Here is a 113240-nt window from a genome sequence, read left to right as displayed (position 1 = left end):
CAAATTCGGCCTCTGGCCATTCAAGCGGGTGCCACGGGCCGAGCATCCCAAGAGGGGCGTCATCGTCGAGGCACATGACAAAGTTTCCGTAGCCGCGCAACATCCACATCCCCGCCGCGTGACCAAACGCACGCGCGCGGGCGCGCTCGGTCGTATAGGGGCCGCCGACATATTTTGTACGCTCGGACGCCATGAAGGCATCAAAGACGTCAAAGTCTGTGATCCGTGGCGCGCGCAACGTCAAACGCTCTGTTTTGAGCGTGGGGATGGTGAGTGTGGTCGTCATTTTTTCTTGCCGAACCCCGACAGGCCGGGGGGCAAAGCGCCGCCGCCCATTCCGGGCATTCCGCCCAAACCGCCGGGCATTTTCGCGCCAAGCTGTTTTGCTGCTGCTTCCATCGCTGCGGGGTCGTTCATGTCTGGCATGCCGCCCTTGCCCATCATGCCCTTCATCGCTTGCTTGAGCATGCCGCCTTTGCCCATTTTGCCCATCTTCTTCATCATGTCAGCCATCTGTCGGTGCATTTTGAGAAGTTTGTTGAGCTCGGACACTTCGAGGCCTGCGCCCTTGGCAATACGTTTCTTGCGGCTCGCCTGAAGCAATTGAGGGTTCGCGCGCTCGCGTTTGGTCATCGACCCGATCAGCGCGATCTGACGTTTCAGGATGCTATCGTCGAAACCAGAATCTTGGACCTGCTTCGCCATTTTGCCCATACCGGGCATCATCCCCATCATGCCTTCCATGCCGCCCATTTTGAGCATCTGTTCGAGCTGCATTTTCATATCGTTCATGTTGAATTGGCCCTTGGTGAACCGCTTCATCATGCGTTCGGCCTGTTCGGCCTCGATGGTCTCTTGGGCCTTTTCGACGAGGCTGACGATATCGCCCATGCCAAGGATACGGCCCGCAATACGTTCGGGGTGGAACTCCTCGATCGCGTCCATCTTTTCGCCGAGACCGACGAATTTGATCGGCTTGCCTGTTACGGCCCGCATCGACAGAGCCGCACCACCGCGACCGTCACCGTCCATACGTGTCAGGACAACGCCCGAGACGCCAATATTATTATCGAATTCTTCTGCGACGTTGACCGCGTCTTGGCCCGTCAGGCCGTCAACAACCAACAGTGTCTCGCGTGGGTTTGCGACATCGCGAACCGCTGAAGCCTGCGCGATCAGCTCTTGATCGATGTGCAAACGGCCGGCGGTGTCCAGCATATAGACGTCATAGCCGCCTAGCGACGCTTGGGTCTTGGCGCGTTTGGCAATTGCGACGGGGTCTTCGCCCTTGACGATGGGCAGGGTGTCGACACCAATCTGTGCACCCAGAATTTGCAGCTGTTCCATCGCCGCAGGACGGTTCACGTCGAGCGACGCCATCAAAACCCGTTTGCCTTCGCGGTCCTTGAGACGCTTGGCCAGTTTTGCGGTTGTTGTGGTTTTACCCGAACCCTGCAGACCGACCATCAGGATCGGTGCGGGCGGGCTGTCAATTTTCAACGCACTGGGGTCACCTACGCCTGTCAGCACGTGGATCAATTCATCATGAACGATCTTTACAACCTGCTGGCCAGGGGTGACTGACTTGGTGACCGCTTGACCGGTTGCCTTGTCCTGAACCGCCTTGACGAAATCGCGCGCGACCGGAAGCGAGACATCGGCCTCGAGCAACGCAACGCGCACTTCGCGCAGGGCGGTTTTGACGTCATCCTCGGACAACGCACCCTGTTTGGTGAGCTTGTCGAAAACGCCTGATAGGCGGTCTGAGAGACTTCCAAACATATCTGCGGCCCTTTGCTGCCGGTTGCGGTCTCCTGTTCATATGGGAACAGGGGCGAAAATACACAAATGCCCCCACGGGCGAAACTCGCTGGTGGGGGGCGATCCCTGAACATTCAGGGACCGGAAGGCTACTGCTTCCGGAATGTAGTGTGCATTTAGGCCTCAGTGGGGCTTGAGTCAAGCAAGGTTGGGGCTGCCACGCAAACGGCAGCCTACAATGTGCTAGGCGGCAAGAGTTGTGATCGCCATTTGTGCGCCTTTTACTGCGCCCTCTAGGTCTGTGGCTTGGCGGTCTGCGGCCACCACCTCGATGTCGGTGATGCCGACAAAGTTCAAAACATACCGTAGATACGGTGTCGCGAGATCGGCGCGGCTGTCTTGGGGGACGCCGGCAGATGCCATCACGATAATCGCGCGCTTACCCTTTAACAGGCCAATAGGTCCGTTGTCTGTATAGCGAAAGGTTATGCCGACACGTGCAATTTGGTCGATCCAAGCCTTGAGTGCCGCTGGCGCTGAAAAGTTGTAGATTGGCAGGCCAATAACAATCTTGTCGGCCTCTTGCAGTTCTGCGACCAACATGTCCGAAATTTCGAGCAGTTCGGCCTCTTCGGGATCACGCTCTTGTTCGGGTTTAATCCGGGCCGTGACCCAAGCTTCGTTGATTTGGGGTACGGCAAAGCGGCCGATGTCACGGGTGATCGTCTTTTCGGGCGCTAATTGTTTGAGCACTTGATCAGTAAGTGAGCGGGTAACCGACCCTTGGATGCGGGCCAAACTGTCGATGCGAAGAACTGTTTTTGTCATTTTGGGCCCCTTGAGTAGGAAACCGACCCAAATCGGCCGGACACCCTTGAATTAGGTAACCGCAATTGCGAACTTAAGGGGCGTGATCTCACAGCTTATGTGAGAATTTGCACAGATAGATTTTCAACAGGAGAGCGTCATGGACAATTGGGACGAGGTGCGCACCGCCTATCAAGTGGCACGTATGGGCACGGTGAGTGGTGCAGCTGATGTTCTGGGTGTTCATCACGCAACAGTCATCCGCCACATTGACGCACTAGAAATACGGTTGGGTGCGAAACTGTTCCAACGTCATGCGCGCGGCTACACGGCCACCGAGGCTGGCACAGACCTCTTGCGCGTGGCCCAAATTACCGATGATCAGTTTTCACAACTGATGGGACGGATCAAAGGGCAGGGGCAGGGTGTCTCTGGCGATCTGGTTGTTACGTCAATCAATGCGTTGTCGCCATTGTTGACCCCTGTTCTGACTGAGTTTCAAGAAGAACACCCAGAGGTTTGTGTGCGGTTTTTGACGGGGGATCGGGTGTTGCGCCTAGAATATGGAGAGGCGCACGTGGCCATACGCGCAGGAACGGCCCCCGACCAACCTGACAATGTGGTTCAACCGTTTATCAAGCTTGGCATGCGGTTGGTCGCGTCCAAAGGGTATATTGAAAAGTACGGCAAACCAGATGAGCCAGAGCAGCTAAAGGATCACAAAATCATCGGTCACAACGATGACAATAGTCGTGCACCGTTCCACAAATGGATGCGTGCGACAGTGCCCGAGAGTGCGATCGTTTACCGCGTCACCGACAACCGGGCGATGATTGATGCTGTCGTGAACGGCGCGGGCATTGGGTTCGTGTCAGATTGGGTTTACCGGAACGACGACACACTTGTCGAAATACTGCCCAGCCAAGATGACTGGGGCGCTCCGGTTTGGTTGGTAACGCACGTCGACCTGCACCGCACAGCCAAAGTTCAGGCCTTTTTGACCCACCTCAAAGCCCGCGCGAAAGAGTGGGGTCTCTAGCATATGTCACCTGCGATGCGTGGCCACGCGGCGATGCTCTTGTTTTCGACGCTCGTCGCGGGATCATTTTCGTTTGGATCAACGATCGCGAATGAAATTCCACCTGCGGCGCTAAACGCGGTTCGATTTGCGATTGCAGCCGCGCTGTTGTTGCCGGTCGCCTTGCTGACCACGGGCTTCCCCAAGGGGTGGATGGCTGCGCCATGGCGCTATGTTCTGATCGGCGGGCTGTTCGCCTGCTATTTCGTGACGATGCTTTCAGGGCTCAAGACGGCGCAACCGGTCAGTGCGGCATCTGTTTTCACACTGGTACCGTTTATGGCCGCCGGATTTGGATGGCTGTTGTTGCGGCAGGTGACCACCCCACGCATGGCGCTCGCATTGTGGATCGGAGCTGTTGGCGCGCTTTGGGTGATTTTTCGAGGTGATATTTACGCGGCTCTTGGGTTCGAGATCGGGGTGGGCGAGCGCATCTTTTTCATAGGATGTATTGCCCACGGGATTTACACGCCGATGGTCCGCAAATTGAACAGGGGCGAGCCACCGATTGTGTTTAGCTTTGGCATGCTGCTCGCGGGTATGACGTGGCTCGCAGTTTATGCGTGGTCCGACTTGATCACGGTGCCTTGGACATCGCTGGGATCTGATATCTGGATTGGGCTCTTGTATTTGTCGGTTTGCGCGAGCGCGATTTCATTTGTTCTGTTGCAATACGCCACACTGCGCCTGCCATCGGCCAAGGTCATGGCTTACACCTATCTCGTGCCAACGTGGGTGATCGTTTGGGAACTTGCGCGCAATGGGGTCAATCCAAATGCCTCGATCCTCGGCGGCGTTGTTTTGTCCGTCACAGCCCTTTTGCTTTTGCTTAAAGATGAAAGCATAGAGGGAAAAAGTCAGATCGTTTCCCCTAACGACTGACGGTAGGTGCACTTAGGTGTTTCTCGTAACGAGTTGCACCGATCTGTCCTGGTGTCCGTAACACGTCGCACGCGGTTTAAAGATCCCCAGTCCCGCGCGGTGACGGCACTTCGGCCTCTCTTCGGAGAGGTCGATTTCGTTTACGGGTCAGGTTTGAGTTCGGTATCGAGGAACCGTTCGAATGCATCCAAATTGACCGCTTCAAACTGGCCAAACCCCTGAATCCAAATGATGGCACCGCGCATGGCGTCGGGTTCCAGTTTGCACCACTTTACTCGTCCGCGCTTTTCTTGCGAGATCAGGCCGGCTTTGGTCAGAATAGTCAGATGCTTTGAAATCGCGGCCAGCGACATCTCAAACGGCTCGGCCACATCTGTCACAGCCATATCATCTTCGAGCAGCATAGCGAGGATCGCGCGGCGTGTCGGGTCTGCTAGGGCAGCGAAAATGGTGTCGAGCGGGTTTTGCATAGGAACAGGGGTAAAACCGTTGTCGCAGGCATCGTCAACCGATTGGTTGAATATCAGAAACTCTTCGAAACCGGCGTTTTGAGTGCCGCGACCTGCAACAATGCCAGTCTTTCAAATAAAATTTCATATATATAACAGTACCTTAGGTGTTTTCTGAGTGCGACACGCATGTCGTTGACTCTGTGCCCCCCGCGTTTTAGCACTGCGCCAACTGTCCGAGGGGGTTCCCATGGTACATTCGAATGACGCAGATCGGTTGAAAGACCTAGAAGCTCGCATCGAAGCGGCCAAGGGAACGGAGCCTGTTAAGCACCACTCGGAAGAGCACTATTCGCAAGCCCAACTGGTCTGGCGTATGGTGATCGAGCTGGTCGCGGGAATCGTGATTGGGTTCGGCATGGGGTACGGGTTGGATTACCTGTTCGGGACACTCCCGATCTTCCTCGTGACATTTACATTGCTGGGCTTTGTGGCTGGGGTCAAAACCATGCTGCGGTCGGCCCAAGAAATACAAAACGATGCGTTGGCGGAACAAGCCGCGCGAGACGAAGGACAAGAGTAACATGGCAGACGAAGCCCACTCCGAAGGCACCGGTCTTGTTTTCCACCCGATGGATCAGTTCATCGTCAAGCCGTTGTTCGGCGACGGTCCGATCCACTGGTACACGATCACAAACGTCACACTCTGGATGGCTTTGGCTGTCGTCGGTGTGATCTTGTTGCTGGTTATGGGCACACGCCGTCGCGCGATTGTCCCAACGCGGACGCAGTCGATCGCGGAGTTGGCGTATGGCTTTATCTACAAGATGGTCGAAGACGTCACAGGCAAAGACGGCCTGAAATACTTCCCATATGTGATGACACTGTTCATCTTTATCGTGTTCGCTAACTTCCTTGGCCTGTTGCCAATGGCGTTTACACCAACATCCCACATCGCGGTTACTGCGGTTATGGCGATGGCCGTGTTCTTGGGCGTTACGATCCTCGGCTTTGTTAAGAACGGTGCAGGCTTCTTGGGCTTGTTCTGGGTGGCATCCGCGCCTCTCGCGCTGCGCCCCATTCTGGCGCTGATCGAAGTCATCTCTTACTTTGTGCGCCCGGTCAGCCACTCTATCCGTCTTGCGGGTAACATGATGGCCGGTCACGCCGTTATCAAAGTCTTCGCGGGTTTTGCTGCCATCACGGCCATTGCCCCACTGTCCATCGCTGCGATCACCGCGATGTATGGCCTCGAAATTCTCGTGAGCTTTATTCAGGCTTACGTGTTCACCATTCTGACCTGCGTGTACCTCAAGGATGCGCTGCACCCTGCACACTAAGGTCTGAACTCTAATCACCGAAATTCCATCGTAAGGAGAAAATCAATGGAAGGCGATATCGTACAAATGGGCGCATACATCGGCGCAGGACTGGCATGCATGGGCATGGGCGGAGCTGCTGTTGGTGTGGGTAATGTTGCTGGCAACTTCCTGTCGGGCGCACTGCGTAACCCATCCGCTGCTGCGGGCCAAACAGCTACGCTGTTTATCGGCATCGCGTTTGCAGAAGCTCTGGGGATCTTCTCGTTCCTCGTCGCTCTGCTCTTGATGTTCGCCGTCTAATATCCTGACAGCCATCCTTACGCATGAACGGGCCCACTGCGGTCCGTTCATGGTAAACTAGGTTTTCTGGAGAACGACATGGCAACTGAAGCTAAAGACGTCGCTGAATCCGCACCGGGCATGCCCCAGCTGGATTTCGCGACATTCCCGAACCAGATTTTCTGGCTCCTTGTCACGCTGGTCGTGATCTATTTCGTGCTGTCGCGCATTGCGTTGCCACGGATCGGGGCAGTTTTGGCCGAACGTCAGGGCACCATCACAAATGATGTGGCTGCGGCGGAAGAGCTAAAGCAAAAAGCTGTGGGCGCGGAAGCGGCCTATGAAAAAGCGTTGGCTGATGCCCGCGCCGAAGCAGGTCGTATCGTTGCTGATGCCAAGGCAGACATTCAGGCGGATCTTGATAAAGAGCTTGCGAAAGCCGACACCAAGATCGCAGCCAAAGCTGCTGAGAGCGAAAAGGCAATTGCCGAAATTCGCGCGACTTCTGCGGAGAGTGTTAAGGCTGTTGCCAAAGACACTGCCAAAGAGCTTGTCGCGGCACTGGGTGGCAAGGCAGACGCCAAAACCATCACAGCCGCCATCAACGCACGCATGAAGGGATAAAGAGATGAGACTTTTGTTCACAGCTGCTTTGACCCTTGGTGCGACACCGGCTTTTGCTGCGGGTGACGTGTTCTTCTCGCTGAAGAACACCGACTTTGTAGTTCTGCTGGCGTTTCTGCTGTTCATCGGCGTTCTGTTCTACTTCAAAGTGCCAAGCCTTCTGTCGGGTATGCTCGACGGTCGTGCAACCGGCATTCAAGCGGATCTAGACGAAGCCAAAGCGCTGCGCGAAGAAGCACAAACTCTGCTGGCCTCTTACGAGCGCAAGCAGAAAGAAGTGCAGGCTCAGGCCGACCGCATCGTTGAAGCCGCCAAAGCGGACGCATCAGCGGCAGCTGACCAAGCGCGCGAAGATATCAAAACCTCTGTTGCACGCCGTTTGTCCGCTGCCGAGGATCAGATCGCTTCAGCCCAAGCCTCTGCCGTCAAAGAAGTACGCGATACAGCTGTAACGGTTGCGATTGCTGCTGCGACTGACGTGATTGCAAAACAAACAACTGCCGCAGATCAAAACAGCCTGATCGACGAGGCGATTGCGACCGTGGGTGCAAAACTGCACTAACCCGACCGCAATTAGATTTGAGAGAACCCGGCCTCTTTGGTCGGGTTTTTTCGTTTAGTTGGGGGCGTCCAGAACACAGCGCGGCGTGTTGCGGCTAGGTCTGACCTGTTTCGCGCTGTAACCGTTTCTGTGCGATCACTTCGTTCCGCTCAAATGTCTGGTGATCAGACAGCGCGTTCTCGACGTAGGTCAGATGCGCCTCAACAGCGGCACGTGCACCAGCGGGATCACGGGCTTGCAGCGCATCGTTGATAGCGCGGTGTTGGTCTAGCAACGTGTCACGGGTAGTACGCTGCTGAAACATGATCTTGCGGTTATAGAACACGCCTTCACGCAGCAGTTGGTACATCGAACGCATCATGTGCAGCATCACGACGTTGTGGCTCGCTTCGATGATCGACAGGTGGAAATCCGCGTCGAGCAGCGCCTCTTCCTCAGGATTGCGTTTGGTGTGAGCCGCGGCCATCTTTTCGAACAACGCATTGATGACTTTGAGATCGGTTGTTGATCCAAGACGGGCGGCGCGATCTGCAGCCAGCCCTTCCATATCGCGCCGAAACGAAATGTAGTCGAACACGGCCTCGTCGTGGTCAGAGAACAGTTTGACCAATGCGTCTGAAAAAGCGCTGCCCAAGACATCAGCCACATAGACACCGGCACCAGCGCGGCTGTCGAGCAATCCTCGATCAGACAAATCCGCCAACGCGTCTCGCAACGATGGGCGGGACACGCCCAACCGTTCACTAAGCTCACGCTCGGATGGCAACCGTTCGCCGGGGCGCAAAATGCCGCGTAGGATCAACAGCTCGATCTGTTTGATCACACTGGTCGACAGCTTTTCGGGTTGAACGCGTTCAAAAGGCATTTGGCATCTCGTTTGGATTGGTCAAATGATATGATCATGCCCCAAGAGCCACAACAAAAAAGGGGCGCATCCCAGCGCCCCTTTGTCGTCTCGCTGCTGCCAGTAGCCTAGATTGGGGTGATCACGATTTCGACGCGACGGTTCTGTGCGCGACCTTCGTCGGTCAGGTTCGTGGCGATTGGTTGTGCCTCGCCGCGACCAAACGCGTTGATGCGACCGGATGAAACGCCTGCGTTCAGCAGTACGTTTGCGACAGCGGTCGCACGGCGCGTGGACAGGCCGTCATTGTAGCCTGCATCACCAACATTGTCGGTGTGACCGATCACATTCACCGTCGTGTTTGGATATTGGTTCAGGTTGTTTGCCAATGCGTTCAGATCGCTTTGCAAACCACCAGTCAGTGTCGAGCTATCGGTGGCGAACAAAATGTCTTGGGGCAGTGAGACAATCAGCTCTGACCCTGTGTTCGTGATGCCAACGTTCCCGCCGAGGCTCTGACGCAGTGCCACTTCTTGCTGGTCCAGACGTTGGCCAATCAATGCACCGCCGCCACCGCCGACGACTGCGCCGAGCAATGCACCACGGCGACGCTCCTCTGGATCATCCCCGGCCAGAATACCAACAGCGATACCTGTTGCTGCCCCGATCAACGCACCCTGCTGGGTGTTGCGATTAGGGTTGTTCGGATCTTGGATGGTTTCACAGGCCGTCAGGGCCAGAACACCAGTTAGCGCCAATGCGGCGGGGGTTTTCATCAATGTCATGTGCTCGTCTTTCAATTGTTGTGCGCACTCCGGCGCTTGCGACTTGTATATCGGATAAACCCCATTGCTATCCAATAACACGTCCGAGACCAGCAAAGTTCCGCCGTTTTAGACGTGATCTGCCCGCGCGCCTTCATAGGCCAGCATCGCACGTTTGACGGGCAGTCCCCAATGATAGCCGCCCAACTCACCAGATTTGCGTAACGCACGGTGGCAAGGGATCAACCAACCGACAGGATTGCGGCCCACAGCCGTCCCAACAGCGCGGACGGCCCGCGGGGATCCGATCGACTGTGCAATCTCGGAATAGGTCGTGACGTGGCCCGACGGGATTTGTAACAACGCCTCCCACACTTTGATCTGAAACGGCGCGCCAATCAGATAGAGCTGTGTCTGGGACAGATCACCGCCTGAACCAAACGCGTGAGCGACCCAAGGGCGCAACAGCGTGGCATTTTCAACAAACTTCGCCTGTGGCCAGCGAAGCGTCATATCTTGCATGGCCTCTTGCTCTGACGTCTCGGCGACAAAGCCGATACCGCATATCCCGCGGTCTGTGCCCATGACCAATGCTGGGCCAAAGGGGCTATCGAACCATCCCCACGAGATTGTCAGACCCGCACCCTGCTGTGCATACTCACCCGGGCTCATCGCCTCCCAACGCTGGAAAAGGTCATGCAGGCGGCCTGTTCCAGACAGGCCCACCGCATCTGCCGTCTCTAGCGTGGTGAACCGGTCCTGCAGCAGCGTCTTGGCAAAACCCAAAGTGAGATATTGCTGGTACCGCTTTGGCGAAACCCCGATCCATTTCGAAAAGAGACGTTGAAAATGCGCGGGGCTCATACCCATTGTCGCCGCGATATCCTCGAGGCTCCGCTGATCCTCGGGTGCGGCATCAATCGCCTCGATGGCTCGGCGCATAACCTGATAATGATATGTGTTTTCTTGTTCCATGAGCAGACCGTAGCAATCTGGCCGCACTGTCGCGACCCGATTGTTGCGCATCCCGCGTACGCAGGGCATAGACAGCGTATGGCCAAGCAACTTGACTATCACATCATTCGCGAGATTTTTACGCGCTTTCAAACCGCCGAGGCAGAGCCTAAAGGCGAGCTGCATCACGTCAACGCCTATACGTTGGTTGTGGCTGTTGCGCTGTCAGCACAAGCAACAGATGCAGGTGTGAACAGGGCGACTGGCCCACTCTTTTCCGTCGCGGATACTCCGCAAAAGATGCTGGATCTCGGTCTTGAAACGGTGACCGACTATATCAAAACCATCGGCCTTTTTCGGAACAAGGCCAAGAATGTCATCAAGCTGAGCCAGATCTTGGTCGATGACTATGACGGCGTTGTTCCCAATTCCCGCGCAGCCTTAGAGAGCCTGCCAGGTGTTGGTCGCAAGACGGCGAACGTCGTTTTGAACATGTGGTGGGGGCAGCCAGCACAGGCTGTCGACACCCATATATTTCGCTTTGGCAATCGGTCAGGTGTGGCCCCGGGAAAAGACGTGGTTGCTGTTGAGCGCGCGATCGAGGACCACATCCCCGCTGATTTCCAACTCCATGCGCATCACTGGATGATCTTGCATGGTCGTTATGTGTGCAAAGCGCGCAAACCTATGTGCGGTGCCTGTTTGATCCGCGATCTATGTGAATTTGAGGATAAGAACCTATGAAAACGTATGACGTCGTCGGTATTGGCAACGCGGTTGTTGATGTGATTTCACCCGCGCCGGATTTGTTTCTCGACCAGATGGGCATCACCAAAGGGATCATGCAGCTTGTCGAGTGTGAGCGGGCCGAGGTCCTATATGGCGCGATGGAAAAGCGCACGGAAACTCCGGGTGGCTCGGTTGCCAACACGCTGGCTGGGCTCGGTTCTCTTGGCTTGATGACGGCGTTTGTGGGTCGTGTCGCGGATGACGCTTTGGGCAAATTCTATGCAGATCAAATGAACGAGGGCGGCACTGATTTCGTCAACCCACCCGTCGCGGGGGCCGAATTACCGACTTCGCGGTCTATGATTTTTGTCTCGCCAGATGGTGAGCGTTCGATGAACACGTATCTTGGCGTTTCGTCAGAACTGTCTGAGGCTGATGTGGATGCCACTGTTATGACCAGCGCCAAAATGCTGTTCCTTGAGGGGTATCTCTTTGACAAGGACAAAGGGAAAGCTGCATTCTTACGTGCTGCTGCGGACTGTCATCAGGGCGGTGGTAAATCCGGCATTTCCCTGTCCGACCCGTTTTGTGTTGATCGCCATCGCGATGATTTCCGCACCTTGGTGCGGGATGAAATGGACTATGTCATTGGCAATGAAGACGAATGGAAATCCCTCTACCAAGTGACGGATCTGGACGAGGCGCTAAAGCTCGCATCTGCGGATTGCGCCATGATTGTCTGTACGCGCAGCGGCGACGGTGTGTCGATTGTCAGGGGAACAGAGCATGTTCACGTCCCAGTTACGCCAATTACGCCAGTTGATGCGACTGGTGCGGGTGATCAATTTGCCGCTGGTTTCCTCTACGGTCTCGCAACGGGGCGGGGCATCGAGACGTGTGGACGTATGGGATGCGTGGCGGCTGGTGAAGTGATCAGCCACATCGGTCCACGTCCTGAAACGGACATGAAAGCAATGTTCGAGGCCGAAGGGTTGGTCTAACGCCTTTTGCATTGAGCTTTGGCGAAGAAAAAGGTGCGCCAACCGAATTGGCGCACCTCACAATCTGTCAAACACATGTCGCTTAGCAAGCTTCCGAGTGAGCCATGCCGCGACGGGCCGAGCCGTTACTCGCCCAGCTTTGCGTGAACTTCGTCCAAATCGATTTCGCCAATCGGCATCTTATTTCCGGGATTTTCAAAATCATATTTGAAGAGCCGGAAATCCTTTTTGTAGATCTCATAGACAAGATGCATCGACAGATCGTCGAAATAATCTTCGACAGGGTGCGCACGTTTTGGCCCGTGTCCTTCGCTTTCGTTAAAGCGTGGGACCGCGTCGATATCGACTGCATTTGGGGTCTCGATTGCGTCCAGTACTGACTGCATCCCGTCGTTGAACTGTTCTGTCCAAAAGATGTTGTCGTAGCGACCGCCGCTGATGACGAACGTCGAGATGTGGCCGGACATGGCGGACCAATGGATGTCAGGATCCATGGGTCTGCGCCAGCGGATGGTGTCGCGTGCAAATAGCAGGAACCGTCGGAACGATTGGATTTGATCAAATTCAAAACCGTCCTCAGGGCTGCCGACTTCGATGCCGTATTTCTGGATCAACAGCGGCACGAGGTTTCCGCGGTAGCGTTTCCCGTTGCGCTGGATGCCGCAGATCTTGTCAAAGAATGATGACAGGATACGTGTGTATGGGTTGCGGACACAGGTGAACGCATAGCTTTGATGCGCTTGCACATTCTCGGTGATGAGAGGCTGACTTTCGTCCATTGCCCACTTGTGCATGCCGCTTGTCGCATCATGGATATCACCGTCAAAAAAGCTGCCGTGATCCGAGTAATACATGATCTGGCCAATCGTCGAGCACGCGCATTTTGGCACCACGCGGTATACGACGCTTTCGCTTTCAGTCATCCAAGTTCCGGGAAAACCCATAGTCTGTTCATCCTGTTATGGCCGTTGGCTGCGTTGCCGTGGCTCAATATCGCACAAAAAAGCAAAAATACCGTGTTTATTCAACGGGTGTTCACGGTTAGACGTTAAAAACAATTATCTGTATCCGAGTGGACCGTTTCCAATATGGCAAAAATCGCCTTTATCCTGCTGTGCCACAAAGATCCTGATGCGATTATCCAGCAGGCTGAGCAATTGACGGCTGTTGGGGACTATATCGCGATCCATTTCGATGCACGCGCACCTTGCGAGGCGTTCGAGCGGATTCAGAACGCGCTCAAGGGTAATCCGAACGTCGCCTATGCCAAAAAGCGAATCAAATGCGGATGGGGCGCGTGGAGCTTGGTTCAGGCCACGCTCTATGCGGTTGAGGCTGCTGTAGACGCATTTCCACGTGCGACCCATTTTTACATGGTGTCTGGCGACTGTATGACGATCAAATCAGCCAAGTATTCCAAGGATTTCCTCGACAGCGATAATTGTGACTATGTCGAGAGCTTTGACTACTTTGAAAGCGATTGGATCAAGACGGGGATGAAGGAAGAGCGGTTGATTTACCGCCACTTCTTTAACGAGCGCACCCAGAAACGCCGGTTCTATTGGTCCTACCGCGCCCAGCAAAAGCTGGGCCTGACCCGCGAAATCCCAGCCGATATTCAGGTCATGATCGGGTCACAGTGGTGGTGTTTGCGTCGCCGGACGATCGAATGGGTTCTGCAATTCACCCGCGAGCGCAGAGATGTGATGCGGTTTTTTCGCACCACATGGATTCCAGATGAGACGTTTTTCCAGACATTGGTACGCCATTTGGTCCCGGAAACAGAGATTCGCAACCGCACACTGACCTTCCTGATGTTCTCGGACTACGGAATGCCAGTGACGTTTTATAACGATCACTACGATCTCTTGCTGTCGCAAGACTGCCTCTTTGCTCGCAAGATCAGCCCCGAGGCGACGGACCTCAAAGATCGACTAGGGGTACTGTACGCCAGCGAACATGATGATTTTAGCATCTCGAACGAAGGTCGTGGTCTGTTCAAGTTCCTGTCAGGGCGGGGGCGCATCGGTCGCCGCTTTGCCACGCGGTTTTGGGAAACAGAGAGCTCGCTGGGACGCGATCGCGAACTGATGATTGTCGTTTGCAAGAAATGGCACGTGGCCAAACGGCTATTGGGATCAATCAAACACCACACCAATGTCCCCGTAATCGAATATCTCTTTAGCGAAGAAGGCACGCACCTGCCGGATCTCGGCGGCATCCAAACCACCTTGAGCAAACGAACACGCCACCGCCGCGCGTTGATGCGGATGTTGTTTGACTACTACGACACGGACCGGTTACTGATCTGTCTCGACCCATCGAACATTGATCTGTTGTATGACTTTTATGCTGATCGCTCGACAACGAAACTGCTCGAAATCGAATGCGAATTTACGGACGAATATCTGGTCGGCCACGCAATGCGGACGGGGCTTGCTGGCGAACAGACATCTGAGGAAACGTTGCAGCAGCTGTTGCCTACGATCCGCTATGATATGGAGTTCGAACAAGACCGGATGCGCGATTCAAACTTTGAAAATCACATGCGGATCAGACAGGTCGCCGAAGACCACGAGAACGCACAAGAACTCCAAGCGTTTCTCAGCGTGAGTGACGATCAGGCGAACGGGATTTCTCAAACGCCTTATCTCTTTGTTGATTAAGGACACGACCATGCACGACTACGACGACCAGAACATCTTTGCGAAAATCCTGCGTGGGGAAATCCCGAACTCGACAGTGATCGAGACCACGCACACTTTGGCCTTCCGCGACATCAATCCGCAGGCGCCCGTCCACGTCTTGGTGATCCCCAAAGGTCCCTACGTCAGCTACGACCATTTTGCAGGTGCTGCGTCTGACGAAGAAATCCTAGATTTTAACCGAACAGCCGCCAAGATTTGTGAAATGGAAAACGTGCAGGAAAACGGGTTCCGCGCAATTTCGAACACTGGCACGCATGGCATGCAAGATGTCCCACACTACCACCTGCACATTTTGGGCGGTCGCGTGATGGGGCCGATGACCGTTCCGGTCTAGGTCGATTTCGTCAGATCTAAAAACACATCCTCGAGTGCGGCCTGCTCTGTCCGAATGTCGGTCACTGAAATGCCTGCGTCTTGGATCAACTTTAGGATCGTATCCGCCGACGTTTTCCCGGTGCGATAGGTGAACGTCATGCGCCCTGTGTCGTCGACGGCATAGCTGACGCCTTCTGGTGTCACGAGCGTTTCAGGGGCACCCGTTGTGTCAATCACCATCGATTTCGTGTCGAGCCGCCCCAACAGGTTTTGCGTCGTGTCCCGAGTGATCACTTGGCCATGGTTGATGATCGCGATTTCGTCGCACATCTCTTCGGCCTCTTCGAGATAGTGGGTCGTCAGAATGATGGTCATGCCGTCATCGTTGAGGCCGCGCACATTCCGCCACAGCATATTGCGCAACTCGATGTCGACGCCTGCTGTTGGTTCATCCAGAACCAAAATGCGGGGGCTGTGCACCAGTGCTTTGGCCAGCAACAAACGCCGGCGCATGCCGCCGGACAGCGACCGTGAATAGGCGTCTGCCTTGTCTGTCAGCCCAACCAGTTCAAGAATCTCATCGGTTTTCCGGTCTCGTTTGGCGACACCGTACAGGCCCGCCTGAACCTCCATCGCGCCACGGGGCGAAAAATAGGGGTCTAGGTTTAACTCTTGGGGCATGATTCCGATGGCGGCACGCGATTGGCGCGGATTGACGTCCTGATCAAAGCCCCAGATGTTCACCGAACCCGATGATTTGTTTACCAAACCCGCCAGAATGTTGATCATCGTCGATTTACCGGCGCCATTCGGCCCCAACAGACCAAAGATCGACCCTTGGGGTATATGCAGCGTCACATCATCCAACGCGGTTTTCTGCGGTGTCTTCTTGGTCGCAGCATAGGTTTTTGACAGGTTTAGTATTTCAATCGCATTTGCGGGCATGACGGTGCTTTCCTGTCTTGTCGCCACACGTTGAGGCGTTAGAGTAGCGCTCTACCTAGGGCGGGGGTGACCTCGCTGCAAGCTCAAGGAACGACGATGGCTACTCCTGCACCAGAAACCAAAATCGTGAACGCCTACCGCGTTGCCTGTGACGGCGGCGAAGGTGCGCTGGGTCATCCGCGCGTTTGGCTTCAAATTCCATCCGAGCATGGCTGGGTTGAATGCCCTTATTGTGACGCCAAATTGGTGCACGAGGATTTCGCCGACAAGGTTTAAACGCCTTTCGCGATAGACGCTTGATGACAGATTGATGCGGGCGGCGCCTGCAATGAAAGGACGTTGATGATGGGTTTTGGAAAAGGGCATCATCTGCATCTGATCGACGGTTCGGCGTTTATCTTTCGCGCGTATCACGCGCTGCCCCCTTTGACCCGTAAATCTGACGGCCTGCCGATTGGTGCGGTGTCAGGGTTTTGCAACATGCTGCAGCGCTATGTCGAAGGCAACGCTGGCAGTGATGTCACCCACGTGGCCGTCATCTTTGACAAAGGCAGCCATACATTTCGAAATGACATGTATGACCAGTACAAGGCGAACCGCGATGCCATGCCCGAGGATCTGCGCCCGCAGATGCCGCTAACCCGCCGCGCGACCGAGGCGTTTAACATCGCCTGTCATGAGATCGCTGGTTACGAGGCTGATGACATTATCGCGACGCTTGCCCGTCAATCACGCGAGGCAGGTGGACGCTGCACCATTATTTCCAGCGATAAGGATTTGATGCAGCTCGTTGGCGGTGGTGTCGAAATGTTTGACGCTATGAAAAACCGCACCATTGGGGTCGAGGGTGTTGAAGAGAAATTTGGTGTTGGTCCTGACCGCGTTGTGGACGTTCAGGCATTGGCAGGTGATTCCGTGGATAACGTACCCGGTGCACCAGGCATTGGGATCAAAACCGCCGCTTTGCTTATCAATGAATTCGGCGATCTAGAAACGCTGTTGGATCGTGCCGAAGAGATCAAACAGCCCAAGCGCCGCCAGTCGCTGACCGACAACCGTGCGCAGATCGAGCTGTCCAAGCGATTGGTTCAGTTGGACCTCAATACACCTCTTGAGTTCACGCTTGATGACTTAGAGGTCCGCGATCCTGTCCCCGAGGATTTGCTCGCCTTTTTGGCTGAAATGGAATTCCGCACACTCACGACACGCATTGCCAACACACTTGGTGCCGAGGCTCCTGACATCAACGACACACCGGCCGCTGTGGCCGGTGCCGTCGACGTTCCCGAAGCACCCGAAATTGATGCCGATCAATATGAATGGGTCCAAGATACCGACGCGTTACAGGTGTGGATCGATCGCATCTATGAACGTGGCTATGTCGCTGTCGATACCGAGACTACCAGCCTCAACGAAATGCGGGCCGAACTGGTCGGTATCTCGCTGTGCGTCAAAGCGGGGCAGGCCTGCTATATCCCGATCAATCACAAAGAGGGCGCAAATGACGATCTCTTTGGTTCAGATAAACTGGCCGAAGGTCAGATGGCCGAAGCCGTTGTTTTATCGATGCTCAAACCGATGTTGCAGGACGATAGTATCCTGAAGATCGGCCAGAACATGAAATACGACGCCAAGATTTTCGCCCGTTGCGGCGTAGATGTGGCACCTATCGATGATACGATGTTGATGTCCTATGCGCAGAATGCGGGTCTGCATAACCACGGCATGGATACCCTGTCGGATCGTTTGTTGGGGCATACTCCGATCCCGATCAAATCGCTCTTGGGGACTGGTAAATCCGCAATCACATTTGACCGCGTCGATGTGGCCGAGGCTGTGAAATACGCTGCTGAGGACGCCGATATCACCCTGCGTCTATGGCAACATCTCAAACCCCAATTGCACGTCAAAGGGGTGACGACGGTTTATGAAACGCTTGAGCGTCCACTGGTGCCTGTGTTGGCCGAGATGGAAATGACGGGGATCAAGGTTGATCGCGATACTCTTAGCCGCATGTCCAATGCCTTTGCCCAGAAAATGGCAGGGCTCGAGGCAGAAATTCACGAGCTTGCAGGCCGGTCGTTCAACGTTGGATCGCCCAAACAGCTGGGTGAAATTCTGTTTGATGAAATGGGAATTGAGGGTGGCAAAAAGGGCAAGACCGGCGCCTATGCCACGGGAGCAGATGTGCTCGAGGATCTCGCTATCGAACATGAATTGCCTGGACGCGTGCTGGATTGGCGCCAGCTGAGCAAACTCAAATCGACCTACACGGACGCGCTTCAGAATCACATAAACGCCGAAACTGGCCGCGTTCACACGTCGTATTCGATCGCTGGGGCAAACACCGGCCGTCTCGCGTCGACAGATCCGAACCTGCAAAATATCCCGATCCGCAGCGAAGAAGGCCGCCGCATTCGCGAGGCGTTTATCGCTGAAGAAGGTAAGGTTTTGGTCGCGCTTGACTATTCACAGATCGAGCTGCGCATCCTTGCCCATGTGGCTGATATCCCGTCGTTGAAGCAGGCCTTTGCCGATGGCATGGATATTCATGCCATGACCGCGTCTGAGATGTTTGACGTGCCTTTGGACCAGATGACCAGCGACATCCGCCGTCAGGCCAAGGCGATTAACTTTGGCGTGATTTATGGCATCAGCGGCTTTGGCCTTGCACGTAATCTACGCATCCCTCGTTTCGAGGCGCAGGGCTTTATCGATCGCTATTTTGAACGGTTCCCGGGTATCCGGACTTACATGGATGACACCGTCGCCTTTGCCAAAGAGCACGGCTATGTGCAGACCCTCTTTGGTCGTAAAATCAATACGCCCGAGATTGGCGCCAAAGGGCCCCAAGCGGGCTTTGCCAAACGTGCGGCAATCAACGCACCGATCCAAGGCACAGCCGCCGACGTGATCCGCCGTGCGATGGTTAGAATGCCAGACGCGATTGCGGACCAACCTGCGAAGATGCTTCTCCAAGTGCACGATGAATTGCTGTTCGAGGTAGAGAACGGCGCACAGGAAAAGCTAATTGAAACTGCACGTGATGTGATGGAAAATGCGGCAATGCCTGCGGTCAAGCTTGATGTCACGCTCACGGCAGATGCGGGCGAGGGGCAAAACTGGGCCGAAGCACACTAGCCTTTGTCCTTAGAACCTTCGTTGAAACGGGCTAAACGCGCCAGTGTAGCCCGTCTTGGGTTGCCGCAGACGGATTGTATTCGCCGCTCACCCATCCTTTGAACCCGCTCTTGTCGAGCGCCGCAAAGAAGCCGGCAAAGTCGATCTCACCGCTATGTGGCTCGGCGCGGTGGGGGTGTGGCCCTGCCACCTGAATATGCGTGGCGCGGTGGCCATGTGCGGCCCATGTCACCATCAGATCACCGGTCATCGTGTGCGCATGATACGCATCAAGCTGCAGCGACACATTTGGCGCAGCGACCTCGTCCAAAATCTCTGCTGCTTGATCAAAGTCGTTTAGAAAGTAACCCGGCATTGCGAGCGAATTGATCGGTTCGATCGTCAGCTGCTGTTTGGGCGCAAACGCCGCTGCCCATTTTAGGTTTTCGACAAAACAGGCGCGTGCCTCTGGCCCGTCTGCAACGCCTGCCATGATGTGAACCCGCTGTGCGCCCAATGCGCCCGCATAGCGCAGCGTGCGCCGGAAATCATACTGGAACCGATCTTGCAGCTCAGGCACGGCGGCAAACCCGCGTGGCCCCTCTGTATAATTCGGTGGGGGGCAGTTGATCAGTGCGAGGGTCAGCCGGTTGTCGGCCAACAGCTGGCCCATATCTGCCGCATCCGCATCATAGGGAAACAGTACCTCAACGGCGTCAAATCCCGCTTCACGCGCAGCCGAGAAGCGTTCGCGAAAGGGCAACTCTTTGAAGAGAAACGTCAGATTGGCACAGTAGTGGGGCATTTAGTCCTCAAGTTCGGCGGACGGAATAATTGGGAAGAATTGTCCGCCAGACCGCAGTCCGAACCATTGTTCGCCCTCATGTGTGGCGTGCTCTCCGATCTCAATCAACCTGTAAAAGCTCTTGCGATCGATCAATGCCTCGAGATTGCTGCGCACCAGAACATAGGGCGACGGCTCGCCCGTCTGCGCGTCGCGTTCGACACGGATTGGGGCGTCAGGCCCTGCGCGAACCGTATCACCAACGCTGGTCGTGAAAACTAGATCGTCACCGGCCTGATCGAAATCATTGGCCAGAAATGGCGCGTCATCGACTGTGATGCCGACCTTTTCCACAGGCGTGACAAGAAAGTATTTACCGTCCTCGTATTTCAGAATGGTCGAAAACAATCGCACCAATTCTGGTCTGCCAATCGGGGTGCCGAGGTAAAACCACGTGCCATCCCGTGCGATCCGCATGTCCAAATCGCCGCAAAATGGTGGGTTCCAGAGGTGCACAGGGGGGAATCCGCGCCCTTTTACGGCGCGTGCGCTCTCGGCTAGGCCTTCTGCGGTGGGGGTCACGCTCATTTGTCCGCTCATTACATTGTCATTCTGCGTCATGGGGTTACGTTCTAACGATATCAATGGTTCATTCAGAACGGTAGAGCGGTTGGAGAGAATTGCCATGTCCGAGTATCAAGACCTTGTTCCTGAAATCGAAGCGCTGGGCGACAAACTGCGCGCAGCCAAAGAGAGCATCGCGGCGCAGTTCATCGGCCAAGAACGTGTCGTCGACCTTACGCTCGCGGCTCTGATTTCTGGTGGGCATGCATTGCTCATCGGTTTGCCGGGCTTGGGCAAGACGCGTTTGGTTGAAACGCTCGGCACCGTCATGGGGTTGGGCAGCAACCGTATTCAATTTACGCCAGATCTGATGCCTGCCGATATTCTAGGATCTGAAGTGCTAGAGACAGCCGATGATGGCAAACGGTCGTTCCGGTTTATCGAAGGGCCCGTGTTTTGCCAGCTTTTGATGGCTGACGAAATCAACCGCGCCAGCCCCCGCACACAGTCCGCCCTGCTCCAAGCGATGCAAGAGCGAGAAGTCACAGTTGCCGGTGAGCAGCGAAGCCTTGGCGTGCCGTTTTATGTCCTAGCGACACAGAACCCGATTGAGCAAGAGGGCACTTATCCGCTGCCCGAGGCCCAGCTTGACCGTTTCCTCGTCCAGATCGATGTGCCCTATCCAGATCGGGATACCGAGCGCGAGATTATTATGGCAACGACGGGTGTCGAAGACGCTGTTTCAACAGATGTCTTTAGCACTGATGCATTGCTCGCTGCGCAGACGCTGTTGCGCAAGATGCCTATCGGAAATGATGTGGTTGATATGATCATCGATCTGGTGCGCATGTGCCGCCCTGATGATGAAACAGCCCCCGATATGGTGCGCGAAAATGTAAGCTGGGGCCCCGGGCCGCGTGCATCCCAAGCGTTGATGCTGACCGCACGTGCCCAAGCGTTGCTGGATGGGCGTTTGGTGCCTTCGGCGGATGATGTGCTGCAAATGGCGCGTCCTGTTTTGATGCACCGAATGGCGCTTAGCTTTGCTGCGCGGGCGCGGGGAGCCGATCTTGGCGCGATCATTGATGCGGCAGCATTGGCTGCGACGCGGACACAGGCCGCCGCTTGACCCAGCCGCAAACACTTAGAACCCGCGCCGAAGATGTCGCGGGCGCGTTCCCGCCGCTTTTGGCGCAGGCTGACCAATTGGCCGCCACTGTTATGGTGGGCGAACATGGGCGACGCCGCGCGGGTGTTGGGGACAGCTTTTGGCAATACCGACCGGCCCAATTGGGTGATGAGGCACGCAGCATCGACTGGCGTCGATCTGCCCGTGCTGACCAGAATTTTGTACGTGAAAAAGAATGGCAAACGGCGCAGAGCGTCCAGCTTTGGGTCGATGGGTCAGCCTCCATGCATTTTGCGTCTGAACCGAACCTCGTGACCAAGGCAGACCGCGCGCGTGTTCTATCGCTGGCTCTGTCGATTCTGTTGATCCGCGGTGGCGAACGTGTGGGATTGTCGAGCGGAGGCGTGCCGACCCGAGCGGGTCAGTCGCATTTGATCCGGCTCGCTGATGCATTGTCCGCGGATGATGTCGACGACTATGGTTGCCCCGATACCAGCGCGATGACGCCTCTGTCTCGTGGTGTTTTCGTGTCGGACTTTATGGGCGATGTAGATGCGGTTGAACGGGCTTTGTCTGAGGCCGCAACGCGCGGTGTGCGCGGTGCTCTTGTCCAAATCCTCGATCCCCAAGAAGAAGCGTTTCCTTTTGACGGACGCACAATTTTTCAGAGCATGGGTGGCAGCCTCCAGCACGAGACACTCAAAGCGGGGGATCTGCGGGACCGTTATCTTGATCGTCTGGCTGAGCGCAAAGATCGGCTTGATCGTTTGGCATGCGAAACTGGCTGGCAGTTCATGACCCATCATACTGGTGATGCGGCGTCCTCTGTGCTGTTGTGGCTCTATTCTGCGATTGGGCAGGTGCGCTGATGTTCATGCTCGGCCCTCTCGGATTTCTGGCACCTTGGTTGCTATTGGGGCTGACCGTTCTGCCGATCTTGTGGTTGCTGCTGCGCGCCGTGCCGCCTGCACCGATCCGCCGCCAGTTCCCTGGTGTGGCTTTTCTATTGGGGCTGACGGATGATGACAGTCAAAGTGACAAGACACCGTGGTTGCTGATGCTGTTGCGCATGCTGGCAGTTGCGGCAGTGATTGTTGGTTTTGCGGGGCCGATCTTGAACCCCAAAACGGAACGCACGGGCTCGGGTCCTCTTTTGATCTTGCTCGACGGCAGTTGGGCGGATGCACGCGACTGGTCGGCAAAACAGGACCGCATGGACGAGCTTTTGGGTGACGCGGAACGTGCGGACCGCACGGTTGCCGTTGTGCCATTGACCGATGTGCCAGAGGGCGCGCTGCCGTTTCAATCGCCCTCGGAATGGCGCACAAGAATTGCCAATCTCGCGCCAAATCCGTGGGCGCCTGCCGCAGATGTCGCCGATTGGGCGAATGGGCTGACGGGCGAATTTGAAACCTATTGGATGTCTGACGGTGTGGACCGTGACAGCCGTGATGCCGTGCTTTCTGCCCTCGAAACGCGAGGACCGGTGACCGTGTTTGAGAGCCCGCGTGCCACGTTGGCCTTGCGTCCTGCCCAGTTTGAGGACGGCGAAATTTCTGTCACTGCGATACGGGACGTTGGCGGTGTCACCCGCGACATTTCAATCACGGCTCATGGTCTTGATCCCGCTGGCAACGAACGCGCGCTGGCCTCGGTCGCCGCGACGTTCGACGCTGATGAACAATCGGTCGAGGTTCCGTTTGACCTACCGCCCGAGCTACGCAATCGTGTCACGCGCTTTGAACTAGACGGCGTTCGAACTGCGGGTGCCGTGACGCTGACCGATGATGCATTGCGCCGCCGCGAGGTTGCCCTGATTGCAGGTCGCGAGGATCGCGAGGGGCTCGAACTGCTCTCACCACTTCACTACCTCGAACAAGCGCTTGAACCCACAGCGGATCTTATCGATGGATCCCTGACGGACATTTTGCTCGCCAATCCCGATGTTCTTGTTTTTGCTGATGTCGCGACACTGACCGATGGCGAACAAGACGAAGTTCTCGACTGGCTCGACGCAGGCGGTTTGCTGTTGCGATTTGCGGGTCCTCGGCTTGCGGCGAGCGACATCAGTCGAACAACAGAAGACCCTTTGATGCCGGTACGCTTGCGGGTTGGCGGTCGATCTGTTGGTGGCGCGATGAGCTGGGGTGAGCCCAAGACACTCGCCCCATTCACAGAAGATAGCCCGTTTTTGGGCCTTAGGGTGCCAGCCGACGTCACGGTCACGGCCCAAGTTATGGCGCAACCTGATCCAAACCTATCATCACGTGTGATTGCCGAGCTGACGGATGGCACGCCTTTGGTCACACGCAAATCGGTGGGCGAGGGGCAGATCATCCTTTTCCACGTCACGGCTAACGCTGAATGGTCATCGCTTCCGTTGTCAGGTCTGTTTGTGCAAATGCTCGAGCGGATGGCCGTGTCGAGCCGACCCAGCAGCCCCAGCGCCGAGGAGTTAGAAGGCACAACATGGGCCGCGACAGGTGTTCTGGATGCGTTTGGACGTTTGAATGACGCAGCGAATTTGGCGGGGATCACCGGTGCGCGGTTGGCCGAGCAAACACCGGCAGCAGATATGCCACCGGGTCTCTATGCGGGCGACGACCGTGCGGTCGCTGTGAATGTGACGACCGTAGACACCACGCTTGCGCGCCCAACATGGCCTGCGCGGATTACAGTTGAGGGTCTCGCTGTTGCGTCCGAGGTGTTGCTAAAGGGTTGGTTGATTGCCGCGGCGCTTGCTTTGTTGGCGATCGATGTTGTCGCATCACTTGCTGTTTCGGGTCGCCTTTTTGGACCTCGAGCGACAACAGCTATGGTGGCCATCGTCGCATCAATGGCCTTTGCACCTGACGTGCGCGCGCAATCGGATGCTGATGCGATCGTTGTCACATCCGAGGTCGTGCTTGGCTATGTCGTCACTGGCGACAGTGAGGTTGATCAAATTTCTGAGGCTGGCCTGCGGGGTCTGTCCCGCACGCTCTTTCGGCGAACATCGATTGAGCCGGCAGACCCTATCGGTGTTGATCTGGATGCAGATGAACTGGCGTTCTTTCCATTCCTCTATTGGCCGATCACGGGTGATCAGGCTCTGCCGTCGCGCGCCGCATATTCAAATTTAAACCGCTATTTGCGGTCCGGTGGCATGATCCTCTTTGATACGCGCGATGCTGACACAGCACGGTTCGGCGGCGGCTCGCCCGAAGGCCGCAGATTGCAAGCCATCGCGCGACCTTTGGATATTCCCGCGCTTGAACCGATCCCCAGCGATCATGTTCTGACCCGCACGTTCTATCTGCTACAAGATTTCCCCGGACGGTATGCCAGCCGCGATGTTTGGGTCGAGGCCGCACCAGCAGACGCGCAGTTGATCGAAGGTATGCCATTTCGCAATCTCAATGACGGTGTGACCCCTGTTGTTATTGGTGGGAATGATTGGGCCCGTGCTTGGGCCGTCGATCAGCGCAATAATTTTATGTTCCCTGTTGGGCGTGGCAATTCCGGCGAACGCCAGCGCGAGATCGCCTACCGCTTTGGTGTGAACCTGATCATGCATGTTCTGACCGGCAACTATAAATCGGATCAGGTCCATGTTCCTGACCTGTTGGATCGGTTGGGGCAATGACCGGAAATGTGATCTTTGACCCAATTTTGCCGATTGCCATCTTAATGTTCTTCGCGGCACTCGCGGCAGTGGTTTTAGGCTTTGCTATCTGGCGAGGTCTTGCAGGTTGGTGGCTACGCGGGCTGGCTGCATTGGTGCTGTTGCTGGCGTTGGCAAACCCATCCCTGCAACAAGAGGACCGTGCGCCACTGTCGGATATTGTGGTGGTTGTCGTCGACGAAAGTGCGAGCCAATCGATTTCAGATCGTGGTGATCAAACCGCCCAAGCTTTGGCAGATCTAACTGCCCAGATCGAGGCGCGTCCTAACACGGTCCTACGTTTGGTGACTGTGCGGGATGCTGATCTCGCAAATAGCACGGATGGCGGAACCCAGTTGATGACGGCCCTGTCCGAGGTGCTGGCCGAGGAGCCTCGGGCGCGGATCGCAGGGGTCTTGATATTGACCGATGGACGGCTTCACGATCTCGACCGTATGCCAGACGTCCCTGCGCCCGTGCACGCATTGATCACAGGGCGGACGGGTGATTGGGATCGCCGGGTCGTCGTCAAGAATGCGCCTGCTTTCGCCATCCTTGGCGAAGAAGTGGTGCTAACTTTGATGGTCGAAGATCAAGGCGCAGCCCCTTTTGAAGGGTTCGCCGAGATTTCGATTTCCATCGATGGGGACAGACCCTTGGTGTTTCAAGCACCGATTGGTCGCGAGATGGATCTTCCGATTCAGTTGCCACATGGCGGAATGAATGTTCTGCAATTCTCGACCCCCTTGGCCGAAGGCGAATTAACAGATCGCAACAACCAAGCGGTCGTTCAGATTAATGGGGTGCGGGATCGTCTGCGAGTTCTGCTGGTCAGCGGAGAGCCGCATCCGGGCGAGCGTACGTGGCGCAATCTGCTGAAATCGGACAGCTCGGTCGACTTGGTTCACTTTACTATTCTGCGCCCACCCGAAAAGCAGGACGGCGTTCCCGTCAGCGAGCTTAGCCTGATTGCCTTTCCGACGCGCGAGCTGTTTCTCGACAAGATTGACGAATTCGATCTGATCATTTTTGACCGCTACAAGCGGCGCGGCATTTTGCCAGCGCTCTATTTCGAGAGTATCCGAGGGTATGTTGAAAACGGTGGCGCAGTTCTGATTGCAGCGGGCCCAGACTTTGCTGGTGCTGCCAGCCTCTATCGTTCGCCGCTGGCTGATATTCTGCCGGGGCGTCCAACAGCGCGTGTATTCGAAGAAGGGTTTCAGCCCCAGATTACCGATCTGGGTGACCGTCACCCTGTGACTGAAGGGTTGTCTGGTTTTGCCCCGCGTCCGGCGACCGAGGACGACATTGGATGGGGCCGTTGGTTCCGAATGGTCGATGTCGAACCTGTGTCCGGTGACGCAGTGATGAGCGGCGTCAATGAACGACCGCTGTTGCTGCTCGACCGTGTGGGCGAAGGGCGGGTCGCACTTTTGGGATCGGATCACGCGTGGCTATGGAGCCGCGGATACGAAGGTGGGGGTCCACAGCTCGAGCTATTGCGGCGCCTCGCGCACTGGATGATGAAAGAACCTGATCTCGAAGAAGAAGCGCTATCAGCGCAGGCCAGTGGGAATGAAATGCGCATCTTGCGTCGCAGTTTGGGCGACGAGGTGGGGGATGTGACGATTGTGCGCCCCGATGGCGAAACCGCGATTGTCACGCTGGACGAGATTTCACCCGGTCGTTTGGAAGGTCGCTACACAGCGCCGCAAATTGGGCTCTATGCCTTGTCCGAAGGCGATCAAGAAACGATCCTTGCTGTGGGTCCTGCGGCGCCACGCGAGTTTGAACAGACCATCGCAACGGGTGAGCTATTGAACCCTATGACCGAACTGATGCGTGGTGGAAACGTCATGCTAGAGGATGGCACACCACGTTTGCGCAACGTGCGTGCTGGGCGTCCAGCCGCCGGTCGGGGGTGGATTGGACTGACGTCACGCGACGCTTTTGTCACAACGGATGTGACTGTGAACTCGCTGGTGCCCGCGTGGTTATTGTTATTGGTATCCGCGCTGTTGGTGATTGGAGCGTGGCTGCGCGAGGGGCGTCGCTAGTTCGAAAACGAACTCAGCGGAACGGGCTTGGACCATCCATCAACGCTGCAATGCGCGCGCGCAAATAGCGGCCCCTCAGGCAGATCGACGCCAGACAGTGATCGCGTAAACTGCTGTTCGTTGACATGTGGGTGGTGCAGTTTGCGAAACCCGCTGCTGTTGCCGTCGGCATCCAGAATTTCCCAACCATCGGCATAGTGACCCCATCCTGTATCATCATGCAAAAGCGTCACGTCAAAGCGGGCTGGATCGCCTGTTACGTTGACGGCTTCAACCGTTGGAGGATGCGCCCAAGCAGGGCCAGCGACGAGGATCAAAAACAAATATCTCATGGATGCACTATACGCCGACAACCACGGTCGTGTGGTCATATTTTCGTTTCGCGCAGAATGATCTCGCGTGGAACGGACATGAATTCGCGTGACCACAGAACATAGGTCGTGATCGCCACGCCGAGGATCAACATGATCGGGCCCATCAGCCACGTCAGCGCACACAGCGCAAAGTAGAGCGACCGCAAACCACGGTTAAAGTTGATCGCCGCCCGCACATTCAGTGCGGCTGCTTGGTCGGCGCGGGGGAACGCTTGGGGGTCGTCGATGTCATTGGGCACGGCCGCCATCATCACAGCGCAATAGCCGAAAATGCGGTTGGCCCAGACGAATTTCAAAAACGCATTGCCGACAAGCACAGCCGGAGCCAACAGCTTCATCTGCAAGACGAACACAGGCAACTGGCGCTGGGTGAAATCTTGGGCTGCTGTTTCTAGTGGTTCGGGATTGCCCAACAATGCCAGCAAACCACCAATCGCAAGCAGCGACGTCGAGGCAAAGAACGATGTGCCTTGGCGAAGGCTGGCGAGGATCTGACTGTCAAAAATACGTGGCTCACGGGTTACGAACTCTCGCATCCAGACGTGCCGGTAGTTCGACATCAGGATCGTGACCGATGGGTGCTTGGACGAGGGGTGCTCGATCCGCCATCCAATGGCAAACCATGTGAGAAACAGAAACCCAGCGGCGATACCATCGAGGGTCGTAAAGAGAGATAGGCGTTCGATCATTGTCATGGCGCTATCTTAGTCCTGCAGGCAGGGGCTTGCCAGTCGGATAAATTGGTAATATTAATTTACCAATATAATCGAAAGGGATTTTCATGGAAATGCCTAACCCCAACCCAACGGTTCTGTCGCGCAAGGCTGATTTGGTCGAGCGCTTGCAAGAGGTTTTGCCTCAGGGGGCTGTCATTTCCGATTTGGCCGAGACGCGTGCCTATGAATGCGATGCCCTTACGGCCTATCGTTGCCCGCCACTGTGCGCTGTGCTGCCTGCCACGACCCAAGAGGTATCCGACGTCCTGCGCATATGCCATCAGATGGATGTGCCTGTGGTGCCGCGCGGGTCAGGAACATCGCTGGCAGGTGGGGCGCTGCCGACTGCCGACTGTGTGATCTTAGGCGTGGCGCGAATGAATGATGTGCTTGAGACGAATTATCCGGACCGCTACGTGCGGGTTCAAACGGGCCGCACGAACCTGAGCGTTACGGGTGCTGTTGAGGAAAACGATTTCTTTTATGCACCCGATCCGTCTAGCCAGCTTGCCTGTGCAATCGCGGGGAATATCGCGATGAACTCTGGTGGGGCGCATTGCCTCAAATACGGGGTAACAACCAACAATCTGATGGGTGTCACCATGGTGATGATGGACGGCACCATCACTGAAATCGGGGGCGCGCATATGGATGCGGGTGGTTTGGATTTGTTGGGGGTTGTTTGCGGCTCTGAGGGGCAGCTTGGTGTTGTGACCGAGGCCACACTGCGCATCCTGCCCAAACCTGAGGGCGCCCGCCCTGTGCTGATTGCCTTTGACGATAATGAGGTCGCAGGCGCGTGCGTCGCGGATATCATCAAGGCGGGTGTTCTGCCCGTCGCGATCGAGTTCATGGATCGGTTGTGCATCGAGACAACCGAGAATTTTGCCAAGGCAGGCTATCCTGACTGCAACGCTCTGTTGATTGTCGAGGTCGAAGGATCTGACGGTGAAATCCAAGAGCAATTGTCCAAGATCGTGGCAATCGCGGAGACCCATGACCCCGTTGAAATTCGTGAGAGTAAATCGCCAGAGGAAAGCGCCGCGATCTGGCTTGGGCGCAAATCTGCCTTTGGTGCGATTGGTCAGATTTCTGACTACATGTGTTTGGATGGAACCATCCCAGTGTCCGAGCTTCCGTTGGTGTTGCGCCGGATTGGTGAGCTGTCGGATCAATACGGTTTGCGTGTCGGAAATGTGTTTCACGCAGGCGATGGCAACATGCACCCGCTGATCCTGTTTGATGCCAACAAAGAGGGAGATCTGGAAATCTGCGAGGCGATGGGTGCTGATATCTTGCGCCTCTGTGTCGAGGTTGGTGGCTGCCTAACGGGCGAGCACGGTGTTGGCATCGAAAAGCGCGATCTGATGACGGATCAATACACCGCCGCAGACCTAGAGGCGCAAATGGCGGTCAAGGATGTCTTTGATCCTGCATGGTTGCTGAACCCCGCCAAGGTGTTCCCACTGGCCGTTTCAGAAGCGCGCCGCGCGCCTGCGGTTGCCGCGGAATAGGACCGATGGCCCGAGACTTTTCTAGAATTGAAAGCAACGACATATGACGCCCAAGACAGAAAATGAGTTGGCTCAACACGTAGCCGCCGCTAAGGCGCCGCTGTGGATCAAGGGCGGAGGCACCACGCTCACAGGCCAGGGCGACGTTTTGGATGTCTCGGGGTTGTCGGGCATCACGCTCTATGAACCCGGTGCGCTGACGATGGTGGCCCAAGCTGGCACACCTCTGAGCGAGATTGAGGCCGCACTAGACGCAGAGGGCCAGATGCTTGCGTTTGAGCCGCCGCGTACCAAAGGCGCGACCATTGGCGGTGCCTTTGCTACAAACGCCAGCGGCGCACGTAGGGTACAAGTTGGCGCCGCGCGCGACTTTTTGTTGGGCGTTCGGTTCGTTGATGGGGCTGGCGAAATCATCAAGAACGGGGGCCGCGTCATGAAGAACGTGACTGGCTATGATTTGGTCAAACTGATGTCTGGTGCCCATGGCACGTTGGGCGTTTTGACCGAGGTAAGTTTCAAGGTTCTGCCCAAGCCCGAAGCGCAGGCCACGATCGAGGTGAAAGGGTTAACAGACGCCCAAGCGACCCAAGCAATGAGCGTCGCGATGGGCACCCCTTATGATGTGAGCGGGGCGGTGTTCTTGGTGGATAAAGGCACGCCAACGGGGCGCATGTCGATCCGTGTTGAAGGCTTCTCTGGGTCCGTAGCACACCGCAGCACTGCGTTGCAAAACACGCTTTCTGCGTTTGGCGAATGCTCAATTTCCGAGACCGGACCGTGGGATGATTTGCGCGGTGGGGCGATGTTTAGTGACACGACGGACGCCCTGTGGCGCGTCGCGGTCAAGCCAAGCGAGGCCGCACAATTCACGTCAGAGCTGGCGCAAACGCTGCCCCATAGCCATGCATATGACTGGGCTGGTGGGCGCGTTTGGATCGGCGCAGACGAGGCAGATGTTATGCGCGCCGAAGCTCAAGACAGCCCGCTAAATGATAAGTCTGGGTTCGAGGGATTTCACAGTGTTCTGCAGGAAATGGCGGCCCAGTACAAAGGTCATGCGACCCTGATGACAGCGCCTATGCCGCTGAGTGTCCCACGGTTTCAACCCGAGAATAATGTTGTGGCCAACCTAAGCGCTGGGTTGCGAAAGCGGTTTGATCCGCGCGGTATTCTGAACGCCGGATTGATGGGATAAAACGATGCAAACAACCTTTACCCCAGAGCAGCTCGCCGATCCGTCAACGGCCCGATCCAACGAAATTTTGCGGACCTGTGTGCACTGCGGATTTTGCACAGCGACCTGTCCAACGTACCAAGTTCTAGGCGATGAGTTAGATAGTCCGCGTGGCCGTATCTACCTGATCAAGGACATGCTGGAAAACGAACGTGTGCCGGATGAGAAGACGGTCAAGCATATTGATCGGTGTCTGTCATGCTTGGCTTGTATGACGACTTGTCCCAGCGGTGTGCACTATATGCATCTGGTCGATCATGCCCGCGAGTATATCGAGCAAAACTATAAAAGACCCCTAAGCGACTGTGCGCTGCGCTGGGTGTTGTCAAAGATCCTGCCATATCCGACGCGGTTCCGACTGGCGTTGCTCGGCGCCAAAATTGGTCGTCCCTTTGCGCGGTTGATGCCCGATGCACGGCTTCGTGCGATGCTTGAGATGGCACCCAAACATATCCCGCCTGTCAGCCGTAATGATGACCCGCAAACCTTTGCAGTTGAGGCGCCGCGCATGCGGGTCGCGTTGATGACGGGTTGTGCGCAAAAGGCGCTGAACACGGACATCAATGATGCGACGATCCGATTGCTCACACGGTTAGGTGTCGAGGTGGTCGTTGCCGGGGGGGCGGGCTGTTGTGGTGCGCTGACCCATCACATGGGCAAGACCAGCGAAAGCCACCGCGCCGCGGTTGCCAATATTCAAGCTTGGACGCGCGAGATTGACGGCAAGGGCCTAGATGCCATTGTCATCAATACCAGCGGCTGTGGCACGACGATCAAAGACTACGGTCACATGTTTGAGGGCGATTCATTGGCGGGTGATGCCGCGCGGGTGGCAGGGCTTGCGATGGATATATCTGAGGTGCTGATGAAGCTCGACATTGATGCGGGCGCAGACAAAGAACTGGTCGTTGCCTATCACGCTGCCTGCTCGTTGCAGCATGGCCAACAGATCAAAACCTATCCCAAGGACCTGCTCAAGCGCGCGGGGTTCACCGTGGTCGAACCTGCAGACAGTCATCTGTGTTGCGGGTCGGCGGGCACGTATAACCTGATGCAGCCAGAGATTTCTAGTCAGCTCAAGACGCGCAAGGTTCAAACGCTTGAAGCTAAGAACCCTGACGTTATCGCGGCAGGCAACATCGGCTGTATGATGCAGATCGGAAGTGCGGCCTCGGTCCCGATTGTTCATACGGTCGAGCTGTTGGACTGGGCAACCGGTGGGCCGAAACCCCCTGCATTCGAGACTGGCGGCAAGCGTGATGTGCCTGCAGTTCCGATGTTGCGGTAAGTTGCCCTAATTCTGCCTCATGTGCTGAGTAGAATGCCCGAAACGGGCAGGGTAGCAATGATCAGAACAGTTCTTTCAGCATTGGTCGCAGTATGTATCGGCATGACCGCGAAGGCGGATGATGCCGCGTTGCTGCAACTGGAAACTGCAGACGCCAACCGCGGCTGGGAAGCTGTCGGACGCATCGATATTTCGGGCAAAGGGTTTTGCAGCGGGGCATTGATTGCCGAACGTCTGGTGCTGACTGCGGCGCATTGTGTGCACGACGAGGATGGCACGATCATCCCTGTGGAACGTTTCGAATTTCTCGCCGGTATGCGCAATGGACGTGCCGAAGCCTACCGCAATGTGCGGCGTTTGGTGGCGCACCCAGGGTATGTGCATACAGGGACCGTGCCGCGTGCCAGTGCGGTCGCCCAAGATATCGCATTGTTGGAATTGGACCGCCCGATCCGCACCACTGGTATCACTCCGTTTGGCACAGATGTCCGACCACGTGCGGGTGACAAAATCGGGATCGTATCCTACGCCCATGACCGTGCCGAGAGCCCCGCATTGCAAGAAGTCTGCGAAGTGTTGGGCCAGCAAGAAGGCGTGCTGGTGATGACCTGTGATATTGATTTCGGCTCAAGCGGCGCACCTGTGTTCAGCATTCAAGATGGCGCAGCTCGGATCGTATCTGTCGTGTCGGCCAAGGCCGAGCTCGAAGATCAAACCGTGTCGTTGGGCACGCTGCTTGCCGCACCATTGACCGAGCTGAAAAACCATCTGGACGAACATCAAATCACGACCACTGCCGCCCCGCGGCGGCTGACATTGTCTGGTGGGTCAGGCGACACGGGCGCAAAGTTCGTCAAACCCTAAGGGGCTTGAAACCCGCTTTTATGCTTCCAATATATGATTGGTAGCGACGCCAAATTGGGTCGCTGCATGAACCGCAACCCGCCCGTTTTGGGGGGTGCATATCTTTTAAGTTGTCGCTCAATGGAGGATGACAATGCGTAATTTCGACCTCGCCCCACTGTACCGGGCTACTGTTGGTTTCGACCAAATTGCTGATCTGATGGACCGCGTTCTGACCACAGAACCCACAACCAGCTATCCCCCATATAACATCGAGAAAACCGCCGATGATGCATATCGCATCTCGATCGCTGTGGCTGGTTTCTCGGACGCTGATCTAAGCGTCGAGGTCCGCGACAAGGGCCTGATCGTAACAGCCAAAAAGGCAGAAGATGAAACTGAACGCAGCTATCTGCATCGTGGCATCGCGACCCGTGCGTTCGAACGCCGTTTCCATCTGGCCGACCATGTCCGCGTGACGGGTGCTGCCCATACGGACGGAATGCTGCACATTGATCTAGAGCGTGAAGTGCCCGAGGCGCTGAAACCCCGACAGATCGAAATCGCCAAAGGCGTGCCTGTGCAAACTGATGTGGTTGAGCCGAAAGCTGTCAACTAAACACCCGAGTGTGTGGAGGGGGCGTGGCAAGAGATTGCCGCGCCCTTTTTCGTGGTTACTGGCTAAGCGATTGGGCAAGCCGCATCAGGCGCACGGCCTCGGCGCGATACCCAAAGGGATCATCGCCGCGGGTGTTATTGGCCAATGCGATTGCGTCGCCCCAACCCCAATCATTGAGGTATTGCGCGCCTGTCAAAAGCTGTCCAAACCCCGCGATAGCCGCCGCGAATTGGGCCTCTTGGCTGGGGGTGTCTTGCACAGAAATCGGGGTCTCTATCAGCTGGGATGTATCTGAACTGGGCTCTTTGTAGCGTAGGCGAAGAAAGGCAAGTTCGTCGCTGATTGCCGTCTCGCTAGCCGCACCATAGCGCAGAGGATCGGTCAACTGAGCCGCACTGCCAACGGGCGTGATCTCATAGATTGCAGTGACAGAATGTCCCGCACCAATTTCGCCAGCATCAACCGCATCATTGTTGAAATCTTCGCGGTTTAGCGCGCGGGTCTCATACCCGATCAAACGGTATTTGGCGATTTGGGATGGGTTGAACTCAACCTGCACTTTGACGTCATTGGCGATGGGAAACAGGGCGCCCGACAATTGATCGACCAGCACCTTTTGCGCCTCGGATAATGTGTCGATGTAGGCGGCAATCCCGTTGCCGTTTTGGGCAAGCGATTGCATCACCGCATCGTTCAGATTGCCACGGCCAAACCCCAAAACGCTGAGGTATGTCCCGCTGTCGCGTCGGGTCGTGATGTAGTCTTTGAGAGTATCTGGGTCATTAAGGCCGACGTTAAAATCCCCATCCGTCGCAAGGATCACGCGCGCGATTTCACCGTCCTCGGACATTGCGGCTGCGATTGCATAGGCCTGCCGCAACCCAGCTTGGCCTGCGGTGCTGCCACCAGCCGATAGACGGTTCAATGCTGCTAGGATCGTCGCGCGGTCAGAGGCCGGAGTAGGGGCCAAAACCTGACCTGCGGACCCCGCGTATGTGATGATCGAAACTTCGTCCTCGGGGCGCAATTCCGACAGCATCAATCTGAACGCTGAGATCAATAACGGCAGCTTGTCAGGTTGGTTCATGGACCCCGACGTGTCGATCAAAAATACGAGGTTCAAAGGGGGGTGTTCAGAAACGTCAGGCAACGTGCCTTGGATCCCGATGTGAAGCAGTTGGGTATCCGCGTTCCACGGGGTTTCGAACACAGATGTTGTGGCGCGAAACGGTACATCACCCGCATCGGTGGCCAGATAATCATACGAGAAATAGTTGATCATTTCCTCGATCCGGACGGCACCTGATGGCGGCAACTGCGCGCGCGACAAGGACGAACGAACCACCGCATAGGACGCAGCGTCTACGTCGATCGAAAAGGTCGAAACAGGTTCATCACTGGCGATCTTGAGTGGGTTTTGCTCTGCGTTGGGATATTGTTTGGTCGTGGGCTGCGGCGCGACAATGGCGAGGTCGCTCATGCTTGAGGCTGCAACGGAGCCTAGGGGCTGCGCGTTGCGCGACAACGCTTGCGGGGCGGCGGCCGTGGTGTCCATCGCGATCATCCCTTGGACCCCGCCCGCGCTAAGATCGGCGGCGGATTCCTCGGTCATCACCGCGTCCGTGGAAATGCTGAATTCTGTTTGGGGTACGGGCGCGATTTCTGGTGCGGTCGGTGCTGGTTGGTCGGCCATATCCAGCAGGCCGTCATCGATCGGTGTGATAAACAAAAACCCGCATGCGACGAGACCTGTGGTCATCGCTAGGCCCGTTTTGGACGTCATTGCATCAAACATAACTTTCAATCCTCTCAATGGTTTACGAGAGGTTTGACGCGGCTCGGACTGCCCAGCTTGGAGAGCTGCAAAGTTTTTCTGAGCGAGCGCGATATTGTCGGCTTTGGCCTGTGGATCGGGTAGAGGGGCCGCGTCAAATCCAGACTTAAGATCGTCAATTTTCATGCCTCGTCCTCCTGCTCTTTGATCGATTTGAGGTGTTGTTTGACCTGTGACATGCGCCAGCTGATTGTGCCTTCGGAAACGCCCAGAACCTCTCCTGCGGCCTTGTGTGAGACATCGTCGAGAACGAGGGCGAGGGTGTCGCGCAGATCGTTGGGCAGCTGGCTCATCGCCTCGTTCAGCCAATCAATTTGTGAAGCGGTTTCCGTCATTTCGGCCTGTCGGCCCAGTTCCCAGCTACCCCAATTTTGGGTGACCTTTGAGTAGGTTGCGCGCTTGCTGCGTTGATCATGGGCGGCATTTACGATCACACGGTAGAGCCAAGTGGTGAACTGCGCGCGCCCCTCAAAATGCTTGATTTTGGCGGGCAGGGCGGCACAGATATCTTGGGTCAAATCCTCGGCGTCGGCGCGCCGTCCGGTTAGCTTGAAACAAAAGCCAAAGATCCGATCATAATGGCGCGAGAGTAGGGTCGAGAACGCCGTAGCATCCCCCCCAGCCGCCGCGAGGGCCATATCGTTATCACTGACATCCATACGCATTACTCAGACTATGACGCAGGAGGTTGGTCAATCCTTGGTGGCGTCGTTAACTTTTTCGGGACGGTGGCGTTAGGGATCGTAAATTTGATGTAATTTGTACAAAATTACGGATCGATCTGACATAATTTGCATGATTTTGCCGTGCCCCACCGCGCGGTCGACGCCCCAAGATCATGTGGTCGCAAACGTGGGGTTAGCGCCAAAAGTCGGCGTTAAGACCTTGTTCATGGATCGTTAAGGTACTTCGCAAAAACGTGAGGTGTCAGTGCGGGAAACATTCACAGCGGTCCGTTTGGCCCGTGAGATTGAGGGTCGGAGGTGTCCCGAATTTATGGCCGCGACATCGGTGTGCCGGTGGCACAGAATCCCGCTGGCTTGCGTGGCATCCAATTAATTGTTAATATGTTAATTATTCATATGGGAATGAATATGCCAGCCTTTCATCAAACCCTGCCAATGATGCTGAACTTGACGCTGGATGCGGCGATGCCGGTCTATCGCGAACTCTTTGCGCGGTATGATCTGACAGAACAGCAATGGCGTATTTTGCGGGTGCTTTGGACCACCGATTACATTCGGTCGGCGGACTTATCCGACCGCACGCTGCTGCCCAAGCCGAGCCTTGTTGGAATTCTGGATCGGCTCGAAGCTAAGGTGCTGGTTCAGAGGGTTCGGTCGACCACCGACCGGCGCAATGTGACGATCGCAACCACGGCCAAAGGGCGTGCGTTGGCGCAAGAGGTCTTGCCCCAAGCGAATGCGATCCACGAACATATTCAAGCGCTGGTTTCGCCGTCTGAATGGACTGCGATTGAAACGGGGCTGCGTGCGCTGACCGAAAAGATGCAAGGCATGACATTGGCGGATGTTGCGGCACCACGAGACACGGGCACACCACGAGATACCGACACACCACGAGAAGGATACCAGAATGCGTGATTTTCCAACCAAGACCGGTAACGGTATCCGAACCGGCGCGCAGTACCTCGAAGGGTTGCGCGATGATCGTGAAATCTGGACCGGAGGTGAGCGGATCAAGGATGTCACCAAGGCGGTTGGCATTGCCAATGGTGCGACGACCTTGGGGTCGTTTTTGGATCGACAGTTCGACCCGAAATATCAGGACAAAGTGACCTATGTGGATGACAAGAGTCTGCGCTGTGGTCTGTCGTTTATGACGCCCAAATCGGTTGCAGACGTCAAGACCAAGGGGGCCGCGTACTACGAGTGGGCAACGTGGTCGAACGGGATGTTTGGGCGGACGCCCGACTACAAAAACGCATCGGTCATGTCCTTTGCATCAGCCACATCGTTTTTGGCACAGAACACCAAAGGGCAGGGTGACTACGCCGCCAATATGACGACGTTCTATGACCACGTTCGGACCAACGACAAGGTTCTGACGCACACATTGGTCAACCCTCAGGTCAGCCACGCACAGGCGGCTGCGGGCAAGTTTTCCAAGGAGGTCGCGCTGCATGTCACGAAAGAGACGGATGCGGGGATTTACGTTTCGGGTGCGCGCCTGTTGGCTACGCTAGGGCCATCTGCGGACGAGATCGAAGTGTTCCCCTCTACGGTTCTGAAATCGGACCCAAAGAACATTCCTTTTGCCTTTGCGTTTGCAATCCCGATTGCAACGCCAGGTCTCAAGATGATCTGCCGCGATACATATGATCACGGCAAATCCACCTTTGATGCGCCGCTGGCATCACGGTTCGAGGAAATGGATGCCGTTGTAATTTTTGACAACGTGTTTGTCCCGTGGGAGCGGCTGTTTCTCTATGGGCAACCCGAGCTTTGCAATCAGGCGTTTGGCACGACAAATGCGGTTGTGCATATGGCGCACCAGGTTGCATGCGGCAAGTTGGCCAAGGCAGAGTTCATGACCGGTTTGTTGTGTTCGATCATGAAGGCGACGGGCAAGGACAAGGACATGGGCCTCAAGGGGTTGGTGTCCGAGGTTATGATGATGACCGAGACGGTGCGTGCGTTGCTGTACCGTGCTGAGAACGAGGCGCATGAGGATCAATGGGGCAACTACATTCCGTTGCGTGGGCCGCTGGATACGTCGCGCAATCTGTTCCCAAAGTTCTACCCGCGTATGGTCGAAATTCTTCAGTTGATGGGGTCTTCGTCGTTGATGGCCACACCGACTGAGGCTGATTTTGCCAACGACATGGCGGCGGATGTCAGCCAGTATTTCCAAGTTGCCAATCTGGATGCCAAGGATCGTGTTGCTCTCTACCGTTTGGCGCATGACGTGGCGATTTCGGGGTTCGGCAATCGTCAGGCGCTGTACGAGCGGTTCTTCTTTGGGCCGCCCGCGTTGATGAATGCGCAGTATTTCGATCTCTATGACAAAGATCGGGCCATCGCGCGGGTTGATAATCTACTGCAAAGCTAGCCTAGAAGGCGAGTGGCAATAAGGATGGTGAGAGCCGTGTAGCTATCGTTGCCTAGGCATTGGTCGCGGCTGTGAGGCCAGCATCGATTGCCGTCAATAGGATCGTCGCGTCGTCTTGGGTCAGAACCAAAGGCGGTGAGAGGATCAAATTGGGGCCAGACACCCGCGCCATTGCGCCGTTTTCATAAGCGACGTCTTGGACGACTTGTGCGGTTTTGGGATCGAGCGGTGTTTTGGTCGCGCGGTCGCTGACCAGCTCCATCGCTGTCATCAAGCCATGCCCACCACGCACGTCGCCGATGATGTCATATTTGGCCATCAGCGCTTGGGCGCCTTCGTATAATTGGGTGCCGCGGGCCGCCGCGTTTTCGATGACGTTCAGGCGTTTGGTTTCCGCAAGACAGGCAAGGGCAGCTGCGGCACCGACAGGGTGGCCGGAATAGGTGTAGCCGTGGCCGATCTTGGCCGCTGGGTTATTTTCAAAGACCTCTGCGATGCGGTGGCCGAGCATCAGCGCGCCAAAGGGGAAGTAGCCATTGGTGATCGCCTTGGCCGTGCACATCATGTCGGGCTGGATGCCCCACAAACGCGCACCAGACCACGCGCCTGTGCGTCCGTATCCGGTGATGACTTCGTCCGAGATCAGCAGGATGCCATGGCGGTTACAGATCTCTTGGACAGCGGGGGCGAATGTGTGGTGCGGTGGGATCACGCCGCCGGCACCTAGGATCGGTTCCATGATCATAGCGGCGATTGTGTTTGGCCCCTGAAACGCGATTTCGTCCTCGAGCGCCTGCAGGCAAAGCTGTGCCAGTTTGGCAGGGTCGGATTCGTTGAACGGGTTGCGATAGGTGTAGGGGGCGGGGATGTGATAGCAGCCTGGCAGCAGCGGTTCGTAGGCGTTGCGGAAATTCGCATTACCGTTGACCGATGCACCGCCGATGTGTGTGCCGTGGTAGCCCTTTTTCAAGCTGAGGAATTTGGTGCGTCCAGCTTCGCCGCGCAGTTTGTGATACTGACGTGAAAGGCGCAGGGCTGTCTCTACGCTGTCCGATCCGCCTGAGGTAAAGAACGCGCGGCTCATCCCGTCGGGTTCAAAGAATTGCGACAACTCGTAGGACAGTTCAATTGCGACGTCATTCGATGTGCCACGGAAGGTCGAATAGTAGGGCAGTTTTTCAAGCTGGGCGGCGATGGCGTCTTTGACCGGTTGGCACGAATAACCCAAGTTCACGTTCCACAGGCCGCCGACGCCGTCGACGACACGGTGCCCGTCAATATCAGCAATGCTAACGCCGTCAGATCCGGTGATAATCTTGGGCGGGTTTTCGATACTGTCCTGAGGCGAGGTCATGGGGTGCCACATCAGGCGGCCGTTGTTTTCCTTGAGAAAGTTTGAGTCTTTCATGATGCCGGTTCCAATTCCTGCGGTGCGGGGCAAAATTTTGCCCAGAGGGTTTCAACGGTGAGGGGCACGGTCCCGCCCCAATTATGGGTAATGTCGCGGGCCGCGATCACCAAGTTCTGTTTGATGGTTTGCTCTAGTGTGGGCGTGAACCGTGTGGCGACACTGGCCACGGATACGGCTCCGGCGCATTGACCAGTGTGGTCGAAGAGTGGGGCCGAGAGGCTGTGAATTTCGGTTTCATAGCTGCGGTCGGCACGGCCAAATCCGGTGGTGTGTGCGGCGGCCAGAGCCTCCTGCAACGCGTAAGGCGTGGTGGCGGTCGTTTCGGTGAATTTGGTAAAGTCAGACAGTGCAGTGTCCATCAGCCCAGTCGGGCCAAAGGCCAGCGCGCACAATCCCGAGGCTGTCGCATGAAGCGGGAACCGGTCCAGATCAATGATGGCGCGTGTGGCGTGGCGGGGGCTTTCGCAGGCGGCCAACCCATAGAGTGTCGTGCCGGACAACACGGTGGCGTGCGCGGTTTCACCAGTCACTGTGGCCAGATCGCGCAGGGGGCGTTCGGTGCCGGATTTGCGCGGGACGGTCGCCTCGCGGGTTTGGGCGAGCTGCAGCACTGCGGGTCCGAGGCGATATTGTTTGGTCGAGGAGTTCTGTTCGACCAGCCCTGCAAGTTCCAGCGCTTGGAGGTGGCGATGGGTTGTCGCCTTGTCCCGCCCAGCAAGACGGCACAGATGTGACAATCCGATCTCGGGCTGTGTGACCGAGAAATAGTTGAGAAGATCAAGTGCTTTGATGACAGAGGACATTTTGTGCGGCCTTTGCGGGTGATAAAAAGTTTGACACAGGATGTTTAACAAGACAATCTTTTTATGGACTACTGGTTCATAATGTGAACCGTTAGCGGCGCAGGCTAGAAATGCCAGACCAAAACATATGTAATCGTTGCAAGAGCCGAACGGGGTAGGATCAATGGACCAAACACAGATTGAGGCCCTGCGCGCGCAGCCTGTTGCCGCGTTTTCGCATCTGATCGAGGGGCAGCATGTGCCTGCGTCGGACGGCGGCACGATGGAGGTTTTGTCGCCCATCGATGGCCAACCCCTGACATCTGTTGCGCGTGGAACAGCCGCCGACATGGAGGCCGCAATTGCATCTGCGCGTGCGGCGTTCGAGGATCGGCGCTGGGTGGGGCAACCCCCTGCGGCGCGCAAAAAGGTTCTGAGGAAATGGGCTGATTTGATCGACGCGCATGCGCTAGAGTTGGCCGTGTTGGGCGTGCGAGACAATGGCACCGAGATCGGCATGGCGATCAAGGCCGAGCCAGGATCAGCTGCTGGAACGATCCGCTATTACGCCGAGGCGTTGGACAAGGTTTATGGAGAGATCGCGCCCACGGCCTCGGACGTACTAGGCATGATCCACAAAGAACCGGTGGGTGTGGTCGGCGCGATCATCCCGTGGAATTTCCCACTGATGATTGGTGCATGGAAATTGGGGCCGGCGCTTGCAATGGGCAATTCCGTTGTTCTAAAGCCGTCCGAGACCGCATCACTGTCGTTGATGCGCATGTGCGATCTGGCGCTTGAGGCGGGGTTGCCGCCGGGTGTGTTGAATGCGGTCACAGGCGAAGGTGCGGTTGTCGGTGAGGCGATGGGCCTCTCGATGGAGGTCGATGTTCTGGTCTTTACGGGATCGGGCCACACAGGTCGGCGGCTGATGGAATATGCCGCGCGGTCGAACATGAAGCGCGTCTATCTCGAGCTGGGTGGCAAGTCGCCGCATATCGTATTTGCCGATGCGCCAAATTTGGACATGGCAGCCGCCGTCGCGGCGGGCGGCGTTTTCCGAAATTCGGGACAGGTTTGTGTGGCGGGGTCTCGGCTGTTGGTCGAGGCATCGATCCATGATGAGTTCGTCGCAGCCGTGATCAAAGTGACCGAGGCAATGCGTGTTGGCGATCCGTTGTTGATGGACACTCATATCGGGGCTGTGAATTCTGAGGCGCAATTAGCCCAGAACCTCGGGTTCGTTGAAACGGCACAGGCCGAGGGTGGCGAAGTGGTCACCGGCGGGACACGTATCCTGCAGGACACTGGCGGTTACTATATGGCGCCGACGATTGTAACCGGTGTGACCCCCGAGGCGACGCTGACACAACGCGAAGTGTTTGGTCCGGTGTTGGGGGTGACGCCTTTTGAAACTGATGATGAGGCGGTCCAGCTTGCCAATGCGACAGTCTACGGGCTGGCGGGAGGTGTTTGGACATCCAACCTAAGCCGCGCGCACCGGATGGTTCGGGACGTGCGCACAGGTGTGATGCACGTGAACACCTATGGCGGTGCGGATAGCACGGTGCCGCTGGGTGGTGTCAGGCAGTCTGGCAACGGGTCGGACAAGTCGATGCATGCGATTGAAAAGTATATCAATCTCAAGACAGCGTGGATCAAACTATGACCGACAAAACCATTCTGGTGATCGGCACCTATGACACCAAAGATGATGAGTTGGGGTTTCTAGCTGACGTGATTACGGGTCAGGGCGGCCGCGTGGTCACGATGGATGTGTCGGTATTGGGCGATCCGTCCGCGCCGTGTGACCATTCCAAGCACGACGTCGCGGGCGAAGGCGGAAGCACGATCAACGCGGCGATTGCGTCGGGGGATGAGAACACCGCTATGCAGATTATGGCCAAAGGCGCATCGCTGTTGGCGGCGCGTCTGTACCAAGAGCGCGCGTTCGACGGGATGATTGTACTGGGCGGGACGATGGGTACCGATCTGGCATTGGACGTGACATCAGCGCTGCCCTTGGGTGTGCCGAAATACATCGTCTCGACAGTTTCATTCTCCCCGTTGATCCCAGCCGAGCGGTTGGCGGCAGACACGCAGATGATCCTCTGGGCTGGCGGGCTCTATGGGCTGAATTCCGTTTGCAAGGCGTCGCTGTCCCAAGCTGCGGGTGCGGTCTTGGGTGCGGCGCGTGCAGTGCAGTTGCCTGATCCGGACAAGCCATTGATCGGGATGATGTCGCTGGGTACGTCGGCGCTGAAATATGTGATCCCGTTGAAGCCAGCGCTAGAGGCGCGCGGGTTCGAGGTCGCGGTGTTTCATGCAACGGGCATGGGTGGGCGCGCGTTCGAGAGCCTCTCGGCGCAGGGTGCCTTTGCCTGCGTGTTTGATTTTTGCACCCAAGAGTTGGGCAACCATGTGAACGGATCGAACATCTCGGCGGGGGCAGATCGTTTGACCAATGCGGGTCGTGTGGGCACGCCGCAGATCGTTGCACCAGGGTGCTACGATCTCGTCGATGTCGTTGGATGGCTGCCCGTTGATCCCAAATGGGACGCCCATCTCAAACATGAACACAACCGGTTGCTGACCTCGATCGTTTTGAACGAGGAAGAACGCAAGGCAGTTGCGCGCGCGCATTCCGATCAATTGGCGACAGCTACGGGTCCGGTTGCAGTGATCCTACCTGAGGACGGGTTAGGCGAATGGGACCGTGAGGGGGAAGATTTGCATGATGCGCATTCGCTAGAGGCGTTCTTGGCCGAGGTCGAGGCAACGATGCCTAAGACCGCGACCGTCCACCGCATTGGGTGTCACATCAACGACGCCGCATTCGCAGACAAGGCATTGGAGATTTTTGATAGGTGGTGCGCGGACGGAACGGTCAAAACCTAACGGTGTGCGCCGGGATCGAGCCGTTCCAGAAGATCGAGCAATGTCTCGTAGTCTTCGACGCCCAAGATCTCTTTGAAACCGGCGACGATCTGAGCGGCATGTGGGATGCGCTGGTCGATAATCTTTTGCCCGTCGGGTGTGATTTCGATGAACTGGCGACGGCGGTCTTTGTCGTCGCGGGTTTGGGTCACCAGACCTTTTTCGCGTAAGGTCGCAGCGATACGGGTCAGGCTGGGAAACAGCAGGCTGGAACGGTCTGCGAGGGTCTTGGTATCCATCCGCCCAAATTCGGTCAGCACACGCAAAACGCGCCATTGCTGTTCAGTGATGCCTGTCTCTGACAACATGTCACGAATTGGTGCCATAACGCCTTCTCGTGCGCGGATCAGTGCAATCGGCAAGGAGCGCGACGTAGATGGGAGCTGTTTGGTCATCGGTGCCTCAAATCTCGGATCGCTCTTCATTGCACTGCAAGAAGATGTTGACAACGCATCATAGCATTATTTACTTGGCAACAATTAACATGTTAAGGAAATCTCGTGCCACACTTCCACATAGACTATTCAGCCAATCTGGAGAACGTCGTGGATATGGCGGCTTTGTGCGAAGCGATCCGCGCCCAAGCCGCGATGATCGAGACATTCCCGGTGGCAGGTATTCGCGTGCGCGCGACCCGTGTTGACCACTACGCTGTGGCGGATGGAGACCCCAAACACGGGTTTGTCGATTTATCGATCCGTTTACGAGAGGGGCGCGCAGACGACGTCAAACGTGACGCAGTGGCGCAGGTCTTTGCCGCGCTCAAAGATTTCATGGCCCCAGCGATGGCCACCCGTTCGATCGCGCTCTCGGCTGAGATGCGTGATATCAATGCCGAACTGTCGCCGAAAACCGGCACGGTTCGTGACCATTTGGAGACGTCCTCATGACGGTACTGACTGATAACATTGCCAAGCTGGACGGGTTTCTAGAGCGGTTCCGCGAGCTGGGTATTGAGAACCGGATTGCGGGTCAGGACGTGGCGGGTTCAGGGGGCGTGTTCCAGACAATTTCGCCCGTTGATACATCGGTCATTTGTGATGTGGCTCATGGCACGGCGGCCGATATTGATGCCGCAGCCCAAGCCGCACATGCCGCGTTTGCGGCGTGGCGTGATCTGCCCGCGCTTGAACGCAAAAAGATTTTGATCCGTGTAGCCGAAGGCATTGAGGCGCGCGCCCAAGAGATTGCGCTGTGCGAATGTTGGGACACAGGTCAGGCCTATAAATTCATGTCCAAGGCCGCGTTGCGCGGTGCTGAGAATTTCCGCTATTTCGCCGATCAGGTGGTGCAGGCACGTGACGGTCAGACGTTGCAGTCGCCAACATTGCTGAACATCACGACGCGGGTGCCGATTGGCCCTGTGGGTGTCATTACCCCGTGGAACACACCGTTCATGTTGTCGACATGGAAGATCGCGCCAGCTTTGGCGGCGGGCTGTACGATTGTTCACAAGCCCGCCGAGGCCTCACCTTTGACGGCGCGTCTGTTGGTCGAGATTGCCGAAGAGGCTGGTCTGCCACCCGGTGTATTAAACACTGTGAACGGGTTTGGCGAAGAAGCTGGCAAGGCATTGTGCGAGCATCCCAAAATCAAGGCGATCGCCTTTGTCGGAGAAAGCCGCACAGGTAGTTTGATCACCAAGCAAGGCGCGGATACGCTCAAGCGGAACCATCTCGAACTGGGCGGCAAAAATCCGGTTATCGTGTTTGATGATGCGGATTTGGAGCGCGCGCTCGATGCGGTGATCTTTATGATTTATTCGATCAACGGTGAGCGGTGCACATCGTCGTCGCGCCTGTTTATTCAAGACACAATTCGCGAAGAGTTCGAAGCGCGTTTGGTGGAGCGCGTGAACAACATCAAGGTCGGGCATCCGTTGGATCCTGCGACCGAGATTGGACCGCTCGTCACCCAAGAACATTTCGACAAGGTCACCAGCTATTTTGACATCGCCAAGGCAGATGGTGCCACGGTTGCGGCGGGCGGTGAGACGGTTGGTGATGAAGGGTTCTTTATCCGGCCCACGCTGTTTACGCAGGCGAACAACCAGATGCGCATCGCCCAAGAAGAAATCTTTGGTCCTGTGCTGACGTCGATCCCGTTTTCGACCGAGGACGAGGCGTTGGAGATGGCCAACGACATTGACTATGGGCTGACCGGATATGTCTGGACCAATGACCTAACCCGCGCGCTGCGGTTCACTGACCGGCTAGAGGCGGGTATGATCTGGGTCAACTCAGAGAACGTGCGCCATTTGCCAACCCCGTTTGGCGGTGTGAAATCCAGCGGGATCGGACGCGATGGCGGGGATTGGTCGTTTGAATTCTACATGGAGCAAAAGCACATTGGCTTTGCCACTGGTCAGCACAAAATCACCAAACTTGGCGCGTTTTAATCGCCCCCACGATCAAGGAGCACTCTGATGCCTGTACCCGCACCAAATTTGTATCCGGACTTTAACACGATCCGTCTGAGCCATGTGTGTTTGAACGTCAAAGACCTGGCGGCGTCCCGTACATTCTATACCGATATTCTGGGGCTACAGGTTACGGATGAGAGCGACAGCCATGTCTATTTGCGGGCAATGGAAGAACGCGGTCATCACTGTATCATCCTGCAAAAATCGGATCAGCCCGGTACGGTTGAGGTGATGGGTTTCAAGACGTTTGATGAAGAGGATCTAGATCGCGCTGAGGTCTATTTTCAGTCCAAAGGACGTCCAACCGCGTGGGTGGATCGCCCGTACCAAGGTCGCACGCTGCTGACCTCGGACAACATGGATATCCCGCTAGAGTTTTATCACAAGATGGACCGGTTGGCGCCGATCCATCAGAATTATGCGCTGTATCGCGGGGTCAAACCGCTGCGGATCGACCACTTTAACTGCTTTAGTCATGACGTAGATGCGTCAGTCGCGTTCTACAGCGACTTTGGTTTTCGCGTGACGGAATACACCGAAGACGAAGACAGCCAAAAGCTGTGGGCTGCGTGGATGCACCGCAAGGGTGGTGTGCATGATATGGCGTTTACCAATGGCACAGGGCCGCGCATGCACCATGTCGCGTTTTGGGTGCCGACACCGCTGAACATCATTGATCTGCTCGATCTGATGGCAACGACTGGCTATGTGACCAACATCGAACGGGGGCCGGGCCGGCATGGAATTTCCAACGCGTTTTTTCTCTATATCCTCGACCCCGACGGGCACCGGATCGAGATCTATTGCTCGGACTATCAAACCGTCGATCCTGATCTCGAGCCGATCAAATGGGACTTGCAAGATCCTCAGCGCCAGACCCTATGGGGGGCCGCCGCACCTGAGAGCTGGTTCAAGCATGGGTCAACCTTTGTCGATGTCGAGACCAAAGATTCGGATATCCAAGCCAGTCCGATTATTGCACCATAACCCGTATAGGGGACGCTGATGAACTGGGATGATTATGCCCATTGGGGCAAAGAGATTGCGCAGTGGGGGGCCGAGTATCACAAGGCGCTGGCCGAGCGTCCCGTGCGTGCACAGACTGGCCTAGGTGAAATCGCCGCCCAATTGCCCGCAACGCCGCCTGAGCAGGGCGAGGACATGTCCAACATTCTGGCAGATTTTGATGCCATTGTGATGCCGGGAATGACCCACTGGCAGCATCCTAGGTTCTTTGCATATTTTCCGGCCAATGCAGCGCCGCCGTCCATGTTGGCCGAGCAGTTGGTCAACACGGTCGCCGCCCAGTGCATGCTATGGCAAACCTCGCCGGCTGCGACTGAAGTCGAGGGCGTGATGGTCGACTGGCTGCGTCAGGCGCTGGGGCTGGCCGACGGTTGGACCGGCGTGATCCAAGACAGCGCGTCGTCGGCAACGCTGTCAGCCGTTTTGACCATGCGCGAACGGGCGACGGGATATACCGGCAATCGTGATGGATTGGCGGGCAAGGGACCGCTGCGCATTTATTGTTCAGACCAAGTGCATTCATCGATTGATCGCGCCTGTTGGGTGGCGGGGATCGGGCAGGATAATTTGGTCAAACTGCCCACCAAAGGCGCGCGGTTTGAAATGGATGCTGACGCGCTAGACCGCGCGATCACTGCAGAAATTGCGGCAGGGTTTACGCCTGCGGGGATCATTGCGATTACCGGTGGGACAGGGGTTGGGGCCTGCGATGATCTGACGTCTGTTTTGGCCGTCGCTCGGGCGCATGATCTGTATACCCATCTGGATGCGGCTTGGGCGGGATCTGCGATGATTTGCCCTGAGATACGCGACGCGTTTTGGGGCGACGTCGATGCGTTTGATAGCATCGTGTTCAACCCGCACAAATGGTTGGGTGCGCAGTTTGATTGTTCGGTGCAATTCCTGCGGGACGCAACGCCGCAATTGAACACGCTGAAAATCGAACCAGAGTACCTCAAGACAACTGGCCAAGAGGTCACAAACTACTCAGAATGGACGATTCCGTTGGGCCGCCGTTTTCGTGCGCTTAAAATTTGGTTCTTGTTACGATCGTATGGCTTAGAGGGGCTGCGCAGCCGTATCCGCAACCATATCTCTTGGGCGAGCGAGCTGTGCGAGGCGCTGCGTGCGCTAGATGGGTTTGAGATCGTGACAGAGCCGATCCTGAGCCTGTTTTCGTTCCGGTGTCCGGGTGATGATGCGATGCAACAGAGACTGGTCGATGCGCTGAATGATGACGGGAGGATCTATCTGACCCAAGGCGCGTTTGGCGGCCAAAAGGTGATCCGGTTTCAGGTTGGTCAGTTTGATACAACACGCGATGATGTGATGATGGCCCATGCCGTCATCCAAGAGGTTTGGGAGACGATACGATGAGATACGCAACCTATTCGGCAGGGGGCACGCGTCACTATGGAGCGGTGACGGACGAGGGCATGATCGCTCTGGATGGTGAGTTTGCGCAGTGGCCGACTTTGCTGGATGCGGTGCAGACCGGGGGCTTTGATGCGCTGACAAAAGCTGCGGCAGGCAAGTCCGTGACCCACACCGATTTTCAATTCGAGATGGTACTGCCGAATGCACCGCGCATCCTATGTGTCGGGGTCAATTTTCCAGACCGGAACGCTGAGTACAAAGACGGCTCGGACCAACCGAAATTCATGTCGCTGTTTCCGCGATTTTCCAGCGGGTTCACGGGGCACAATCACCCGTTGATCCGCCCGCCAGAGAGCGAACAGTTGGACTATGAGGGCGAGGTGGCTGTGGTCATCGGCAAGTCGGGCCGACGTATCGCCCAAGCGGATGCATATGATCACATCGCAGCACTGACCCTGTGTAACGAAGGCACAATCCGAGACTGGGTGCGGCATGCGAAATTCAACGTCACGCAGGGCAAGAATTGGGACAAGTCGGGGGCAATCGGCCCGTGGTTGGTGCCCTTTACGGATGCCAGCCAGATCGATGATGCGCGTATCATCACCCGTGTGAACGGTGAGGTGCGACAGGACGATGCGTTGAGCCGGATGATGCACCCGGTGCGCCGCGAGATCGAATATATCTCGACCTTTATGACGCTAGAGCCGGGCGATATCATCGTCACGGGCACGCCGACGGGGTCGGGGGCGCGGCTGGATCCGCCGCAGTACCTTAAACCCGGTGATGTGGTCGAGGTCGAGGTCAACGGTATTGGCACGCTGCGCAACATGGTCGAGGACGAACGCGTATGACCCCCCAAGATCACGCACAGGCCGCCGCCGATTTGATGCAAGCCGAACGGACAGGCACGCAGGTTGGATTGTTGACCAAAGCGCATCCAGAGATGGGGATGGATGATGCCTATGCGGTGCAAAACGCAATCTACCGCGCCAAGCTGGTCGAGGGCCGCCGCGTAGTTGGTTGGAAGATTGGGTTGACGTCCAAGGCCATGCAGTACGCGTTGAACATCGACATTCCCGACAGTGGAATTCTCTTTGATGACATGTTGTTTGATCACGGGTCCACGGTGCCTGCTGGGCGGTTTATCCAGCCACGTATCGAGGCCGAGATCGCCTTTGTCCTCAAGGCGCCGTTGGGCGGGTCCGATGTCACGCGCGACGACGTGATTGTCGCCACGGACCATGTCGCCCCGTCTATTGAAATTCTGGATACTAGGATCGTGCGTCAAGACGCTGAAACAGGCGCGGTGCGCAAAGTCTATGATACGATTAGTGACAACGCAGCCAATGCGGGCGTTGTTTTGGGCCCTCAGAAGCACGCGATTGATGACTTTGATCTACGGTGGGTTGGGGCGATCACGTCGCGCAATGGCGAAGTCGAAGAGACCGGTCTAGGGGCAGGTGTTTTGAACGACCCTGTCGAAAGTGTCGTGTGGCTGGCCCGCCGGATGGCGCAATATGGTCAAAGCATCGAGCCAGGGCAGATCATTCTATCGGGGAGCTTTATCCGCCCTGTTGAATGTCCCAGCGGCACGCAGATTTTGGCCAATTTCGGACCCTTTGGCCACGTCGAGATTTCATTCGAATAAGGACGCGGCGGGTGCTGGGTGATCCCATCCTCCGCCGCGTCTGATCTAAATGGCGTGCTTAGACGCTCATGCAGACGTATTTCATTTCGAGGTAATCCTCGATGCCATGAGACGATCCTTCGCGGCCTAGGCCTGACTGTTTGACGCCACCGAACGGGGCGACTTCGGTCGAGATGATGCCAGTGTTGATCCCCACGATGCCGTACTCGAGCGCTTCGGCGACTTTGTAGACGCGGGCCAGATCGGAGGCATAGAAATAGGATGCGAGACCAAAGATCGTATCGTTGGCCATTTCAATCACATCGTCTTCGTCATCGAATTTGAACAGTGGCGCGAAGGGGCCAAATGTCTCGTCCTTGGACACGACCATATCTGTTGTGGCACCGGTCACGATTGTTGGCTCGAAGAACAAACCACCCAGATCGTGCGGCTTGCCACCGGTCAGAACAGTTGCGCCTTTGGCCAGCGCGTCGTCTAGATGCTCTTTCACCTTGTCGACGGCCTTGGGTTCGATCAGCGGACCGAGGTCGGCACCATCAAGACCGTCACCAACGCGCAGTGCCTCGACAGCTGCTTTTAGCTTGGTTGCAAAGGCATCGTAGACGCCGGATTGCACATAGATGCGGTTGGCACAGACACAGGTCTGGCCATTGTTGCGGAATTTGCAAGCGATGGCACCAATGACGGCGTCGTCGAGGTCGGCGTCATCAAAAACGATGAACGGGGCATTGCCGCCCAGCTCCATCGAGCATTTCATCACTTGGTCAGCGGATTGGCGCAGCAGGATGCGGCCTACTTCGGTCGAGCCTGTGAACGTCAGTTTGCGCACCTTGTGGTTCTCGCAGAACTCTTTGCCAACACCGGATGCGTCGTCGGATGTGATGACTGAGAACAGACCGTCAGGAATGCCAGCCTCTTGGGCCAGTTTCGCCATGGCAAGAGCTGACAGTGGCGTCAGAGAGGCTGGGCGCACCACGAAGGCACAGCCAGCGGCCAGCGCCGGTGCAACTTTGCGCGCGATCATAGCATTGGGGAAGTTCCAGGGCGTGATACCAGCGGCGACACCGATCGGTTGTTTCAAAACAGTGATGCGTTTGTCGGGCATGTGGCCGGGGATGGTTTCGCCGTAGATACGCTTGGCCTCTTCTGCGAACCATTCCACAAAGGACGCACCATAGGCGATTTCGCCAGTGGCCTCGGCCAGTGGTTTGCCCTGCTCAGCTGTCATGATCTTGGCAAGGTCGGCTTGGTTCTCCATCAAAAGGGTGAACCATTTTTTCAGAACGTTTGCGCGGTCTTTGCCGGTGCGTTTGGCCCAATCCTTTTGTGCGATGTAGGCCGCATCGATGGCGTCGGCGACTTCTGCGCGGGACAGGTCCGCAACCTGTGCGATCACGTCGCCGCGGGCAGGGTTGGTTACGTCAAATGTCTTGCCATCCTTGGCGTCCGTCCATTTGCCTGCCACAAAGGCTTGGGTGCAGATGAGGTCCGGATTGGACAGCATGGATTTCAAGTCTGTTGTTGTATCGAGCATGGTCGCCTCCATCAGGTTTGACTTGGACTAAGCACGGCATAAGGAGGTCTGGCAAGTGGCAGGCAACATGGAATTGGACGAGGCCTATCAGAATGGGGCGTTTATTGCAGGTGCGGCGGCCTATCCGCCGCGCTGGACCGAGACTGCGGCTGCGTTTCGCGAACGTGGGTTGATCGAACAGGATGTGCCGTATGGCGGAGGGGCACGCGAGGTGTATGACCTGTTTCACCCTGCGCGGTTGGCGCGTGGGTTGGTCATGTTTGTACACGGCGGCTATTGGAAGGCCTTTGACAAATCATCGTGGTCGCATTTGGCGGAGGGTGCGGTTGCACGCGGTTGGGCCGTAGCGATGCCGTCGTACCCGTTGGCCCCTGACGTGCGGGTATCGCAGATCACGGCCTCTGTGCGGGCGTGTTTGGTCCATGCGGCGGCGCGTGTGCCGGGGCCTATTGTGTTGGTGGGGCATTCGGCAGGGGGCCATTTGGTTGGGCGGATGATTTGCCCTGATCAGAGGATAGACGGGGTGAGCGACCGGATCACGCGGGTCATGCCCATTTCGCCTGTGGCTGACCTAAGGCCGCTGGAACAGACATCGATGTGGGCCGAATTGAGATTGGATGAGGCCGAAGCGCATTCTGAGAGCTTGGTACTGGCGCAGCCTAGTGCGGCGCAGGTGCGGGTCGTTGTCGGTGGTAACGAGCGCCCCGCGTTTATCGAGCAGGCCCGCGGTTTAGGCCGCGCGTGGCAGGCCCCCGTCGAAGTGAAGCTGGAGCTACACCATTTTGATGTGTTTGATGGGTTGGCTGACCCTGACAGTGCGATCATGGCCAGCCTGTTGGGTTAACGGTTGTGAATGCGTGCGTAGAGCCGCTTGATGATGCCAGAGCCAGTTTTTTCGAACAGGAATGGCAGGAAAGCGTGCATCAGTGCGGCACTGGCGGCAAGCGAAAGCCATGCGAAGAATGTGAGCGACACTCTCATGTGCTGGAGATAGGTTTCATCGACTGAAGCGGGGTGAGAAGTGAACAGCTGCAAGGGTGGCTCCTGATTTGAGTGGCGTTGATAAACTATCCCATGCGCGGCGCGGCGTTTTATCCCAAAGATGAGATGTTTATGGATAATTTTGGGATTTTGTTCTAAATTTTACCGTATGAGTATTACATACGATGATATAGACCGCCGTTTGATGGTGGAGTTGCAGCGCGATGCAGGGCAATCAGTGGATATGCTATCAGAATCAGCAGGCCTGTCGCGCAATGCGGTGTGGCGACGGATCAAGCGGCTTGAGGATGATGGGCTAATTACAGGGCGTGTGGCGACGGTTGATCCTGTTGCTGTGGGGCTGGGACTGACCGTATTCGTGTCGATCAAGACAGCACGACACGATGCCAAATGGGCTGACCGCTTTGCCCGAGCCGTGCGGAGTTTCGAAGAAGTGCTGGGTCTCTACCGTACGGCAGGCGATCAGGATTACTTGCTGCGGGTGCGGGTCGCTGATGTGGTGGCCTATGACGCGTTCTATCAACGTTTGATAGAGCAAGTTGATCTGGCCGATGTCTCGGCCAGTTTTGTGATGGAAGAGGTCAAGGAAACGACGCGGTTGCCAATCAGATAACAGGTTTGTCCGCTGCGGTGGCTGCATCGCCTGTGTTGGGTGTGCCGCGTGGTTCGATCAACAGCAAATGTGCTTCTGCTGTTGCGACGGGCCGGTGTTCGACGCCAGCGGGGACAATGAACATCTCGCCGGCCTTTAGATGAACGGTGCGGTCGCGCAGTTCGATGTCGATCTCGCCCTTGATCACCAAAAAGAAGTCGTCTGTATCGGCGTGGCTGTGCCAGTTGAATTCACCGAAGATTTTAACAACCATCACGTCGTTCTGATTGTAGGTTCCGATGATGTGCGGTTGCCAATGGCTAGAGAACTGGTCGAGTTTATCGGTCAATGAAATGGCGGTCATGTGGCACCTGAAGTTGGGAATTGTGTTGATTGAAACGGTTCGGTGGGGCAAAGACAAGCAGGGCTGGAATGCGATGGCGTCGTTTTCCGCGAAATGCCTATTGTCGTGAACGCCGCGACCTTTCTGAAAGAGGAGAGGTCTCATGACCAACCGACCCGATATGTACCGTTTTCACAATGGCGAGCGTGCAACGCTGCCGTTTAGCGAAGATGAATATGCCGCCCGTCTTAAAGGGCTGCGCAACATCATGGCTGAACGCAGTATCGATAGCGTCGTTTTTACGTCGATGCACAACATCGCCTACTATTCCGGATTTCTCTACTGCGCGTTTGGACGGCCCTATGGGCTGGTTGTGACGGCGACAGATGCTGTGACAATTTCCGCAGGTATTGATGCAGGTCAGCCGTGGCGCTGGAGCCATTGCGACAACGTCACTTATACCGACTGGCAGCGTGACAACTATTGGCGTGCTGTGGTTGCTGTGACGGGAACCGGCGGCACAGTTGGCTATGAAGGCGATCACCTGACCGCGGTGCAAAGTGAAAAGCTGAACGCGTTTTTGCGGCCGAATGCGACGCGCGATATTGCCGCCTATACAATGCAGCAACGGATGCACAAATCGCCCGCCGAGCTGGACCTGATCCGCGCGGGCGCTGCGGTCGCCGATGTGGGGGGCTATGCCATTCGCGATGCGATCAAGGTTGGCACCCGCGAGATCGACGTGGTGATGGCGGGGCGCGATGCGATGGAGCTTGAGATCGCTAAACGCTTTCCCGATGCGGAATACCGCGACACGTGGGTTTGGTTTCAATCTGGTATCAACACGGACGGGGCGCATAACCCTGTCACATCTCGCAAGCTAGAGCGCGGTGATATCCTGTCGTTGAACACTTTTCCGATGATCAGCGGTTATTACACGGCCCTAGAGCGAACGTTGTTTGTGGGCGAGGTTGATGATGCGAGCCTCTATCTATGGGAAAGCAATGTGGCCGCGCACGAGTTGGGCATGAGCCTGCTCAAGCCGGGGGCCAGCTGTGCCGAGGTGACAGCCGGTGTGAACGCATTGTTTGAAGAGCGCGATCTGCTGCAATACCGGACCTTTGGCTATGGGCATTCGTTCGGCGTGCTGAGCCATTATTACGGACGCGAGGCGGGGCTCGAGCTGCGCGAGGATATCGATACGGTGCTGGAGCCCGGTATGGTGATCTCGATGGAGCCGATGCTGACATTGGCGGGCGACATGCCTGGTGCGGGTGGATACCGCGAGCATGACATTCTTATCATCACCGAAGATGGTGCCGAAAATATCACAGGCTTTCCTTACGGTCCCGACCACAACGTGATCGGCTAATGTCTCGGGCTGCCCTCATCAACAGGGCGGCCCGTTTGCCTAGTGTATTTTGAGAAGGTTTTTGCCTTTGGATTCCAGCTTTTCTGCAAAAGCGCGCTGCTGTTTGCGGTGCGGGATTGAACGTGCTGGCGTCGGGATGTAGTCGTCTGACCCGATCTCAGGAAACAGCGAAAGAATTTCAGCACGTGCCTCGGGGAGCATGGCCCGCAACGCTTCAGGTGCGGGAAGCAAGCTCTCGGATGGGGCGCCATCCGCGATCAAAACCTCGTGCTGTTCCATGATGACATGGACGTAGAGAATACCGTCTGTCTGATCGTCAACCGAGATGCCTGGCAGGGCCGTCAGATGCTTGGCCGCCATCAGAACCTCGGGCACATCAAAGGTGCGCGCCACCAGTCGGGAGGCGATCAACATGCGGTGCTGCGGCGAGACATGCATCGTGCGGTTTGGCAGCTTTGACCCAAGAGCGCCTGCGTCGATGCGGATCGGCATGAGATTGGGATGCTCGGCCAGATCTGCCGCGGTCAGGCGTCGTTGCAGAACCAGTTTGACCGGTTTGAAGTCGCCGTCATAGGTGCGCAGCATGTCGCCCGGTTTAAGGAATTGAACCAACTGGGGCCCAGTGTCCGTCTCGATCATTGTGCCTGCTGTAAAGCAGGGGATTAGCCCGTCCTCGAACGCCACAACACCAATGGTTTCGTTGATGTGGTTCACTTCGGTATCTTGTGATTCTTCCTCTTCTAGGAACATGTCGACGGTCGAATTGGTCTGGCCGTCTATCACAACCGTCGCGGTGTCGCCTCCGTTCATTGTCTGGGTCTCACCCAACACAACAGCATCGGTAAAGGTATCGCCCAGCCACAGGATATCCGTGCCTTCGTCAAAACCACCAAAGGTATTGGCCGTGCCAGACTCTGCGTCGCCGCCGCCTTGGATCGCAATGTAGCCGACTGTTTCAGCCGCGTGGTTGTCGTCCTCGGCTTCTTCCTCTTGCAAGGAAACGGTAAAGCCGCTGTTGGTGATATTCCACGGATCGCTGTCGACTGTGGTGGTATCATTCTCTGACATGACAGAGGTCAGAACGACAGGCGGATCAATAAAGCCACCTTCAAGTGCCACAGTGGAGTTGCCGCTGGTCGCACTGGTTGTTCCGGCCTCAATGATGCGACCGTCGGGCAGGGTGTGCACGCCTTCCTCAACTGCGAGCCAGTTGATCGTCTCGGTCGCGCCGTGAGGGCCGTCGTGGTATTCCCACTCTTCGATGATAAACGTAAATGCCGTTGTGTCGCCATTCGCATCCAAGGTCTGGCCGGTGACGCGCAACACAAACTGGTTGCCGCCGTTGTTGGTGGCAGTCAACGCAAAGACCGGATCGGTCAACGGCTGGTCTAGTGTAATTGTGATAGGCGCGTTTTCAGTAGGCGAGTTGGTGACAACTGTGCCGGCTTGTCCGATTGCCATTTTTTTGCCTCATGCAAATGTCATGTCCCCAGGCAGATTAGGCCTAACATAGTTGGATTTTGAATTCATCCGTGGTGTCATAGCAGCAAGCAAAACTCTGCTAAAAAGTCACAGGTGCCTTTCTTTGGTATCTGAGTGCTAAAATATCACGGGTATGTTACCCATATAAACATTGATGGCGGAACAGTGGTCCGCACCCATTTTTCAGGAGACGTTATGTCAGATTTCGACGCGCAAATTCGTGAATCACAAACTCGGGTGGCCGAGGCTCAGGGCAAGATTGCCGATCTGACCAGCCGGATCGAGGTGGCCCGCGCCAAGATGAAAGAGGGTACGGATGTCAGCGTCGATATCGAGAACGCAACGTTGGATGATGTGCATGCGCACACCGAGGCAATGAACGCAAACATTGCTGAACTGATCATGGGATTGGACGATGTGACAGCTGGATTTTCTCAAGAATTCAGTGATTTACGTGACAAGACCGGTTGGGAGAGCTTTGTTGGCATCTTTAGCCGTGGGAAGTCTGACAGCATGCGTGAAGAGCGGATGCGTGAGGCCAGCGTCGATGACAAGCTGCAAGATCTAATCTCGAAATCGGACACGATTGTCACTTTGTTGGACGGTCAGCTGGCCGTGCTCAACGAGCAAAAGGAAAAGGTCGAGGCGAACCTTGTTGGAACCTTGGACGAGCGCGAATCGACGGTTGGTGAATTAGAGGCCGTGCGCGCCGAAGTTTCGGGTATGGATCCGCAGATTATCACGCTAGAAAACAAGATTTCGGTTGAGCAAGATGCCGCTGCCCGGACCAAGTTGGAAACCGAATTGGCGGAACTGAACACCAAATACAACGAGTTGATCCAGCAAGAGCAGGTCATGCTGGCAAAATCGCAGACGCTAGAGCGCTATATCGAGAAGGGTAAAACCTGGACCGACAGCCTGCAAAACCAAGCGGCAACGCAGATGGTTTTGATCAACAAGCTCAAGACAGACACGCAGCAACGTGTTGTTCTCTACGATGCCCTTACCAAGTCGTTGAAGACGGCGCAGCAGCAGGATGTCGCACACCGGATCAACGAAATCGGTGTCGAGACGGACAAAGAAGCACAAACAGCAATGGCTGCAATCGGTTCGGCGACGAATGCGCGGATGGCCGAGATGATGGAAGCGCACGAAGACCACATGGTCTTTGCGCGGGACGTTTTGGAAAAGAAGGCGCGCGCGGACGAGATGTTCATGCGCCGGTTCGAAAAGCTGGTCGAGAAGCACGACAAGAACCTGTACGGGAACTAAGCCGTGCGATCTAAGTCAATGAAATGGGCGTTCTTGTGCGGTGCCGTATTCGCGCTGGCTGTTTTGGTGTCGGTGCTGCGCAACGCGCTGGGCGCGCCAGACAGTCTGTGGGTCAGCGTTATCAGTGGCGGCGTGATCGGATTGGTCACCGTCGTGTTGGGTCGTCGGATGGGATTGTTCCCCAAGCGGACGGACAATGATGACTGATGCGGTGAACGACACCAGTGCCGCCGAACATGTGGCGCTAGATAATCTGCAAAGCACGCGGCGCTATTTCGAAAAGTTCGAAGCGATCACAAACCATCTGGGCCGCGTTGCGGGGACGATGGAGGCCGAGGGTCGTTTGAGTAAATCAGATGTCGAGGTGATGGCGCGCTATGTCCTTGGCCTGACATTTACGTTTCGAGCGTTGCGTCTGAAATATCTGTTTTCGGGGCGGATGCCGCGGGTGGGTCAGTTGATGATGGACCGTGTAGAGAGCGGGTTCCCCGTCTTTTCCGAACTCATGGAAATGGCCAATGATGCGGCACAGGCGGAAAAGCATCTGGCGCAGATGCCCAGCACGGACGAGCTGAAAAACCAGATGGTCCGCAAAATCGTTGGCGATCTCGAAATCCCGACCAAGCTGCAATACGCCCTGAGCCAGCGCCAGTATTACGAAGAGTTGGTGCGCGGAGATTTGTTCTGGGCGCGCAATCATCCGGTTGCCGTGTGGCAGGGCAATTTGGCCGAAGATCGGCGCAAGTTTTTGATCCATTGGGCGGTTTATGACAGCCAGATCAATCTGCCGACTGTGTATTTGTTAGAGGTCGAAGACACAGGGCGCACGGCGCTGCCCAAGGACGAGCTACGCTGGCCCGAAGTCCAAGCGCATCTTATGGCGCAGGCGTTGGGTGGGCTCAAGCTGTTGACCATCGCGCAGGGGTTTGACGAGGATTTCCATTACTTGCACCCCAAGCGGCTAAGACGGTTTCATATCGGCCCGATGTACAGTCACGCGTTTACGCGCCAGTCTGGTCCGCTGCGCGAGGTATTGGCCGATGCGCGCGCACCCAAGGGCGAAGACTGGGCCTTGGTCTGGACCGAAGAAGAGCTGGTCAGCAAGCGGGTCGAGACAGAAAAATCTGGCTGGTTCAGTAGCGTCGAGCGTGAGATTTTCGCGCTTGATCCCTTTGCTGGGCGCGGTGTCGAAACGGGCACCACCCGCACGGAACGCAGCATCATTTTACCCCAGCGACCCTATCAGTCGCTCGAGGAAAAGGCACCGCCCGGATTTCGGGATGTGCGCAAATTTGTGGTCAGCCCGAATGGCCGCGTGTTGAGCTATAGGTGACGGGATGAATGCAGGCTGTGCCCGAGGTTGTATTTTCAACGGGACGGTGGCCAGAGGTGCGGATGGGTCTGCACCGTCTATTAAAGACGAATGAGGAACGATAAAAATGAGCCAATCTAGCGATCAGATGGAGTTGCGCGAAGAGGACGTGGTCAAACATTACGAGGCCGCGCTCGCCATGATGGAAGGGTTCGATCATGCGCCGCGTATCGGGGTCGCAAAGGCCGAAGATCAACCCGAGCGGTCCTCGGGGATCGGCACGCGGCGGCGGTTTCGCAGCACGACACCGGGTCTAGCCACGCGGTTGAGCACGCCGCAGCAGGGTGTGCAATTGGTCGCTCGGATCGAGGCCGCAGACGAAGGTGACGGTTTGGTGTCGCCGGTGCAAGCCAACGTGCTACATGCTGTGCGCCGGTCGCTGGCCATCGCGCTGGCCGTAGGCGAGCAATATGGCGAACGCACAGGATTGGCGGACCTAAAACGCGCCAATCTGGATGGGTCATTGCCCAGCGGTAAGAAGGCCGAGTTCTCGGAGCTACTGAGCGCCGAGACCTTGGCCGTGATGTATGTCTTTGGCTCTGGCGTGTCGTTCTTTTTGGCCGCCCATGCGTCCGAGGAAACCGTCGAGATCGGTGAAGTCGAAGAGGTGCTGACTGACAATGCACAATTGGCGCTGCACGGCGCGTTGTGGGAATTGGACCAAGACATCGGGCTGTTCGCACAAAGCGATGCAAAGCTGGTAGCAACGGTTGCGGCCTTTGCAGAAGCCTTGATGGACAAAGTCGCCGCGCGGGCCAGCACGGCCCCGCGGCTCGAGCCGTTTGTCGGCGCCAGCTGGCGTGTCGAGGCCGATAATTTCGCGGTCCAAGGGTTCACACCTGCGCGTGCGGCCAAGGGCAGCAGCCTGACGATGACGTTCAAGAAACCCAACGAAGTTGTCGGCAACCACATCGCAAAATACCAGTCGATGAAATTGGCGAAAATGCTGATGGCCTATGACTTTGACCGACGGCTGAATCCGTTCGCGGAATTGGGTGGCTTTATCTTTACGTTCATGGGTGACGGTGCGCCGGGCACGGCTAAAACGACATTGATCCAGATGATGGCTGGTCTGATGTCGGGTTATTGCGAGACCGCGGGCTATCCGTTCCGCTATCAAAACCTGAGCACTGATAACATCGACAGCTATCAGGGTAAGTCGGGACAAAACGCTAAGGCGTTTATTAACAATGTGATCGATCCAGGTGTAATCGGGTTTGGCACAATCGACGACATTGACCAGTTGGCGGGCAAGCGTGGTGATCGGCAATCGTCGGCGGGCCAGCTCGAGATTACGGCTGTGTTGATGGAGAGTTTTGCGGGCGCGAACACGGTCGTTCGTGGCAATTGCACGTTTGGCATGTTCTCGAACTATCCTGAAAATGTCGACGATGCGCTGCGTCAGCGTGCGGGTGCGCGCTTCCTCGTGGATGGGCCGCAAACGCGCGATGACTATATTGATATTCTCTATCTCTTGATGGGCAAGAACCACGACATTCCTGTGGGCGACCACACGGTGTTTTCCGCCCAAGAGATCAAGGCGGCGGTTGCCGCATCGTTCGAGGGCCATTCCAAGCCGCACGAACCAGGATTGTTGGCTGTGTTTGATCAAGTCCATGATAAGATTGGTGAATTGGACACGATCGCCAAGATGGGTACCTATCTAAAGGGTATCCAAGAGGCAGACAGCCGGTTTACGGGCCGCGCGATCAAGAACATCACGGATGCGGTCAAGATTCGGGCAATGGACTTTGAATTGCCCGACGAATGGGTCGAAGAGCCGGACCTGTTCCTGTTCAAAGGGTATGACGAAAAGAAAGCGATGATCGCTGAATTGCGCGTGCCGATCACGACCGAAATGGTGATCCAAGAGATCAACCGCTACGCCGATTCAGAGTTCCGCTACGCTGATAAATCCGACGAGATCGCGATTAAAAACGCAGTGCGCGATATGGAGCGGATGGAAGAGGCCAAGCGGCGGTATTTGGCGAGCAAAGGTGCCTAAGTGAACCGAAGCTGGATCATAGCATCAGTTCTGACAGCGGGGCTGTTGGCAGCGGCCTTTGCCGGAGCGGCGTTGTTCTATGACAGCGGCTGGCTAAGCCTAGTGCCTCCGGACAGCGATGTGGCAGATGTGGCCTTTGGTCAAGAGCGAAGCCTTTATCAATCTGCGTTCACGGCTTGGGCGGCTGTAATCTTGCTGATCCCTGTCTATGCAACTGTTTGGGTTCGAAACCGTGGGGCGTGGCAGGTCTGGAGCGCGTTTTGGACAATGAGCTGGATCGCTTATGCCGTGCATATCTATGTCTCGGCGTTCGGGTTCTTTGACGGTGAATTCAAATGGATGACCAGCAGCACGCGGGTTAGTGCATTCTGGCCGGGTATGTTGATTTTGATCTGGTGGCCAATTGATGCGGTGATCGCACTGCGTAGCCGCACTGAGGGACGCTTGGTTCTGGTGTCACGCGTCTTGATCCATCTGGCGGTCCTTGTGTTGTTTGTTGGTGGCTCGGCCGTCAAAGGTGAAACCATGGGTATCAAGGTATTGGGCGTCGCGCTGGCCGTTGTTGCGCTGGCTGCACTTGGGCGCTGGTATACGGGGCGCAAAACCCATGCTTGATTTCTTTGCCTCATCGCTCGTTTTTCCAGCACTGGTGCTGACGCTGATGGGATGGCTTGTGCCCAAGTTATATTCGCTGGTCTTTGCCGAAGGGGTACGGCCCTTGATGTGGCTGGCGTTCACGTCCGCTGTCACGATGATGGGGGTCGGGGTTTTGTTTTTCCTTTCGCTCTATCTGTTGCAAGGCGTGCCGATTGGCGAAGTTTTTGAACCAGGTGTCATGCAAGGGATTGTGCATTTCGCGCGGTTGTCAGCGATTTCGGCGTTCTTTTGGGGGCCGATCATGATCCTAAGCGTGGCAGGGTTGCCGAAACACTGGGTAAAGGAAGTCTGGTGAAACGACTGATTGAAAAAGGTTTGATGTTTGGCAATCTGGTGCATGTCACTAGCCCTGTTTGGATCGAACGCTATAAACGTGCGCTGCGTCATTTGACGGGGCGCGAAACAGAGTTGATCGACTTTCATATCGATATTTCGGGGTATTCCCCTGAGGTGGGCGATGCGTTGGGGGATGATCTGTATCTCAACCACGCTGGCGTGAACCGCCAGTTCATTTTGCTCACGACGGATCAGGTTCGCGCACCGCTGCTGAATGCACAGTTTAGCACCAGCCGTGATATCCTGCGGCAGTTCATTGTGTCGAACGAGGACGCGCTCTTTGCGTTGACGGCGCGGGATGCGGTTGCGGGCGAAATGGTCAATTCGGTGTTTTCAGCGGATACCGTTGCGCAGGTTCTGAGCATTGGACGCATCGAGATCGAGGCTGACACTACCGAGGCGACAGTCGCGCAATCAGAGCGGCTGGGTCAGATGATTGACCGGTTCAAGACAGACAAGGACGCGTGGTTCGATGATGTGTTGATTGCGCAGATGATCGGCGTGGCCAAGCAAACTGGCGACGTCACGCGCAACCCCGTGCGTCTGGGACAGATGGCATTTGAACAGCGCAATTTTTGGACCAGCCATTTTGGTGGTCTCTATTGTTTTCGCGGGTTGGAAACGCCCACGGTCGTGGCCGTGTCAGATGATGCTGTGGTCGAGACAGACGACCACGTGATCCGGATGAGCGACCCGCATAGCGTTGCTGCCTTTTTGCAAGAGAACGATCTGGTCGAGCCGATTGTACAGGCGCGCGGCATCGATGCCGCCGCGATCCTGCGACAAAAGATGGATTTCATCATTGTCGATGTCGCGGCAACCATGGGCGAAGATCTGAGCGGCGCATCACGACGTGAACTGCGCGGGCTTGCGCGGCGTTACCGGACATTGATGCCCGAGGCCTTTACTGGGCTACAGGCCTTGCTGAATTGGGCCGAAAACGGCGGCGCGTGGCCACGGATCACATCCGATCATCCCGCGTATTTCTATTCGCTACGGGCCAAGGATCACAGCGACGTGGGGCTGGTGAACATGCTGTTGGCCGAGATGGCACCGCTGGATATTCGTCAGTTGTTCATCATGCACAAGCAGGCGTTTTATGCGCTATATGCCACGTGGCCTGAGGGAAAACGTGCCTATGTGGCAGAATTCCTTGCAGCAGAGTATCAAGTCGATAAAGCAGGCGCGCGTGAAGCGCTCTTTGGTCACGAGGCCCCGATGGAAGTGCCTGAGAGACTGATGGTTGAGCGTGTTGGCCCTTGGGGCGCAGTTAAGAGGAGATAGACATGGCATTGGTGCGATTGGTCGTATTCGGATTTTTGGTCCTGAGCGTCGTCTATCTGTCGATTGCGTTTTATTCGCGGTCTGTACGGCGCGAAAAGTTGGAAGAAGAATGGGACGCGAACCCGCCCGCGGATGCGTCAGCCGAGGATCGCGATGCGTTCATCAAGACGGGGCTGATCGAGTATCACAACGGTTTTCGGGCCAAACTGATCTGGCTGGTCTACATCATCCCGACCTGTTTGGTCGCGGGCATTGTTTATTTCACGAACTACTAAGAGGGTTTAGGTATGCGTAATATTCGTCGAGTGGTTCGTATTGTGGTGATCCTGTTTATGGGATTGCTGCTGCACTATGCATTGCCGCAGCGTGACATCGCGCGTGTAACATCGACCGAGATCATCCGGACCGATTTTTCATCGATCAACCGGATTTTCTATGCCCAAGCGGATGCGGGTGCCGAAGAGCAACCAACCCGTGATTTGCGGCTGATCAACACGGTGCGCAAGACGACATATCTGTTTGGCATGATGCGTGGACGCGATCAGGTCATGGTGTTCCGCAACGAGGACACAGGCTGGATCTGGCCGCCGTATTTCAAATTTGACAGCTCGGATTTGCAAGCTGAAGCCACAGACAGTGTCTCGAGCAAGGACGACCCTGAATGGGTGGCAATCACGCACTACGGATGGCGCGTGCGCTATCTGTCGATTTTCCCGAACGCGATTGCGATCAAGCCGATCGACGGACCTGATGTGCGATTGATCCCATGGTTCAACATCTTCTTCTTTGTCTTCCTGATCGCCGCGTTCCTGTTCCTGCGTGCGATGTGGATGCAGTTCCGCGAACGGACGCTGGACCCATTAGGGGATGCAGCGAACGATCGCTATGACCGTGTAAGCGCGGACATCGGTGAGCGGCGCGGCCGCGTACGGCGTTGGCTGGATACGTGGAGAAGCAAGTAACTTTGCACGCGGGGGATTTATTCCCCGCTGCTTTGGCAGCTCAAACTCTGAACTCTTGATAGCCCTGAGCGGCGTTATTCGCCGTATGGAATCCAGACGGTTTTGACCTCGGTCGTGGCGTTCAGATACTCGCGCGCGCTAGGAGTGCCTGACGGGATCCAAGTGCGTTTGAGATTGCTGACGCTTGCGGCCTCAATGAGGGCGCTATGATCCGTCTCGGACAGGCTCCAAACCGCATCGATGTCCGCGTGAGCGGCGATGTGTTTGGCTGTCTCTGACTGTGGGCCAGTCACGATATTGACTGTTCCAGCAGGGACGTCGGAGGTTTCCAAGATTTGGACAAAGTCGGTCGCGGCCAGCGGGTAGGCGGGCGAGGCGTGCAATGTGATGCGGTTGCCCATAGCAAGAGCTGCGGCCATTGGTGTGATGAGCCCCAAGAGAGGGTGTGTGTCACCGCAGAGCGCCGCGATGTTGCCCACGGGTTCGTTCATGGCAAGAGCGGTACCGCGCATGGGGACGGGTTTGGCCGCCCCATCAAATTTATCGCACCACGCGGCATAGGTGAACAGCGTGTCGATTGCGGCGTCGATCTCTTTGGCGCCGGATTTGCCACCCATCATGGCGTTGATCCGTGCGGCGAATTCGTCGCTACGGGCAGATAGGTTCTCACCGACGTAGTAGAGGATTTGCGCGCGCAGGTGGGCTGTTGTCCCCGACCATTTCTTGGCTGTGTTCATGGCCTCGACCGCATTGCGGACATCTTTGCGGTTGGCGATGCTTGCATGACCGAGCAGGTTCTTTTGTGGGCCGTAGATGGGTTGTGAATAACCACCGTCAGGGCGCGCCTGCTTGCCTCCGATGTAGAGTTTCGCGGTGCGATCCACGCCGTCGGTTGGGCCGCCGTCCCCTTTCATCGGGGTGTGAGGTTTGTTCGGTTTCGACGCGTTGCGGAGTTTGGTGTAGGCGCGCAGACCTTCCCATCCGCCTTCGCGACCAAAGCCGCTCTCTCGGACACCACCAAAGCCGGCGGCGGCATCCATCAGGTTTGTAGCGTTTATCCAGACGATGCCTGAGACAAGTTTGGGGGCGATATCCAGTGCGAGGTTGATGTTCTCGGTCCACACACTGGCAGCGAGACCGTAGCGCGTGTTGTTCGCGACCTCGATTGCCTCGGACGGTGTGCGGAATGTTGTTGCCGCAAGAACGGGGCCAAAGATTTCCTCTTGCATCAGGGTCGATGCAGAGTGGAGGCCTGTGATCAATGTTGGTGGATAAAAGCAGCCAGAGGGGGCAGCTGTTTGGAACATCTCGCCTTCGGTGTTGGCGTCGACCATCGAGGTGATTTGGGCCAATTGTACAGGATCGACGATGGCACCCACGTCGATGCATTTGTCCAGCGGGTCACCGACCCGCAGTGTTTGCATCCGTGCCTTGAGCTTGGCGTAAAAGCGATCAGCAATGCCTTCTTGGACCAGCAGGCGGGAACCGGCGCAGCACACTTGACCCTGATTGAACCAGATCGCGTCAACGAGGCCTTCGACCGCGCTGTCCAGATCGGCGTCGTCAAATACGATGTAGGGGGATTTGCCACCCAGTTCGAGCGTCAGGGATTTGCCACTGCCAGCGGTGGCTGTGCGGATCAGGCGGCCAACCTCGGTCGAGCCGGTAAAGGCGATTTTGTCGACGTCCGAATTGACCAGTGCGGCGCCTGTTTCGCCGTCGCCTGTGACGATATTAACGACCCCATCAGGCACGCCGGCGTCGCGGCAAATCTCGGCAAAGATCATCGCGGTCATGGATGTGTATTCGGCCGGTTTTAGAACGACCGTGTTGCCCATCGCAATCGCGGGTGCGATTTTCCATGCGAGCATAAGCAAGGGGAAGTTCCACGGGATGATTTGCCCGCAGACACCCAGTGGTTCGACATCGGGCAGTTCTTCGTCCATCAGCTGGGCCATGCCAGCATGATAATAGAAATGTCGAATGGCGAGGGGGACGTCGATGTCACGGCTTTCACGGATCGGTTTGCCATTGTCCAGTGTTTCCATGACCGCCAAGAGCCGCGCGTTTTTCTGCATCAGGCGGGCGATTGCATAAAGGATGCGCGCACGTTTATGGCCTGACAGCTTGGCCCATTTGGGCTGTGCTTTGCGGGCGGCTGTGACCGCTTTGGTCACGTCGGTCTCGGTGCCGCGGGTCAGGCCGGCGAGGCGGTCACCTGTTGCGGGATTGATGACTGTGATGTCGTCGCGCAAGGGCCCCCACGCGCCGTCGATGAAATGTCCCGCGATCCCGCCGCGTTCGGCAAGCCACGCGAGCGCGTCTGATGCGTCTTCGGGGGCAGGTCCGTATTCCATGGATTGAAAGGTGTCTTTGACAGTCATGTTCTTATCCAATCGGATGACGGTACTGGGCCGAATAGGCGCCGGTGAGGTGGTGTTCGAGCTGGCGTTCGATGTCGCCTAGCAGAGATGACGCGCCAAAGCGGAAGAGGTCGGGTTGCAGCCACCGATCGCCAAGCTCGTCTTTGATCGTGGCGAGATAGGTGATTGCGTCCTTGGCTTTGGAAATGCCGCCAGCCGGTTTGTAGCCGACCATATGCCCTGTCCGGTCATGATAATCACGGATCGCACGGATCATGGTGAGCGTGACAGGTAGCGTGGCATTCACGGGCTCTTTGCCTGTCGAAGTTTTGATAAAGTCGGCACCGGCCATCATGCATACAAGGCTGGCGCGCTGGACGTTGCGCAAAGTACCTAGCTCGCCTGTGGCAAGGATCGCTTTGACATGGGCATCGCCACAGGCCTCGCGCATTTCGCGCATTTCGTCATAGAGGGCCTGCCAATCACCATTAAGCGCATGTCGGCGCGAGATCACGATGTCGATTTCGCGGGCTCCGGCGGCGACGCTTTCGCGGATCTCTTGCATCCGCAGATGCAAGGGCGAGAGGCCGGCTGGAAAGCCAGTCGAGACGGCAGCAACCGGAATGCCGGTTCCGCGCAGGGCATCAACAGCGGTTTCGATCATGTCGTGGTAGACGCAGACCGCACCCGTGGTGAGACCGGTCATATCGAGCTGGGCGAGCAGATCGGCACGCACGGGCTGGGCCGCCTTGGCGCACAGACGGCGGACACGGCCCGCTGTGTCATCGCCAGAAAGCGTGGTCAGATCGATGCACGAGATTGCGCGCAGCAACCAAGCAGCCTGAAAGTCTTTTTTGACGGACCGACGGCCGGGCAGGGACGCAGCGCGGCGTTCGACGGCAGAGGTATTCACCTGAACGGCGCGAGCCCAGTCCAGATCGAGATCCATCCCGTCATTGCGCGGCAGGTGAACCTGCGGCAGTTGTGCGGTGTCCGTAGGGGTGGCTGTTGTGCTGGTCATAGCGGGGTTCCAAGCAGAGGGTCAGCATGAACAGTCGCACAAAGCGGGCGTAGGGTTCAAGACCACCTTGGTTAGATTTTTGACCAAAAGGTCAAATGACCTGACGACACGCCTGTGATGCGGCCTAACAGGCGTCAGGCCGGACCAATTCACGCTGGTATATCTTGCGGTAAGCGCGCGGTGTGATGTCGTGGTGGATCCGAAACAGCCGATGGAAGTGCGACAGGTTGGGAATGCCGCATTCTGCTGCAATCTCGGGCAGGCTGTCGCCGGTGCCCGCGAGCCTGCGGGCGGCATGCTCCATCCGAATGGTGTTGACGTATTCAGACGGGCTTTGACCCAAAAACTTGCGTGCTGTGCGGCTGACGTGGGCGTGGGCGCGTCCGGCAGCTGCAACAAATCCTGCGGCACCTTCTTGGAACACGCGCGGCGATTGTGCGGTGTCGCAAGCGCGCAGCAGCCAGTCCGGAGCACCAATCTGGGTTTGCGGTGCAGACGGCGCCAAATCGTTCAACAGCGGCAGCAAGAACGCTTCGGTTGCCAAGGCGGTGCGCGGTCCCAATTCCAACTTGAGAGCGGCACGCGAAAGGTCAGCCAAGGTTTTGCTATCATGCGGAGCAATGCTTGGTGTGTCGTCCGTGGACCAAAAGAACCGCCCATCAAGGTCGGGATGCCGTTCAACCAGCGCGCTGATCACGCTAGGGGCAAGGATCACATTGACGAGGTGGGTCTCTTCCCCACGACCCTGAATCGCGTGGACATCGTGGGGGCGGATGAACACAAGATCACCCTCGGTCAAATTCTGGATACGATCGCTAACCACGTGACGGGCCTGACCATGTTGGAGCCAGAAAAGCTCGAAGAAATCATGCGTATGGGGTGCTTTGGGGCGGCTCTTGGGTAAAATGCTGCGGCTAAAGTGCAGCACCTGATCGCCGTCCACAAAATCACTTAGTTTGAGCGTTTGAAATGCAGGTATCATAAAGGTCGTAGCATGCCGTGTGGGGGTGGGGTGATGTATCTCGCAAATTGTCGCACCTGTGGTTGGCGTCACAGGTGACGAATCAGAACCGATTGGGTAAGGCGTAGAGACCTGAATGCCAAAAGGACCAACTCCATGTCATTTGATCGTTCTATCAAGATTGCACCCTCGATTTTATCTGCTGACTTCGCCAACTTTGGTGCAGAGTGCGAGGCGATCGAAGCGCAAGGCGCTGACTGGGTTCATGTTGATGTGATGGACGGGCATTTCGTGCCCAACATTACCTTTGGTCCGGCGACCTGTGCCGCGATCCGCCCCCATATCAAGGGCGTGATGGACGTGCATTTGATGATCGCGCCGGTTGATCCATACATCGAGGCATTTGCCGCATCCGGTGCAGATGTCATAACGGCCCATGTCGAAGCAGGGCCACATATTCACCGCACATTGCAGGCCATTCGTGGCGCTGGGGCCAAAGCTGGCGTCGCATTGAACCCGGGCACGCCTGTTGAGACGGTCGAGTACCTGCTGGATATGGTCGATCTTGTTTGTTTGATGACCGTGAACCCCGGCTTTGGTGGACAATCGTTCATTCACTCGCAGATCGAAAAGGTTGCCAAACTGCGCAGCATGATCGGAGATCGCCCGATCCATATCGAGATCGACGGAGGCGTGACCCCTGTCACAGCACCACTGGTCGCGGCAGCGGGTGCAGACGTTCTGGTCGCAGGTTCGGCTGTGTTCAAAGGCGGCTCTGTCAGCAACCCTGCACCATACGGGGAGAATATTCGGGCGATCCGTAGCGCCTGCTAGGCACTACACGGGTTCTGCACAAACGCGGAATGGGGCCTGCACGAGGTTGATCTACTCCTTGTCTCAAATGAGAACAAAGGGGACAGCCATGAAGGCTTTTTTGATCCGTGGTGTGCCGCAAAATATCCAGAATGATGCGTGGTGGATGACCGCCGAAGCGCCGCAACTTGATGTACCGAAACCGGTGCAAACGAAAGAGACGTCGCAAGGCGCGTGGCAGTCGTTTGCTCTGTTGGGTGCGCTGATTGCGCTGGGGGACGTGTTGATCTGGGACGTGGTGCCCGGTCTATCGCTGGCGGTTTTCCTGCTGGGAATTGGTGCTGCGTCACTGGGGCTATTTGCACAGCGATTGCGGCGGCCGATGTGGCAGCCTGCGGCGGTATTGGTTGCATCGGTAATCCGGCTGATTGAAGTCGTGCAACCGCTCACCGTGATGATTGCGTTGGTGGGCATGATGATTTTTGCGGCCCTGATGGTGACCCGCGACTGGGCAGACGTGGCACGCGCAGCGCTGCGGTTTCCGCTGGTTGCAATCGTGCTGAATGTCGAAGGAGCTGGGCAAGGCGTAGCCGCCGTTAAGATGCCACCTCAGATGGGAGGCAGCTTGGGGCGTCTCATGCGCAATTGGGCGTTGCCGGTTGTCATGGCGGTGGTGTTTGCGCTGTTGTTTGCAGCAGCCAACCCTGTGTTGGATCGGTGGTTGGGCGCTGTGTTTGACGCTCGGGTGAGCCTAGATATGGCGCGGATTTGGTTCTGGGTAATATTGGCGGCAGTCGTCTGGCCGTTTCTTTTCGGTCTGCCGCGGTGCTGAACGCATGAAACGAACCCGTGCGACTGTCCGCAAGCGGAGCTGGGTGGATCATGTGATGAACGAAACATCGGTGCGCAATGCGCTGCTCATGTTCAACGTGATGTTCGCGCTGCAAACGGGGCTCGATCTCGCAATTGTGAGCGGGGGTGCGGCGTTGCCCGAGGGCCTGAGCTATGCGTCATATGCGCATCGTGGGGCTTACCCGCTGGTGGTCACTGCATTGTTGGCAGGTGTTTTCGCGATCTTGGCACAGCTCTATCTGAACGGCCCTGTCATGCGTGCCTTGATGATCGGATGGGTGGCGCAGAACGTAGCATTAGTGGCATCGAGCATGCTGCGGCTTGATCTCTATGTGGATGTTTACGGGCCGACCCATATGCGGTTCGCGGCCTTTGTCTGGATGGGATTGGTTGCTGTTGGTTTGGCCTTGATGATCTGGCAGCTATGGCGCGGCCTGACTGCGCGTTGGTTGTTTGAGATCAACGGTCTTGCGTTGGCGGTGGTTCTCTATGGAATGTGCTTTGTGAATATATCGGGGATCGTCGCGCGGGATCAGTTGGCGCGCACGGATGGATTTGTCTGGTATGTGTGTGAGCTGGGTGAGGGCGCATTGCCCGCCATCTACGAAGCAAAGCGCTTTGAGTACCTCAGCGAGTGTTATGGCAGCTACTGGGGCACCCTGAGCCGCTCTGTTCCAAGCGATTGGCGCGAATGGGGGGTTCGGAACGCACGGATCGCGGCCTATCTTGAACGCAACCTAAAAGGGGCGCCGGGATGAGTCGGATTTTAATTGCAGATGATGACGCCACCATTCGCGACGTGCTGCGGATCGCGCTAGAGCAGGCACATCACGACGTGGTCGAGGTGGCGGATGGAGCAGCAGCACTGGACGCTGTGTCCGAGCATGCGCCGGACTTGATTGTGCTGGATATCGGAATGCCCGAGATGGACGGTTTGCAGGTCTGCCAAGAATTGCGCCGCACCCATGCGACACCGGTTTTGTTTCTGACCGCACGGTCTGACGAAATCGACCGGATCGTCGGGTTAGAGCTGGGCGCGGATGATTATGTAACCAAGCCGTTTTCACCGCGCGAAGTGGTTGCGCGGATCAAGGCGATCCTGAAGCGCAGCGCACCTGCACCCGTCATGGATGACATGCTGCAGCGTGGGGGGTCGAGGTCGATGCGACACGCCACCTGTGCCGTGTCCGTGGCGATAGCGTGACCTTGACGGCCCGCGAGATGGAGATCCTCGTTCGGTTGATGCGGCGGCCGGATCACGTGCTAAGCCGCGTGCAACTGGTCGATGCGATCTATAGCACGAATGTCCATGTCAGTGACCGCACGGTCGACAGCCATCTGCGAAACCTTCGGGCCAAGCTACGCGACGCAGGTGTGGCGGACGCAATTGAAACGTTGCACGGCGTTGGTATTCGGATGGGTCCATGCGCGGGCGCATGAGGGGCAAATGGCGCCCGCCTCTGGCTTTGGTACTGGGGGGACGTTGGCGGCTGTCTTTGCGTTGCCAATGTTTGGCATCGGATATCTGCAGGTGGCGGGCGGCATTCTGGGCTACGTAGAAACCAGTTGGATGATCGGGTGGATGGCGCTGCTGTCTGTTGCGATTTTAGGGTTCTTGTTGTGGCGTCTCGTGCTCAAGCAGGTGCGTGCCTTGACCGCATACGCAGACGCGGTTACGGACGGCCAAGACGTCGAAGCCCCTGATCATTTTGGAACACCCGAACTATCTGCATTGGGCGCGTCAGTGGGGCAGATGTCGACCATGCTGCATACCCGTGCTGCCACAGTGCGGAGCTATGCAGATCACGTTACCCACGAACTGAAGTCGCCTTTGACAACGGTGCGAGGAGCCGCCGAATTGTTGAGCGGTGATCTGGATGGTCAAACCCGTGCAACCCTGACGGCGCGGATCATTGAAGCTGCTGATCAGATGACACGGCTGATTGATGCGCAAAGAGATTTGGAATTGGCGCGCGATCCCGTTCGACCGGGGCAGGCGTGGGTGTCAGATGTCTTGGGGGGGCGTTCGATCGAGGTCGCAGTGGCCCAAGACGAGATTCTGCCCATTGCGCCTGAGCGGTTGGAAATTGTGCTGACCCATTTGATCGGCAATGCGGCGGCCCATGGTGCCACGCGGGTCGATATCACGGCAGCTGCAGATGTTTTGCAGATATCAGACAACGGGCGCGGTGTGTCGAGCGGCAACCGAGACAGAATTTTCGAGCCGTTTTTCACCACGCGGCGCGATGCAGGCGGGACGGGCATGGGGCTGGCGATTGTGCATCAGATGCTGGCCGCACAAGGCGCGCAGATCGAATTGGTCCCAAGCGAACAGGGGGCCAGTTTCGTCATTCAATTTTAGGATTCGTTTTCGGTCATCGCCTTGATCGCTGCGATACCTGATTGCCCCAATTTGACTGCGGCGAACGGCCCACCAACGCGCATTTGCGCGATATCAGAGCTGTCAGATTGCACGTTGGCCAAAAGGGCCTCGGCGTAGTCTTCGGCGTTGTCTTTGGGGCGATACCCGAGGAACGCAGCCTTGGTATTGTCGACGGGCGCGCGGTCGTTGTTGGACACACCGTAGATCACCGTAAAGCCGGTTGTTGGCGTATTCACCGCTCGTTCAACAAGGTGCACCATATCTGGATAGGACAGCCATGTACCAAGCGCGCGCGCGTTTTGCGGTTCGGGGGTGCAAGACAGGATGCGCAGGTGCACTGATTCAAACCCGCGTTTGTCCCAATACATTTTGCCCAAGTCTTCGGTGAAACATTTGGCCAGACCGTAGAACGTGTCTGGCTGGTGTGGCGCATCGATGCCGGTTCCCGCATTGGTGTGAGCCATGCCAACGGCGTGGATCGACGAGGCATAGACGACGCGGCGTGCACCAGCCTGATAGGCGCTTTCGAACACGTTGTAGGCACCGACAAAGTTCGGGCCCCAGATTTCTTCGAACGGCACCTCGTCAACTAGAGCGCCAAAGTGCACGACCATTTCAACGCCGTCCATCAAAGGGGCGACTTGGGCCATGTCGGCGATATCGGCCTGCACGTAGTTTTCGTTCTCAAACAGCGTGTCGGGTGCGTCTTGGATGTCGGTCGACACCAGTGTTTCGCACATCTTGGACATGGCGCCGCGCAACTCGTGACCGAGATTTCCACGTGCGCCCGTGAGGACAATTTTTGTAAGCATGGAGAAGGTCCTATGTGTCGAAAAGAGGTCTTAGAGTTGGTCGCTCAGCAATAACTGGGCGAGTTCGGTTGCCGCGTCATGAAGGCGTGGCACAAAGGCGCGTAAATCCTGCAGGCTGATCCGTTGGACGGGCGCATGCACCGAGAGCGTCGACAAGAGCCGGTTTTGATCGTCTAGGATCGGCACGGCGATCGCAGCCATAGACGCCATGAATTCTTCGTCGTCGGTCGAATAGCCGTTCTTGCGGATCGACGTGATTTCATCGCGCAGTGCGGTTGGGTCCGTCACGGTTTTTTCGGTCTGTGCTGTTAGCGTCGCTGAGGACAGATAGCGGTCGAGATGGGTCGGAGTCAGCGTCGACAGGTAGAGTTTCCCGGAGGCTGTGCAATAAAACGGGACCGCAGTTCCGACAGGTAGCTGAATGCGCAACGGCCATTTGGTCTCGACACGGTCGAGATAGGTCATGGCATCGCGGTCAGGTGTCGCGATGTTGCAGGTTTCGCCAATCTCCTCGGCCAAGGCATTCAAAACGGCGAGACGGGCTGTTCTGATACGCAACGAGGAGAGAACGTTGGACGACAAACGCCGGAGCCTAAGCCCCGGTGAATAAGAACGACCATCTAGGTCGCGTTGGAGAAAACCTTCGGCATCGAGCGTCGAAAACAAACGATGGATCGTTGGCTTTGGCAGCTTGAGGATCGTGTTGACCTCGGTCGGGGTGATCGGCACACCTGCGCGTGCGATTTCCTCGAGCATGATCAACAGCCGCATATTGGTTGGAATGTTGTCAGTTCTATCCGTTCCGTCAGCGGCCATTGTTTCTCTCATTTACCGGTCTGGCAGTAGCCATAGTGCGAGCTCTGGCGTGAGTGCAACCAAAATCCAAACTGAAATCAGTGCGACCAGATACATGGTCGAATACCGCAACAGTCGGAAATAGGGCACGCCCGTCACACCAGAAGCCACGTAGAGGTTAAGGCCATAAGGCGGTGTGATAAAGCCAATCGAAGCACCGACTAGGAAGATCACCGAGAAGTGGATCGGATCCACACCCACAGTGGCTGCGATCGGGGCCAAGATTGGTGCCAGAATAATTGTCACCGGCAGCGATTCTAGGATCATGCCTGCGACAAACACCATTGCCATCGATGTGAACAGCACAGGATAGTAGCCACCCATCGACGTCACAAAGTTGCCGATGGTTTCCTGAGCGCCCAAGAGCGACAAGATTTGCTGCATCACAACCGAAACGGCGATCAGCGGTGCAAGGATGCCCGAGATCTGTGCCGAACGAACGACGATCGAAGGGATTTCCGGAAGACGGAAGCCTTCGACCACAACCATCGAGCCAATGCTGCGGTCTTCGATCGCGACATCGGTGGACGCACCCAGCATCCGGCTTGCCTGATAGCTGAGCATGCCGACGATGATACAGAAGCCCACGGTCACACCAGCAGCCTCGGTTGGCGAGAACTTACCAGTGTAGATGCCCCAGAGAACCAGACCGATGGCAAAGAAGCCAAGCCAAGCGCCAACAGCGGTTTTGAATACGCGGTTGAACGACAGGCCGATCAAGTAGCCCCAGCCGTTGATCGTACAGACGATGAAACAGGCGACCATCATGGCCAGAACCATCAGTGCGCCTGGAATGATACCTGCGATAAACAGGTCCGAGATCGGCAAGTTCATCAAGAAGCCGTAGACGATAAAGATGATCGACGGTGGGATGATGATACCGACTGTACCGCCTGCTGCAGCTGTCGCTGCCGAGAAGCGTTCGTCGTAGCCGCCTTTGACCATTTCTGGGTGCAGCATCGAACCAATGGTGGCCGTGGTGGCCGAGTTTGAGCCCGAGATCGCAGCAAAGAGGCCGCAAGCACCGAGCGATGCCATCGCCAGACCGCCGCGTAGCCAGCCAAGGCAGGCATAGGCGAAATCGGACAGGCGTTTGGCGATCCCTGATTTATTGATCAAGTCACCGGTCAGGATAAAGAGCGGCATCGCCATGAGGGCAAATCCGTCTTTGAACACGTTGAGCAGTTCTGCGCCGGTGTTGTCGAGCGTCAGGTCGAGCACAAAGCTACAGCCGACAACCCAGTAGAAGATGATCAAGAGAACGGGTGTGCCCATCATAAAGAGGAACGTCACTGCGAGCGAGATAATGGTGATCCAGGTTGCGTCAGCCATTAGGTGTCCCCCCCGATTACAGCTTGTTTGATCATGGGTGCGCCCGAACGGTAGTTCGAGAGGTCCTCGACCATGTTTTCAATTGCGCGTGTGGCCAGCAGGATAAAGCAAACCGGCATGGTCACGATGAACCACCAGCGCATGATGTCGTCAGTGCCCAGAACAATCGCGAAATTGTCGTAGGTGTTGACGGTCACGCGGGCCGTTGTTGTCACAACAATCACGCAGAAGATGAGCCACAGCACATTGTCGAATGTCAGCCAGAACAGTTGGCCGTTGCGGCCCAGTTTTGTGCGGAATTCGGAAAAGCTGAGGTGGGTGCGCAGGCGGATGTTAAACGTCGCACCGAACCACGCCATAATCATAAAGAGCAGGGGCGGGATGGTTGTGGACCAGGGCATCTGAACCGAAAACACAAAGCGTTGGATCACGCCAATAAAGATGATCGCGGCCATAACGATGTAGCAATAGATGACGATCGTCCGTTCCGGTGTGCGTTCAAAGAGGATCAACAGGATCGGGACAAAAACCACGATGATAGCCAGCCAGCCACCCGTGATTGTCGTCAGAAAGTCGTTGAACGGGGGCAAGAACGCTGCGGTAAGGCCCAAGGAGATCAGAATTGCGATGATCGGGTGGGTGTATTTAGTCGCGGAAAACCCCAACTGTTCTTCGAGCCGTTCAGCCAAGCGTTCGCGGAAATAAAACAGTATGGCCCCGATCAGCGTCAGTGGTCCAAAGACCAACCATGCGCCGCTGGAACGGTATGCTTTCACCGTTTGAAAGGCGATGTCTTGACCGAGTGTATCGGCAATGATCGTCCCTGCATTAGCCCAAATAGACATCAGGCTCCCCCCTTTTTTTGATGTTTGATGCGACCACCGTAGTGGGGTTCGCAGGAAAAGATAGGGCCGGCCCGACTTCCTCGTTCGGGCCGACCCAAATTTTCAGGTTAGACGTAAGGCTAGCTTACGACTTCCACCAGCGACGTGGTTCAACGTTCTCAGGAAGCGTGTTCGCGTCGATTGTACGAACTTCGTCATAGATTTCCTGATATGTGTCACGACCACCGGCCCAGCCGTTGATCCGCTCGCGCCACTCTTCCCAGAGCTGCGGCTGGAACTCAGGTGAACACATTTCCTCGGCCTTCTTCAATTCTGCGTCGGACAAGAATGCGTTACGCACGTTGTTCTGAGCAAAGATTGTGCCTGGAAGCTGTGGATCGGACATACCGACAGTTTTCACCAGTGCGGCTTCGTTTGCAGCCTGTACGTGTGTCTGTGCCCAGTAGGACGATTCCATAACAGCATCCTGAAGCTCGCCGCCGAGGCTATCAAACACTTCAGCGGACATCGCTGTGTGCTCTGTGCCGCAGAAGAAGTTCAGGTGAACCGACTGAGAAACAACTGGCGACATGTTGGCGTATGCAACAGCCGATGCCCATGTTTCAGCACCGTCGATCAGGCCCTGCTTGAGACCGTCGAGAGTTTCTTCCCATGCAACAGGAACTGGGTTCAGGTTCAGAGCGTTCATGGCGATACGGCCAAGCTGTGTACCTGTGACGCGGTTCTTTGTGCCAAAAAGCTGCTCGACAGAGGTAACTGTCGGCTTGTCTTCCCATGCGAGACCCAGCTGGATGCCGCGAAGTTCAGCGTGGCTGAACAGGAACTTCAGGCCGTGACGCTTTTCATAGGGGTCACGCAGAAGCTCTTGGGATTTTGGCGAGTAGAGGAAGTGGTACTGGTCCGCACGGTTACGGAACATATACGCATAGTCGAGAACGTTGAGGTATGGCGCGCCACCCGCAGAGTTCTGTGTAGAAGCCGCATACATGTCGACGATGCCCTGCTGTGTTTTCTCAACACAAGACACCTGACCACAGATTTGGTTGTCGCCGATGAACTCGACGCGAATCTCACCGTCGGTGCGCGCCTCGAGGTCACGTGCGAATTCCAGAGCGCCAGCGCGTTCGATCAGAAGGTTGCGTGCGTTAAAGCCCGCCGCGCCGAACTTGAGTGTGAACTTAGCTTCTTTGCTAAAGCGACGCTCGTAGGTCGATTCAGCGGCAGACGCCAAGTTTGCAACGCTCATAGCACCGCCAAACGTTCCAGCGGCGAGAAGCGTCGAGCTCATCCCATACTGACCCGCAAGCTTCATCATATCGCGGCGCGAAATGTGCTTTACGTTATCTCCGATACCCATTTTTGGTTCCTCCCATTTATGGTATTGTTGATTATTGAGACTTTTAGTTTCAAAAAAAGACTAGTATGCCCGAGACGTTCTGCATAGACTTTTTTTCAATATTTCACGTAGAACCGCTGATAAGGGGACGACATGGAAGCCGATTATATCGTTATTGGAGCGGGTTCTGCCGGTTGTGTTTTGGCGAATCGCCTGAGCGCAGACCCCAAGACCAAGGTGATTCTGCTGGAAGCAGGCGGAAAAGATTGGAATCCATGGATCCATATTCCTGTCGGCTATTTCAAAACGATTCATAACCCGAGCGTGGACTGGTGCTATAAAACCGAACCCGATCCCGGCCTAAACGGGCGGTCTATTGAATGGCCGCGCGGCAAGGTGTTGGGCGGGTCTTCGTCGTTGAACGGTTTGTTGTATGTACGCGGCCAGTCTCAGGACTATGACCGTTGGGCACAGATCGGCAATCGTGGCTGGGGTTGGGACGATGTGCTGCCGCTGTTCAAGCGGGCCGAGAACAACGAACGTGGTGCGGACGAGTTTCATGGTGACGAGGGGCCGTTGTCGGTGTCGAACATGCGTATCCAGCGCCCGATCACGGATGCATGGGTCGCGGCGGCGCAGGTCGAGGGGTATCCCTTTAATCCGGACTACAATGGTGCCGATCAAGAAGGCGTAGGGTTCTTTCAGCTGACAGCTCGGAATGGACGGCGGTGTTCGTCGGCTGTGGCCTATCTCAATCCGATTAAGAGCCGCGAAAACTTGACCATCATCACGCATGCGCAGGTCGAAAAGATTGTGATCAAAGACAAGAGCGCGACAGGGGTTGAATACAAAGACCGCAGTGGCGCAGTTCGGACGATCAATGCAGGTCGCGAGATCATCCTGTCCGGTGGCGCGATCAATTCGCCGCAGTTGTTGATGCTGTCGGGCATTGGTGAGGCTGCGCAGTTGCAAGAACACGGTATCGCGGTCGAGCAAGATTTGCGCGGTGTTGGCAAGAATATGCAGGATCATCTGCAAGCGCGGTTGGTTTACAAATGTAACGAGCCGACGCTGAACGACGAAGTATCCAGCCTGTTTGGCCAGGCCAAGATTGGTCTCAAGTATATGATGTTCCGCGCGGGTCCGATGACGATGGCGGCGAGCCTCGCGACCGGATTTATGAAAACCCGCAAAGATTTAGAGACGCCCGATATTCAGTTTCACGTCCAGCCGTTGTCAGCTGAGAACCCGGGCAAAGGAGCGGACAAATTTTCGGCCTTTACCACGTCGGTTTGCCAATTGCGTCCTGAAAGCCGTGGCGAGATCAGGCTATCGAGCAGTGACGGGCGCGCCTATCCCAAGATCATCCCGAACTATCTGTCAACCGAGACGGATTGCCGGACGATCGTCGAGGGCGTCAACATCGCCCGCCGCATTTCGCGCAACGCGCCGTTGACCAGCAAGATTTCAGAAGAATTCCGGCCGCATGCCGATTTGGACATCGAAGACTACGATGCCACGCTGGATTGGGCGCGCAACAACACGGCGTCGATTTATCACCCGACGGGTACCTGCAAAATGGGCCAAGGGCCAGACGCCGTGGTGGATGAGCGGTTGCGGGTTCACGGAATTGCAGGGCTGCGCGTGGCGGATTGTTCGATCATGCCAGAGATCGTGTCAGGCAACACAAATGCACCTGCGATCATGATCGGTGAAAAGGCGAGCGATCTGGTTTTAGAAGATCACGCTTAACGGCTGATTTGCGGGTTGACGGGATAGGCAGAACGGCCTACCTAGCGCGTCGTTGGCGTTATAGCTCAGTTGGTTAGAGCGAACGACTCATAATCGTTAGGTCCCTGGTTCAAATCCAGGTAACGCCACCACCTATCCCAACTTTTACGTTCTCGGACTGCGGCCTGATCTGGCTGTGCTTTGCGTTGTTCTCGCACTGGAAAATCAAAAACGCGCCAGCGGTCATCCGCGGCGCGTTTTGGTTTTTAGGGGACGATGGCCCAGCGAATGGCGTAGGCGACGATCCCGAGGGCTGTGATGCTGACCACCCAGATGCTAGCGAACCATGCGAGGCGTTTGAGAGTTTTCATCAGTGGTACCCATCCTCTGGGTCAACTTTGCCGCGGAACACCCAGTAGGCGTAGGCGGTGTAGCCTAGGATCACCGGCACCAAGACCACAGTTCCAACCAGAGCAAACGCGAGGCTGCTATCTGGTGCGGCAGCCTGCCAGATCGTGAGATCCGGTGGGACGATATGGGGGTAAAAGCTGATGCCAATGCCGACAAAGCTGACCACAAACAGTGACAGGGCCGACAAGAAGGGCGAAATTTCACGGCCCGAATACAGACCTTTGAACAGGGTGTAGTTGAGCACCAGAACCAGAGTTGGCACTGCTGATGTGTAGAACACGCCGGGCATGGTGAACCAGCGTTCGAAATATACGGGGTCTTGGAACGGGGTCAGGACGCTCACGAGGCCAACACAAACCACAGTGGCGACCGCCAGTGGTTTGGCAAAGGCGCGCATTTGGACATTCAGGTCATTCTTGGTTTTCATCACCAACCATGTCGCCCCCAAGAGCGCATAACCGATCACGACCGCCACACCTGTCAGAACAGAGAACGGTGTGAACCAGTCCCACCATCCGCCTGAATAGGCGCGGCCTGTGATCTCGATGCCTTGGACCAATGCGCCCAGAGCGATGCCTTGGGTAAAAGCGGCCAGTGTTGAGCCACCAAAGAACGCCATGTCCCAGACGCCTTTCCACCGCTGTGTGCGCCAGCGGTATTCAAAGGCCACGCCGCGAAACACCAACGCCAAGAGCATCAGGATGATCGGCAGATAGAGGGCAGGCATGATCACGGCATAGGCCAGCGGGAACACGGCAAAGAGGCCACCACCCCCGAGCACCAGCCATGTTTCGTTGCCGTCCCAAACGGGGGCGACAGTGTTCATCATGACGTCCTTGTCGGATTCGGTTTTGGCAAACGGGAACAGGATGCCGACGCCTAGGTCAAAACCGTCGAGGATGACGTACACCAAAACAGCAAAGGCGATAATACCGGCCCAGATAAATGCGAGGTCAAAGATCATGTTGTCGTCTCCTTATTCGCCAACCGATACGGTGTCGGGCTTCATTTGTTGGGCTGGTGTGATGCCAGCCGAACGGATCGGACCCACATCAAGACCCAGTTTGATCGTGCTGGGTTCCTTGCCCATCATCCGCAGGATGTAGAAAGTCCCTGCACCGAACACAAAGAAGTAGACGACGATAAAGGCGATCAAGGATGCGGCAACGGCGGGGGCTTCGACCGGTGCAAGGCTGTCAGACGTGCGCATCAGCCCGTAGACAGTAAAGGGTTGGCGCCCCACCTCGGTGGTGACCCATCCGGCGAGCACGGCGATAAATCCGGTCGGTCCCATCAGCATCGTAATGCGGTGAAAGATCCGTGTTTCATAGAGCCGGCCACGTATGCGGAGCACCAACGACAGCAGACCAACGCCCAGCATCGCAAAGCCAATCGCGATCATAATGCGGAACGACCAGAATACGATGGCCACGGGTGGCTCATCTTCGTCTGGGATGGTATCCAGACCATCCAAAGGCGCGTTGAGGCCATGCTTGAGGATCAACGACGACAGCTTGGGGATTTCGATCTTATAATCGATCCGCTTTTCCTCGGGATTGGGGATGCCAAAGAGGATCAGCGGCGCACCGTCTGGATAGCTATGATAGTGACCTTCCATCGCCATAACTTTGGCGGGCTGGTATTTCAGCGTGTTCAGGCCGTGCAAGTCACCCGCATAGATTTGAAGCGGCGTGACGATGACAGCCATCCACATCGCCATTGAGAACATGCGTCTTGCGCAGGCATTCCTATGGTCGCGCAGCAGGTGATAGGCACCGACCGCCGCCACAACAAAGGCAGTGGTCAGGAAGGCCGCGAGCACCATGTGAACCAGCCGATAGGGAAAGGATGGGTTGAACACGATGGCCCACCAATCTTCGGGCACGAATTGGCCCGCGTCATTGATGGAAAACCCTGCTGGGGTCTGCATCCAAGAGTTCACTGACAAGATCCAAGTCGCAGACATGAGTGTGCCAAACGCGACCATGGCCGTTGCAAACATATGGAGTTTTTCGCCCACGCGGTCGCGACCAAATAACATGATCCCCAAAAAGCCTGCCTCAAGGAAAAAGGCGCTGAGGACTTCGTAGGCCATAAGCGGGCCAATCACAGGTCCGGCGCGATCCGAGAAAACTGACCAGTTTGTTCCAAACTGGTAGGACATCACAATGCCCGACACGACACCCATGCCAAATGCCACGGCAAAGATCTTCTTCCAGTAGTTGAAGAGCGTCAGGTAGGTTTCATCGCGCGTGCCCAAATACAGCGCGTTCAAGACGGCGAGAAAGCTGGCCAACCCGATCGAGAACGCAGGAAAGATGATGTGGAAAGAAACAGTGAATGCAAACTGAAAGCGCGCGAGGACTTCTGCAGAAAAACCTTCAAACATTTGGACGTTCCATATGAGATTTCTGGTTACAACACATCTATGCTCGAACCCTATGTAAGCAAGGAAAACAGGGCGAGTGTGGCGGCATGCCGCAGTGCAGAAATGAACGTGCTATTTCGCCGTTTCAGCCGTCGTGATTGATGGCGTCTCACAGGATTTGGGTCTGTCGACAGAACGGTGTTCGTGAGGGTCTAGAGATCAATTTCTATGATGCCGCTGGATTGGCTGGCACGAGATTGGCACAGGATAATGTTTGTCTCACGCTGCGCTTTGGACAGGACAAAGTCGCGGTGTTCGACGTCGCCAGAAACCAACGCACATTTGCAAACCCCGCAAATCCCATCCGAGCATTTCACGTCGACAGAGATACCGTTGTCATTGAGCGTATCGGCTGCAGTCGCGTCAGGTGCGACCTCAAACTCTCGGCCGTCTTTGAGCCGCAAGGTGAAGGGTGTGTTCACGTGGTCAGGTGTCTCAGGAGCCGAGAAATACTCGGCATGCAGGTTGTCGTCATCGAACCCATTCCGGCTGCCTGCGTCGAGCGTGGCGGCCATATAGGCCTCTGGTCCACAGGTGTAGAGATGCGCAGAGGCAGGCAGGTTTGTCATGATCGCATCGAGATCGGCTCGGGTCCCTTCGTCGCTGATATAGAGGTGGACGTTGTCGCGCCAAGGGACCTGTCCGAGCGCAAAGATAAATCCAGCTGTGCTACGACTGCGCACGGAATAATGCAGATCAAAGGGACGACCAAGCGCGTGTAAACGATGTGCAAAGGCGATCATTGGTGTGATGCCGATGCCGCCACCCATCAACAGGCTGTGGGGCGCGTCTTGGACCAGTTCGAAATGGTTGATGGGTTTCGAGACAAAGAGCCTGCGCCCTTGTGTGAACAGGCGGTGCAACATTTGCGAGCCACCACGCCCCTCTGGTTCACGCAGCACGGCAATTTCGTAGCATGACCGATCTGCAGGATCGCCACACAGAGAATACTGGCGCAACAAATCAGGTGTCACAACCACATCCAAATGCCCGCCCGCGGTCCAAGGTGGCAATGGCGCGTCTGTTGCGGATACCAATCGGTAGTGGGCAAGGTCGGGCGTCATTTGCGTCACACGATCGACAATCACCTGTACAACGGGTGCGTCCGCCGCGGGGGCCGTACGGTGCATGTGGCTGTCATCCCCAGCAGCCGAACGCTCGCGGTATTCCTCGGCGGTGATCATCGCCTGATAGGCTTCGATCCCAGCCTCGCGGTCCATGGGGTCGGGATAGGGATAAGGGTGAGCCGCTAGGGGGGCGGGATAGACTGCCAAAGTCTGATCCTCGTATTTCAGGTCGAGGTCCCTTTGCAGCGGACGGGCGTTGGGGGTCAGGTTCGGCACGCCGTATCCACCGGTCTCGTTCAGTTCCAGATCCCACCACCATGTCTTGACCGGATTGATTTCGCCGTTGCCCAACATGTCGTCGAGCCGTGCCAAGGCAGGTGCCGCCTTGGGCAGTGTCATTGCTGCCCAACGAAACGGGCGTTCGGCGAACAAACCCTCGAGGTTCCAAGGGCAGGTTTTCATGCAGCGGCCGCACATGGAGCCGCCCAAATTGGTGATCCTGTAGGTCGCACATTTCTGGCTGTCTGATTTCCAAATCTCGTAGCCGTTGAACATCAACTTGGGGCCTGCCGTGATCGCGCCTGATGGGCATTCGCGGGCACATTTGTTGCAGCTTTCACAAAAGCTCTGAAGGCCAAAATCGACGGGTTTGTCGTGGTCCATCGGCATGGTCGTTGTCACGGCACCTGATTTGAGCCGCGGGCCAAGGAATGGATTGAGAATAACCTCGCCAATGCGGCTGACTTCGCCCAGTCCGGCAAGCAACAAGAGTGGCGGTTGCAGCACTTCGCCGTCCATGACGCTATGTGCTTTGGCAGGGTAGCCGAGATCGCGGATGTGACGCGCGAGCACGCCACCCACCAGCGAAAACCGAAGGTAGGCGCGCATGGATTGGCTGACGCTGATCCAATCATCGCCTGATGTGCCCTCAGTCGTTTCGAACCCTTGGTCGATGATCATACTGACGGCTTGGTCGTGGGGTGGGTCGATCTCGTCGCCGCGTGCGTCGTGGCTGTACCACGTCCATTCGGGACAGCGTGACAGGCCGACGGCATCGGCTCCTAAAAAGTAGCTCGCACCGCGCAGGTTCGCACCATTGCGCTGGGCATCGGTCAGTGGTGCGTAAATAGCGGTTGGCCCGTCTTGAAGCAGTGTGAACGCCCCCAGAGCCGTACGTTGAGCCGTGGCGGGGGCGGATTTGCGGATATGCGCGCCGCCCTTGGTTGCGTTTTGCACTTTGGCGCCCATGTCGCCAAATTGCGCGCGTGCAAAGAGGTCGGCGCGCTTTGGAACGCGCGGGACATTCGGCTCGTCGATATAGGTGGTCGGTTGGTCCTTGCGCTTGAGGGTTTCGAACGGATGCGCCCCCATGCGGTAGTCGCGAGTTCGGTAAGGATCGCGATTTCGCGCGCTTTTGTCGGTGCCATACCCCAGCCACCAAGCGGGACCAAAGGCGCGAAGCCTAGGCTGGTCAGCCATGGGCAGCAGTGGCAGATCAGGGGTGAGCGGCAGTGTGGTCGTGATGGCCGTCAGCCCAAACCCTGTCCCCAGATAGGGGGCGACCAATTGACCATCTTCGTTGGTGACAAGACCGGCGGCGAGCGCGAGTTGGCCCAGATGGACGTCGCTGGCTGTGGGTGTATGCGCGCGGGCATCAAAGCCCAAGAGGCGGATGTAGTTGGCGATGACCACGGCGCTCTCTGTGCCGAGGATGGCGGCGCGGTGGGCTTGGGCGTTTTGGATCCAATCGGTGCCGGGTTCGTCTTTGCGCGGGTCGCGGTGGTGTTCGTGCAAAAACACCAGAGTATGGGTGTGCGTGTCGATTGGGCCGTGATCTGTGTCGGCGCCCTCGGCCAGTTCGGCCATGATGATATCCATCCCAGCCGCCAGAGATTTCGTCTGCCGTGTCTTGAGATCATGGATCAGGCGCGACACGTCCGCGTTGACGGTGGGCGCGTCTAGGCGGGCTGTGTCTGGGATCGTGCCGATACCCGCCATTGAGGCATCTGTGAAATAGCCAAACGCCTTGAGGTGGTGTGCCCGATCTGTTGGATCGTGCGGGATCGTGGCTGGGTTGGGGTTTGTGCGTCCCACCCGGATTGCATCCATCATTGCCTGATGATCGCGCATCGCATTGACGATGCTGTTGGGGTCATCTTGTCGGTCAAACGACAGAGGTGTTTCTGGCGGCAGCGCGCTTGCGCCACCCGCTGTGTGCACGCGGGCGAGCCGTTCTAGTGGATACGGCCCCAAATGAGGTCGGCGAGACTTTGTGGAAAAGAGCTTCATATTCGGGCCTGCAATGCTGTTTGCCTAACGGACAGCATTCATCGGCAAGGCGCAAGCGGTTTGGCTGTTTCGAACCTTCGCACCCTTCATTGTAGCGCATGATGGCATTTTCAAATGCCTAGGTCCAATCGATGTCATTGGATAGACGGGACACGATCAACGGTGAATTCTTTTAGCCCAACTGGGATATCGCACAGTTCGTAGGAACCGCTGCAACCATCAGGATCAGACGTCTGCTTGTTCCTGAATGTCGCGATCTTCTTCTGGCACGTTCAGCGTTGACCACAGTGCATCACCGTCGAGGTCAGGTGGTGTGACGCACGCACCTTTGTGGATGTTCACCTTGGCAATAAAGTGGGCAGAGACGGGTGCTGTTACAAAGAGAAACGCCATGATCAACAGTTCGTTCAGAGATCCGTTTCCATTCGCAAAGGACGAAAGGATGGACGCGAACAGAAATGCGCCAACGCCGACGGTTCCTGCCTTGGTCGGTGCGTGGACGCGCGCCATGGGCGTGTTCAATTTGATCAGGCCAATGGCTGCGACCAACATAAAGATCGTTCCAAGGAACAGGCAGATGACGGCGGCGGCGTTAAAGAGAATGCTCATTCGATCACATCCCCGCGCAAAACAAATCGTGCAAGTGCCACAGTCGAGACAAAGCCAAGCATCGCGATGATAAGCGTGGCCTCGAAATAGATACGGGTGCCTTGGTAGATGCCCAGCAGGATGATCAAGCCGATTGCATTGATGACCATTGTATCGAGCGCAAGAATTCGGTCACCGCTGTTCGGGCCGATCCACAGGCGCACCATCGCCATGATCTGGGACACTGCGACAATGACAAAAGCGAGCACGAGTGCAACGCCCATGAGATTTGCGATCAGGGTCATAGGAAAATCTCCTTGAGGCGGGCTTCGTAGCGGGTCTTGATCTCGTCGCGCACAGCATCTGCGTCTTGGGCATCAAGCGCATGGACTAGCAGGCTGTGCCCGTCATCTGACAGGTCCGCCGAAACAGTGCCGGGTGTCAGGGTGATGGTGCCTGCAAGAATGCTGATGGCCTCGGGGGATTTCAGATCCAGCGGGATCACGACCCAACACGGGTGCATGCGATCATTGGATTTGGTCAAAACGATCCAAGCGACCTGAACATTTGCCACCAGAATGTCCCACATCACGATGATGCAATAGCTGAGCATCCGGCCCAGATGTATCGACTGAGGACGATCCGGCCACCAACGGGCTGTCCCCAAAGGAATGATTATCCCGAGGATGATGCCAAAGACGACCATACCGGCCGAAACTTGGTTTTGGAGCAAGGTCCAGACAACGGCAAGCAGGACTGTCAGTGCGGGATGCGGCAAGATCGAGCGGATAAAGCGTTTCATCTCAGTGCTCCTTTGCATCTGCGCCGGACAGTTTGCCGGGGGTGTCTAGGACGGTTTCGATATAGGTGTCTGGCTGGAACAGTTGTGTGGACATCTTGTTCGCGTAGTTGGTCATCGGACCCGCAAGGACTGTGTGTGCGATGAGCAGCACGATCAGGCCTCCAACTGCCGAATAGGCCATGATGCTGGGCGGTTCGGCGGGCGTGTGGTCTTCTGGATGGGGTACGCTCGCCGCCTTCCAAAAGATGGTGCTGCCTGCACGCGCAAAACCTACGACACTGATCAAGCTAGAGATCAAAACGACGGACCAAATCCATGCCATGGTTGTCGTTTCGAACCCTGCATTCAGGATCAAAAGTTTGCCGACAAATCCTGACAGTGGGGGTAGGCCCGCCATCGCGATCGCGGCAACAAAGTACAAAGCGGCCGTCGGGACGGCACCCGCAATCGGTGACTGTGCTGTGATGTCGAGATTGGATCGACCCGCCCGCACCAAATCGGTGATGAGGAACAGCGCCGCGGCAGCCAATGTCGAGTGGACGATGTAATAGAGCGCGGCGGTGATGCCCGCTGGGCTAAAGAGCGAGATTGCCACCATAACCATGCCCATCGATCCGATGACGGAAAATGCCACCAGACGGTCTAGCCGTTTTGCGGCGAGTAAACCGATCATTCCAAGGGCGAGCGAGATCAATGCAGCGGGCAACAGCCATGCGCCAAAGAGCCCAGAGGTTACTGCCAGATCGGGTGGGAAGATCATCGTATAGACGCGGATGATCGCGTAGGCGCCAACCTTGGTCATGATGGCAAACAGCGCGGCCACGGGTGCTGGCGCTTCAGCGTAGCTGGACGGTAGCCAGAAATGCAGTGGGACCACTGCGGCCTTGATCGCAAAGACCATCAGCAACAAAACGGCGGCGATGCGAATGCCAACGGTGGCTGCGGGGTCAATTAGGGTCACACGTTGCGCAAGGTCCGCCATATTGAGCGTGCCTGTTTCCGCATAGATGGCGCCGAGAGCAAACAGAAACAGTGTCGAGCCAAGCAGGTTGAACAGGACGTATTGCACACCCGCATGCAGGCGCGGGTTGCCGCCCGAATGGATCATCAGGCCATAAGACGCGATCAGCAAAACCTCGAAGAAGACAAAGAGGTTGAACAGGTCACCTGTGAGAAACGCGCCCATGATCCCCATAAGCTGGAACTGGAACAGCGCATGGAAATGACGCCCACGTTGGTCCCAGTTGGACCCAATTGAATAGAGCATGACAAAGAATGCCAGAACCGACGTGAGCAGGACCATCATTGTCGACAGTCGGTCCGCGACCAGCGCAATGCCAAAGGGAGCCGCCCAATCACCCAGTTGGTAGAGTGTGACAGTGCCATCAGAGGCTTGCCACGCTAGACCCGCAGAAATCGCGATCAAAGACAGGATACCCACAATCGAGATCACCCGCTGGATGCCGATGTGATAGCGCGCGGCCAGCACGATAAACGGTGCAAGAAAGGCAGGCAGCACGACGGGGAGAATGATCCAATGCATCATGGCGCATCCTCCGACACGGTGTCATCGACGTGATCATCATCCGATCCGAGGTACGCACCCAGTGCAATCATCACAACAACCGCCGTCATGCCGAACGAGATGACAATGGCGGTCAAAACAAGCGCTTGGGGCAGGGGATCGGTGTAGGTTTCGGCGTCCGTTAGGATTGGCGGTGCGCCAATGACCAATCGACCTGATGCAAAGAGGAATACATTGACCGCGTAGGTCAGCAACGAGACGCCCATGATGACTGGGAAGGTGCGCATGCGCATCACCAGATACATGCCGGCGGCTGTTAGAATGCCAATGGCGGACGCCACGAAGAATTCGGTGTTGGCGAGGCTGAGGATGTCCATCTTAGGCCTCCACTGTGTCAGAGTTGCGGGATGGGTCGATGTCCATCGGGTGTTCTGTGTCCGGGACATGGGCACGGCGCGCAAGGCGTGAGAAGCTCTCGAGTGACAGCATCACAGCACCGACGACGGCGAGAAACACACCAAGGTCAAAGAGTGCGGCCGTGGCCAGCTCGAATTTTTCGAATGGTGGGATGCGGACGTAGGTAAAGTCAGACGTCAGGAACGGCTTGGCAAAGAACCATGATCCGATCCCTGTGAGACCTGCGACCAAGACACCTGCGCCGATGACGCCGTGGTACGGATAGCGCAACCGCGCCGAGGTCCAAGAGAACCCGCTCGCCATATATTGCATGACAACCGCGATCGACACGATCAGGCCCGCGATAAATCCGCCGCCTGGTTCGTTGTGGCCGCGCCAGAAGATGTAGAAACCGACCATCAAGACAACGGGCATGATCACGCGGGTCATCACAACCATCATCATCGGATGCATGTTGCCCGAACGGGGTTGGTCCGGTTTGCGGTTCAACAGGCGCGCACGCACGGGTCCACCCAATAGGGTTTCGGTCAACGCATAGATCAACAGCGCTGCGATCCCAAGCACGATGATTTCGCCATAGGTATCAAAGCCACGGAAATCGACGAGGATCACGTTCACGACGTTCGTGCCGCCCCCACCTTTGTAGGAATTGGCGAGGTGGAAATCTGAAATGCTGGGGGCAACTGTGTCGCGCAGCAGATAGTGATAGGACAGCACAGTTGCCGCGATACCAGTCACGGTGGCCACCGCGATATCGCGTGTGCGCCGGACAACGCTGCTTTCAACTGGGGTGCGGTTGGGAAGAAAGTTCAGCGCCAAGAGAAGCAGGATGATCGTGACCACCTCAACCGTCAATTGGGTCATGGCAAGATCGGGTGCGCTAAAGAATACAAATCCGACAGACACTATCAGGCCGACGATCCCGATCAGCATCAGCGACAGCAGGCGATTGCGGTGCAAGAACGCCATGCCCACAGTCGCTGTGACCAACATGAGCCAGCTTGCGTATTGGACGGGCGTTGCGACCTGCGGGGTGCGCGTCGCCGCACCAATGGTTCCGGTGTGCCACGCAAAGGTGCCATAGGCGACCACGGTCACGCCAAAGATCGCGGCGTACCGTGTGAACGCGCCATCGTGCAGCGTGTGCGTGATGCGCTGGGCCAGTCCAACACAGGCGAAAATGATTGCGTCAAAGATCGACTTGGCCTCTGGGCGGGGTGCGGCATCCCATAGACGCAGGGCGGGTTTGAACGCAGCCAGCATAATCAGGCCACCAACGACGGCTGCGATCGACATGAAGACCGCGGGCACGAGGCCATGCCAGATTTTGATATGTGCCTTGGACAATGATGCGGCGTCGCCAAGAACGGTGGCGGTCACGGTTCTGACAAAGGGCTCGACCAAGAACGGTGCGATGCCGATCACAACAACCAGAACAACTAGCAACGCGGGTGGGCCATAAAGACCGAGAGGTGGATCATGCGGGTGGGCAGGATAGTCGTCGCGCACCGGTCCGAGGAACGTGTGGCTGATTAGACGGAAGCAATAGGCGGCTGAAAACAACGAGCCGATCGTGGCAAGAACCGGCACCAGATAAGGCGAGCTAAACAGGACGGTGTGACCGGCCTCTTCCAGCATCATTTCTTTCGACAAGAAACCATTAAGCAGCGGGATGCCTGCCATAGACAGCGCGGCGATTGTCGCGATGACAAAGGTGATTGGCATCAATTTGCGCAGGCCGCCCAACCGACGGATATCGCGGGTATGGGTTTCATGGTCGATGATGCCCGTGGACATGAACAACGCCGCTTTGAACGTCGCGTGGTTGAGAATGTGGAACACGGCCGCCATAGCGCCAAAGGCCGTGCCAGTGCCCAAGAGCATCGTGATCAGGCCTAGGTGGCTGACAGTCGAAAAGGCCAGTAGCGCCTTGAGGTCATGTTTGAACAAACCGATCACAGCGCCCAGTACCATTGTGATCAGGCCCGCCGAAGTGACGATCATGAACCATTCAGGTGTGCCTGACAGAACTGGCCACATCCGCGCCATGAGAAAGATACCGGCCTTAACCATCGTAGCCGAGTGCAGGTAGGCCGACACAGGCGTCGGCGCCGCCATCGCGTGGGGCAGCCAAAAGTGGAACGGAAATTGCGCCGACTTGGTAAAGCAACCCAGCAGGATCAATAGCAGGGCGGGCAGATACAGCGGCGATGCTTGGATCATGTCGCGATGTTGCAAAATGACGCTTAGGTCATAGCTGCCGACGATATTGCCGAGGATCAGCATGCCACCAATCATCGCAAGGCCGCCCATACCTGTGACCGTCAGAGCCATAAGCGCGCCTTGGCGTCCTTCGGGGAGGTGCTTCCAAAAGCCGATCAACAGGAAAGACGACAGCGACGTCAGCTCCCAGAACACCAAGAGAAGCAGGATGTTGTCGCTCAGAACAATACCGACCATCGCGCCTTGGAACAGCAAGAGATAGGTAAAGAACTCGCCCATGTTGTCCTCGCGGGCGAGATAAAAGCGCGCGTAGGTGATGATCAACAGGCCGATCCCAAGGATCAAACAGGCAAAGAAAAAGCCCAAGCCGTCGAGCATTAGGGTCACATTGAGGCCGAGAACTGGGATCCAGTCAAACCCTGTGGTCACCACTTCGCCCGCGAGAACGGCTGGCAGATTTGTCAGGAGGCCGATCAGAGCGGCGAGGGTCACGGTAAAGGTGACACCAGCACAAGCGGCACGGCCAGCGGTATTCATCAATCCGGGCAAGAGCGCGCCCAGGAAGGGCAAAGCGACGATAAGGAAGAGGGACACGCGAACTCCTGATCTGCGGACTGAAATAGTTTACATGTTTTGTGTTAAATTGACATTTAGCTCAAGCGAAACCGCATGCAATACGGGTTAATACGGATCGTTTTGGCGCAGGTTTTGATAAAATTGGCGTCAACCGTAGAACAGTCGGACCAATCCAAGCGTAATTGACGGAAACGCGACGAGCAAAATAATCCGCAGAATGTCGGACAACACAAATGGCAAGGCACCGCGATAGGTTTGACCAATCGAGACGTCTTTGGCCATCGCGTTGATGACAAACAGGTTCAATCCAACGGGCGGTGTAATCAGTCCGATCTCGGCTGACATGAGAACAAGGATACCGAACCAGATGCCGACCTCGGCTGGTGGAATGCCAAAATTGAGCTGCGCAATGATCGGGATAAAAATCGGTACAGTGAGAAAAATCATCGCAAGGGAATCCATCACGGTGCCCAACACAAGATAGAGCACGAGCATGCCAATCAGGATCGTCCAAGGGTTCAGCTCGGCCTCGATAAAGTAGGTGGCGAGGGACTGTGGAACTTGGGCGGCAGAGAGGAACGAGTTAAACACCTGAGCGGCCAGAACAATGAAAAAGATCATGGCAGCGGTTTGCGCGGTTGCAAGCAGACTATCCCGCAGCGCTGATCTGGTCAGTCCGCCGTTTGCAAGCGCGACGATGCCAGTGCCTGCGACACCCACGGCAGCAGCGGCGGTCGGGGAAAATGCGCCCGTGTAGATGCCACCAATCACCAGACCAAAGATCACAGCGACGGGCCAGACATTCCACAACGCGCGCATGCGGTCGGCATATGGTTGGCGGGGCAATGCGGCGCCAGAGTTTGGGACGACACGGGTGTAGATCGCGATCGTCACCATATAGCCCAGCATTGCGATAAACCCGGGTAGGAACGCGGCGGTGAATAATTTGGCGATGTTTTCCTCGGCCAAGATCGCATAGACGACCAACACGACCGATGGTGGGATCAAAATGCCCAACGTACCGCCTGCGGCCAACGCGCCGGTCGACAGTGGACCCGAATAGCCTGCGCGTTTGAGTTCGGGCAGCGCGACCTTGCCCATGGATGAGGCTGTGGCCAGTGATGACCCACAAACCGCGCCAAAGCCTGCCGATGCACCAATCGCGGCCATCGCGAGCCCGCCTTTGCGGTGGCCCAGAAAGGCCTCGGCCGCCTTGAACAATGAACGGGACATCCCGCCACGGGTGGCAAATTCGCTCATCAACAGGAACAGCGGAATGATCGAGAGCGAATAGTTCGTGAGATTGCCGTAGGTGAACGTTTTGAGCTGGCTGTCGATCATCCGCGTGTTGCCGCTGATCAGGTAGGTGCCGGTCAAACCCACGAAGAACATCGCCGCCGCAAGAGGGATGCGAAGAAAGATCAAAGTCAGAAGAACTGGGAAGCTAAGAAGCCCGATTTGGAAGCTGCTAATGTCCATTATGTGGCCCGCCCTTGGACCAAGGCGCGGGCTGAACGCCAAACACAAAACAAAGCCACGAAAAAGAAGATTGCGACGCAGACTTCTGCGACGAGGTATCCGAGCCATAATTTTAGCCCGAGCACTTGGCTCTCCAGGTTGTCGCGCAACCGATCGGCGATCTCTGACCAATCACCGGTGAAAAAGAGTTCGATCCATTTCGGATCATCACCGCGGGCCTTTTTGAACATCAAGAACCATTGGCGGGTCAAAATCAGATAGGCGATCAAGGAGAACAGCACGTCCCCCGCAAGAGCCAAGATGCGATTGCCGAGCGTGCCAAAGTACGGCTCGAACAGATCGACTTTGATATGGCCGCGTTGGAACATCACGTAAGGGAGGGCTGCAAACAGCGCAAAGCCGACACCCCATTGCACCAGTTCCTCTTCGCCCAGAATGGGGCGCACCCAGAGCAAGGTCTCGGGGATGTTGGTCGGACCGAACACCGCATCGAGACCGCGGCGGATCAATTTGAGAATAATGGAGATACAGGTCAGCACAGTGGCAAAGAGAAGGCCCATGCCGCCGACCAAGGCGGAAGTGGTGCTGATACGGGAAACAGTCCGTTCGATGCGGTCAAACATGATGGATTGTGCCCCGTGATGGCGACCTCGGCGGCTATGACACAGCCGAGGTCTGCGTTTGCTACATGTTGGCTTGGATCAGCTCTTGGGCCTTGGCGATGGTCGTCGTGCCGTCAAAACCTTCGTCTGCCGCACGCTCGATCCAGCGGTCATAGACCGGCTGTGCTGCGTCTTTCCAACGAGCGGATTCTTCGGCCGAAAGAGTGATAATGTTGTTGCCTTGGGAGATTTCGCGCGATGGCGCGTCCCAATCGCTCATCATTTGGCCGACGTTCATCGACAGGGCTTTGCCTGTTTCCGCGTCGAGAATAGCGCGCAGGTCGTCGGGCATAGCGTCGTAGCTGTCGAGGTTCATCGCCAGAACAAAGGTCGCTGTATAAAGGGCTGTGTCGCTATCAAACTCGGTGTGATTGGTCACAAGCTCTTGGAGTTTGATGGATGGGACAACTTCCCAAGGAACAACAGCGCCGCTGATGACACCCTTCGAGATATTCTCAGGGATCGCGGGCAGAGGCATGCCGACAGGGGTCGCGCCGTATTCGCCCAGCAGGTCGGTGATGATGCGGGTCGGGCCACGCATTTCCATGCCTGCCAGATCTTCAAGCTTTTCGACGGGCTCTTTGGTGTGAATGACACCAGGACCGTGGACCCAACCGGCAAGGATCTGGGTCTCGTCATATTCGCCGTCTTGCAGGTCACTCTCGATCATATCCCAGAACGCGCCAGCCGATGCCTTGGAGTTTGGCATCATAAAAGGCAGCTCGAACACTTCTGTCTGGTTGAAGCGACCAGAGGTGTAGCCTGGCAATGTTAGGATAATGTCGACTGCGCCATCGGCGGCTTGGTCGTAGAGATCACCGGGGCGTCCGCCCAGAGACATCGCAGCAAATAGTTCGATATCGATTTTTCCAACACTCGCGGCCTCGACCTGTTCGGCCCATGGGACCAAAAACTGAGCATGCAGCGAGGCACGCTCTGGGAGAAAGTGGTGAACGCGCAATTTGACGTCCTGAGCAGCTGCGACGGTTGCGGTTGTTGCGAATGCGGCGCCTGCCAAAAGGGCGGTAAAGATCGGTTTCATGTCGTATCCTCAAGTGGCAAATCTCGGTGCGAGATCGTTCCGATGGTTGATTTGGTAAAACGCTTCGCTTCAAAACACTAGCGGATTATGACCTTGGGTTTGAAGCGTTTGTGCAAGGCATAGAAGGCGAACAAGTGCTGCGGTTCGATTCTGCCTTATAGATAGGTACTGCGCGCCCTAATTGCGAGTCGTTCGCAACAATATTAGCGAATTGGGTCAAAGAGCGCGTTGGTCATTTGGCAATCTCGGATCACATCGCGGCCACAGGGCACTGGCGTCAAATCACGCGACAGGCACAAGCGCGCCTCTTGAACGCGGTTTTGTTTGCAGGTGATGGTCAGCATGTCTGGCTCCCATGTGGGGTTGGCCTTGAGAAACGCCTCTTCGACCACTGATGCGGGCAGGGTGACGGACCGGTCGAGTTTGCGGAACACTTCTGGGCGGTTCACCTGTTCGTAGGCTTCGCGCGATAGGGCGTAATAATCCGAGGGTGACAGGCCCGAACACGCGCCATGTTTGCGCCATTGGTGCCAAGCCAGACCAGATGTCCCCATGATATCGGCCATATCCCCAGTTTGACCGCGGGATGGGGGCGAGAACCGAGTGTTGCAAAAGCTGGGCCAGCCTTGGTGGTATTGTGGCCAGAGCCCGTGCAAAATCCAGCCGAAGTCCTCGGATGCGTCGCATTGAGGCGAGCCACGGCCGTCACCTTCGATCGCGCACCACGTGGGCGACCACGAAAGAGATAGCACGTAATAGTCGAAATCACCGGCTTTATCCTCGGCCATAGCCGTGGACGTGAAAAAGAGTGTGGCAAGAGCAGTAAACAGTCTGGGCATTTTGATCTTTTCTATTTGGTCACGTTTCACTATATACACCCCAAGTTCCCCGACAACGAGAACCCGGCCCCAGCGGTCAGCCCCTTCAAGGGCGCGGGAAAGTTATGTCGTTTTGATATGGAGAAGACGATGGCAGAGAACAAACCAATTATGGCGAAAGCCACAGCTGTTTGGCTGATTGACAACACGACCCTGTCGTTCAAGCAGGTTGCGGATTTTTGTGGTCTGCACGAGTTGGAAGTCCAAGGCATTGCAGACGGCGATGTCGCGACTGGCGTCAAAGGATTTGACCCGATTGCCAACAACCAGTTGACCCAAGAAGAGCTGACCAAAGCGGAAGAGAACCCGCTGCATTCGCTCAAGCTGAAATTCTACGCAGCTGCGGTTGGCGAAGAAAAGCGTCGTGGTCCACGCTACACGCCATTGTCCAAGCGTCAGGACCGCCCTGCGTCGATCTTGTGGTTGGTGAAATTCCACCCCGAGCTGTCGGACGGTCAGGTGTCCAAGCTTGTCGGTACAACCAAGCCAACCATTCAGGCCATCCGCGAGCGGACGCACTGGAATATCGCAAACATCCAGCCGATCGATCCGGTCGCACTGGGCCTGTGTAAACAGTCCGAGCTGGACCGTGCGGTGCAAAAGGCGAACGCGAAGAAAGCCAAAGAAGGTGGCGTCATGTCCGATGACGAACGCCGCAAGCTGGTGTCCACGGAGCAGAGTCTTGGCATGGAAGCAGAGCCAAAAATCCCAACGGCGATTTCGGGTCTCGAGACATTTACATTGGGCGACGCGCCTGAGCCTGACGAAGACACAAGCGTTCCAGACGCCGACAGCTTCTTTAACCTGCCTGAGGGTGTTGACGAGGACGAGCAGCCCTAATTTCTGCTTGCCCCTACAGTGAAAATGTCCAAGCCTCTGATCCAAACGGATCAGGGGTTTTTTATGCGCATTGCGGTAGTTGGACGGGGATTGATCGGCTCGGCGGCCGCACGGCATTTAACGCTGATGGGGCACGAGGTCACATTGATTGGCCCTTCCGAACCGACCGAGTTTGCCACGCACAACGGACCTTTTGGCAGCCATTATGACGAGGGTCGCATTACGCGCGGGTTAGATCCGTATCCGTTTTGGTCGCGTGTGAGCCTTGCCTCGATCAGCCGTTACCGCGACATCGAAGCGGCATCTGGCGTGCCGTTCTTTAACGAGGTTGGCGCGATGATGTCAGGGCCAGCAGACAGCGATTATGTGCATTCGTTAGAGACTGTGATGGCTGGCAACGGTGTCATGGCAGAGCGGTTCGATGGCGCCGAAATTGCCGCACGGTTCCCGTATTTCCAGTTTCCCGATGATACCCGCGCCTATTACCAGCCCAAAGAGGCGGGGCATATTAGTCCGCGCAATCTGGTCCGTGCCCAAGGGATCGCAGCCACGCGGGGCGGTGCGCAGATTATTGATGCAGAAGTTCTGGACGTGCGGGACGGTGTTACGGGTGCTGTGATCAAACTGGCGGGCCAGACGTTGCGCTTTGACCGCGCGATTGTTGCAGCAGGCGGGTTCACGAACAAACTGATGGATGATGCGCTGCCGCTTACGGTCTATGCGCGTACGGTTGCGATGTTTCGGGTCACGGACGCCGAGGCCGCGCGTCTCGCTTGGATGCCGTCGTTGATCCATGTCTATCCAACTGGCGAAGATCCCTATCTGTTGCCTGCGATCAAGTATCCTGACGGCCATCATTACCTCAAAATCGGTGGTGACCGCGTTGACATTGAGCTGACCAACGATGAGGATATGCGTGATTGGTTCCGGTCAGGTGGCTCGGTTGAGGTGGGAGAGATGTTGACGGATATGATCCGCGACCGGATGCCGGACTTGGCGATCCAAGAGGTGGTTGTAAAGCCCTGCGTCACGACCTTTACCCCGCACAACCACCCGATCATTGACATGTTAGGCAATCACATCGCAGTGGCGGTTGCAGGATGCGGGCGCGGCGCGAAAAACAGTGACGAGCTAGGACGATTGGCGGCCGAGGCTGTTATGGGACGGACAGACCCTGACACGCGGGTGCCCGTCTAAGCCCTCGGCCTAGAACGTTTTGCGCGCTCGCAAGGCTGCGGTGATTGTGCCGTCATCCAAATAGTCGAGCTCGCCGCCGATAGGTACACCTTGGGCGAGCGACGTGACCGTAATTGTTGGCAATTGGTCGGCGATATAATGCGCGGTGGTTTGGCCGTCGATGGTGGCGTTCAACGCGAGGATCACCTCGGTGATCTCTTCGGTCTGGATGCGGGTGATTAGTTTGGGGATGCGCAGCTCGTCTGGGCCAATCGCATCCAAGGCTGAAAGGGTTCCGCCCAGAACGTGATAGCGCCCTTTGAACACACCCGACCGTTCCATCGCCCAGAGATCTGCGACGTCTTCAACAACACATAGCTCGCCTGTTGCGCGCTTTTCGCTTTCGCAGATGCTGCAAATATCGGTGGTGCCAACATTGCCACAGTTTAGGCATTCGCGCGCCGTGGCCGCGACTGTTTGCATGGTGTCCGCAAGAGGCGTGAACAACAGCGACCGTTTCTTGATCAAATGCAAAACAGCACGGCGCGCCGATCTGGGGCCAAGCCCGGGCAGCTTGGCCATCATTTCGATCAGATCATCAATGTCTTTGGTCGCGTCGCGCATGGCCGTCTTAAAACGGCAGCTTCATGTCGGCGGGCAAACCCATGCCTTCGGTCAGCTTGGACATTTCTTGTTGGGCGCGGTCGGTCGCTTTGGACTGCGCGTCTTTGATTGCCGCAAGGATTAAATCCTCGACCACTTCTTTGTCGTCGCCAGAAAAAATCGAAGGGTCGATGTCGAGCGTCTTGAGCTCGCCCTTGGCCGTTGCTGTGGCTTTGACCAGACCCGCGCCGCTTTCGCCTTGGACCATGATGTTGTGCATGTCTTCTTGTAGCTGCGCCATCTTGCCCTGCATTTCCTGCGCGGCTTTCATCATTTTGCCCATGTCACCCATGGCGCCCAATCCTTTGAACATCTGCTGTCTCCTCAGTTGTGATTGTTCCGATATATGTCGGAATTAGCTGTCTTCAAACGGATCCCACTCTTCGTCGACCTCGGGCAGGGCATCGGTAAAGGCCTCTGCTTCGATCGCGTCAGGTGTCCGGATCTCTGTAATTTTCGATTTTGGAAAGGCGGTCAGCACGGCTTGGACCATCGGGTGTGCCGCGGCTTCGGCTTTGAGCGCGTTGTCAGCTTCGTCCCGCAGGTCCGCAATGGTAGGTGCACCACCATCGGCAACAACCGAGATCGCCCAGCGATTTCCGGTATAGGCTTGCAGCCGTGATCCCAGACGTTGGGCCAAATCCTGAGGGGCGGCGTCTGAGGGCGCAAATTCGATGCGTCCGGGGCTGTAGCTGACCAGTTTGACGCCTGTTTCGACCTCAACCAGCAATTTGACATCGCGGTGGGTGCGTATCAATTCGACCACGTGGTCAAAGGTGACAAAGCGCGAGAGGGCTTCGTCGACATCTTGGGCCAGAGCCGTCACAGCGCCACCTGATCGGGCTTGGCCGCCACCGCTTGTCATTGGGGCAGACGCTGATGCGCGTGCCTCGGACGAGCCTGCGGGCTGTGGCGCACGGCCTCCGCCACCACCGCCGCTAGGCGGTGTCTGGTCCTTGAGCTTGGTGACCAAATCACCCGGTGTTGGCAGGTCAGCCACATGGGTCAAACGGATCACTGCCATTTCGGCGGCCATCATCGCATTTGGGGCCATTGCGACCTCTTCGAGCGCCTTGAGCAGCATTTGCCACATCCGCGTCATCACACGCATGGGTAATTCGCTGGCCATCTGTGTGCCTCGGGTACGTTCGTCGGGCGATACGGTCGGGTCGTCGGCGGCCTCGGGCGTGATTTTGATCACGCTAACCCAGTGGGTGATTTCCGCCAGATCGCGCAGTACTGCCATTGGGTCGGCACCATCGGCATACTGTTGATTAATCTCGCTCAATGCGGAATGTGCATCGCCGCGCATGATCATATCAAAAAGGTCGAGCACACGGCCACGATCAGCCAAGCCGAGCATGGACCGGACTTGGTCCGCAGTCGTCGCGCCCGCACCGTGTGAAATGGCTTGGTCCAGCAAAGACGTTGCATCGCGCGCAGACCCTTCGGCCGCTCGCGTGATGAGTGCTAGAGCATCATCCGTGATTTCAGCGCTTTCAGATGCCGCGATCTTGCGCATTAGGGCTATCATGACTTCGGGTTCGATGCGGCGCAGGTCGAACCGTTGGCATCGCGACAGAACAGTGACCGGAACCTGACGGATTTCAGTGGTCGCAAAGATGAATTTGACGTGGGCGGGCGGCTCTTCGAGTGTCTTCAAGAGCGCGTTAAACGCGTTCTTGGACAACATGTGCACCTCGTCAATGATATAGATTTTGTAGCGTGCGCTGGCGGCACGGTAGTGCACGCTGTCGATGATTTCGCGGATGTCGCCGACACCTGTACGAGACGCTGCGTCCATCTCCATCACGTCGACATGGCGACCTTCCATGATGGCGGTGCAATGCTCGCAGGTGCCACAAGGATCGGTTGTGGGGCCGCCGTTTCCGTCAGGGCCGATACAGTTCATGCCCTTGGCGATAATCCGCGCCGTCGTTGTTTTACCGGTTCCGCGAATGCCCGTCATAATGAAGGCTTGTGCGATACGGTCTGCTTCGAACGCATTCTTTAGCGTGCGCACCATCGCGTCTTGCCCGACCAGATCGACAAACGTCTCGGGCCGGTATTTGCGAGCCAAGACCTGATAGGCAGTTTCGGGTGCGTCAGTCATACATTATCCGTGGATTCGAAAGCTTCTGTGATCCTAGGTTGCGAGGGGGCAGAGGTCTAGGTGATTAAAGGCGTCAGAAGACCGCCTTGGCCGGTATGCTGGGCGATCCGCGCCATACCGCTTCGACCATATTGCATTGCGCGCAATGCGGGACGCGCAATATTTGGCGGATGTTCAGAATTGTTTTGCGCATTGGCTATCAAAACGGCCAATGTCCAACTACAAAACCTATCGGCCAAGACAGGTGAGAAATGGGCGAATTTACAATCACAGAGATCGAAATGGACCGTGGCGCATTGGGATTGTCGCCGCTACCGGGGCGCTGGTCTCTGCAGGATGATTTTTGCACCATCGCTGACTGGAAGCCAACGATCGTTATCTCAATGACCACATTGGCCGAAATGCAGCGTCATGGCGTCGCCGATATAGAAACCCAACTGGCGGGCATCGGGGCCCGTTGGCTTCACCTGCCAATCGAGGATTTTGGCGCACCGACCGATGATATTTTAGCGCGCTGGCCTGTTCTTTCAAAGGACCTATGCGAACAGATCGGGGCTGGCGCTCGGGTGTTGGTGCATTGTTTCGGAGGTTGCGGACGCTCGGGTATGGTGGTCTTGCGATTGATGGTCGACAGTGGCGAGGCCGCTGAGGCTGCGCTAGACCGATTGCGCGCAGCGCGGCCCTGTGCGGTCGAGACAGACGCACAGATGGCATGGGCTAAAGCCACCTAATTGGGGCGGGTGAGAGGCTGGACATCGACCCAAGCGGGGCTCGTTGTGGCTGCTTCCTTCCGGATCTGACCAGGTTGGCGAGGCGCTCGCCCGCGCCAACCTCTCACCGTCGATATAGGGCGATTGTTCAGGCCACGCAAGAGGGCGCTAGAACGTCAGTTCAATCTCGAGCCGACCGTCTGGTGTCAGACCGCTCACGCGGTAGGTCTCAAACGGCAGATCTGTCAAAACGTCCTGCGCATTTGGTCCGGTTGAGAAAATGCACCGTGTCCCAGCCGCCGCTGACAGCGTCGTTTGCCCTGTGCGAAGAGCTGCGTAGTCGGGAGGTGTGGCCAGAAATTCCTGCAAGATTGTGCGCGATGTGATTGGCGCCGAAAAGATCGATTTGGCGCTCTTCAATGCCGTCAGATCACCACCACCCGTCGCACGGTAATTGTTCGTCGCTACCACAAAACGATCGGTGTCCTCGACCTGTTTTTCCATGAAGTGCAGGCTCGCCAATCGACCGTTTCCGATGGGGCGGCTTAGATCGTATTTGATGTCTAAATCCGTAAAGTGGTCAAAGTCATATGCGGGATATTGTGGATCTAAGAGAGTTTGCGACGGCGCGTCTGCGTTCAGTGTTGCGAAGATACGTGAGACGTCTTCCACCCAAGATTTGAGTTGCGCGCCGTTCACCTCGACGGCGGCAATCGTGTTGTTGAACACGTAAAGGTCGGCGAGTCCACTATAGGTCAAAGGCCCGTCTGGGACGTCGGTGTAGTAGGTTGATCCGTTGCGGCCCCCGACCTTGGACACGCAGGTGGCTGAAATCAGATGGGCGCCGTCTAAATCACTTGGGGGCAGTGCGGTTCTGATGGCGTCAATTTGGGCTGCGTTGATGACATCAGACAAAGCCGTAGGTCCGAGTGCCGCAAAATAGCTGTGCAGTCGTTTGTCCAAGGTGCTGACTGGGTGCTGCATTCTGCGCGCGGTTTCTTGGTGGATTGAAACCAAAGCTTTTCGAAGGCCCTTGTCGATAGAAGGTGCCCCGCCAGAGGGCGTGTGCCTGAGCGTTGCGGTGCTGTCTGAAACGGTGACCTGACCGGATTTCTCTTGGGCAAGGGTCAAATCAATGACCCCCAAGTCGCGCCCCCAAACGCCGGGTTGAACGGCGGGTTTGGCAAGTTTTTGGGTTGGATCGCCCGCATTAGGAAATTGCAAATGGGTATGGCCGAAAACCACGGCATCTACCCCTTCAAGCGCGGCCAATGCGCGAGCACCATTTTCGCAAAACGGGGAATAGGGCTTGGTCGAGAGGCCGGTATGTGCCAGCGCAATGATCACATCTGCCTTTGCTACACGCAGGCTTTTGATCGTTGATTTTGCCGCTGTTAGCATATCGTCGATTGTCACCCGACCGGAAAGACGCGCGTGATCCCATTTCAGCGTTTGGGGTGGCAGCACCGAAAACACGCCAACCGTCACTGTTTGCCGTGATCCGTCAGAGAATTGCACAGTGCGCCGGATCAACGTCCATGGCTGGAACCGCAAATCGCCATCAATCGTCCGCATATTAGAACATAAAATTGGACATTTCGACTGTGCGACAACGGCGTCTAAATAGCTAAGACCATAGTTGAATTCGTGGTTCCCCAGCCCAACAGCATCATACTTTAGCGTGTTCATGGCCGTCATGATGGGGTTGGGGCTGGCGTCCCCTTCTTGCCACAACGAAACCGCTACGTCGGAAATTGCGCCGCCTTGTAGGAAATCACCGTTGTCCAACAGGATCGACGCGTCCGCTTCAGACCGCGCCTGTTTGATCAATTGTGCCGTTGCTTCGAGACCAATGCCAGCCGTGTCGACGCCGGAAAAATAGTCATGACTCAGGACATGGCCATGAACGTCGGAGGTCGCGAGAATACGCAGACTTCCGGTTGGTGCCATCGAAGATAGGTCGCGCATTCTACAGCCCTCCCCGAATGAGCCTGTTGCGAACCGTTATTAATGATGATTGTCGCGCATGTGTCGAGCGTTTCGTGATGGTCTGTCCGATGAATTAGATTTGCGCCGGTCATTGCAGCGTGGCATGTCACAATCATGAAACACGCACAAACAGTGACATTTGGCGGATCTGGTTTGAATCGCGCCGCCGAATTGCGCGACGATATCGAGACATTGCTTTTGGATCCAACCGCGCGTGCGATCGTTTTGTGGCGCGGTAAACCGATGGTATCGGGGCAAGAGGCCAGACAGCTGGTTCGTTTGGATCTCTCGCATCCGATTGTTGAACACGCGACCGAAGCCCCGATCTTTCTGGGTTTAGAAGATGGCGCACCCCGTTTGGCCTATGATGTTTCGGGTTGGGAGCCCGCGGATCAGGACCTCGGGTCGTTGGGTGAATTCCTAGATCCGTCGGCACAGCATCACCCAAGCGTTCCTGAGGATCATGTGTTTTGCGAGTTACGCGCGATTATGATGCAACTGTCACCACGGGAAGCAGAGCTGGCAGCGACGGCTAAGGCTGTTCAGAATTGGCACGCCTCTCATGGGTTTTGTGCGAAATGTGGCGCCAAATCCGATATCGCGATGTCCGGATGGCAGCGCAATTGCCCGTCATGCGGCGCCCATCATTTCCCGCGCACCGATCCCGTCGTCATCATGCTGATCCTTCATGGAAACTCGGTATTGATGGGGCGGTCCCCCGGTTGGCCAGAAGGAATGTATTCGTTGTTGGCTGGGTTTGTTGAGCCGGGTGAAACGCTCGAGGCGGCTGTACGTCGTGAAGTCGTCGAGGAGGCTGGTATCAAAGTTGGCGAAGTCGGCTATCTGGCGAGCCAGCCGTGGCCGTTTCCTGCATCTTTGATGTTTGGCTGCTGGGGTGAGGCGATATCTCGGGACATCACGATCGACCCTGCCGAAATCGAAGACGCGATCTGGGTCACACGTGAGGAAATGACAGATGTGTTTGCGGGGACCCATCCTGTGATCAAACCGGCACGGCCCGGCGCAATTGCGCATTTTCTTCTATTGAACTGGCTTGCAGATACCCTTGAATAGAGGGACAGTCGCAGCAAAATAATATCACTGAACGATCTCGAGGCGTGGAATATGAACTTTGATCTCAAAGAGGACGTCGCAGCCCCAATTGATGTCCTTTGGGGCGAAGTCACGGATTTTTCCAGTTTTGAACGTTCGATCCTTCGTCGTGGTGCCGATGTAGAGCGGTTGGATCGCAATGCAGAGTATGGCGTTGGGTCTGCTTGGGATCTGTCCTTTTCATTCCGCGGCAAACAGCGGTCCGCGCGTTCAGAGATCGAGAACTTTGACGGTCCGAATGAGTTTCGCGTTGAAAGTGTCTCTAGCGGGATTGAAGTAAGCACAGTTGTTGAACTGGTCGCACTGTCTCGTGGGCGGACCCGTCTGAGCATCGCCATCGAGATTTCGGCGAAAACGCTGTCATCCCGTTTGTTATTGCAGTCGATGAAATTGGCGCGCGGCACTCTGACGAACCGCCTAAAACAACGGCTCGCTGATTTCGCTAAAGATGTAGAAGAACGTCAGCAGCGCAACGCCTGATCACTACATCATTACCGGCGTGATGGATGCGCCGGATAAACACCCAACAACGCGATGTGATCGGTGAAGTAGTCCAGCTCTTCCATCGCGAGTTTGACGTTTTGGTCGTCAGGGTGACCTTCGATTTCTGCATAGAACTGGGTCGCGGTGAATTGACCGTTGACCATATAGCTCTCGAGTTTGGTCATGTTGACGCCGTTCGTCGCAAAGCCGCCCATCGCCTTGTACAAGGCCGCAGGAATGTTCCGCACACGAAAGACAAAGCTGGTGACCATGCCGTGTTTGCCGCGTTTGCTTAGGTCCGGCTCGCGGGCCATTACGACAAAGCGGGTGGTGTTATTGTCGGCGTCCTCGATATTGCGGGCCAGTACGTCCAAGCCGTAGATCGATGCTGCCAGCTCTGACGCCAACGCGGCGGCGGTCATGTCGTCACCTTCAGCCACATCGCGTGCGGCCTTTGCGTTGTCGGAACTGATAGCACCTTTGATCCCGTGCTCACGCAAGAAATGCGAACATTGAGGGAGAATCACAACATGGCCGTGCGCGGTGGTGATTTGATCCAGCGACGCGCCCGGGCGTCCCAACAGGTTGATTTGGACACGCACGAATTCTTCGTCTGTGATGTGCAGACCACTATTGGGTAGGATCGAATGCACGTCGGCGACGCGGCCATAAGTTGAGTTTTCGACCGCAATCATCGCAAGGTCTGCATCCCCTCGGCGCACGGCCTCGACCGCATCGACAAAGGTGTCACAGGGCAGCGGTTCATGGTCGGGACGGGCCGTCACGCAGGCCTGATGGCCGTAGGCGCCCAGCTCGCCTTGGAATGAAATTCTTGCGGTCATTTAAGTCATGTCCCCAGTTCGATGTATTTATATGCGAAAATGCGCGTTTAGTCGCGGCTCTACACCTTGCATGTATAGGGGGGAAGCGGATAGACAGCCGCAAACTTGGATCGGAATGGAACGCGACATGTTCGACACAATGACTTTCACCAAAATCTTGGGCGCAGTTTGCGGCACATTTTTGGTTATGCTTTTGGGCAAATGGGCTGCCGAAGAGATTTATCACGTTGGTGGCCACGGCCACGGCGACCACGAGCAAGCCTATTCGATTGAGGTCGAATCTGATGGCGACGAAGAAATGGTTGAAGAGGCCGTTGATGTGGCCGCTCTCATGGGTTCGGCTGATTTGGCTGCCGGCGAGCAGGTATTTGCACGCAAATGTGCGGCATGCCACGTTCTCGAGGACGGCGTGAACGGCACTGGCCCGCACCTCTACAGTGTTGTTGGCCGCGATATTGGGTCGGTTGATGGCTATGGCTATTCCGGTGCGCTGGTCGCTCAGGCTGATGTTTGGGGCCAAGACGAACTGTTTGGCTTCCTCGAGAGCCCTAAGGGCTGGGCCCCTGGCACAGCGATGGGTTTTTCCGGTCTCGGCAAAGAAGCTGACCGTGTGAACGTGATTGCCTATCTCGAGAGCATCGGCAATTAAATCTGCTGAATTTTCAAGAATTGAGACCGCTCCTGCTTGGGGCGGTCTTTTTGTTTGTGCAACGGGGTGCGAACGTTGTGTTCACGCCGCGATCACAGAATCTCAACTTGAATGTTCGACACTAGGCGTCTTAGCTTCATGTTAAGGGATAATGCACGCCGTGGAGGATCATAAGATGTCAAAACCCAATCATAAGCCAAGCCGCACCCAGTCGCAGGCCAAAGCTGCCAAACGAGATGTGCGAACTGGGATCATGATGCTCTCTGGCGCAGTCTTGGGATTGGGGATGGTCGCGACGCAGGTGTTTGGCGACAGCCACGAAGCCATTATCGAAAGCCACGGGTATTCATTCTTTGGCGAACTCAAATACGACGCTGACTTTACCCACCTTGATTATGTGAACCCAGATGCACCAAAAGGTGGCGAGATCTCGACTTGGGTTCCAGGTACATTTGACAGCTTTAACCCCTACACGCGCAAAGGCCGCTCTGGTGCTTTGGCGAGTGCAGGCACTGAAAACATTTTGACGACCGTCGCGGATGACCCTACTGCGTCGTACTGCCTGTTGTGTTCGACAATGGAATATCCCGAGAGCAAGGATTGGGTGATTTTCAATCTGCGCCCAGAGGCTAAATTTTCAGATGGCTCGCAGTTGACTGCGAATGACATCAAATTCTCATTCGATCTGTTGATGGAGCAGGGATTGCCATCGTTTCGCTCAGCCTTTGGCGGGCAAATCTCGGACGTCGACGTGGTCGATGATTTCACGATCAAGTTCACCTTTACCGAAGATGCGCCGCGCCGCGATGTGATTGAACTGGCGGGCGGCATGCCCGCGTTCTCGCAAAAATGGTACGAAGAAACAGGCGCGCGTCTCGACGAATCGCGGCTGGACCCTGGTTTGGGATCGTCTGCCTATCAGCTTGAAAGCTTTGATATCCCACGGCGCATCATTTACGCACGCAACCCCGACTATTGGGGCGCTGACCTACCAATCAACTTAGGGCGCAGCAACTTTGACCGCATCCGCATTGAATATTTCGCCGATGGGTCGGCCGCCTTTGAGGCATTCAAATCTGGTGCTTATACATTCCGGTCCGAAAACTCGTCCAAGCAGTGGGCAACGGGCTACGAGTTCCCGTCGCTTGAAAAAGGTTGGGTCGTCAAAACCGAATTGGAGAACGGCAGCATGGCAACGAGCCAGTCGTTCGTGTTCAACCTGCGCCGCGAAAAGTTCCAAGACCCACGGGTTCGCGAAGCGATCGGCTTGATGTTCAATTTCGAATGGTCAAACGAGACGCTGTTCTTTGGTCTGTACGAACGGATCAATTCCTTCTGGGAAAATTCAGATATGGCCGCCTTTGGTGCGCCGAGCGAAGGTGAGCTTGCTTTGCTACAGCCGCTGGTCGATCAAGGGTTGATCGATGCGTCGATCTTGACCGCTGATGCGCGTTTGGGGCCGGCATCTTCTGATCGCCAGCTTGATCGTGGCAACCTGCGCCGTGCGTCTGCGTTGTTGGACGAGGCTGGTTGGATCGTTGGTGACGACGGTATGCGCCGCAAAGACGGCGAGCTGCTCGAGGTAGAGTTCCTAGAATCCAGCCCAGCGTTCGACCGTGTGATCAGCCCGTATGTTCAAAACCTCGAGCGTTTGGGCGTCAGAGCGACACTGGACCGCGTGGATTATGCCCAAGCGACAGACCGTGAGCGGTCTTATGACTTTGATATGATCACACACCAGATGCCGATGTCATTCGAACCGGGATCGGGCCTAAAGCAATATTTCGGCTCGGAAGCGGTTAGCGAATCCACACGAAATGCGATGGGTGTAGCTGATCCTGCGGTTGATGCGTTGATCGAGGTGATCATCAACGCCAGCGAACTACAGGAAATGCAAACGGCCGTGACGACCTTGGACCGTGTGTTGCGCCATATGAATTTCTGGGTACCACAGTGGTTCAAGGACAAACACACCGTGGCCTATTATGACATGTACGAGCACCCCGAAGTGTTGCCACCGTTCGCCCGCGGCGAGTTGGATTTTTGGTGGTACAACGCGGAAAAAGGCGAAGCTCTCGAAGCCGCCGGCGCGTTCTAAGCACTAGGGCAGGGGCACACACATGGGCGCGTATATCCTCCGGCGACTGTTGCTGGTTATTCCGACGCTGCTTGGGATCTTGATCATCAACTTTGCGCTGATCCAGTTTGTGCCGGGCGGTCCGGTTGAACAGGTCTTGGCCCAACTTGAGGGCGAGGGGAACGTGTTTGGCGGCATCGATGGGTCTGGCGGAGACGCTGGCATCGAAACCGAAGCTGCTGACGAAAGTGTTGGTCGGCGCGGCCTACCCGATGACTTTATCGCAGAGCTGGAAAAAGAGTTTGGCTTTGACAAACCGCCGCTGGAGCGGTTCCTCAACATGCTGTGGAACTACGTCCGGTTTGATTTCGGAGAGAGCTATTTCCGGTCGATCAGTGTGGTTGATCTGGTCAAGGAAAAGCTGCCTGTTTCAATCAGTCTGGGCCTGTGGTCGACATTGATCGCCTATCTCATCTCGATCCCCTTGGGCATTCGCAAAGCGGTGCGTGACGGGTCGCGGTTCGATACATGGACGTCAGGTGCGATCATCGTGGGCTATGCGATCCCTGGATTTCTGTTTGCCATCCTGCTGTTGGTTTTGTTCGCAGGCGGCTCTTACTACAAGGTTTTCCCATTACGCGGTTTGACCTCGGACAACTTTGAGGACCTGACTGCAATCGGCAAAGTCGCTGACTATTTTTGGCACATCACGCTGCCGGTTCTGGCCTCGTCGATTTCGGGGTTTGCCACGCTGACGTTACTGACAAAGAACTCGTTCCTAGACGAGATCAAAAAGCAATATGTCACAACGGCCAAGGCCAAAGGCCTATCCGAGAAAAAGGTTCTATACGGTCACGTGTTCCGCAACGCGATGTTGATCGTGATCGCGGGCTTCCCGTCGGTCTTTATCGGAATTTTCTTTGGCTCCAGCCTCATAATCGAGACGATCTTCTCGCTCGACGGATTGGGGCGCATGGGCTTTGAGGCGGCGGTTGCTCGCGACTATCCGGTGATCTTTGGCACGCTTTTTGTGTTCGGGATTGTGGGGCTCGTCGTCGGCATTCTGTCTGACCTGATGTATGTGTTTGTCGATCCGCGCATTGATTTCGAGAGGAGAGGATAATGGCCCTGTCCCCGCTAAACCAACGCCGCTGGACCAACTTTAAGCGCAACAAGCGTGCCTTGTGGTCACTGATCATTTTCTCGGTGTTGTTTACGTTGTCACTGTTCGCGGAGTTCATCGCAAACGACAAACCGATCCTTGTCAGCTACCGCGGTGAAATCTATGCGCCAGTGTTCAAATTCTATCCCGAGACGCAGTTCGGTGGCGATTTCCGGACCGAGGCGGTCTATTCAGATCCCGAGGTGCGGTGCTTGATCACGACAGGTGGCAACATCGACTGTTTTGACGAACCCGAGGCGCTGATTGAACAGGCGGATCAGGGTATCGAAACCGGCGATGATTTCCACAAAGGTTGGATGCTCTGGCCTGTCATTCCGTTCAAATACGACACGATTGTGGATGTACGGGGGGTGGCCCCGTCGGCGCCGGACGGCTCGAATTGGTTGGGCACGGATGACACCAAACGGGACGTGTTGGCGCGCGTAATCTACGGCTTTCGATTGTCGATCTTTTATACCTTGCTGGTCACTGGATTTGCGTCCGTTATCGGGATCGCTGTGGGTGCAGCCTCTGGCTATTTCGGCGGCTGGTTCGATTTGATTTCCCAGCGCTTCATCGAGATTTGGACCGGCATACCGTCGCTCTACATCATCATCATTATGTTCGCGATTTTGGGGCGAAGTTTTTGGCTGCTTGTCCTGCTGACCGTGCTCTTTAGCTGGCCAGGATTGGTTGGCGTTGTCAGGGCAGAATTCTTCCGCGCTCGGAACTTTGAATACGTCCGTGCGGCGCGGGCGTTGGGTGTCTCGAACGCGACGATCATGTTCCGCCATATGTTGCCCAACGCAATGGTTGCGACCCTCACGCTGATGCCGTTTCTGATTACGGGTACGATTGCCGGTCTCGCCAGCTTAGATTTCTTGGGCTTTGGTTTACCGTCGTCGGCTCCGTCGTTGGGTGAAATGACATTGCAGGCGAAACAGAACCTTCAGGCACCGTGGCTTGCGTTCACGGCGTTCTTTACCTTTGCGATCATGCTGTCGCTGCTTGTGTTCATCTTTGAGGGTGTGCGCGATGCCTTTGACCCCAGAAAGACCTTTTTATGACCCGCGTTCTGGATGTTCGTGATCTAAACGTCAGCTTTCGCCAAGACGGTCAGACGACCCATGCGGTACGGGGTGTGACCTTCCATGTGAACAAAGGCGAGACTGTCGCATTGGTCGGCGAGAGCGGGTCGGGCAAGTCTGTGACGGCCCTGTCCACGGTTGATCTGCTTGCGGATAGCGCCACGACAACGGGGTCGATCCGCTATGAGGGCGCCGAGATGGTTGGCGCCGCCGAAAGCGAACTGCAACGTGTTCGTGGCAACGACATCAGCTTTATCTTCCAAGAGCCGATGACATCGCTTAACCCGCTGCACACATTGGAAAAGCAACTGCGTGAATCGATCGAGTTGCATCAGGGTTTGCGCGGCGATGCTGTGCGCGACCGCATTGTTGAACTGTTGAACAAGGTTGGCATTCGTGATGCAGAAAAGCGTCTGACCAGCTACCCGCACCAATTATCTGGTGGGCAACGTCAACGGGTCATGATCGCAATGGCATTGGCAAACGGGCCCGATCTCTTGATCGCGGACGAGCCTACGACGGCGCTGGATGTGACCATTCAGGCGCAAATTCTTGATCTGTTGGCCGACCTAAAGGAACGCGAACAGATGAGCCTGCTGTTCATCACACATGACCTGACGATTGTGCGCAAAATTGCGGACCGCGTGTGCGTGATGAAGGACGGCGAGATCGTCGAGCATGGCCCGACCGAAGAGATCTTTGGCAACCCTCAGCACCCCTACACACAGATGTTGCTGTCGGCTGAGGCAGCAGGTCTGCCGGGACCCGTGCCCGAGGACGCGCCTGTCGTGGCCCAGACCGAGAACCTAAAAATCTGGTTCCCCATTCAGGCAGGGTTGTTGCGTCGAACCGTCGACTATGTCCGTGCGGTTAACGACGCGACGCTACAGGTGCGCGCAGGCGAAACGGTTGGCATTGTCGGCGAGAGCGGATCAGGCAAGACGACGCTTGCGCTGGCGATCATGCGGCTGATCCCGTCCGAGGGGCGGATCGTCTTTCTAGGGGATGATATTCATCGGCTGTCGCCCAAGGCGATGCGGCCCAAGCGCAAAGACACACAAATCGTATTCCAAGACCCATACGGGTCGCTTTCGCCGCGTATGACGGTCGAGCAGATCATCGCAGAAGGCTTGACCATTCACGGCACGCGCGACGGTAAAACAACGCGCGAGATGGTGTCAGAAATCATGGTCGAAGTCGGGCTTGATCCCAGCTTGATGCACCGGTATCCGCACGAGTTTTCGGGTGGCCAGCGTCAACGGATCGCGATCGCACGTGCGATGATCTTGCGTCCAAAGCTTGTGGTCTTGGACGAGCCCACATCCGCGTTGGATATGACGGTCCAAGTGCAAATTGTCGAATTACTCCGCGAACTACAGGCCAAGTATCAGCTGGCCTATCTGTTCATTTCCCATGACCTAAAAGTTGTGCGTGCGTTGTCCCACAAGGTTATGGTCATGAAGCAAGGCGACGTTGTCGAGGCAGGAGATGCCGCCCAGATATTTGACGCACCAGAGACCGACTATACCCGTGCGTTGATGACGGCCGCGTTTGAAGGTCACGCCATCGAGGGCGCTGTAGAAGAGTAGGGGGCTGATGCCCGGCTCTGAAGGTTCCAAAACACCGACATTATGGCGCGTAGGTCACGGCCGCATCTTCGAGCCCGTCGATCTGAACGCGGCATGTCTGACCGCGCTTGATCGGGCCAACGCCCGCAGGGGTGCCTGTCATGATGAGGTCGCCGGGATGTAGCGTGACCAACGTCGACAAAAACGCAATGACGTCGGCGACAGGCCAGATCATATCGGACAGGTCAGCGGACTGGGTTGTGACACCGTCCACATCGCAACGAATGCGCGCACCTTCTAGATGGCCCACTTCCGAAACAGGGGCCACGGCGCCAAAGATGGCGGATTGATCAAAGCCTTTGCTCATATCCCATGGACGACGTTTTTTCTTTGCCTGTGCTTGCACATCGCGGCGGGTCAGATCGTTGCCGGTCGAATACCCCCA

General features: G+C 56.4%; 111 protein-coding genes, 1 tRNA gene and 1 other RNA gene (2 of these 113 only partly in view). 62 read left to right on the top strand and 51 right to left on the bottom strand.

Annotated elements, in window-relative coordinates; translation table 11 throughout:
* The 3 genes from TR2A62_RS09900 to TR2A62_RS09890 all read right to left on the bottom strand — a co-directional run.
* Positions 1 to 286, bottom strand: partial view of a GNAT family N-acetyltransferase gene (locus tag TR2A62_RS09900; RefSeq protein WP_009158920.1) — the 5' portion only. It extends 275 nt beyond the left edge of the window; only the first 286 of its 561 coding nucleotides appear in the window; it begins with the start codon at positions 284 to 286; its stop codon lies off the left edge, out of view.
* A complete protein-coding gene (ffh, locus tag TR2A62_RS09895; protein WP_009158382.1) occupies positions 283 to 1782 on the bottom strand; it encodes a signal recognition particle protein in 1500 nt (499 codons plus the stop codon). The genes TR2A62_RS09900 and ffh overlap by 4 nt, the downstream gene beginning before the upstream one ends.
* Before the next feature lie 222 nt (positions 1783 to 2004).
* Positions 2005 to 2589, bottom strand: a complete 585-nt coding sequence (locus TR2A62_RS09890) for an FMN-dependent NADH-azoreductase (RefSeq protein ID WP_009158220.1) — start codon at positions 2587 to 2589, stop codon at positions 2005 to 2007.
* 139 nt (positions 2590 to 2728) lie between these two features.
* On the opposite strand from TR2A62_RS09890, the gene TR2A62_RS09885 reads away from it, so the two are divergent.
* On the top strand, positions 2729 to 3607 hold the full coding sequence (locus tag TR2A62_RS09885) for a LysR family transcriptional regulator (protein WP_009157630.1): 879 nt from the start codon (positions 2729 to 2731) through the stop codon (positions 3605 to 3607).
* Between the two features lie 3 nt (positions 3608 to 3610).
* The gene (locus TR2A62_RS09880) at positions 3611 to 4528 is read left to right on the top strand and encodes a DMT family transporter (protein ID WP_009160278.1); all 918 of its coding nucleotides are present in this window, start codon (positions 3611 to 3613) and stop codon (positions 4526 to 4528) included.
* A 140-nt stretch (positions 4529 to 4668) separates the two neighbouring features.
* On the opposite strand, the gene TR2A62_RS09875 is transcribed toward TR2A62_RS09880, so the two are convergent.
* A complete protein-coding gene (locus TR2A62_RS09875) occupies positions 4669 to 4998 on the bottom strand; it encodes a helix-turn-helix transcriptional regulator (protein WP_009159721.1) in 330 nt (109 codons plus the stop codon).
* 229 nt (positions 4999 to 5227) lie between these two features.
* Between TR2A62_RS09875 and TR2A62_RS09870 the strand changes: the two genes are divergently transcribed.
* From TR2A62_RS09870 to TR2A62_RS09850, 5 genes are all read left to right on the top strand, one after another.
* Positions 5228 to 5560 carry an AtpZ/AtpI family protein gene (locus TR2A62_RS09870; protein WP_009159534.1) on the top strand — a complete coding sequence of 111 codons (333 nt, stop codon included), beginning with the start codon at positions 5228 to 5230 and terminating at the stop codon, positions 5558 to 5560.
* Between the two features lies 1 nt (position 5561).
* Entirely contained in the window at positions 5562 to 6317 is a 756-nt protein-coding gene (locus tag TR2A62_RS09865) for a F0F1 ATP synthase subunit A (protein WP_009160351.1), read from the top strand.
* Positions 6318 to 6362: 45 nt separating this feature from the next.
* On the top strand, positions 6363 to 6599 hold the full coding sequence (locus tag TR2A62_RS09860) for a F0F1 ATP synthase subunit C (RefSeq protein WP_009157477.1): 237 nt from the start codon (positions 6363 to 6365) through the stop codon (positions 6597 to 6599).
* Positions 6600 to 6677: 78 nt separating this feature from the next.
* On the top strand, positions 6678 to 7202 hold the full coding sequence (locus TR2A62_RS09855; RefSeq protein WP_009158268.1) for a F0F1 ATP synthase subunit B': 525 nt from the start codon (positions 6678 to 6680) through the stop codon (positions 7200 to 7202).
* A gap of 4 nt (positions 7203 to 7206) precedes the next feature.
* Positions 7207 to 7764, top strand: a complete 558-nt coding sequence (locus tag TR2A62_RS09850) for a F0F1 ATP synthase subunit B (RefSeq protein ID WP_009160158.1) — start codon at positions 7207 to 7209, stop codon at positions 7762 to 7764.
* Positions 7765 to 7858: 94 nt separating this feature from the next.
* Here TR2A62_RS09850 and TR2A62_RS09845 read toward each other — a convergent pair whose 3' ends face one another.
* From TR2A62_RS09845 to TR2A62_RS09835, 3 genes are all read right to left on the bottom strand, one after another.
* Positions 7859 to 8629, bottom strand: a complete 771-nt coding sequence (locus TR2A62_RS09845) for a FadR/GntR family transcriptional regulator (RefSeq protein WP_009159442.1) — start codon at positions 8627 to 8629, stop codon at positions 7859 to 7861.
* Positions 8630 to 8736: 107 nt separating this feature from the next.
* Positions 8737 to 9393: an OmpA family protein gene (locus TR2A62_RS09840; protein WP_040820568.1), complete on the bottom strand. Its 657-nt coding sequence runs from the start codon at positions 9391 to 9393 to the stop codon at positions 8737 to 8739.
* A 108-nt stretch (positions 9394 to 9501) separates the two neighbouring features.
* On the bottom strand, positions 9502 to 10347 hold the full coding sequence (locus TR2A62_RS09835; RefSeq protein ID WP_009157347.1) for a bifunctional helix-turn-helix domain-containing protein/methylated-DNA--[protein]-cysteine S-methyltransferase: 846 nt from the start codon (positions 10345 to 10347) through the stop codon (positions 9502 to 9504).
* A 78-nt stretch (positions 10348 to 10425) separates the two neighbouring features.
* Here TR2A62_RS09835 and nth point away from each other — a divergent pair, with 78 nt between their 5' ends.
* A complete protein-coding gene (gene nth, locus TR2A62_RS09830; protein ID WP_009158621.1) occupies positions 10426 to 11070 on the top strand; it encodes an endonuclease III in 645 nt (214 codons plus the stop codon).
* On the top strand, positions 11067 to 12056 hold the full coding sequence (locus tag TR2A62_RS09825) for an adenosine kinase (RefSeq protein WP_009158915.1): 990 nt from the start codon (positions 11067 to 11069) through the stop codon (positions 12054 to 12056). The genes nth and TR2A62_RS09825 overlap by 4 nt, the downstream gene beginning before the upstream one ends.
* A 125-nt stretch (positions 12057 to 12181) precedes the next feature.
* Here the strand turns inward: TR2A62_RS09825 and TR2A62_RS09820 are convergent, their stop codons facing one another.
* Entirely contained in the window at positions 12182 to 13000 is an 819-nt protein-coding gene (locus tag TR2A62_RS09820; protein ID WP_009160195.1) for a sulfotransferase family protein, read from the bottom strand.
* A 144-nt stretch (positions 13001 to 13144) separates the two neighbouring features.
* Here TR2A62_RS09820 and TR2A62_RS09815 point away from each other — a divergent pair, with 144 nt between their 5' ends.
* Positions 13145 to 14722, top strand: coding sequence for a DUF5928 domain-containing protein (locus TR2A62_RS09815; protein ID WP_009157918.1), 1578 nt, complete (start codon positions 13145 to 13147; stop codon positions 14720 to 14722).
* Positions 14723 to 14732: 10 nt separating this feature from the next.
* Positions 14733 to 15098, top strand: coding sequence for an HIT domain-containing protein (locus tag TR2A62_RS09810; RefSeq protein WP_009160470.1), 366 nt, complete (start codon positions 14733 to 14735; stop codon positions 15096 to 15098).
* On the opposite strand, the gene TR2A62_RS09805 is transcribed toward TR2A62_RS09810, so the two are convergent.
* Positions 15095 to 16024: an ABC transporter ATP-binding protein gene (locus TR2A62_RS09805; RefSeq protein WP_009159512.1), complete on the bottom strand. Its 930-nt coding sequence runs from the start codon at positions 16022 to 16024 to the stop codon at positions 15095 to 15097. The genes TR2A62_RS09810 and TR2A62_RS09805 overlap by 4 nt on opposite strands.
* Positions 16025 to 16120: 96 nt before the next feature.
* Here TR2A62_RS09805 and TR2A62_RS09800 point away from each other — a divergent pair, with 96 nt between their 5' ends.
* Together TR2A62_RS09800 and polA are read left to right on the top strand one after the other, a co-directional pair.
* Positions 16121 to 16300 carry a zinc-finger domain-containing protein gene (locus TR2A62_RS09800; protein WP_009160567.1) on the top strand — a complete coding sequence of 60 codons (180 nt, stop codon included), beginning with the start codon at positions 16121 to 16123 and terminating at the stop codon, positions 16298 to 16300.
* Between the two features lie 69 nt (positions 16301 to 16369).
* Entirely contained in the window at positions 16370 to 19165 is a 2796-nt protein-coding gene (gene polA, locus TR2A62_RS09795) for a DNA polymerase I (protein ID WP_040820564.1), read from the top strand.
* 31 nt (positions 19166 to 19196) lie between these two features.
* Here polA and TR2A62_RS09790 read toward each other — a convergent pair whose 3' ends face one another.
* The gene (locus TR2A62_RS09790; RefSeq protein WP_009157494.1) at positions 19197 to 19949 is read right to left on the bottom strand and encodes a hydroxypyruvate isomerase family protein; all 753 of its coding nucleotides are present in this window, start codon (positions 19947 to 19949) and stop codon (positions 19197 to 19199) included.
* Positions 19950 to 20516: a DUF1285 domain-containing protein gene (locus TR2A62_RS09785; RefSeq protein ID WP_009158712.1), complete on the bottom strand. Its 567-nt coding sequence runs from the start codon at positions 20514 to 20516 to the stop codon at positions 19950 to 19952.
* Between the two features lie 97 nt (positions 20517 to 20613).
* Between TR2A62_RS09785 and TR2A62_RS09780 the strand changes: the two genes are divergently transcribed.
* The 4 genes from TR2A62_RS09780 to TR2A62_RS09765 are packed head-to-tail and all read left to right on the top strand — an operon-like array spanning position 20614 to position 27321.
* A complete protein-coding gene (locus TR2A62_RS09780) occupies positions 20614 to 21621 on the top strand; it encodes a MoxR family ATPase (RefSeq protein WP_009159940.1) in 1008 nt (335 codons plus the stop codon).
* Positions 21618 to 22490 (top strand): DUF58 domain-containing protein, encoded by an 873-nt coding sequence (locus TR2A62_RS09775; RefSeq protein WP_009160374.1) that lies wholly within the window; start codon positions 21618 to 21620, stop codon positions 22488 to 22490. Before TR2A62_RS09780 ends, TR2A62_RS09775 begins: the two co-directional genes overlap by 4 nt.
* Entirely contained in the window at positions 22490 to 25246 is a 2757-nt protein-coding gene (locus TR2A62_RS09770) for a DUF4159 domain-containing protein (protein ID WP_009157928.1), read from the top strand. Before TR2A62_RS09775 ends, TR2A62_RS09770 begins: the two co-directional genes overlap by 1 nt.
* Positions 25243 to 27321 carry a membrane protein gene (locus TR2A62_RS09765; RefSeq protein WP_009160057.1) on the top strand — a complete coding sequence of 693 codons (2079 nt, stop codon included), beginning with the start codon at positions 25243 to 25245 and terminating at the stop codon, positions 27319 to 27321. The genes TR2A62_RS09770 and TR2A62_RS09765 overlap by 4 nt, the downstream gene beginning before the upstream one ends.
* Here TR2A62_RS09765 and TR2A62_RS09760 read toward each other — a convergent pair.
* Both TR2A62_RS09760 and TR2A62_RS09755 read right to left on the bottom strand, forming a co-directional pair.
* A complete protein-coding gene (locus tag TR2A62_RS09760; RefSeq protein WP_009159244.1) occupies positions 27318 to 27653 on the bottom strand; it encodes a hypothetical protein in 336 nt (111 codons plus the stop codon). The genes TR2A62_RS09765 and TR2A62_RS09760 overlap by 4 nt on opposite strands.
* A 35-nt stretch (positions 27654 to 27688) precedes the next feature.
* Positions 27689 to 28390: a DUF599 domain-containing protein gene (locus TR2A62_RS09755; RefSeq protein WP_009158795.1), complete on the bottom strand. Its 702-nt coding sequence runs from the start codon at positions 28388 to 28390 to the stop codon at positions 27689 to 27691.
* Positions 28391 to 28476: 86 nt separating this feature from the next.
* Here TR2A62_RS09755 and TR2A62_RS09750 point away from each other — a divergent pair, with 86 nt between their 5' ends.
* From TR2A62_RS09750 to TR2A62_RS09730, 5 genes are all read left to right on the top strand, one after another.
* Positions 28477 to 29925, top strand: coding sequence for an FAD-linked oxidase C-terminal domain-containing protein (locus tag TR2A62_RS09750; protein ID WP_009159770.1), 1449 nt, complete (start codon positions 28477 to 28479; stop codon positions 29923 to 29925).
* Between the two features lie 43 nt (positions 29926 to 29968).
* Positions 29969 to 31120, top strand: coding sequence for an FAD-binding protein (locus TR2A62_RS09745; RefSeq protein WP_009158574.1), 1152 nt, complete (start codon positions 29969 to 29971; stop codon positions 31118 to 31120).
* 4 nt (positions 31121 to 31124) lie between these two features.
* Positions 31125 to 32447: a glycolate oxidase subunit GlcF gene (glcF, locus tag TR2A62_RS09740; RefSeq protein WP_009159594.1), complete on the top strand. Its 1323-nt coding sequence runs from the start codon at positions 31125 to 31127 to the stop codon at positions 32445 to 32447.
* A gap of 57 nt (positions 32448 to 32504) precedes the next feature.
* A complete protein-coding gene (locus TR2A62_RS09735) occupies positions 32505 to 33311 on the top strand; it encodes a serine protease (RefSeq protein WP_009160615.1) in 807 nt (268 codons plus the stop codon).
* Between the two features lie 133 nt (positions 33312 to 33444).
* Positions 33445 to 33909 carry an Hsp20 family protein gene (locus tag TR2A62_RS09730; RefSeq protein WP_009157641.1) on the top strand — a complete coding sequence of 155 codons (465 nt, stop codon included), beginning with the start codon at positions 33445 to 33447 and terminating at the stop codon, positions 33907 to 33909.
* A 55-nt stretch (positions 33910 to 33964) separates the two neighbouring features.
* On the opposite strand, the gene TR2A62_RS09725 is transcribed toward TR2A62_RS09730, so the two are convergent.
* Positions 33965 to 35869 carry a VWA domain-containing protein gene (locus TR2A62_RS09725; protein WP_009158464.1) on the bottom strand — a complete coding sequence of 635 codons (1905 nt, stop codon included), beginning with the start codon at positions 35867 to 35869 and terminating at the stop codon, positions 33965 to 33967.
* A complete protein-coding gene (locus TR2A62_RS09720; RefSeq protein WP_009159286.1) occupies positions 35866 to 36402 on the bottom strand; it encodes an RNA polymerase sigma factor in 537 nt (178 codons plus the stop codon). Before TR2A62_RS09720 ends, TR2A62_RS09725 begins: the two co-directional genes overlap by 4 nt.
* Before the next feature lie 435 nt (positions 36403 to 36837).
* Here TR2A62_RS09720 and TR2A62_RS17630 point away from each other — a divergent pair, with 435 nt between their 5' ends.
* Both TR2A62_RS17630 and hpaB read left to right on the top strand, forming a co-directional pair.
* Positions 36838 to 37347: a MarR family transcriptional regulator gene (locus tag TR2A62_RS17630; protein ID WP_009159349.1), complete on the top strand. Its 510-nt coding sequence runs from the start codon at positions 36838 to 36840 to the stop codon at positions 37345 to 37347.
* Positions 37340 to 38815 (top strand): 4-hydroxyphenylacetate 3-monooxygenase, oxygenase component, encoded by a 1476-nt coding sequence (gene hpaB / locus TR2A62_RS09710; protein ID WP_009160123.1) that lies wholly within the window; start codon positions 37340 to 37342, stop codon positions 38813 to 38815. Before TR2A62_RS17630 ends, hpaB begins: the two co-directional genes overlap by 8 nt.
* 52 nt (positions 38816 to 38867) lie before the next feature.
* On the opposite strand, the gene TR2A62_RS09705 is transcribed toward hpaB, so the two are convergent.
* On the bottom strand, positions 38868 to 40223 hold the full coding sequence (locus TR2A62_RS09705) for an aminotransferase class III-fold pyridoxal phosphate-dependent enzyme (protein WP_009159069.1): 1356 nt from the start codon (positions 40221 to 40223) through the stop codon (positions 38868 to 38870).
* Positions 40220 to 41029: an IclR family transcriptional regulator gene (locus tag TR2A62_RS09700; protein ID WP_009159910.1), complete on the bottom strand. Its 810-nt coding sequence runs from the start codon at positions 41027 to 41029 to the stop codon at positions 40220 to 40222. Before TR2A62_RS09700 ends, TR2A62_RS09705 begins: the two co-directional genes overlap by 4 nt.
* A gap of 163 nt (positions 41030 to 41192) precedes the next feature.
* Between TR2A62_RS09700 and TR2A62_RS09695 the strand changes: the two genes are divergently transcribed.
* Positions 41193 to 42677, top strand: coding sequence for an aldehyde dehydrogenase family protein (locus TR2A62_RS09695; RefSeq protein ID WP_009160016.1), 1485 nt, complete (start codon positions 41193 to 41195; stop codon positions 42675 to 42677).
* Positions 42674 to 43906: a Tm-1-like ATP-binding domain-containing protein gene (locus TR2A62_RS09690; RefSeq protein WP_009157320.1), complete on the top strand. Its 1233-nt coding sequence runs from the start codon at positions 42674 to 42676 to the stop codon at positions 43904 to 43906. Before TR2A62_RS09695 ends, TR2A62_RS09690 begins: the two co-directional genes overlap by 4 nt.
* Here TR2A62_RS09690 and hpaR read toward each other — a convergent pair.
* Positions 43903 to 44340, bottom strand: a complete 438-nt coding sequence (hpaR, locus tag TR2A62_RS09685) for a homoprotocatechuate degradation operon regulator HpaR (protein ID WP_009157305.1) — start codon at positions 44338 to 44340, stop codon at positions 43903 to 43905. The two genes, TR2A62_RS09690 and hpaR, sit on opposite strands and share 4 nt — an antisense overlap.
* Before the next feature lie 105 nt (positions 44341 to 44445).
* Here hpaR and TR2A62_RS09680 point away from each other — a divergent pair, with 105 nt between their 5' ends.
* The 6 genes from TR2A62_RS09680 to hpaH are packed head-to-tail and all read left to right on the top strand — an operon-like array spanning position 44446 to position 50418.
* The gene (locus TR2A62_RS09680) at positions 44446 to 44835 is read left to right on the top strand and encodes a 5-carboxymethyl-2-hydroxymuconate Delta-isomerase (RefSeq protein ID WP_009158242.1); all 390 of its coding nucleotides are present in this window, start codon (positions 44446 to 44448) and stop codon (positions 44833 to 44835) included.
* Positions 44832 to 46343, top strand: coding sequence for a 5-carboxymethyl-2-hydroxymuconate semialdehyde dehydrogenase (gene hpaE / locus TR2A62_RS09675; protein ID WP_009159516.1), 1512 nt, complete (start codon positions 44832 to 44834; stop codon positions 46341 to 46343). Before TR2A62_RS09680 ends, hpaE begins: the two co-directional genes overlap by 4 nt.
* A gap of 27 nt (positions 46344 to 46370) precedes the next feature.
* The gene (hpaD, locus tag TR2A62_RS09670; RefSeq protein ID WP_009160330.1) at positions 46371 to 47354 is read left to right on the top strand and encodes a 3,4-dihydroxyphenylacetate 2,3-dioxygenase; all 984 of its coding nucleotides are present in this window, start codon (positions 46371 to 46373) and stop codon (positions 47352 to 47354) included.
* A gap of 18 nt (positions 47355 to 47372) precedes the next feature.
* Complete coding sequence (locus tag TR2A62_RS09665) at positions 47373 to 48770, top strand: pyridoxal-dependent decarboxylase (protein WP_009158900.1); 1398 nt, start codon at positions 47373 to 47375, stop codon at positions 48768 to 48770.
* Positions 48767 to 49621, top strand: a complete 855-nt coding sequence (locus TR2A62_RS09660) for a fumarylacetoacetate hydrolase family protein (RefSeq protein ID WP_040820561.1) — start codon at positions 48767 to 48769, stop codon at positions 49619 to 49621. Before TR2A62_RS09665 ends, TR2A62_RS09660 begins: the two co-directional genes overlap by 4 nt.
* On the top strand, positions 49618 to 50418 hold the full coding sequence (hpaH, locus tag TR2A62_RS09655; RefSeq protein WP_009157485.1) for a 2-oxo-hept-4-ene-1,7-dioate hydratase: 801 nt from the start codon (positions 49618 to 49620) through the stop codon (positions 50416 to 50418). Before TR2A62_RS09660 ends, hpaH begins: the two co-directional genes overlap by 4 nt.
* Positions 50419 to 50476: 58 nt before the next feature.
* Here the strand turns inward: hpaH and TR2A62_RS09650 are convergent, their stop codons facing one another.
* On the bottom strand, positions 50477 to 51952 hold the full coding sequence (locus TR2A62_RS09650) for an NAD-dependent succinate-semialdehyde dehydrogenase (protein WP_009158037.1): 1476 nt from the start codon (positions 51950 to 51952) through the stop codon (positions 50477 to 50479).
* Between the two features lie 67 nt (positions 51953 to 52019).
* On the opposite strand from TR2A62_RS09650, the gene TR2A62_RS09645 reads away from it, so the two are divergent.
* Positions 52020 to 52796 (top strand): alpha/beta hydrolase, encoded by a 777-nt coding sequence (locus tag TR2A62_RS09645; RefSeq protein ID WP_040820559.1) that lies wholly within the window; start codon positions 52020 to 52022, stop codon positions 52794 to 52796.
* Here TR2A62_RS09645 and TR2A62_RS09640 read toward each other — a convergent pair.
* Positions 52793 to 52987, bottom strand: a complete 195-nt coding sequence (locus TR2A62_RS09640) for a DUF6356 family protein (RefSeq protein WP_009159410.1) — start codon at positions 52985 to 52987, stop codon at positions 52793 to 52795. The genes TR2A62_RS09645 and TR2A62_RS09640 overlap by 4 nt on opposite strands.
* A 115-nt stretch (positions 52988 to 53102) precedes the next feature.
* Here TR2A62_RS09640 and TR2A62_RS09635 point away from each other — a divergent pair, with 115 nt between their 5' ends.
* Positions 53103 to 53567: an Lrp/AsnC family transcriptional regulator gene (locus tag TR2A62_RS09635; RefSeq protein WP_040820557.1), complete on the top strand. Its 465-nt coding sequence runs from the start codon at positions 53103 to 53105 to the stop codon at positions 53565 to 53567.
* Here the strand turns inward: TR2A62_RS09635 and TR2A62_RS09630 are convergent.
* Positions 53560 to 53910, bottom strand: coding sequence for a cupin domain-containing protein (locus TR2A62_RS09630; protein WP_009158585.1), 351 nt, complete (start codon positions 53908 to 53910; stop codon positions 53560 to 53562). The genes TR2A62_RS09635 and TR2A62_RS09630 overlap by 8 nt on opposite strands.
* Before the next feature lie 142 nt (positions 53911 to 54052).
* Here TR2A62_RS09630 and TR2A62_RS09625 point away from each other — a divergent pair, with 142 nt between their 5' ends.
* Positions 54053 to 55261 (top strand): aminopeptidase P family protein, encoded by a 1209-nt coding sequence (locus TR2A62_RS09625; RefSeq protein ID WP_009159548.1) that lies wholly within the window; start codon positions 54053 to 54055, stop codon positions 55259 to 55261.
* 39 nt (positions 55262 to 55300) lie between these two features.
* Here TR2A62_RS09625 and TR2A62_RS09620 read toward each other — a convergent pair whose 3' ends face one another.
* Positions 55301 to 56722, bottom strand: coding sequence for a Hint domain-containing protein (locus tag TR2A62_RS09620; protein WP_009160457.1), 1422 nt, complete (start codon positions 56720 to 56722; stop codon positions 55301 to 55303).
* Positions 56723 to 56938: 216 nt separating this feature from the next.
* Here TR2A62_RS09620 and TR2A62_RS09615 point away from each other — a divergent pair, with 216 nt between their 5' ends.
* From TR2A62_RS09615 to TR2A62_RS09575, 9 genes are all read left to right on the top strand, one after another.
* Positions 56939 to 58015, top strand: coding sequence for a hypothetical protein (locus tag TR2A62_RS09615; protein WP_009159357.1), 1077 nt, complete (start codon positions 56939 to 56941; stop codon positions 58013 to 58015).
* A gap of 18 nt (positions 58016 to 58033) precedes the next feature.
* The gene (locus TR2A62_RS09610; RefSeq protein ID WP_009158958.1) at positions 58034 to 58222 is read left to right on the top strand and encodes a hypothetical protein; all 189 of its coding nucleotides are present in this window, start codon (positions 58034 to 58036) and stop codon (positions 58220 to 58222) included.
* Positions 58215 to 59348: a hypothetical protein gene (locus TR2A62_RS09605; RefSeq protein WP_009157458.1), complete on the top strand. Its 1134-nt coding sequence runs from the start codon at positions 58215 to 58217 to the stop codon at positions 59346 to 59348. Before TR2A62_RS09610 ends, TR2A62_RS09605 begins: the two co-directional genes overlap by 8 nt.
* A gap of 106 nt (positions 59349 to 59454) precedes the next feature.
* Positions 59455 to 61392, top strand: a complete 1938-nt coding sequence (locus tag TR2A62_RS09600) for an ATP-binding protein (RefSeq protein WP_009157452.1) — start codon at positions 59455 to 59457, stop codon at positions 61390 to 61392.
* Positions 61393 to 62007: a hypothetical protein gene (locus TR2A62_RS09595; RefSeq protein WP_009160365.1), complete on the top strand. Its 615-nt coding sequence runs from the start codon at positions 61393 to 61395 to the stop codon at positions 62005 to 62007.
* The gene (locus tag TR2A62_RS09590; RefSeq protein ID WP_009160748.1) at positions 62000 to 62344 is read left to right on the top strand and encodes a hypothetical protein; all 345 of its coding nucleotides are present in this window, start codon (positions 62000 to 62002) and stop codon (positions 62342 to 62344) included. Before TR2A62_RS09595 ends, TR2A62_RS09590 begins: the two co-directional genes overlap by 8 nt.
* Positions 62341 to 63669: a DUF6638 family protein gene (locus TR2A62_RS09585; RefSeq protein ID WP_009158272.1), complete on the top strand. Its 1329-nt coding sequence runs from the start codon at positions 62341 to 62343 to the stop codon at positions 63667 to 63669. Before TR2A62_RS09590 ends, TR2A62_RS09585 begins: the two co-directional genes overlap by 4 nt.
* A 2-nt stretch (positions 63670 to 63671) precedes the next feature.
* Positions 63672 to 63944: a hypothetical protein gene (locus TR2A62_RS09580; protein WP_009158709.1), complete on the top strand. Its 273-nt coding sequence runs from the start codon at positions 63672 to 63674 to the stop codon at positions 63942 to 63944.
* 12 nt (positions 63945 to 63956) lie between these two features.
* A complete protein-coding gene (locus TR2A62_RS09575; protein ID WP_009157797.1) occupies positions 63957 to 64631 on the top strand; it encodes a DUF1523 family protein in 675 nt (224 codons plus the stop codon).
* Between the two features lie 74 nt (positions 64632 to 64705).
* Here TR2A62_RS09575 and TR2A62_RS09570 read toward each other — a convergent pair whose 3' ends face one another.
* The 3 genes from TR2A62_RS09570 to TR2A62_RS09560 all read right to left on the bottom strand — a co-directional run bounded on the left by TR2A62_RS09570 (position 64706) and on the right by TR2A62_RS09560 (position 68997).
* On the bottom strand, positions 64706 to 67015 hold the full coding sequence (locus tag TR2A62_RS09570) for an aldehyde dehydrogenase family protein (protein WP_009158705.1): 2310 nt from the start codon (positions 67013 to 67015) through the stop codon (positions 64706 to 64708).
* Between the two features lie 4 nt (positions 67016 to 67019).
* Positions 67020 to 68015 carry a deoxyribose-phosphate aldolase gene (gene deoC / locus TR2A62_RS09565; protein WP_009157890.1) on the bottom strand — a complete coding sequence of 332 codons (996 nt, stop codon included), beginning with the start codon at positions 68013 to 68015 and terminating at the stop codon, positions 67020 to 67022.
* A gap of 124 nt (positions 68016 to 68139) precedes the next feature.
* Complete coding sequence (locus TR2A62_RS09560) at positions 68140 to 68997, bottom strand: AraC family transcriptional regulator (protein WP_083791053.1); 858 nt, start codon at positions 68995 to 68997, stop codon at positions 68140 to 68142.
* A gap of 135 nt (positions 68998 to 69132) precedes the next feature.
* On the opposite strand from TR2A62_RS09560, the gene rpe reads away from it, so the two are divergent.
* The 6 genes from rpe to TR2A62_RS09535 all read left to right on the top strand — a co-directional run bounded on the left by rpe (position 69133) and on the right by TR2A62_RS09535 (position 73003).
* On the top strand, positions 69133 to 69810 hold the full coding sequence (gene rpe, locus TR2A62_RS09555) for a ribulose-phosphate 3-epimerase (RefSeq protein ID WP_009158537.1): 678 nt from the start codon (positions 69133 to 69135) through the stop codon (positions 69808 to 69810).
* An 88-nt stretch (positions 69811 to 69898) separates the two neighbouring features.
* A complete protein-coding gene (locus tag TR2A62_RS09550) occupies positions 69899 to 70621 on the top strand; it encodes a DUF4153 domain-containing protein (protein ID WP_009157694.1) in 723 nt (240 codons plus the stop codon).
* 4 nt (positions 70622 to 70625) lie between these two features.
* On the top strand, positions 70626 to 71399 hold the full coding sequence (locus tag TR2A62_RS09545) for a DUF4173 domain-containing protein (protein ID WP_009160628.1): 774 nt from the start codon (positions 70626 to 70628) through the stop codon (positions 71397 to 71399).
* Entirely contained in the window at positions 71396 to 71845 is a 450-nt protein-coding gene (locus tag TR2A62_RS09540; RefSeq protein ID WP_009159784.1) for a response regulator transcription factor, read from the top strand. Before TR2A62_RS09545 ends, TR2A62_RS09540 begins: the two co-directional genes overlap by 4 nt.
* On the top strand, positions 71842 to 72081 hold the full coding sequence (locus TR2A62_RS19550; protein WP_083791052.1) for a winged helix-turn-helix domain-containing protein: 240 nt from the start codon (positions 71842 to 71844) through the stop codon (positions 72079 to 72081). Before TR2A62_RS09540 ends, TR2A62_RS19550 begins: the two co-directional genes overlap by 4 nt.
* A gap of 7 nt (positions 72082 to 72088) precedes the next feature.
* On the top strand, positions 72089 to 73003 hold the full coding sequence (locus TR2A62_RS09535) for a sensor histidine kinase KdpD (protein ID WP_009160147.1): 915 nt from the start codon (positions 72089 to 72091) through the stop codon (positions 73001 to 73003).
* On the opposite strand, the gene TR2A62_RS09530 is transcribed toward TR2A62_RS09535, so the two are convergent.
* The 5 genes from TR2A62_RS09530 to TR2A62_RS09510 all read right to left on the bottom strand — a co-directional run bounded on the left by TR2A62_RS09530 (position 73000) and on the right by TR2A62_RS09510 (position 78225).
* Positions 73000 to 73836, bottom strand: a complete 837-nt coding sequence (locus TR2A62_RS09530; protein ID WP_009158168.1) for an NAD(P)-dependent oxidoreductase — start codon at positions 73834 to 73836, stop codon at positions 73000 to 73002. The genes TR2A62_RS09535 and TR2A62_RS09530 overlap by 4 nt on opposite strands.
* A gap of 30 nt (positions 73837 to 73866) precedes the next feature.
* Positions 73867 to 74664 (bottom strand): IclR family transcriptional regulator, encoded by a 798-nt coding sequence (locus TR2A62_RS09525; RefSeq protein WP_223296096.1) that lies wholly within the window; start codon positions 74662 to 74664, stop codon positions 73867 to 73869.
* Complete coding sequence (locus tag TR2A62_RS09520) at positions 74665 to 76023, bottom strand: TRAP transporter large permease (protein WP_009158505.1); 1359 nt, start codon at positions 76021 to 76023, stop codon at positions 74665 to 74667.
* On the bottom strand, positions 76023 to 76868 hold the full coding sequence (locus tag TR2A62_RS09515; RefSeq protein WP_009159014.1) for a TRAP transporter small permease: 846 nt from the start codon (positions 76866 to 76868) through the stop codon (positions 76023 to 76025). Before TR2A62_RS09515 ends, TR2A62_RS09520 begins: the two co-directional genes overlap by 1 nt.
* Positions 76869 to 76992: 124 nt before the next feature.
* Complete coding sequence (locus TR2A62_RS09510) at positions 76993 to 78225, bottom strand: TRAP transporter substrate-binding protein (protein WP_009157990.1); 1233 nt, start codon at positions 78223 to 78225, stop codon at positions 76993 to 76995.
* Positions 78226 to 78357: 132 nt separating this feature from the next.
* Here TR2A62_RS09510 and TR2A62_RS09505 point away from each other — a divergent pair, with 132 nt between their 5' ends.
* Complete coding sequence (locus TR2A62_RS09505) at positions 78358 to 79956, top strand: GMC family oxidoreductase (RefSeq protein WP_009160105.1); 1599 nt, start codon at positions 78358 to 78360, stop codon at positions 79954 to 79956.
* A 54-nt stretch (positions 79957 to 80010) separates the two neighbouring features.
* A tRNA-Met gene (locus TR2A62_RS09500) sits at positions 80011 to 80087 on the top strand.
* A gap of 114 nt (positions 80088 to 80201) precedes the next feature.
* Here the strand turns inward: TR2A62_RS09500 and TR2A62_RS18145 are convergent.
* The 14 genes from TR2A62_RS18145 to TR2A62_RS09435 form a co-directional block, all read right to left on the bottom strand.
* Complete coding sequence (locus tag TR2A62_RS18145) at positions 80202 to 80306, bottom strand: DUF2474 family protein (protein ID WP_083791051.1); 105 nt, start codon at positions 80304 to 80306, stop codon at positions 80202 to 80204.
* Positions 80306 to 81310, bottom strand: a complete 1005-nt coding sequence (gene cydB / locus TR2A62_RS09495) for a cytochrome d ubiquinol oxidase subunit II (protein WP_009159438.1) — start codon at positions 81308 to 81310, stop codon at positions 80306 to 80308. Before cydB ends, TR2A62_RS18145 begins: the two co-directional genes overlap by 1 nt.
* A gap of 12 nt (positions 81311 to 81322) precedes the next feature.
* Positions 81323 to 82735 carry a cytochrome ubiquinol oxidase subunit I gene (locus tag TR2A62_RS09490; RefSeq protein WP_009158284.1) on the bottom strand — a complete coding sequence of 471 codons (1413 nt, stop codon included), beginning with the start codon at positions 82733 to 82735 and terminating at the stop codon, positions 81323 to 81325.
* 191 nt (positions 82736 to 82926) lie between these two features.
* A complete protein-coding gene (locus TR2A62_RS09485; protein WP_040820555.1) occupies positions 82927 to 86130 on the bottom strand; it encodes a 2Fe-2S iron-sulfur cluster-binding protein in 3204 nt (1067 codons plus the stop codon).
* Between the two features lie 225 nt (positions 86131 to 86355).
* Positions 86356 to 86739 (bottom strand): monovalent cation/H(+) antiporter subunit G, encoded by a 384-nt coding sequence (locus TR2A62_RS09480; RefSeq protein WP_009160494.1) that lies wholly within the window; start codon positions 86737 to 86739, stop codon positions 86356 to 86358.
* Complete coding sequence (locus TR2A62_RS09475; protein ID WP_009159665.1) at positions 86736 to 87023, bottom strand: K+/H+ antiporter subunit F; 288 nt, start codon at positions 87021 to 87023, stop codon at positions 86736 to 86738. The genes TR2A62_RS09480 and TR2A62_RS09475 overlap by 4 nt, the downstream gene beginning before the upstream one ends.
* Positions 87020 to 87520, bottom strand: coding sequence for a Na+/H+ antiporter subunit E (locus tag TR2A62_RS09470; RefSeq protein WP_009158792.1), 501 nt, complete (start codon positions 87518 to 87520; stop codon positions 87020 to 87022). The genes TR2A62_RS09475 and TR2A62_RS09470 overlap by 4 nt, the downstream gene beginning before the upstream one ends.
* 1 nt (position 87521) lies before the next feature.
* A complete protein-coding gene (locus tag TR2A62_RS09465) occupies positions 87522 to 89066 on the bottom strand; it encodes a monovalent cation/H+ antiporter subunit D (RefSeq protein ID WP_009160666.1) in 1545 nt (514 codons plus the stop codon).
* Positions 89063 to 89422 (bottom strand): Na+/H+ antiporter subunit C, encoded by a 360-nt coding sequence (locus TR2A62_RS09460; protein WP_009159152.1) that lies wholly within the window; start codon positions 89420 to 89422, stop codon positions 89063 to 89065. Before TR2A62_RS09460 ends, TR2A62_RS09465 begins: the two co-directional genes overlap by 4 nt.
* A 1-nt stretch (position 89423) precedes the next feature.
* Complete coding sequence (locus TR2A62_RS09455) at positions 89424 to 92279, bottom strand: monovalent cation/H+ antiporter subunit A (protein ID WP_009158328.1); 2856 nt, start codon at positions 92277 to 92279, stop codon at positions 89424 to 89426.
* A gap of 129 nt (positions 92280 to 92408) precedes the next feature.
* Positions 92409 to 93734 (bottom strand): TRAP transporter large permease, encoded by a 1326-nt coding sequence (locus TR2A62_RS09450; protein ID WP_040821381.1) that lies wholly within the window; start codon positions 93732 to 93734, stop codon positions 92409 to 92411.
* A 5-nt stretch (positions 93735 to 93739) separates the two neighbouring features.
* Positions 93740 to 94363: a TRAP transporter small permease gene (locus tag TR2A62_RS09445; protein WP_009160429.1), complete on the bottom strand. Its 624-nt coding sequence runs from the start codon at positions 94361 to 94363 to the stop codon at positions 93740 to 93742.
* A 61-nt stretch (positions 94364 to 94424) separates the two neighbouring features.
* Positions 94425 to 95444, bottom strand: a complete 1020-nt coding sequence (locus tag TR2A62_RS09440) for a TRAP transporter substrate-binding protein (RefSeq protein WP_009160626.1) — start codon at positions 95442 to 95444, stop codon at positions 94425 to 94427.
* Positions 95445 to 95647: 203 nt separating this feature from the next.
* Positions 95648 to 96283: a ribonuclease T2 gene (locus tag TR2A62_RS09435; RefSeq protein WP_040821378.1), complete on the bottom strand. Its 636-nt coding sequence runs from the start codon at positions 96281 to 96283 to the stop codon at positions 95648 to 95650.
* Positions 96284 to 96412: 129 nt separating this feature from the next.
* Between TR2A62_RS09435 and TR2A62_RS09430 the strand changes: the two genes are divergently transcribed.
* Both TR2A62_RS09430 and TR2A62_RS09425 read left to right on the top strand, forming a co-directional pair.
* On the top strand, positions 96413 to 97162 hold the full coding sequence (locus TR2A62_RS09430; protein ID WP_009158093.1) for a DUF1013 domain-containing protein: 750 nt from the start codon (positions 96413 to 96415) through the stop codon (positions 97160 to 97162).
* A 24-nt stretch (positions 97163 to 97186) separates the two neighbouring features.
* Entirely contained in the window at positions 97187 to 98359 is a 1173-nt protein-coding gene (locus TR2A62_RS09425; protein ID WP_009158885.1) for an FAD-binding oxidoreductase, read from the top strand.
* A gap of 9 nt (positions 98360 to 98368) precedes the next feature.
* On the opposite strand, the gene recR is transcribed toward TR2A62_RS09425, so the two are convergent.
* From recR to TR2A62_RS09410, 3 genes are read right to left on the bottom strand one after another with little or no spacing between them, the layout of a single operon-like run.
* Positions 98369 to 98962 carry a recombination mediator RecR gene (gene recR, locus TR2A62_RS09420; protein ID WP_009160200.1) on the bottom strand — a complete coding sequence of 198 codons (594 nt, stop codon included), beginning with the start codon at positions 98960 to 98962 and terminating at the stop codon, positions 98369 to 98371.
* A 7-nt stretch (positions 98963 to 98969) separates the two neighbouring features.
* The gene (locus TR2A62_RS09415) at positions 98970 to 99314 is read right to left on the bottom strand and encodes a YbaB/EbfC family nucleoid-associated protein (protein ID WP_009159869.1); all 345 of its coding nucleotides are present in this window, start codon (positions 99312 to 99314) and stop codon (positions 98970 to 98972) included.
* A 42-nt stretch (positions 99315 to 99356) separates the two neighbouring features.
* Entirely contained in the window at positions 99357 to 101114 is a 1758-nt protein-coding gene (locus TR2A62_RS09410) for a DNA polymerase III subunit gamma/tau (protein WP_009159271.1), read from the bottom strand.
* A gap of 251 nt (positions 101115 to 101365) precedes the next feature.
* Here TR2A62_RS09410 and TR2A62_RS09405 point away from each other — a divergent pair, with 251 nt between their 5' ends.
* The gene (locus tag TR2A62_RS09405) at positions 101366 to 101845 is read left to right on the top strand and encodes a dual specificity protein phosphatase family protein (RefSeq protein ID WP_009157669.1); all 480 of its coding nucleotides are present in this window, start codon (positions 101366 to 101368) and stop codon (positions 101843 to 101845) included.
* Between the two features lie 7 nt (positions 101846 to 101852).
* On the opposite strand, the gene ffs is transcribed toward TR2A62_RS09405, so the two are convergent.
* Positions 101853 to 101951: signal recognition particle sRNA small type (ffs, locus tag TR2A62_RS18140), an RNA gene on the bottom strand.
* A gap of 41 nt (positions 101952 to 101992) precedes the next feature.
* Positions 101993 to 103792, bottom strand: coding sequence for a 5'-nucleotidase C-terminal domain-containing protein (locus TR2A62_RS09400; protein ID WP_009158534.1), 1800 nt, complete (start codon positions 103790 to 103792; stop codon positions 101993 to 101995).
* A 135-nt stretch (positions 103793 to 103927) separates the two neighbouring features.
* On the opposite strand from TR2A62_RS09400, the gene nudC reads away from it, so the two are divergent.
* Positions 103928 to 104887, top strand: a complete 960-nt coding sequence (nudC, locus tag TR2A62_RS09395) for an NAD(+) diphosphatase (protein WP_009159180.1) — start codon at positions 103928 to 103930, stop codon at positions 104885 to 104887.
* Positions 104888 to 104938: 51 nt separating this feature from the next.
* Positions 104939 to 105406, top strand: coding sequence for an SRPBCC family protein (locus TR2A62_RS09390; RefSeq protein ID WP_009160225.1), 468 nt, complete (start codon positions 104939 to 104941; stop codon positions 105404 to 105406).
* Positions 105407 to 105417: 11 nt separating this feature from the next.
* Here TR2A62_RS09390 and TR2A62_RS09385 read toward each other — a convergent pair whose 3' ends face one another.
* Positions 105418 to 106251: a prephenate dehydratase gene (locus TR2A62_RS09385; RefSeq protein WP_009157892.1), complete on the bottom strand. Its 834-nt coding sequence runs from the start codon at positions 106249 to 106251 to the stop codon at positions 105418 to 105420.
* Between the two features lie 127 nt (positions 106252 to 106378).
* On the opposite strand from TR2A62_RS09385, the gene TR2A62_RS09380 reads away from it, so the two are divergent.
* The 5 genes from TR2A62_RS09380 to TR2A62_RS09360 all read left to right on the top strand — a co-directional run bounded on the left by TR2A62_RS09380 (position 106379) and on the right by TR2A62_RS09360 (position 112816).
* Positions 106379 to 106900 carry a cytochrome c family protein gene (locus TR2A62_RS09380; RefSeq protein WP_009158622.1) on the top strand — a complete coding sequence of 174 codons (522 nt, stop codon included), beginning with the start codon at positions 106379 to 106381 and terminating at the stop codon, positions 106898 to 106900.
* A gap of 175 nt (positions 106901 to 107075) precedes the next feature.
* Positions 107076 to 108998, top strand: coding sequence for an extracellular solute-binding protein (locus TR2A62_RS09375; protein ID WP_009159986.1), 1923 nt, complete (start codon positions 107076 to 107078; stop codon positions 108996 to 108998).
* A 22-nt stretch (positions 108999 to 109020) separates the two neighbouring features.
* Positions 109021 to 110100, top strand: a complete 1080-nt coding sequence (locus TR2A62_RS09370; RefSeq protein ID WP_009158146.1) for a microcin C ABC transporter permease YejB — start codon at positions 109021 to 109023, stop codon at positions 110098 to 110100.
* Complete coding sequence (locus TR2A62_RS09365; RefSeq protein ID WP_009160076.1) at positions 110100 to 111206, top strand: ABC transporter permease; 1107 nt, start codon at positions 110100 to 110102, stop codon at positions 111204 to 111206. Before TR2A62_RS09370 ends, TR2A62_RS09365 begins: the two co-directional genes overlap by 1 nt.
* Complete coding sequence (locus tag TR2A62_RS09360) at positions 111203 to 112816, top strand: ABC transporter ATP-binding protein (RefSeq protein WP_009159492.1); 1614 nt, start codon at positions 111203 to 111205, stop codon at positions 112814 to 112816. The genes TR2A62_RS09365 and TR2A62_RS09360 overlap by 4 nt, the downstream gene beginning before the upstream one ends.
* Before the next feature lie 40 nt (positions 112817 to 112856).
* Here TR2A62_RS09360 and TR2A62_RS09355 read toward each other — a convergent pair whose 3' ends face one another.
* Positions 112857 to 113240, bottom strand: partial view of a fumarylacetoacetate hydrolase family protein gene (locus TR2A62_RS09355; protein WP_009158394.1) — the 3' portion only. It continues 312 nt past the right edge of the window; the window shows 384 of its 696 coding nt (coding positions 313–696); the start codon falls outside the window, past its right edge — the gene reads right to left on this strand; its stop codon occupies positions 112857 to 112859.

Origin of the sequence: Thalassobium sp. R2A62 (genome assembly GCF_000161835.1) — a bacterium.
GTDB lineage: Bacteria > Pseudomonadota > Alphaproteobacteria > Rhodobacterales > Rhodobacteraceae > Thalassobium.
This window is presented reverse-complemented; position numbering and strand designations above follow the sequence as displayed.

Excerpts from the sequence above, each read along its gene's own strand:
- TR2A62_RS09780 (WP_009159940.1), top strand. The coding sequence starts at position 20,614 with ATGTCCGAGTATCAAGACCTTGTTCCTGAAATCGAAGCGCTGGGCGAC.
- TR2A62_RS09845 (WP_009159442.1), bottom strand. The coding sequence starts at position 8,629 with ATGCCTTTTGAACGCGTTCAACCCGAAAAGCTGTCGACCAGTGTGATC.
- TR2A62_RS09790 (WP_009157494.1), bottom strand. The coding sequence starts at position 19,949 with ATGCCCCACTACTGTGCCAATCTGACGTTTCTCTTCAAAGAGTTGCCC.
- TR2A62_RS09755 (WP_009158795.1), bottom strand. The coding sequence starts at position 28,390 with ATGACAATGATCGAACGCCTATCTCTCTTTACGACCCTCGATGGTATC.
- TR2A62_RS09475 (WP_009159665.1), bottom strand. The coding sequence starts at position 87,023 with ATGACCCTGATCGCAAATCTCATGGGCGTTGCACTCGTGCTCGCTTTT.
- hpaE (WP_009159516.1), top strand. The coding sequence starts at position 44,832 with ATGACGGTACTGACTGATAACATTGCCAAGCTGGACGGGTTTCTAGAG.
- TR2A62_RS09415 (WP_009159869.1), bottom strand. The coding sequence starts at position 99,314 with ATGTTCAAAGGATTGGGCGCCATGGGTGACATGGGCAAAATGATGAAA.
- TR2A62_RS09575 (WP_009157797.1), top strand. The coding sequence starts at position 63,957 with ATGCGTAATATTCGTCGAGTGGTTCGTATTGTGGTGATCCTGTTTATG.
- nudC (WP_009159180.1), top strand. The coding sequence starts at position 103,928 with ATGAAACACGCACAAACAGTGACATTTGGCGGATCTGGTTTGAATCGC.
- nth (WP_009158621.1), top strand. The coding sequence starts at position 10,426 with ATGGCCAAGCAACTTGACTATCACATCATTCGCGAGATTTTTACGCGC.
- TR2A62_RS09865 (WP_009160351.1), top strand. The coding sequence starts at position 5,562 with ATGGCAGACGAAGCCCACTCCGAAGGCACCGGTCTTGTTTTCCACCCG.
- TR2A62_RS09660 (WP_040820561.1), top strand. The coding sequence starts at position 48,767 with ATGAGATACGCAACCTATTCGGCAGGGGGCACGCGTCACTATGGAGCG.
- deoC (WP_009157890.1), bottom strand. The coding sequence starts at position 68,015 with ATGACCAGCACAACAGCCACCCCTACGGACACCGCACAACTGCCGCAG.
- TR2A62_RS09530 (WP_009158168.1), bottom strand. The coding sequence starts at position 73,836 with ATGCTTACAAAAATTGTCCTCACGGGCGCACGTGGAAATCTCGGTCAC.
- TR2A62_RS18145 (WP_083791051.1), bottom strand. The coding sequence starts at position 80,306 with ATGAAAACTCTCAAACGCCTCGCATGGTTCGCTAGCATCTGGGTGGTC.
- TR2A62_RS09510 (WP_009157990.1), bottom strand. The coding sequence starts at position 78,225 with ATGGGTATCGGAGATAACGTAAAGCACATTTCGCGCCGCGATATGATG.
- hpaR (WP_009157305.1), bottom strand. The coding sequence starts at position 44,340 with ATGACCAAACAGCTCCCATCTACGTCGCGCTCCTTGCCGATTGCACTG.
- TR2A62_RS09810 (WP_009160470.1), top strand. The coding sequence starts at position 14,733 with ATGCACGACTACGACGACCAGAACATCTTTGCGAAAATCCTGCGTGGG.
- TR2A62_RS09535 (WP_009160147.1), top strand. The coding sequence starts at position 72,089 with ATGGCGCCCGCCTCTGGCTTTGGTACTGGGGGGACGTTGGCGGCTGTC.
- TR2A62_RS09465 (WP_009160666.1), bottom strand. The coding sequence starts at position 89,066 with ATGATGCATTGGATCATTCTCCCCGTCGTGCTGCCTGCCTTTCTTGCA.
- TR2A62_RS09785 (WP_009158712.1), bottom strand. The coding sequence starts at position 20,516 with ATGAGCGTGACCCCCACCGCAGAAGGCCTAGCCGAGAGCGCACGCGCC.
- TR2A62_RS09600 (WP_009157452.1), top strand. The coding sequence starts at position 59,455 with ATGAGCCAATCTAGCGATCAGATGGAGTTGCGCGAAGAGGACGTGGTC.
- TR2A62_RS09410 (WP_009159271.1), bottom strand. The coding sequence starts at position 101,114 with ATGACTGACGCACCCGAAACTGCCTATCAGGTCTTGGCTCGCAAATAC.
- TR2A62_RS09875 (WP_009159721.1), bottom strand. The coding sequence starts at position 4,998 with ATGCAAAACCCGCTCGACACCATTTTCGCTGCCCTAGCAGACCCGACA.
- TR2A62_RS09700 (WP_009159910.1), bottom strand. The coding sequence starts at position 41,029 with ATGTCCTCTGTCATCAAAGCACTTGATCTTCTCAACTATTTCTCGGTC.
- recR (WP_009160200.1), bottom strand. The coding sequence starts at position 98,962 with ATGCGCGACGCGACCAAAGACATTGATGATCTGATCGAAATGATGGCC.
- TR2A62_RS09720 (WP_009159286.1), bottom strand. The coding sequence starts at position 36,402 with ATGGATGTCAGTGATAACGATATGGCCCTCGCGGCGGCTGGGGGGGAT.
- TR2A62_RS09470 (WP_009158792.1), bottom strand. The coding sequence starts at position 87,520 with ATGAAACGCTTTATCCGCTCGATCTTGCCGCATCCCGCACTGACAGTC.
- TR2A62_RS17630 (WP_009159349.1), top strand. The coding sequence starts at position 36,838 with ATGCCAGCCTTTCATCAAACCCTGCCAATGATGCTGAACTTGACGCTG.
- TR2A62_RS09545 (WP_009160628.1), top strand. The coding sequence starts at position 70,626 with ATGAAACGAACCCGTGCGACTGTCCGCAAGCGGAGCTGGGTGGATCAT.
- TR2A62_RS09665 (WP_009158900.1), top strand. The coding sequence starts at position 47,373 with ATGAACTGGGATGATTATGCCCATTGGGGCAAAGAGATTGCGCAGTGG.
- TR2A62_RS09580 (WP_009158709.1), top strand. The coding sequence starts at position 63,672 with ATGGCATTGGTGCGATTGGTCGTATTCGGATTTTTGGTCCTGAGCGTC.
- TR2A62_RS09515 (WP_009159014.1), bottom strand. The coding sequence starts at position 76,868 with ATGTCTATTTGGGCTAATGCAGGGACGATCATTGCCGATACACTCGGT.
- TR2A62_RS09435 (WP_040821378.1), bottom strand. The coding sequence starts at position 96,283 with ATGCCCAGACTGTTTACTGCTCTTGCCACACTCTTTTTCACGTCCACG.
- TR2A62_RS09855 (WP_009158268.1), top strand. The coding sequence starts at position 6,678 with ATGGCAACTGAAGCTAAAGACGTCGCTGAATCCGCACCGGGCATGCCC.
- TR2A62_RS09360 (WP_009159492.1), top strand. The coding sequence starts at position 111,203 with ATGACCCGCGTTCTGGATGTTCGTGATCTAAACGTCAGCTTTCGCCAA.
- TR2A62_RS09840 (WP_040820568.1), bottom strand. The coding sequence starts at position 9,393 with ATGACATTGATGAAAACCCCCGCCGCATTGGCGCTAACTGGTGTTCTG.
- TR2A62_RS09375 (WP_009159986.1), top strand. The coding sequence starts at position 107,076 with ATGTCAAAACCCAATCATAAGCCAAGCCGCACCCAGTCGCAGGCCAAA.
- TR2A62_RS09550 (WP_009157694.1), top strand. The coding sequence starts at position 69,899 with ATGAAGGCTTTTTTGATCCGTGGTGTGCCGCAAAATATCCAGAATGAT.
- TR2A62_RS09825 (WP_009158915.1), top strand. The coding sequence starts at position 11,067 with ATGAAAACGTATGACGTCGTCGGTATTGGCAACGCGGTTGTTGATGTG.
- TR2A62_RS09385 (WP_009157892.1), bottom strand. The coding sequence starts at position 106,251 with ATGACCGCAAGAATTTCATTCCAAGGCGAGCTGGGCGCCTACGGCCAT.
- TR2A62_RS09445 (WP_009160429.1), bottom strand. The coding sequence starts at position 94,363 with ATGTTTGACCGCATCGAACGGACTGTTTCCCGTATCAGCACCACTTCC.
- TR2A62_RS09620 (WP_009160457.1), bottom strand. The coding sequence starts at position 56,722 with ATGGCAATCGGACAAGCCGGCACAGTTGTCACCAACTCGCCTACTGAA.
- TR2A62_RS09885 (WP_009157630.1), top strand. The coding sequence starts at position 2,729 with ATGGACAATTGGGACGAGGTGCGCACCGCCTATCAAGTGGCACGTATG.
- TR2A62_RS09705 (WP_009159069.1), bottom strand. The coding sequence starts at position 40,223 with ATGAAAGACTCAAACTTTCTCAAGGAAAACAACGGCCGCCTGATGTGG.
- TR2A62_RS09570 (WP_009158705.1), bottom strand. The coding sequence starts at position 67,015 with ATGACTGTCAAAGACACCTTTCAATCCATGGAATACGGACCTGCCCCC.
- hpaH (WP_009157485.1), top strand. The coding sequence starts at position 49,618 with ATGACCCCCCAAGATCACGCACAGGCCGCCGCCGATTTGATGCAAGCC.
- TR2A62_RS09800 (WP_009160567.1), top strand. The coding sequence starts at position 16,121 with ATGGCTACTCCTGCACCAGAAACCAAAATCGTGAACGCCTACCGCGTT.
- TR2A62_RS09560 (WP_083791053.1), bottom strand. The coding sequence starts at position 68,997 with ATGATACCTGCATTTCAAACGCTCAAACTAAGTGATTTTGTGGACGGC.
- glcF (WP_009159594.1), top strand. The coding sequence starts at position 31,125 with ATGCAAACAACCTTTACCCCAGAGCAGCTCGCCGATCCGTCAACGGCC.
- TR2A62_RS09460 (WP_009159152.1), bottom strand. The coding sequence starts at position 89,422 with ATGGACATCCTCAGCCTCGCCAACACCGAATTCTTCGTGGCGTCCGCC.
- TR2A62_RS09870 (WP_009159534.1), top strand. The coding sequence starts at position 5,228 with ATGGTACATTCGAATGACGCAGATCGGTTGAAAGACCTAGAAGCTCGC.
- TR2A62_RS09490 (WP_009158284.1), bottom strand. The coding sequence starts at position 82,735 with ATGTTTGAAGGTTTTTCTGCAGAAGTCCTCGCGCGCTTTCAGTTTGCA.
- TR2A62_RS09645 (WP_040820559.1), top strand. The coding sequence starts at position 52,020 with ATGGAATTGGACGAGGCCTATCAGAATGGGGCGTTTATTGCAGGTGCG.
- TR2A62_RS09405 (WP_009157669.1), top strand. The coding sequence starts at position 101,366 with ATGGGCGAATTTACAATCACAGAGATCGAAATGGACCGTGGCGCATTG.
- TR2A62_RS09850 (WP_009160158.1), top strand. The coding sequence starts at position 7,207 with ATGAGACTTTTGTTCACAGCTGCTTTGACCCTTGGTGCGACACCGGCT.
- cydB (WP_009159438.1), bottom strand. The coding sequence starts at position 81,310 with ATGATCTTTGACCTCGCATTTATCTGGGCCGGTATTATCGCCTTTGCT.
- TR2A62_RS09425 (WP_009158885.1), top strand. The coding sequence starts at position 97,187 with ATGTCCAAGCCTCTGATCCAAACGGATCAGGGGTTTTTTATGCGCATT.
- TR2A62_RS09820 (WP_009160195.1), bottom strand. The coding sequence starts at position 13,000 with ATGGGTTTTCCCGGAACTTGGATGACTGAAAGCGAAAGCGTCGTATAC.
- TR2A62_RS09770 (WP_009157928.1), top strand. The coding sequence starts at position 22,490 with ATGTTCATGCTCGGCCCTCTCGGATTTCTGGCACCTTGGTTGCTATTG.
- TR2A62_RS09750 (WP_009159770.1), top strand. The coding sequence starts at position 28,477 with ATGGAAATGCCTAACCCCAACCCAACGGTTCTGTCGCGCAAGGCTGAT.
- TR2A62_RS09690 (WP_009157320.1), top strand. The coding sequence starts at position 42,674 with ATGACCGACAAAACCATTCTGGTGATCGGCACCTATGACACCAAAGAT.
- TR2A62_RS09615 (WP_009159357.1), top strand. The coding sequence starts at position 56,939 with ATGTCAGATTTCGACGCGCAAATTCGTGAATCACAAACTCGGGTGGCC.
- TR2A62_RS09380 (WP_009158622.1), top strand. The coding sequence starts at position 106,379 with ATGTTCGACACAATGACTTTCACCAAAATCTTGGGCGCAGTTTGCGGC.
- TR2A62_RS09650 (WP_009158037.1), bottom strand. The coding sequence starts at position 51,952 with ATGCTCGATACAACAACAGACTTGAAATCCATGCTGTCCAATCCGGAC.
- TR2A62_RS09625 (WP_009159548.1), top strand. The coding sequence starts at position 54,053 with ATGACCAACCGACCCGATATGTACCGTTTTCACAATGGCGAGCGTGCA.
- TR2A62_RS09745 (WP_009158574.1), top strand. The coding sequence starts at position 29,969 with ATGACGCCCAAGACAGAAAATGAGTTGGCTCAACACGTAGCCGCCGCT.
- rpe (WP_009158537.1), top strand. The coding sequence starts at position 69,133 with ATGTCATTTGATCGTTCTATCAAGATTGCACCCTCGATTTTATCTGCT.
- TR2A62_RS09730 (WP_009157641.1), top strand. The coding sequence starts at position 33,445 with ATGCGTAATTTCGACCTCGCCCCACTGTACCGGGCTACTGTTGGTTTC.
- TR2A62_RS09805 (WP_009159512.1), bottom strand. The coding sequence starts at position 16,024 with ATGCCCGCAAATGCGATTGAAATACTAAACCTGTCAAAAACCTATGCT.
- TR2A62_RS09370 (WP_009158146.1), top strand. The coding sequence starts at position 109,021 with ATGGGCGCGTATATCCTCCGGCGACTGTTGCTGGTTATTCCGACGCTG.
- TR2A62_RS09440 (WP_009160626.1), bottom strand. The coding sequence starts at position 95,444 with ATGAAACCGATCTTTACCGCCCTTTTGGCAGGCGCCGCATTCGCAACA.
- TR2A62_RS09505 (WP_009160105.1), top strand. The coding sequence starts at position 78,358 with ATGGAAGCCGATTATATCGTTATTGGAGCGGGTTCTGCCGGTTGTGTT.
- TR2A62_RS09765 (WP_009160057.1), top strand. The coding sequence starts at position 25,243 with ATGACCGGAAATGTGATCTTTGACCCAATTTTGCCGATTGCCATCTTA.
- polA (WP_040820564.1), top strand. The coding sequence starts at position 16,370 with ATGGGTTTTGGAAAAGGGCATCATCTGCATCTGATCGACGGTTCGGCG.
- TR2A62_RS09630 (WP_009158585.1), bottom strand. The coding sequence starts at position 53,910 with ATGACCGCCATTTCATTGACCGATAAACTCGACCAGTTCTCTAGCCAT.
- TR2A62_RS09590 (WP_009160748.1), top strand. The coding sequence starts at position 62,000 with ATGCTTGATTTCTTTGCCTCATCGCTCGTTTTTCCAGCACTGGTGCTG.
- TR2A62_RS09540 (WP_009159784.1), top strand. The coding sequence starts at position 71,396 with ATGAGTCGGATTTTAATTGCAGATGATGACGCCACCATTCGCGACGTG.
- TR2A62_RS09400 (WP_009158534.1), bottom strand. The coding sequence starts at position 103,792 with ATGCGCGACCTATCTTCGATGGCACCAACCGGAAGTCTGCGTATTCTC.
- TR2A62_RS09480 (WP_009160494.1), bottom strand. The coding sequence starts at position 86,739 with ATGAGCATTCTCTTTAACGCCGCCGCCGTCATCTGCCTGTTCCTTGGA.
- TR2A62_RS09695 (WP_009160016.1), top strand. The coding sequence starts at position 41,193 with ATGGACCAAACACAGATTGAGGCCCTGCGCGCGCAGCCTGTTGCCGCG.
- TR2A62_RS09815 (WP_009157918.1), top strand. The coding sequence starts at position 13,145 with ATGGCAAAAATCGCCTTTATCCTGCTGTGCCACAAAGATCCTGATGCG.
- TR2A62_RS09605 (WP_009157458.1), top strand. The coding sequence starts at position 58,215 with ATGACTGATGCGGTGAACGACACCAGTGCCGCCGAACATGTGGCGCTA.
- TR2A62_RS09760 (WP_009159244.1), bottom strand. The coding sequence starts at position 27,653 with ATGAGATATTTGTTTTTGATCCTCGTCGCTGGCCCTGCTTGGGCGCAT.
- TR2A62_RS09735 (WP_009160615.1), top strand. The coding sequence starts at position 32,505 with ATGATCAGAACAGTTCTTTCAGCATTGGTCGCAGTATGTATCGGCATG.
- TR2A62_RS09860 (WP_009157477.1), top strand. The coding sequence starts at position 6,363 with ATGGAAGGCGATATCGTACAAATGGGCGCATACATCGGCGCAGGACTG.
- TR2A62_RS09525 (WP_223296096.1), bottom strand. The coding sequence starts at position 74,664 with ATGAGAGAAACAATGGCCGCTGACGGAACGGATAGAACTGACAACATT.
- TR2A62_RS09390 (WP_009160225.1), top strand. The coding sequence starts at position 104,939 with ATGAACTTTGATCTCAAAGAGGACGTCGCAGCCCCAATTGATGTCCTT.
- hpaD (WP_009160330.1), top strand. The coding sequence starts at position 46,371 with ATGCCTGTACCCGCACCAAATTTGTATCCGGACTTTAACACGATCCGT.
- TR2A62_RS09365 (WP_009160076.1), top strand. The coding sequence starts at position 110,100 with ATGGCCCTGTCCCCGCTAAACCAACGCCGCTGGACCAACTTTAAGCGC.
- TR2A62_RS09835 (WP_009157347.1), bottom strand. The coding sequence starts at position 10,347 with ATGGAACAAGAAAACACATATCATTATCAGGTTATGCGCCGAGCCATC.
- TR2A62_RS09430 (WP_009158093.1), top strand. The coding sequence starts at position 96,413 with ATGGCAGAGAACAAACCAATTATGGCGAAAGCCACAGCTGTTTGGCTG.
- TR2A62_RS09520 (WP_009158505.1), bottom strand. The coding sequence starts at position 76,023 with ATGGCTGACGCAACCTGGATCACCATTATCTCGCTCGCAGTGACGTTC.
- TR2A62_RS09610 (WP_009158958.1), top strand. The coding sequence starts at position 58,034 with ATGAAATGGGCGTTCTTGTGCGGTGCCGTATTCGCGCTGGCTGTTTTG.
- TR2A62_RS09725 (WP_009158464.1), bottom strand. The coding sequence starts at position 35,869 with ATGAAAATTGACGATCTTAAGTCTGGATTTGACGCGGCCCCTCTACCC.
- TR2A62_RS09880 (WP_009160278.1), top strand. The coding sequence starts at position 3,611 with ATGTCACCTGCGATGCGTGGCCACGCGGCGATGCTCTTGTTTTCGACG.
- hpaB (WP_009160123.1), top strand. The coding sequence starts at position 37,340 with ATGCGTGATTTTCCAACCAAGACCGGTAACGGTATCCGAACCGGCGCG.
- TR2A62_RS09485 (WP_040820555.1), bottom strand. The coding sequence starts at position 86,130 with ATGAAGCTCTTTTCCACAAAGTCTCGCCGACCTCATTTGGGGCCGTAT.
- ffh (WP_009158382.1), bottom strand. The coding sequence starts at position 1,782 with ATGTTTGGAAGTCTCTCAGACCGCCTATCAGGCGTTTTCGACAAGCTC.
- TR2A62_RS09635 (WP_040820557.1), top strand. The coding sequence starts at position 53,103 with ATGAGTATTACATACGATGATATAGACCGCCGTTTGATGGTGGAGTTG.
- TR2A62_RS09890 (WP_009158220.1), bottom strand. The coding sequence starts at position 2,589 with ATGACAAAAACAGTTCTTCGCATCGACAGTTTGGCCCGCATCCAAGGG.